Source organism: Plantibacter sp. lyk4-40-MEA-4 (genome assembly GCF_030209415.1).
GTDB classification, from domain to species: domain Bacteria; phylum Actinomycetota; class Actinomycetes; order Actinomycetales; family Microbacteriaceae; genus Plantibacter; species Plantibacter flavus_A.
The window spans coordinates 115,344-230,147 of sequence record NZ_JARVSA010000007.1 but is presented as its reverse complement, the minus strand read 5'-3'; the positions used below and the strand labels follow the sequence as shown (position 1 = coordinate 230,147).

At 69.4% G+C, this 114,804-nt stretch carries 102 protein-coding genes (2 of these 102 running past the window's edge); 43 read left to right on the top strand and 59 right to left on the bottom strand.

The window, feature by feature from the left end; translation table 11 throughout:
- The 4 genes from metX to QRN44_RS14325 all read left to right on the top strand — a co-directional run.
- A protein-coding gene (gene metX, locus QRN44_RS14340; protein WP_285039449.1) for a homoserine O-acetyltransferase MetX crosses the window boundary here: on the top strand, positions 1-538 show its final stretch. 668 nt of this gene lie to the left of the window's left edge; the window shows 538 of its 1,206 coding nt (coding positions 669-1,206); the start codon falls outside the window, past its left edge; its stop codon occupies positions 536-538.
- 89 nt (positions 539-627) lie between these two features.
- Positions 628-1,785, top strand: a complete 1,158-nt coding sequence (locus QRN44_RS14335; protein WP_139205503.1) for a sensor histidine kinase — start codon at positions 628-630, stop codon at positions 1,783-1,785.
- Positions 1,782-3,014 carry a hypothetical protein gene (locus QRN44_RS14330; RefSeq protein ID WP_079002789.1) on the top strand — a complete coding sequence of 411 codons (1,233 nt, stop codon included), beginning with the start codon at positions 1,782-1,784 and terminating at the stop codon, positions 3,012-3,014. The genes QRN44_RS14335 and QRN44_RS14330 overlap by 4 nt, the downstream gene beginning before the upstream one ends.
- Positions 3,011-3,661 (top strand): response regulator transcription factor, encoded by a 651-nt coding sequence (locus QRN44_RS14325; protein WP_056012577.1) that lies wholly within the window; start codon positions 3,011-3,013, stop codon positions 3,659-3,661. Before QRN44_RS14330 ends, QRN44_RS14325 begins: the two co-directional genes overlap by 4 nt.
- 213 nt (positions 3,662-3,874) lie before the next feature.
- Here QRN44_RS14325 and QRN44_RS14320 read toward each other — a convergent pair whose 3' ends face one another.
- The 7 genes from QRN44_RS14320 to QRN44_RS14290 all read right to left on the bottom strand — a co-directional run bounded on the left by QRN44_RS14320 (position 3,875) and on the right by QRN44_RS14290 (position 10,930).
- Positions 3,875-5,176 (bottom strand): MFS transporter, encoded by a 1,302-nt coding sequence (locus tag QRN44_RS14320; RefSeq protein ID WP_175117756.1) that lies wholly within the window; start codon positions 5,174-5,176, stop codon positions 3,875-3,877.
- 75 nt (positions 5,177-5,251) lie between these two features.
- Positions 5,252-5,560: a thiamine-binding protein gene (locus QRN44_RS14315; RefSeq protein WP_064295260.1), complete on the bottom strand. Its 309-nt coding sequence runs from the start codon at positions 5,558-5,560 to the stop codon at positions 5,252-5,254.
- A gap of 2 nt (positions 5,561-5,562) precedes the next feature.
- Complete coding sequence (locus QRN44_RS14310; RefSeq protein ID WP_285039448.1) at positions 5,563-6,792, bottom strand: glycosyltransferase 87 family protein; 1,230 nt, start codon at positions 6,790-6,792, stop codon at positions 5,563-5,565.
- A gap of 89 nt (positions 6,793-6,881) precedes the next feature.
- Positions 6,882-8,423: an FAD-dependent oxidoreductase gene (locus QRN44_RS14305; RefSeq protein ID WP_285039447.1), complete on the bottom strand. Its 1,542-nt coding sequence runs from the start codon at positions 8,421-8,423 to the stop codon at positions 6,882-6,884.
- Positions 8,424-8,481: 58 nt separating this feature from the next.
- Positions 8,482-9,369: an FAD:protein FMN transferase gene (locus QRN44_RS14300; RefSeq protein ID WP_285039446.1), complete on the bottom strand. Its 888-nt coding sequence runs from the start codon at positions 9,367-9,369 to the stop codon at positions 8,482-8,484.
- Between the two features lie 20 nt (positions 9,370-9,389).
- Entirely contained in the window at positions 9,390-9,917 is a 528-nt protein-coding gene (locus tag QRN44_RS14295; RefSeq protein ID WP_285039445.1) for an FMN-binding protein, read from the bottom strand.
- Between the two features lie 149 nt (positions 9,918-10,066).
- Positions 10,067-10,930 (bottom strand): ADP-dependent NAD(P)H-hydrate dehydratase, encoded by an 864-nt coding sequence (locus tag QRN44_RS14290; protein WP_285039444.1) that lies wholly within the window; start codon positions 10,928-10,930, stop codon positions 10,067-10,069.
- Between the two features lie 140 nt (positions 10,931-11,070).
- Here QRN44_RS14290 and QRN44_RS14285 point away from each other — a divergent pair, with 140 nt between their 5' ends.
- Entirely contained in the window at positions 11,071-12,147 is a 1,077-nt protein-coding gene (locus tag QRN44_RS14285; RefSeq protein WP_285039443.1) for an NADH:flavin oxidoreductase/NADH oxidase, read from the top strand.
- A gap of 75 nt (positions 12,148-12,222) precedes the next feature.
- On the opposite strand, the gene QRN44_RS14280 is transcribed toward QRN44_RS14285, so the two are convergent.
- From QRN44_RS14280 to QRN44_RS14270, 3 genes are all read right to left on the bottom strand, one after another.
- A complete protein-coding gene (locus tag QRN44_RS14280; protein ID WP_064295254.1) occupies positions 12,223-13,272 on the bottom strand; it encodes a hemolysin family protein in 1,050 nt (349 codons plus the stop codon).
- On the bottom strand, positions 13,269-14,588 hold the full coding sequence (locus tag QRN44_RS14275; RefSeq protein WP_064295253.1) for a hemolysin family protein: 1,320 nt from the start codon (positions 14,586-14,588) through the stop codon (positions 13,269-13,271). The genes QRN44_RS14280 and QRN44_RS14275 overlap by 4 nt, the downstream gene beginning before the upstream one ends.
- A 149-nt stretch (positions 14,589-14,737) precedes the next feature.
- Positions 14,738-16,051: an MFS transporter gene (locus QRN44_RS14270; protein WP_285039460.1), complete on the bottom strand. Its 1,314-nt coding sequence runs from the start codon at positions 16,049-16,051 to the stop codon at positions 14,738-14,740.
- A gap of 203 nt (positions 16,052-16,254) precedes the next feature.
- Here QRN44_RS14270 and QRN44_RS14265 point away from each other — a divergent pair, with 203 nt between their 5' ends.
- Entirely contained in the window at positions 16,255-17,100 is an 846-nt protein-coding gene (locus tag QRN44_RS14265; protein ID WP_079003972.1) for a LysR substrate-binding domain-containing protein, read from the top strand.
- A 15-nt stretch (positions 17,101-17,115) separates the two neighbouring features.
- Here the strand turns inward: QRN44_RS14265 and QRN44_RS14260 are convergent, their stop codons facing one another.
- Positions 17,116-17,415 (bottom strand): hypothetical protein, encoded by a 300-nt coding sequence (locus QRN44_RS14260; RefSeq protein ID WP_285039442.1) that lies wholly within the window; start codon positions 17,413-17,415, stop codon positions 17,116-17,118.
- A 48-nt stretch (positions 17,416-17,463) separates the two neighbouring features.
- Entirely contained in the window at positions 17,464-18,903 is a 1,440-nt protein-coding gene (guaB1, locus tag QRN44_RS14255) for a GMP reductase (protein WP_285039441.1), read from the bottom strand.
- A 146-nt stretch (positions 18,904-19,049) separates the two neighbouring features.
- Here guaB1 and QRN44_RS14250 point away from each other — a divergent pair, with 146 nt between their 5' ends.
- Positions 19,050-22,805: a multifunctional oxoglutarate decarboxylase/oxoglutarate dehydrogenase thiamine pyrophosphate-binding subunit/dihydrolipoyllysine-residue succinyltransferase subunit gene (locus tag QRN44_RS14250; RefSeq protein ID WP_217485356.1), complete on the top strand. Its 3,756-nt coding sequence runs from the start codon at positions 19,050-19,052 to the stop codon at positions 22,803-22,805.
- Between the two features lie 136 nt (positions 22,806-22,941).
- Positions 22,942-24,645 (top strand): cation:proton antiporter, encoded by a 1,704-nt coding sequence (locus QRN44_RS14245; RefSeq protein WP_121291850.1) that lies wholly within the window; start codon positions 22,942-22,944, stop codon positions 24,643-24,645.
- A 16-nt stretch (positions 24,646-24,661) separates the two neighbouring features.
- Here the strand turns inward: QRN44_RS14245 and QRN44_RS14240 are convergent, their stop codons facing one another.
- Positions 24,662-24,913 (bottom strand): zf-HC2 domain-containing protein, encoded by a 252-nt coding sequence (locus QRN44_RS14240; RefSeq protein ID WP_064295247.1) that lies wholly within the window; start codon positions 24,911-24,913, stop codon positions 24,662-24,664.
- Positions 24,910-25,599: a sigma-70 family RNA polymerase sigma factor gene (locus QRN44_RS14235; RefSeq protein WP_079002798.1), complete on the bottom strand. Its 690-nt coding sequence runs from the start codon at positions 25,597-25,599 to the stop codon at positions 24,910-24,912. Before QRN44_RS14235 ends, QRN44_RS14240 begins: the two co-directional genes overlap by 4 nt.
- Positions 25,600-25,642: 43 nt before the next feature.
- Between QRN44_RS14235 and aroA the strand changes: the two genes are divergently transcribed.
- From aroA to bcp, 3 genes are read left to right on the top strand one after another with little or no spacing between them, the layout of a single operon-like run.
- Positions 25,643-26,992, top strand: coding sequence for a 3-phosphoshikimate 1-carboxyvinyltransferase (gene aroA, locus QRN44_RS14230; protein ID WP_121291851.1), 1,350 nt, complete (start codon positions 25,643-25,645; stop codon positions 26,990-26,992).
- A gap of 4 nt (positions 26,993-26,996) precedes the next feature.
- The gene (gene rsgA / locus QRN44_RS14225; RefSeq protein WP_064295360.1) at positions 26,997-28,058 is read left to right on the top strand and encodes a ribosome small subunit-dependent GTPase A; all 1,062 of its coding nucleotides are present in this window, start codon (positions 26,997-26,999) and stop codon (positions 28,056-28,058) included.
- Positions 28,059-28,071: 13 nt separating this feature from the next.
- Positions 28,072-28,551, top strand: a complete 480-nt coding sequence (gene bcp / locus QRN44_RS14220; RefSeq protein WP_121291852.1) for a thioredoxin-dependent thiol peroxidase — start codon at positions 28,072-28,074, stop codon at positions 28,549-28,551.
- Between the two features lie 38 nt (positions 28,552-28,589).
- On the opposite strand, the gene QRN44_RS14215 is transcribed toward bcp, so the two are convergent.
- On the bottom strand, positions 28,590-29,015 hold the full coding sequence (locus QRN44_RS14215) for a hypothetical protein (RefSeq protein WP_153303454.1): 426 nt from the start codon (positions 29,013-29,015) through the stop codon (positions 28,590-28,592).
- A gap of 193 nt (positions 29,016-29,208) precedes the next feature.
- On the opposite strand from QRN44_RS14215, the gene QRN44_RS14210 reads away from it, so the two are divergent.
- Positions 29,209-29,457, top strand: a complete 249-nt coding sequence (locus tag QRN44_RS14210; protein ID WP_056012627.1) for a WhiB family transcriptional regulator — start codon at positions 29,209-29,211, stop codon at positions 29,455-29,457.
- Positions 29,458-29,534: 77 nt separating this feature from the next.
- Here QRN44_RS14210 and QRN44_RS14205 read toward each other — a convergent pair whose 3' ends face one another.
- The 4 genes from QRN44_RS14205 to QRN44_RS14190 form a co-directional block, all read right to left on the bottom strand.
- Positions 29,535-31,034, bottom strand: coding sequence for a sensor histidine kinase (locus QRN44_RS14205; RefSeq protein ID WP_079002802.1), 1,500 nt, complete (start codon positions 31,032-31,034; stop codon positions 29,535-29,537).
- Positions 31,035-31,174: 140 nt separating this feature from the next.
- The gene (locus QRN44_RS14200) at positions 31,175-31,510 is read right to left on the bottom strand and encodes a histone-like nucleoid-structuring protein Lsr2 (RefSeq protein WP_064295242.1); all 336 of its coding nucleotides are present in this window, start codon (positions 31,508-31,510) and stop codon (positions 31,175-31,177) included.
- A gap of 208 nt (positions 31,511-31,718) precedes the next feature.
- On the bottom strand, positions 31,719-32,984 hold the full coding sequence (locus QRN44_RS14195; protein ID WP_121291853.1) for a CpaE/TadZ family protein: 1,266 nt from the start codon (positions 32,982-32,984) through the stop codon (positions 31,719-31,721).
- A complete protein-coding gene (locus QRN44_RS14190) occupies positions 32,984-33,640 on the bottom strand; it encodes a hypothetical protein (protein ID WP_121291854.1) in 657 nt (218 codons plus the stop codon). Before QRN44_RS14190 ends, QRN44_RS14195 begins: the two co-directional genes overlap by 1 nt.
- A gap of 189 nt (positions 33,641-33,829) precedes the next feature.
- Here QRN44_RS14190 and QRN44_RS14185 point away from each other — a divergent pair, with 189 nt between their 5' ends.
- Positions 33,830-34,126 carry a helix-turn-helix domain-containing protein gene (locus QRN44_RS14185; RefSeq protein WP_064295239.1) on the top strand — a complete coding sequence of 99 codons (297 nt, stop codon included), beginning with the start codon at positions 33,830-33,832 and terminating at the stop codon, positions 34,124-34,126.
- A gap of 33 nt (positions 34,127-34,159) precedes the next feature.
- On the opposite strand, the gene QRN44_RS14180 is transcribed toward QRN44_RS14185, so the two are convergent.
- Positions 34,160-34,750: a hypothetical protein gene (locus QRN44_RS14180; protein ID WP_175117744.1), complete on the bottom strand. Its 591-nt coding sequence runs from the start codon at positions 34,748-34,750 to the stop codon at positions 34,160-34,162.
- A gap of 147 nt (positions 34,751-34,897) precedes the next feature.
- On the opposite strand from QRN44_RS14180, the gene QRN44_RS14175 reads away from it, so the two are divergent.
- Complete coding sequence (locus tag QRN44_RS14175) at positions 34,898-35,398, top strand: Rv3235 family protein (RefSeq protein ID WP_285039440.1); 501 nt, start codon at positions 34,898-34,900, stop codon at positions 35,396-35,398.
- 94 nt (positions 35,399-35,492) lie between these two features.
- Here the strand turns inward: QRN44_RS14175 and secA are convergent, their stop codons facing one another.
- Complete coding sequence (secA, locus tag QRN44_RS14170; protein ID WP_064295237.1) at positions 35,493-38,321, bottom strand: preprotein translocase subunit SecA; 2,829 nt, start codon at positions 38,319-38,321, stop codon at positions 35,493-35,495.
- A gap of 227 nt (positions 38,322-38,548) precedes the next feature.
- Between secA and QRN44_RS14165 the strand changes: the two genes are divergently transcribed.
- On the top strand, positions 38,549-39,169 hold the full coding sequence (locus QRN44_RS14165) for a PadR family transcriptional regulator (protein WP_285039439.1): 621 nt from the start codon (positions 38,549-38,551) through the stop codon (positions 39,167-39,169).
- On the opposite strand, the gene hpf is transcribed toward QRN44_RS14165, so the two are convergent.
- The 5 genes from hpf to mtrA form a co-directional block, all read right to left on the bottom strand.
- Positions 39,144-39,788, bottom strand: a complete 645-nt coding sequence (gene hpf, locus QRN44_RS14160) for a ribosome hibernation-promoting factor, HPF/YfiA family (RefSeq protein ID WP_064295235.1) — start codon at positions 39,786-39,788, stop codon at positions 39,144-39,146. The two genes, QRN44_RS14165 and hpf, sit on opposite strands and share 26 nt — an antisense overlap.
- A gap of 141 nt (positions 39,789-39,929) precedes the next feature.
- Entirely contained in the window at positions 39,930-40,451 is a 522-nt protein-coding gene (locus tag QRN44_RS14155; RefSeq protein WP_285039438.1) for a ComF family protein, read from the bottom strand.
- Positions 40,452-40,726: 275 nt separating this feature from the next.
- Complete coding sequence (locus QRN44_RS14150; RefSeq protein ID WP_285039437.1) at positions 40,727-42,460, bottom strand: LpqB family beta-propeller domain-containing protein; 1,734 nt, start codon at positions 42,458-42,460, stop codon at positions 40,727-40,729.
- Positions 42,453-44,144 (bottom strand): MtrAB system histidine kinase MtrB, encoded by a 1,692-nt coding sequence (gene mtrB, locus QRN44_RS14145; RefSeq protein WP_064295233.1) that lies wholly within the window; start codon positions 44,142-44,144, stop codon positions 42,453-42,455. The genes QRN44_RS14150 and mtrB overlap by 8 nt, the downstream gene beginning before the upstream one ends.
- A gap of 6 nt (positions 44,145-44,150) precedes the next feature.
- Positions 44,151-44,834 carry an MtrAB system response regulator MtrA gene (gene mtrA, locus QRN44_RS14140; RefSeq protein ID WP_064295232.1) on the bottom strand — a complete coding sequence of 228 codons (684 nt, stop codon included), beginning with the start codon at positions 44,832-44,834 and terminating at the stop codon, positions 44,151-44,153.
- Positions 44,835-44,997: 163 nt separating this feature from the next.
- On the opposite strand from mtrA, the gene QRN44_RS14135 reads away from it, so the two are divergent.
- From QRN44_RS14135 to QRN44_RS14115, 5 genes are read left to right on the top strand one after another with little or no spacing between them, the layout of a single operon-like run.
- Positions 44,998-46,509, top strand: coding sequence for a DUF7847 domain-containing protein (locus QRN44_RS14135; RefSeq protein ID WP_285039436.1), 1,512 nt, complete (start codon positions 44,998-45,000; stop codon positions 46,507-46,509).
- The gene (locus QRN44_RS14130) at positions 46,506-47,174 is read left to right on the top strand and encodes a DUF4129 domain-containing protein (RefSeq protein ID WP_285039435.1); all 669 of its coding nucleotides are present in this window, start codon (positions 46,506-46,508) and stop codon (positions 47,172-47,174) included. The genes QRN44_RS14135 and QRN44_RS14130 overlap by 4 nt, the downstream gene beginning before the upstream one ends.
- A complete protein-coding gene (locus QRN44_RS14125; RefSeq protein ID WP_285039434.1) occupies positions 47,171-48,382 on the top strand; it encodes a DUF4350 domain-containing protein in 1,212 nt (403 codons plus the stop codon). The genes QRN44_RS14130 and QRN44_RS14125 overlap by 4 nt, the downstream gene beginning before the upstream one ends.
- Complete coding sequence (locus QRN44_RS14120; RefSeq protein ID WP_121291863.1) at positions 48,379-49,368, top strand: AAA family ATPase; 990 nt, start codon at positions 48,379-48,381, stop codon at positions 49,366-49,368. Before QRN44_RS14125 ends, QRN44_RS14120 begins: the two co-directional genes overlap by 4 nt.
- Positions 49,369-50,676: a DUF58 domain-containing protein gene (locus QRN44_RS14115; RefSeq protein ID WP_121291864.1), complete on the top strand. Its 1,308-nt coding sequence runs from the start codon at positions 49,369-49,371 to the stop codon at positions 50,674-50,676.
- Between the two features lie 60 nt (positions 50,677-50,736).
- Here QRN44_RS14115 and QRN44_RS14110 read toward each other — a convergent pair whose 3' ends face one another.
- Positions 50,737-51,603, bottom strand: a complete 867-nt coding sequence (locus QRN44_RS14110; protein ID WP_285039433.1) for a LysR family substrate-binding domain-containing protein — start codon at positions 51,601-51,603, stop codon at positions 50,737-50,739.
- Positions 51,604-51,701: 98 nt separating this feature from the next.
- Between QRN44_RS14110 and QRN44_RS14105 the strand changes: the two genes are divergently transcribed.
- Positions 51,702-52,097, top strand: a complete 396-nt coding sequence (locus tag QRN44_RS14105) for a DUF5997 family protein (protein WP_056012681.1) — start codon at positions 51,702-51,704, stop codon at positions 52,095-52,097.
- A 3-nt stretch (positions 52,098-52,100) separates the two neighbouring features.
- On the opposite strand, the gene QRN44_RS14100 is transcribed toward QRN44_RS14105, so the two are convergent.
- Positions 52,101-53,096 (bottom strand): stage II sporulation protein M, encoded by a 996-nt coding sequence (locus QRN44_RS14100; RefSeq protein ID WP_285039432.1) that lies wholly within the window; start codon positions 53,094-53,096, stop codon positions 52,101-52,103.
- 67 nt (positions 53,097-53,163) lie between these two features.
- Between QRN44_RS14100 and QRN44_RS14095 the strand changes: the two genes are divergently transcribed.
- Entirely contained in the window at positions 53,164-54,024 is an 861-nt protein-coding gene (locus QRN44_RS14095; protein ID WP_085513390.1) for an RDD family protein, read from the top strand.
- A gap of 22 nt (positions 54,025-54,046) precedes the next feature.
- Here the strand turns inward: QRN44_RS14095 and ahcY are convergent, their stop codons facing one another.
- Together ahcY and QRN44_RS14085 are read right to left on the bottom strand one after the other, a co-directional pair.
- Entirely contained in the window at positions 54,047-55,537 is a 1,491-nt protein-coding gene (ahcY, locus tag QRN44_RS14090; RefSeq protein ID WP_285025859.1) for an adenosylhomocysteinase, read from the bottom strand.
- A gap of 82 nt (positions 55,538-55,619) precedes the next feature.
- Entirely contained in the window at positions 55,620-55,829 is a 210-nt protein-coding gene (locus QRN44_RS14085) for a DUF3499 family protein (protein ID WP_369808449.1), read from the bottom strand.
- 107 nt (positions 55,830-55,936) lie between these two features.
- Between QRN44_RS14085 and QRN44_RS14080 the strand changes: the two genes are divergently transcribed.
- Positions 55,937-56,374: a metallopeptidase family protein gene (locus QRN44_RS14080; RefSeq protein WP_064295223.1), complete on the top strand. Its 438-nt coding sequence runs from the start codon at positions 55,937-55,939 to the stop codon at positions 56,372-56,374.
- Between the two features lie 16 nt (positions 56,375-56,390).
- Here the strand turns inward: QRN44_RS14080 and QRN44_RS14075 are convergent, their stop codons facing one another.
- The 5 genes from QRN44_RS14075 to QRN44_RS14055 form a co-directional block, all read right to left on the bottom strand.
- Positions 56,391-57,824 (bottom strand): DUF5719 family protein, encoded by a 1,434-nt coding sequence (locus QRN44_RS14075; RefSeq protein WP_121291867.1) that lies wholly within the window; start codon positions 57,822-57,824, stop codon positions 56,391-56,393.
- Positions 57,814-61,182, bottom strand: a complete 3,369-nt coding sequence (locus tag QRN44_RS14070) for a glycosyltransferase (RefSeq protein ID WP_285039431.1) — start codon at positions 61,180-61,182, stop codon at positions 57,814-57,816. Before QRN44_RS14070 ends, QRN44_RS14075 begins: the two co-directional genes overlap by 11 nt.
- 111 nt (positions 61,183-61,293) lie before the next feature.
- Positions 61,294-61,623, bottom strand: coding sequence for a WhiB family transcriptional regulator (locus QRN44_RS14065; protein ID WP_079002812.1), 330 nt, complete (start codon positions 61,621-61,623; stop codon positions 61,294-61,296).
- Positions 61,624-61,809: 186 nt separating this feature from the next.
- Positions 61,810-62,772 (bottom strand): UDP-glucose 4-epimerase GalE, encoded by a 963-nt coding sequence (gene galE, locus QRN44_RS14060; RefSeq protein ID WP_064295220.1) that lies wholly within the window; start codon positions 62,770-62,772, stop codon positions 61,810-61,812.
- 54 nt (positions 62,773-62,826) lie between these two features.
- Entirely contained in the window at positions 62,827-62,970 is a 144-nt protein-coding gene (locus QRN44_RS14055) for a hypothetical protein (protein ID WP_153303456.1), read from the bottom strand.
- 93 nt (positions 62,971-63,063) lie between these two features.
- On the opposite strand from QRN44_RS14055, the gene QRN44_RS14050 reads away from it, so the two are divergent.
- Positions 63,064-64,044 carry a GlxA family transcriptional regulator gene (locus tag QRN44_RS14050; protein ID WP_175117734.1) on the top strand — a complete coding sequence of 327 codons (981 nt, stop codon included), beginning with the start codon at positions 63,064-63,066 and terminating at the stop codon, positions 64,042-64,044.
- Positions 64,045-64,075: 31 nt separating this feature from the next.
- On the opposite strand, the gene manA is transcribed toward QRN44_RS14050, so the two are convergent.
- Positions 64,076-65,275, bottom strand: a complete 1,200-nt coding sequence (gene manA, locus QRN44_RS14045; RefSeq protein WP_175117733.1) for a mannose-6-phosphate isomerase, class I — start codon at positions 65,273-65,275, stop codon at positions 64,076-64,078.
- Positions 65,276-65,471: 196 nt separating this feature from the next.
- Between manA and QRN44_RS14040 the strand changes: the two genes are divergently transcribed.
- Genes QRN44_RS14040 through QRN44_RS14030 form a run of 3 tightly spaced genes read left to right on the top strand, consistent with a single transcriptional unit; the run spans position 65,472 to position 69,419 of the window.
- Positions 65,472-66,650 carry an acyl-CoA dehydrogenase family protein gene (locus QRN44_RS14040; protein ID WP_175117732.1) on the top strand — a complete coding sequence of 393 codons (1,179 nt, stop codon included), beginning with the start codon at positions 65,472-65,474 and terminating at the stop codon, positions 66,648-66,650.
- Between the two features lie 56 nt (positions 66,651-66,706).
- Positions 66,707-68,134, top strand: a complete 1,428-nt coding sequence (locus tag QRN44_RS14035) for an O-antigen ligase family protein (protein WP_285039430.1) — start codon at positions 66,707-66,709, stop codon at positions 68,132-68,134.
- 7 nt (positions 68,135-68,141) lie between these two features.
- A complete protein-coding gene (locus QRN44_RS14030; RefSeq protein ID WP_285039429.1) occupies positions 68,142-69,419 on the top strand; it encodes an O-antigen ligase family protein in 1,278 nt (425 codons plus the stop codon).
- 23 nt (positions 69,420-69,442) lie between these two features.
- On the opposite strand, the gene QRN44_RS14025 is transcribed toward QRN44_RS14030, so the two are convergent.
- Positions 69,443-70,888, bottom strand: a complete 1,446-nt coding sequence (locus QRN44_RS14025; RefSeq protein WP_285039428.1) for a sugar transferase — start codon at positions 70,886-70,888, stop codon at positions 69,443-69,445.
- A 184-nt stretch (positions 70,889-71,072) separates the two neighbouring features.
- Between QRN44_RS14025 and QRN44_RS14020 the strand changes: the two genes are divergently transcribed.
- Positions 71,073-71,993 carry a polysaccharide pyruvyl transferase family protein gene (locus tag QRN44_RS14020; protein WP_121291874.1) on the top strand — a complete coding sequence of 307 codons (921 nt, stop codon included), beginning with the start codon at positions 71,073-71,075 and terminating at the stop codon, positions 71,991-71,993.
- The gene (locus QRN44_RS14015) at positions 71,990-73,327 is read left to right on the top strand and encodes a hypothetical protein (protein WP_121291875.1); all 1,338 of its coding nucleotides are present in this window, start codon (positions 71,990-71,992) and stop codon (positions 73,325-73,327) included. Before QRN44_RS14020 ends, QRN44_RS14015 begins: the two co-directional genes overlap by 4 nt.
- Here QRN44_RS14015 and QRN44_RS14010 read toward each other — a convergent pair.
- Together QRN44_RS14010 and QRN44_RS14005 are read right to left on the bottom strand one after the other, a co-directional pair.
- Positions 73,213-74,325, bottom strand: coding sequence for a glycosyltransferase family 4 protein (locus QRN44_RS14010; RefSeq protein WP_285039427.1), 1,113 nt, complete (start codon positions 74,323-74,325; stop codon positions 73,213-73,215). The two genes, QRN44_RS14015 and QRN44_RS14010, sit on opposite strands and share 115 nt — an antisense overlap.
- A complete protein-coding gene (locus QRN44_RS14005; protein WP_285039426.1) occupies positions 74,325-75,389 on the bottom strand; it encodes a glycosyltransferase family 4 protein in 1,065 nt (354 codons plus the stop codon). Before QRN44_RS14005 ends, QRN44_RS14010 begins: the two co-directional genes overlap by 1 nt.
- A gap of 124 nt (positions 75,390-75,513) precedes the next feature.
- Between QRN44_RS14005 and QRN44_RS14000 the strand changes: the two genes are divergently transcribed.
- The 3 genes from QRN44_RS14000 to QRN44_RS13990 are packed head-to-tail and all read left to right on the top strand — an operon-like array spanning position 75,514 to position 78,280.
- Positions 75,514-76,104, top strand: coding sequence for an acyltransferase (locus tag QRN44_RS14000; protein ID WP_285039425.1), 591 nt, complete (start codon positions 75,514-75,516; stop codon positions 76,102-76,104).
- 42 nt (positions 76,105-76,146) lie between these two features.
- On the top strand, positions 76,147-76,992 hold the full coding sequence (locus QRN44_RS13995; protein ID WP_071262497.1) for a glycosyltransferase family 2 protein: 846 nt from the start codon (positions 76,147-76,149) through the stop codon (positions 76,990-76,992).
- Between the two features lie 7 nt (positions 76,993-76,999).
- The gene (locus QRN44_RS13990) at positions 77,000-78,280 is read left to right on the top strand and encodes a lipopolysaccharide biosynthesis protein (protein WP_285039424.1); all 1,281 of its coding nucleotides are present in this window, start codon (positions 77,000-77,002) and stop codon (positions 78,278-78,280) included.
- On the opposite strand, the gene QRN44_RS13985 is transcribed toward QRN44_RS13990, so the two are convergent.
- On the bottom strand, positions 78,277-79,266 hold the full coding sequence (locus QRN44_RS13985; protein ID WP_285039423.1) for a glycosyltransferase family 2 protein: 990 nt from the start codon (positions 79,264-79,266) through the stop codon (positions 78,277-78,279). The two genes, QRN44_RS13990 and QRN44_RS13985, sit on opposite strands and share 4 nt — an antisense overlap.
- A gap of 73 nt (positions 79,267-79,339) precedes the next feature.
- Here QRN44_RS13985 and QRN44_RS13980 point away from each other — a divergent pair, with 73 nt between their 5' ends.
- The gene (locus QRN44_RS13980; protein ID WP_285039422.1) at positions 79,340-80,428 is read left to right on the top strand and encodes a glycosyltransferase family 4 protein; all 1,089 of its coding nucleotides are present in this window, start codon (positions 79,340-79,342) and stop codon (positions 80,426-80,428) included.
- 47 nt (positions 80,429-80,475) lie between these two features.
- On the opposite strand, the gene QRN44_RS13975 is transcribed toward QRN44_RS13980, so the two are convergent.
- From QRN44_RS13975 to gmd, 5 genes are all read right to left on the bottom strand, one after another.
- Positions 80,476-82,995, bottom strand: a complete 2,520-nt coding sequence (locus QRN44_RS13975; RefSeq protein ID WP_064295207.1) for a glycoside hydrolase family 65 protein — start codon at positions 82,993-82,995, stop codon at positions 80,476-80,478.
- Positions 82,992-83,819 carry an HAD family hydrolase gene (locus QRN44_RS13970; RefSeq protein ID WP_121292050.1) on the bottom strand — a complete coding sequence of 276 codons (828 nt, stop codon included), beginning with the start codon at positions 83,817-83,819 and terminating at the stop codon, positions 82,992-82,994. Before QRN44_RS13970 ends, QRN44_RS13975 begins: the two co-directional genes overlap by 4 nt.
- Positions 83,820-83,943: 124 nt before the next feature.
- Positions 83,944-85,131 (bottom strand): DegT/DnrJ/EryC1/StrS family aminotransferase, encoded by a 1,188-nt coding sequence (locus tag QRN44_RS13965; RefSeq protein WP_121291882.1) that lies wholly within the window; start codon positions 85,129-85,131, stop codon positions 83,944-83,946.
- Positions 85,128-86,063 (bottom strand): NAD-dependent epimerase/dehydratase family protein, encoded by a 936-nt coding sequence (locus QRN44_RS13960; protein ID WP_121291883.1) that lies wholly within the window; start codon positions 86,061-86,063, stop codon positions 85,128-85,130. The genes QRN44_RS13965 and QRN44_RS13960 overlap by 4 nt, the downstream gene beginning before the upstream one ends.
- 5 nt (positions 86,064-86,068) lie before the next feature.
- Positions 86,069-87,133, bottom strand: a complete 1,065-nt coding sequence (gene gmd, locus QRN44_RS13955; RefSeq protein ID WP_064295204.1) for a GDP-mannose 4,6-dehydratase — start codon at positions 87,131-87,133, stop codon at positions 86,069-86,071.
- Between the two features lie 74 nt (positions 87,134-87,207).
- On the opposite strand from gmd, the gene QRN44_RS13950 reads away from it, so the two are divergent.
- From QRN44_RS13950 to QRN44_RS13940, 3 genes are read left to right on the top strand one after another with little or no spacing between them, the layout of a single operon-like run.
- Positions 87,208-88,089: a glycosyltransferase family 2 protein gene (locus QRN44_RS13950; RefSeq protein WP_064295203.1), complete on the top strand. Its 882-nt coding sequence runs from the start codon at positions 87,208-87,210 to the stop codon at positions 88,087-88,089.
- Between the two features lie 49 nt (positions 88,090-88,138).
- A complete protein-coding gene (locus tag QRN44_RS13945) occupies positions 88,139-88,876 on the top strand; it encodes a glycosyltransferase family 2 protein (protein WP_064295202.1) in 738 nt (245 codons plus the stop codon).
- On the top strand, positions 88,873-89,265 hold the full coding sequence (locus QRN44_RS13940) for a DUF2304 domain-containing protein (protein WP_285039421.1): 393 nt from the start codon (positions 88,873-88,875) through the stop codon (positions 89,263-89,265). The genes QRN44_RS13945 and QRN44_RS13940 overlap by 4 nt, the downstream gene beginning before the upstream one ends.
- Positions 89,266-89,288: 23 nt before the next feature.
- Here the strand turns inward: QRN44_RS13940 and QRN44_RS13935 are convergent, their stop codons facing one another.
- On the bottom strand, positions 89,289-90,554 hold the full coding sequence (locus tag QRN44_RS13935; protein WP_285039420.1) for a hypothetical protein: 1,266 nt from the start codon (positions 90,552-90,554) through the stop codon (positions 89,289-89,291).
- A 184-nt stretch (positions 90,555-90,738) separates the two neighbouring features.
- On the opposite strand from QRN44_RS13935, the gene QRN44_RS13930 reads away from it, so the two are divergent.
- Positions 90,739-92,319: a DUF2142 domain-containing protein gene (locus QRN44_RS13930; protein WP_071262503.1), complete on the top strand. Its 1,581-nt coding sequence runs from the start codon at positions 90,739-90,741 to the stop codon at positions 92,317-92,319.
- Positions 92,320-92,397: 78 nt separating this feature from the next.
- Here the strand turns inward: QRN44_RS13930 and QRN44_RS13925 are convergent, their stop codons facing one another.
- The 8 genes from QRN44_RS13925 to QRN44_RS13890 form a co-directional block, all read right to left on the bottom strand.
- A complete protein-coding gene (locus QRN44_RS13925; RefSeq protein WP_064295199.1) occupies positions 92,398-94,599 on the bottom strand; it encodes a hypothetical protein in 2,202 nt (733 codons plus the stop codon).
- Positions 94,596-95,072 (bottom strand): hypothetical protein, encoded by a 477-nt coding sequence (locus QRN44_RS13920; RefSeq protein WP_285039419.1) that lies wholly within the window; start codon positions 95,070-95,072, stop codon positions 94,596-94,598. Before QRN44_RS13920 ends, QRN44_RS13925 begins: the two co-directional genes overlap by 4 nt.
- 91 nt (positions 95,073-95,163) lie before the next feature.
- Complete coding sequence (locus tag QRN44_RS13915; protein ID WP_064295197.1) at positions 95,164-96,789, bottom strand: glycosyltransferase family 2 protein; 1,626 nt, start codon at positions 96,787-96,789, stop codon at positions 95,164-95,166.
- On the bottom strand, positions 96,786-97,217 hold the full coding sequence (locus QRN44_RS13910) for a hypothetical protein (protein WP_064295196.1): 432 nt from the start codon (positions 97,215-97,217) through the stop codon (positions 96,786-96,788). Before QRN44_RS13910 ends, QRN44_RS13915 begins: the two co-directional genes overlap by 4 nt.
- Positions 97,218-97,254: 37 nt before the next feature.
- On the bottom strand, positions 97,255-99,774 hold the full coding sequence (locus QRN44_RS13905; RefSeq protein WP_285039418.1) for a glycosyltransferase: 2,520 nt from the start codon (positions 99,772-99,774) through the stop codon (positions 97,255-97,257).
- Between the two features lie 90 nt (positions 99,775-99,864).
- A complete protein-coding gene (locus QRN44_RS13900) occupies positions 99,865-100,608 on the bottom strand; it encodes an ABC transporter ATP-binding protein (RefSeq protein WP_229939008.1) in 744 nt (247 codons plus the stop codon).
- Positions 100,605-101,441: an ABC transporter permease gene (locus QRN44_RS13895; RefSeq protein WP_064295194.1), complete on the bottom strand. Its 837-nt coding sequence runs from the start codon at positions 101,439-101,441 to the stop codon at positions 100,605-100,607. Before QRN44_RS13895 ends, QRN44_RS13900 begins: the two co-directional genes overlap by 4 nt.
- A gap of 39 nt (positions 101,442-101,480) precedes the next feature.
- The gene (locus tag QRN44_RS13890) at positions 101,481-104,300 is read right to left on the bottom strand and encodes a putative glycosyltransferase family protein (protein WP_285039417.1); all 2,820 of its coding nucleotides are present in this window, start codon (positions 104,298-104,300) and stop codon (positions 101,481-101,483) included.
- A gap of 223 nt (positions 104,301-104,523) precedes the next feature.
- On the opposite strand from QRN44_RS13890, the gene QRN44_RS13885 reads away from it, so the two are divergent.
- Both QRN44_RS13885 and QRN44_RS13880 read left to right on the top strand, forming a co-directional pair.
- Complete coding sequence (locus tag QRN44_RS13885; RefSeq protein ID WP_285039416.1) at positions 104,524-105,465, top strand: glycosyltransferase family 2 protein; 942 nt, start codon at positions 104,524-104,526, stop codon at positions 105,463-105,465.
- 3 nt (positions 105,466-105,468) lie between these two features.
- Positions 105,469-106,386, top strand: a complete 918-nt coding sequence (locus tag QRN44_RS13880; protein ID WP_071262509.1) for an NAD-dependent epimerase/dehydratase family protein — start codon at positions 105,469-105,471, stop codon at positions 106,384-106,386.
- A 4-nt stretch (positions 106,387-106,390) separates the two neighbouring features.
- Here the strand turns inward: QRN44_RS13880 and QRN44_RS13875 are convergent, their stop codons facing one another.
- A complete protein-coding gene (locus tag QRN44_RS13875) occupies positions 106,391-107,605 on the bottom strand; it encodes a glycosyltransferase (RefSeq protein ID WP_285039415.1) in 1,215 nt (404 codons plus the stop codon).
- Positions 107,606-107,698: 93 nt separating this feature from the next.
- Between QRN44_RS13875 and QRN44_RS13870 the strand changes: the two genes are divergently transcribed.
- Positions 107,699-108,652 carry a lysylphosphatidylglycerol synthase domain-containing protein gene (locus QRN44_RS13870; protein ID WP_064295189.1) on the top strand — a complete coding sequence of 318 codons (954 nt, stop codon included), beginning with the start codon at positions 107,699-107,701 and terminating at the stop codon, positions 108,650-108,652.
- A gap of 32 nt (positions 108,653-108,684) precedes the next feature.
- Here QRN44_RS13870 and rfbA read toward each other — a convergent pair whose 3' ends face one another.
- The 3 genes from rfbA to QRN44_RS13855 form a co-directional block, all read right to left on the bottom strand.
- Positions 108,685-109,551 carry a glucose-1-phosphate thymidylyltransferase RfbA gene (gene rfbA, locus QRN44_RS13865; RefSeq protein ID WP_064295188.1) on the bottom strand — a complete coding sequence of 289 codons (867 nt, stop codon included), beginning with the start codon at positions 109,549-109,551 and terminating at the stop codon, positions 108,685-108,687.
- 70 nt (positions 109,552-109,621) lie between these two features.
- Positions 109,622-110,590: a class I SAM-dependent methyltransferase gene (locus QRN44_RS13860; protein WP_071262511.1), complete on the bottom strand. Its 969-nt coding sequence runs from the start codon at positions 110,588-110,590 to the stop codon at positions 109,622-109,624.
- 4 nt (positions 110,591-110,594) lie between these two features.
- Positions 110,595-111,200 carry a dTDP-4-dehydrorhamnose 3,5-epimerase family protein gene (locus QRN44_RS13855; RefSeq protein ID WP_064295186.1) on the bottom strand — a complete coding sequence of 202 codons (606 nt, stop codon included), beginning with the start codon at positions 111,198-111,200 and terminating at the stop codon, positions 110,595-110,597.
- A 114-nt stretch (positions 111,201-111,314) separates the two neighbouring features.
- Here QRN44_RS13855 and QRN44_RS13850 point away from each other — a divergent pair, with 114 nt between their 5' ends.
- The 3 genes from QRN44_RS13850 to QRN44_RS13840 all read left to right on the top strand — a co-directional run bounded on the left by QRN44_RS13850 (position 111,315) and on the right by QRN44_RS13840 (position 113,980).
- Positions 111,315-111,887: a GtrA family protein gene (locus tag QRN44_RS13850; RefSeq protein WP_064295185.1), complete on the top strand. Its 573-nt coding sequence runs from the start codon at positions 111,315-111,317 to the stop codon at positions 111,885-111,887.
- A gap of 108 nt (positions 111,888-111,995) precedes the next feature.
- The gene (gene rfbD, locus QRN44_RS13845; RefSeq protein ID WP_082916026.1) at positions 111,996-112,847 is read left to right on the top strand and encodes a dTDP-4-dehydrorhamnose reductase; all 852 of its coding nucleotides are present in this window, start codon (positions 111,996-111,998) and stop codon (positions 112,845-112,847) included.
- The gene (locus QRN44_RS13840; protein ID WP_285039414.1) at positions 112,844-113,980 is read left to right on the top strand and encodes a glycosyltransferase family 4 protein; all 1,137 of its coding nucleotides are present in this window, start codon (positions 112,844-112,846) and stop codon (positions 113,978-113,980) included. The genes rfbD and QRN44_RS13840 overlap by 4 nt, the downstream gene beginning before the upstream one ends.
- 26 nt (positions 113,981-114,006) lie before the next feature.
- Here the strand turns inward: QRN44_RS13840 and QRN44_RS13835 are convergent, their stop codons facing one another.
- Positions 114,007-114,804: the 3' portion of an LCP family protein gene (locus QRN44_RS13835; protein ID WP_285039413.1), read on the bottom strand. Its footprint extends 582 nt past the window's final position; 798 of the gene's 1,380 nt are visible here — the last part of the coding sequence; its start codon lies beyond the right edge, outside the window; the stop codon is at positions 114,007-114,009.

Below are 114,804 nucleotides of genomic sequence, written 5' to 3'. Positions count from 1 at the left end.
CGAAGCGGTCCGCACGGACCCGCACTTCCAGGGAGGCGACTACTACGACGCCCCGGACGGTGAGGGCCCGCACCGCGGCCTCGCCCTCGCCCGACGGATGGCCCTGCTCAACTACCGCAGCCCGGGTGAGTTGAACGCCCGCTTCGAACGCAGCTGGCAGTCGAGCGTGAGCCCGCTCGGGCATGGTGGACGCTTCGCCGTCGAGTCGTACCTCGACTTCCACGGCAACAAGTTCACCCGACGCTTCGACGCCGGGAGCTATGTGACCCTCGTCGAGGCGATGAACTCCCACGACGTCGGACGCGATCGCGGCGGCGTCGGCGCGGCGCTGCGGGCCTACGCCGGTCCGTCGCTCGTGCTCGGGATCGACAGCGACCGGCTCTTCCCGGTCAGTGGACAGGAGGAGATCGCCCTCCACCTCGCCGGCAACCTCGACGGCACCCGACCGTCGGTCCTCCGGTCCGATTTCGGACACGACGGCTTCCTCATCGAGAACGCGCTGGTCGCGCCGCATCTCAGCCGGCTCCTCGCCGTCTGACAGCCGCGCTCCGTCTGTCCGACAACCGTTCCGCGGCGCCCGTGTCACCCGATAAGGTGACTCCTCAGAGGAGCGTGAGCATGGATCGGGTGGCGAGGACCCAGCGACGGCTGCTGCTGCGTACGACGCGCCTCTTCGGGCTCGCGGGCTGCGTCACGGCCGCGATGATCCTCAGCGTCCCGGGCGTCGTCTCGGGCGGTCGGTACGCCGTCCTCCTCGTCCTCGTCGCCGTCCTCGCCCTCACCCACGTGGCCGCCGAGCAGTACGACGGTCAGCGGTGGGTCCTGCTGGTGTTCCTCGTCGGTGTCGGCGTCGTCGTCGTCATCGGTCTGTCCGACGGGAACACCGGCCAGGTCGGCTCCGCGAGCGCGATCGCCGCGATCACCTCCCTCGGGATGGGTGCTGTCGCGGCCCGACTGGTGCCGATCCGTCGCACCTGGCCGCTGCTCCTGACCGCGTTCGTCGTGACGGCGGTCACCATCGTCGTCGTCACCGGGCCCACCGCGCTCACGATCCCGACCATCGGCCTGACCGCGGTCGTGTGGATCGCGATCGGCGCTTTCGGCGGGTGGCTCGACACGAGCATCCCCCGACTCATCCGTCGGGTCGACACCATCGGCAACGCCTACAACGCTGAGCGGCTCGCGAGTCAGGCCGAGTCGCAACGGCGACAGGACGCACGCCTCCTGCACGACACCGCGCTCGCGACCCTCACCATGCTCGCCCACTCCGGTCGGGGCGTCGATGGCGCCGCCCTCCGCTCGCAGGCCGGGAACGATGCGCATCTGCTCCGCAGCCTCCGCCTCGGCGAGGAGCTGACCCCCGTCTCCTCCGGCTCGTACATCCTGCAGCGCGGTGTCGACTTCACCCTCGACGAAGGGATCGAGGCCGTGACGGACCGGTTCGCCGGGCTCGGCCTCACGGTCAACGTCTACGGCGGTGGACAGGCGAACCTCGACCCACGCGTGCGCGAGGCGTTCCTCCTCGCTCTCGGGGAGTGCCTGGAGAACGTCCGGCGTCACTCCGGCGTGGATTCGGCCGACGTCACGGTCTCGATCGACGAGCTGACGGCCCGACTCCTCATCACCGACACCGGCACCGGGTTCGACCCGTCGGCAGTGCCGGACGGCCATCTCGGCGTCGCGGAATCGGTCGTCGCGCGCATCCAGGAGGTCGGCGGACAGGCGCGCGTCTTCTCCGCCCCCGGGGCCGGGACGACGGTCATCCTGGAGGTCCCGCAAGCATGAGTGTCGACGCCCTCGAGCAGGCCACCGGACCGACCCGGCGCTACCGTCATCGTCGCGCCATCGACCGGCAGCGTTCGTCACTCGGAACGACACAACTGGGCATCGGTCTCTCGGTGTCCGGCGTCATCCTCGTCGTCTACGCCGCGATCCGCTTCGTCAGCTCGGTCCACCACTACCCGCGACCACTGCTCAGCGTCGTCGCCTGGCTGCTGCTCACCGCGGCGATCGTGTCGACCTTCCTCCTCCTCCGCCGCTCCGCGTTCCACCTCTCGGATCGGCTGTTCGTCGCGCTGCTGATCCAGCTGGTGGTGGTCGCCGCGCTCGACCTGGCGAGCGTCTGGAGTCGCGACGCCGTGGGCGTCTATCCGACGGCGGCCGCGGCGGTCGGCGGCGTCCTGCTCGCGGTCGTCACCCTCCGCCCGGTGCGCGACGTCGCCGCCGCGACCGTGGTGCTCGGGCTGATGCTCGTGGGCTCGATCCTCACCGTCACGCGGACCCAGACCGCGACCCTCGGTGCGGAGCTGCTCTTCGCCGCGGTCGCCGTCGTCCCACCGCTCATCGCCTGCGCGATCGTCTCCCAGTACCGCCGGATCGTCCGCCTCGAACTCGACCGGGTCATGGTCGCCTCCACCGTCGCGAGCGTCCGGGACGCACTCGGGTTCTTCGACTCGGAGGAACTCGTGACCCTCGACCTCGAAGCGGAGGAGCTGTTCGTCGGTGTCGCCGACGGCTCGGTCGACCTCCCGCTCTCCCCCGAACTCGCGGCGCGCGCCTCCCGCCTTGCGACCGAGCTTCGGCGTCACCTCATGTCCGAGGGCAAGGAGTCCTGGCTCGAGCACGCGTTCCAGGAGTCGTCCGTGTTGTCGGACAGCGCGACCCTGCGCGACCCCGAGCGACTCGCGACGTATCTCGCAACGGATCAGCGGGATGGACTGCTCTCTGCAGTATGGTTGCTCCTCGGGGAAGCAGATGCGCAGAGTGCCAGAGCTGTGCTGACGCTCGGACCGGTCGACCGCTCCGAACGACCGGGCCGATCAGGTGCGCTCGTCATCCCGATCGTCCTCGAAGCGGTCGGAGTGCAACGCGCCAAGGTGGATCCCGCGGTGTGGGAAGCGCTCGGACGAGTGGGCAGCTCTACGGACACGTACCAGAAATCCCGGATCAGGATCGAGATCGACAGCACCGTCGACAATCCTGCTGCGGGCCAGCGGAAAGGGGAACGTCAATGACGTCACAGGAGTCTCGCATCAGGGTCGGCATCGTCGACGACCACCGGATGCTGCTCGGTGCGCTCACCGAGTGGATCAGGAGCGTCGCCGACGACATCGAACTCGTCGTCGTGACCCCGTCCTGGCCGGAGCTGCTGACGCACCCCGCCTTCCCCGTCGACGTCCTGCTGCTCGACGTCGACCTCAAGGACAACGTCCCGGTCGCCGTGAAGCTCGCGACGCTGAAGACCACGGGCGTCACGACCGTCCTCATGAGCACCTACAGCGACCCGGCAGTGGTCCGTGAAGCCCTGGCCGCGGGCGCTCTGGGCTACCTCGCGAAGAGCGAGGACGCCGAGACCATCGTGCACGCCCTGCGTGCGGCGTCACGCGGCGAGTCCTACATCTCCCCCGAGCTCGACCTCGCCCTCGCGAGCGGAGCCTCCGGGACCGGCCCCCGCCTCAGCGCGCAGGAGCGTCGTGTCATGGCGCTGTACGCCGCCGGTGAGCCCGTGAAGATGGTCGCCGAGAGCCTCGGCATCTCCGACGAGACTGCGAAGAGCTACCTCAAGCGCATCCGCGAGAAGTACCGCAACGCCGGCATCGACGTCGGTACCAAGGTCGCCCTGCGCAAGCGGGCGATCCTCGACGGCATCATCGTCGACTAGCAGCGCGGTGCGCTGACGCGAGCGCGCGGGTGTCGGCGTCAGCGCGGTGCGCTGACGCGAGACCGCACGGTGCGGCGTGAGCGCTACTCGGATACGTGAGCGCGGGTCTCCGGAGACCCGCGCTCACGCGTATGGGTCGCGCTCGCGTCAGCGCACCGCGCTGGCACCATGCCCTACCGCACCCCACAGGCCGGGATGGGCGACGGGTATCGGTCAGACGGGGATCGGAGCCGTCGGCGGGTTGCGGTCCGCGATCCGGCGTTCCTCGGCGTCGTTCGCCCGCAGGAGTTCGCGCCGGAGCTGCCGACGTTCGACCGTGAAGCTCGTGATGACGATCCCGAGGCCGATCACGGTCAGCACCACACCGGTCCAGACCGGGGCGAGGTAGCCGAGGCCACCGGCGATGACCACACCGCCGAGGAAGGCCCCGAGCGCGTTGCCGATGTTGAGCGCCGAGTGGTTGAGCGCTGCAGCGAGGGACTGGCTGTCGCCGGCGACGTCCATGAGCCTCGTCTGGATGGCCGGGCCGAGTCCCTGCGACGCGAAGCCGACGGCGAAGACGAACAGGAACATCGTCGGAGTCCACGTCGCGGTGAGTGCCAGGGCCGTCAGGACCACGATCATGAGCGCGAAGAAGACGATCAGGGCCCGCCTCACCCCACGGTCCGCGAGATGCCCACCGACCAGGTTGCCGATCGTCATGCCGACCCCCATGGTCGCGAGCGCCCATGGGACGAGGGTCGCCGACTCCCCCGCGACCTCGGTCACGAGGGGCGCGAGATAGCTGTACACGGCGAAGAGCCCGCCGAACCCGATCGACCCGAACCCGAGCACGAACCACACCTGGCCGCGCCGGAAGACGCGGAGTTCACGACGCATCGTCTGCTGCGGATTGCCCGCCTGCACCGGCACGGCGAACCAGATGGTCACGGTCGCGAGCGCGAAGATGCCGGTGACGATGAGGTAGGCGGAGCGCCACCCGAACTCCTGGCCCACCCAGGTCGCGAACGGCACGCCCACGACGTTCGCGATCGTGAGCCCGGTCATGACGAGCGCGACGCCCTTGCCGCGCTTCCCCGGCCCCATGAGACTCGCGGCGACGAGGGCGGCCATGCCGAAGTAGGCGCCGTGCGGCAGCGCCGCGACGAACCGGGCGAGCAGGACGAGGCCGAAGCTCGGCAGGACCGCCGACGCGAGCGTGCCGACGGTGAACGCGACGCCCAACCAGAGCAGGACGGTCTTGCGCCGGTACCGCGCGACGAGCGCGGCGATCGTCGGCGCACCGACGACGACACCGAGCGCGTACGCCGTGATCAACCACGCGGCCTGCGCGTTCGCCTGTTCCTGGCTGCGAGCGGCCAGCTCGGGGAGGAGGTCCGTCGCGATGTTCGGCAGCAGACCCATCGCCACGAACTCGGTCGTGCCGATGCCGAAGGCCCCGACGGCGAGCGCGAGGATGGCAAGACGAACACGGGTCGGCGACAGCTGCGTCGACCCGTCCAGGATGGTGGGCATGGATCGAGTGTACGGGAATACTCGAATCGATTCGAGTCCCGACCGACGAAACCCGACGACCGCCTCCCGGTGGACTCAGCCGTCATTCTCGAGTGCGGCGTCGAGCCGGTCGAGCTTGGCGGTCAGCTCACCCGTGTAGCCGGGGCGGATGTCGGCCTTCAGCACGAGCGAGACCCGGCTGCCGTAGGCGCCGACCGCCTCGGTGGCGTCCTTGATGACCGCGAACACCTCGTCCCACTCCCCCTCGATGGTCGTGAACATGGAGTCGGTCCGATTCGGCAAGCCGGACTCGCGGACGATCCGCACGGCCGCGGCGACCGCGTCGTGGACGGAACCGTCCGAGTTGCCGGTGCCGCTGGGGGCGACGGAGAAGGCGACGAGCATGGTCACTCCTTGTGGGTTCGAGCGGGGACGGGGATGGAGACCGAGGAGACGTCCTCGTCGTGGTGGTGCGGCGAGAACAACGCGTGGACGGCCCAACCGGCGAGGACCAGGTAGGCGAGGTTGCGGACCGTCAGCACCGTCACGAGGACCGGGTCGACGTTGAGCAACCACAGGTACAGATAGGGGTAGACGAGCTGCGTGAGCGCGGCGATCATCAGCGCGAGCACGGCCGGCGCGAGGAAGCGCCGACGCTGCAGGACGATCCCGAGGATCACCGGTGCCGCCAACCACATCGCGAACTGCGGCGACCCGACCTTGTTGAAAATGATGAGCGTGAGGACGAAGAGGAGCGACAACGGCGCGAGCACCTGCACGAGCGGGCGTCCGGATCGCACCGCGAGCACCCCGAGGAGCACGGCGCCGGCGACGGCGAGGCCGAGGAGCGGCGTCATGACGGCGATCGCCGTGTCGACACCCGGGCCCGTCACCTGGAAGGTCAGGATGTCGCGGTCGTAGTAGACGAAGCTCTGCGGGACACCCTGGACGGCGAGCCACAGGTAGGCGTTGCCGATGGGCGACTCGATCTGGAGACCGCGTCCGGTCTGCTCCGTCACGAAGCTGACCGCGTTCGCGCCGCCGAGCACGAGGCCGACCCCGAGGACCACGACCGACGTCGCCGCCGCCGCGATCAGCACCTGGCCGCGGTGGCGGTGCGCCAGGACGATCGCGCCGATCAGGGCCGCCGGCCAGATCTTCATCCAGGCGGCGAGCGTCAGGAGGACGGCGGCGACCCGCGGGCGACCGGCGACCCAGAGGAGCCCGACGATCGCGATGGGGACGGTCACGGAGTCGATCCGGGCGAGCGCGATCGGTCCGAGCAGGAGGAGGAACGCGAGCCACCACCATGCCGCGATCAACCGTGGGCGTGAGTGGCCGTTGCCGAGGAGGACCGCGAACGCCCCGGCGTTCATCCCGGTCACTAGCAGGAGCCAGCCGACGCCGTACCAGGCACTGCCGAGCAGCAGGGGGATCAGCATGGGGACGATCGCGAGGATCGGATAGACCCAGGGCTCGTCGATGGCGGGGATCGGGCCGCCGGACGTCGCCTGTTCGACCCACGGCCGGTACACGAGGACGACGTCGCCGAGCGGGAGACCCTCCGCCACGAGGCACAGCCACCCGACGAGGAGGTGCACGAGGCCGAACCCGCACCAGAGGAGCCAACGCCGCATCACGTGGACCATCCTAGGCTCGCGCCGCCCGTGGAACCCGTCCGCCACTCGCTCGACGCCCGAGCGGGTCGGGTCCGCGAGCCCGCTGATCAGTACCCGCTGAAGGCGTCGGTGCGGACGTGTCCGACGCCGATCCCGCGCAGGGCGGGCTTCAGGGCCTCGATCATCGCGGGCGGCCCGGAAATGAAGACCTCACGCTCGGCCAGATCCGGGACGGCCTCGGCGAGGCGTTCGTGGTCGAGGCGCCCGGGTCCGAGGCCACGCCAGCCGTCCGGCAGCCGGACGTCGTCAGTCGGTCCCACGACGAGCACCGGTGTCCCCCAGGTCTCGAGCTCGGCCGCGTAGGCGAGCTCCTGCTCGTCTGACACGACGTAGACGAGGACGACGTCACGCTGATCGGCGCGGAGGTGCAGGCGGGACAGCTGACTGGCGAACGGGGTGATCCCGATGCCGGCGGCGATGAGCAGGATCGGCTTGCTCGCGTCCTTCGGCAGGACGAAGTCGCCCCACACGCCGGTCGCCGAGAGGCTCGCGCCGACCGGCAGCGCACTCAGCGCCCGTTTGAAGCTACTGGCCCGCTCGGGCACGCGCATCGCCACGCGGATCGTGCGGTCGTCGTCGGGTGGCGAGGAGATGCTGAAGACGCGCCTCGAGCCGCGGACGTCGGCTCCGCGGTGCGGCAACGACAGCTCGAGGTACTGGCCGGCCGCGAACGGGATCGACCGCTTCGAGCTGAACCGGTACTCGACCGCCGTCGGGGTGAGGGATCGGGTGCCTTCGAGCTTCAGACGCATCCCCCGACGACGGGCGACGACGAACGCGAGCACGTTGCCCACGATGAGCGCGAGCTCCGGGGTCGACGCCACCTGGCCGAGCATGAACGGGATGGAGAACAGCACCGCGACGATCGCCGCCTCGGCGAACTGCTGCCAGCGCCGCGGTGGAAGCGTGAGCGGCTCGGTGAGCATGAACGCTGCGAGGAAGAGGATCGGGTACGACGTGAGCGGAGCCAGCAGTGCCGGTCCCAGCTCTTGACCACCGGTGACGAGCCGGACGGTGACGAGCGCCCAGGAGAGCACGATGAAGACGAGTGCCATGGTGAGTCGCTTCGTCCGGATGAGGACGAGGCCACCGAGGATCACGACACCGGGCAGCAGCCACGGGTTGGCGACCCACCAGACCGACGGTGACACACCGGGGAGGGTGACGTAGCTCGCCAGCACGCTCATCACCAGTGCGGCGATGGCCGCCGGATTGAGGACGTGTCGACCCCGGATCGCGAGCAGGTACTTCGACGCCGAGGCGACCGTGGCGGCGAGGGCGATCCAGGCCAGTGCGGTGGGCTCGCTCGTCGGCCACAGGATGAAGAACAGCAGGAGGGAGGTGATGACGGACGACTCACTGTGCGGCTGCACCTGGAACAGCGCACCGAACAGGCGGTTCGTCAGGTAGCCGACGAGGAGCAGCGTCACCAGGGTGGCGAGGAGCTCGAGCGGCTTGTAAAACACCTGCCCGAACAGCGACAGCACGAAGGCGTAGATCGCGAGGGTGCCGAGTGACAGCGTCACGAGGCGGTACATGGTGACCCGCCCGAGGACGGTGCCGAAGAAGGAGCCGGTGCGGCCGTTCATGTGCGGTCTGCTTTCTGGGAGAAGGTGCCGTCCGGGCTCGGGCCCTGTGGCGCGTGACTCAGGTGAAGAGTTCGCCGGGGAACCCGACGGACCGGTCGGTGAGACCGGACGTGAACATGCGGACGCTCTCGAAGGTGAACGCCTCCGCCAGGGTCTCGTGATCGGTGAAGAACAGCGCGGTGGCCAGTCCGTCGGCCACCATCGCCTCCCGGGCGGTGACCCAGGTCGCCGCGACGGTCCTCGTCGGTTCGCCGGTCCGGCCGTCGATGACGTGGTGGAGGCCGTCGCCCCAGGCACGACGATTGGTGGCGGAGGCGCAGAGGGCTCCGTCGTCGATCGTCGCGACCCCGATGGCCTTGCTGGGATCGTACGGATGCTCGAGCGCGATGCGGAGCGGGTCCGACGTGCGGGACCCGTGCTCGTGACGCAGGTCGCCCGAGGCGTCGACCGTGAAGGACTCGTGGCCGTGGCTGCGGAGGAGGTCCGCGACGAGGTCGACGAGCCGCCCCTTGCCGGCCGCACCGATGTCGATCACGAGCGGAACGCTCGTCTCGAGCACCTCGCCGTCCCACCGGGCCACGTCGTCCCAGTGCGGGGCGGCCACCGCCGGGCCCTGGGGGACGAGCGAGTAGGCGGCGTCGTAGCCGAGCCGTTCGAGCGAGGTGCCGATGAACGGCGTCACGGCTCCGGCGGTGGCATCGTGCAGACGCCGGTACGTGTCGAGCAATGCGACCGCGTCCTCGCGCGCATCGTCGGGGAAGGCGGTCGAGACCGGGCCGGCGGCGAAGCGCGCGATGAACGCGTCGTCCCGGAACCTCGACCAGGTCCGGTCGAACCGGTCGATGCACGCGGCGACGGCCTCAGCGGTCTCGGGCTCGAGCGGCAGAGCCGTGTCGAGCTCCCATCCGGTGCCGATCGCCTCGAAGCGCAGTGTCGTCTCGCTCATCGTCGGTCCGGCCCCGCGCCTCAGCCCTTCGCTTCGGTCTTGATCGTGTCGATGGCCGCGTTGAAGCCGCCGCTGGTGAGCGAGGAACCGGCGACCTTGGAGACCTTGAGGCTGTCGATGTCCTTGCCGACCACCTCGGCGGCGATCCCGGAGATGAACTCCGCCTGGTAGCGCTTGCTGTTCGCGCTCTCGGCGTGCGAGACGACGTCGACCGCCGTGACCTTGTCCTCGGCGAGGGTGACGGTCACCGTGATCGACTCGGTGCCGTTCGGCGACTGGTAGCTGCCGTCCGCGGTGTAGGAGCCGTCCTGGTAGTCGGTGGCGCCCGAGCCCGCCGCGGCGTCGGTCGAGGTGGTCGCCTCAGGCGTCGCCGCACTCTCGGTGCTCGGCTGCGTGGTGGTGGTCGAGCTGCCGGCGTCGGCCGCCGAGCAACCGGCCAGGCTGCCGACGAGGGTGAGGCCGGTCAGGGCCGCGAACGTCGTCTTCTTCGCCGCCACGGACAGCCGTGGCGTGCGGACGGGAAGCTGGGTGGTGGTGGGGTTGCGCATCGTTCAATCTCCTCGGGCGATGTGTAGGCCGCGGTGCGGCGGCCGCCGCGGCGAGGTCTCCGCCGCGGTGGCACCAGTGTCCTGAGCTTCTCTATGGGCGAGCTATGAGCGTTCTGGGAGTTGTCCTTCGTCCACCGATGAACGCTCGTTCAGCGGAGGAGACCCCCGACGACACCGCGCACCGCTTCGGCCACGTCGAGCGCGGCCAGCGGGCCGTCGGCTGCGGCGGCGTCCCCGGCGGCCGCGTGCAGGAGCACCCCGCTCGCGGCGACGCTCGCCAGGCAGCCGGGGTCGGCGAGCACGCGCTCGGCGTTCGTGGCGACGAGCGCCCCGATGATCCCGGCCAGGGCGTCGCCGGTGCCGGCGGTCGCGAGCCAGGGCGATCCACCGGAGACCGTGATGGCGTCGCCGTCCGGCGCGACCACGTGGGTCGTGCCGCCCTTCAGCACCACGATGATGCCGAGGCGGGCGGCGACGTCGGCCGCGTACGACACGGGGTCGGCACGGATGTCCCCGACCTCGGCCGGGCTCCCCAGGCCGCTCAACATGGTCGCCAATTCACCGACGTGGGGGGTGGCCACGATGCGCCACGACTCGTCGACACCGAACGCCCGCTGGTGGGCACCCGCGGCGACGCGACGGAGCGACCCGGCATCGGCGACGACCGGCTCGCCCCCGTGCAGGGCTGTGTCGAGCAGGGAGCTCTCCTCGCGGGTCAGCTTGCCGGGGTCCATACCGGAGCCGATGAGCCACGCCTGCACGCGCCCCTCCGCCGTCACGATCTCGGGGCGGCGCTGCAGGACGAGGTTCGCCGGTCGGTCCGCTCCGAGGTAGCGGACCATGCCGACGCCGGTGCGGATCGCCGCCTCGACACCGATCACGGCGGCACCCGGGTAGCGGTCGGACCCGGTCACGACACCGAGGACCCCCCGGGAGTACTTGTCCGATTCGGTATCGGGCACGGCGATCCAGTCGCGTGCGTCGGCAGGGGTCCAGAGTCGCGGTTCGGCCATGCCATCACCCTAGGCCAGTCGCCGCGGCGACCCGGCTCTGAGCCGTCGATCGTCGGTCATCCCGGTGTCGGGAATCCGAGCGCGCCCGGGGACGTTGAGCCGGATGGCGACGCCCGTCGCCCCGAGACCCGAGGAGTTCCGTGCCCCAGCTGTTCGATCCGATCACCATCCGCGACCTCACCGTCCCCAACCGCCTGTGGATCGCCCCGATGTGCCAGTACAGCGTCACCGCCCGGGACGGGGTCCCGACCGACTGGCACCTCATGCACCTCGGCCAGTTCGCGGCGGGCGGCTTCGGCCTCGTCATCTCCGAGGCGGCGGCGATCGGCCCCGAGGGTCGGATCACCCCCCAGGACGCAGGCATCTGGAACGACGAACAGCGCGACGCCTGGCGACGGATCACCGCGTTCATCACCGAGCAGGGCGCCGTCCCCGGCATCCAGCTCGCGCACGCCGGCCGGAAGGCCTCCACGTTCGCCCCCTGGGGCACCGACGGGCACGGCAGCGTGCCGCTCGAGGAGGGCGGCTGGTCGACCGTCGCCCCGTCGCCCGAGGCCTTCCCGGGCTACGCCGTCCCAGAGGCCCTCGACGAGGAGGGGATCGACCGCGTCGTCGACGACTTCCGGACGGCGGCCGTCCGGTCGGTCGACGCCGGCTTCCAGGTCATCGAGCTCCACGCCGCGCACGGCTATCTGCTGCACCAGTTCCTCTCCCCGCTCGTCAACCACCGCGAGGACGGCTACGGCGGCTCGCTCGAGAACCGGGCCAAGCTCCTTCTGCGCGTCGTCGAGGCCGTGCGCGGGGTCCTCCCGGCCGGTCTGCCGTTGTTCGTCCGGTTCTCGGCCACGGACTGGGTGGACGACGGATGGGACGAGCACCAGACCGCGACCGTCGCCGCCTGGTGCGCCGAGCGAGGCGCCGACTTCTTCGACATCTCCACCGGTGGAGCCGTCGGCGGCGTCCGCATCCCGCTCTCCCCCGGATACCAGGTCCCGTTCGCGGCGCACATCGGATCGACAGGTGTCGACACGAGCGCCGTCGGGCTCATCACCGACGCCCAGCAGGCCGCGGCCATCGTCGCCGACGGGCAGGCGGAGGCGGTCATGGTCGCCCGCGAGGCGCTCCGTGATCCGCACTTCGCGTTGCGCGCCGCGACCGAGCTCGGCGTGGAGGTCGCCTGGCCGGGCCAGTACGAGCGGGCCAAGCCGCGCGTCTGAGCGCGACCCCGACACGACGACGGCCCGCACGCGAACGCGTACGGGCCGTCGTCGTGTCGGGGCTCCGGCGTCCGATCAGCGACGCCGGGTGGCGTCCTGGACCTCGCCGACGAGCTCCTCGATGATGTCCTCGAGGAAGAGGACCCCGGTGGTGGCGCCCGCTTCGTCGAACACCCGGGCGACGTGTGCTCCCGAGCGGCGCATCGTGGTCAGTGCGTCTTCGACGTCCGAATCCTCGAACACCGACACGAGCTGCCTGATGTGCTTCGCGGGCACCGGCCGCTCCTCGTCGCCACTGCCGTCGAGGTCGTCGTACCGCAGCACGTCCTTCAGGTGCAGGTAGCCGATCGGCACCGACTCGTCGTCGACGATCACGTACCGCGAGTAGCCGTACTTGGCGACGGCGCGCTCGACGTCCGAGGGGGTGGCCTCCTCCGTCAGCGTGATGAGGCTCCCGAGCGGCAGGGCCACGTCGTGGACCTTCTTCTCGGTGAACTCGAACGCCGCAACGAGCGCACCCGTCGAGTCGGTGAGCACACCCTCGCGGGTGGACTGGTCCACGATGGTCGCCACCTCGTCCAGCGTGAACGCACTCGCGGCCTCGTTCTTCGGCTCCACCCGGAACAAGCGGAGGACGGCGTTCGCGGTCGCGTTGAGGGACACGATGATCGGACGGAAGACGCGCGCCACGAAGACGAGCGGCGGAGCGAGCAGCAGGACCGCGCGATCCGGGATCGAGAAGGAGAGGTTCTTCGGGACCATCTCGCCGAAGACCACGTGCAGGTAGGAGACGAGCAGCAGCGCGATGATGAACGCCACCGTGCCGATGGTCTCCTCGGGCCAGCCGGTGAGCGCCAACGGCACCTCCAGCAGGTGGTGGATCGCCGGTTCGGAGACGTTCAGGATGAGCAGCGAGCAGACGGTGATGCCCAACTGACTCGTCGCCAACATGAGCGTGGCGTGTTCCATGGCCCACAGCGCGGTCTTGGCGCTCCGGCTCCCCTGCTCGGCGAGAGGTTCGATCTGCGACCGACGCGCGGAGATGACCGCGAACTCGGCACCGACGAAGAAGGCGTTCGCGAGCAGCAGCACCACGAGCCAGGCGATTCCTGCCCAGTCGCTCATACGTCACCACCGTCCTCCGACACGACGGGTCTCGGGGTGAATCGGATCCGATCGATCCGACGGCCGTCGAGTCGCTCGACGCGGAGCGTGCCGTCCTCGAGCTCGAGCTCGTCGCCCGAGACCGCGAGTCGCCCGAGTTCGCTCATGACGTAGCCCGCGACCGTCTCGTACGGGCCGTCCTCGGGGACGCGCACGCCGGCGCGTTCGAGGAGTTCGTCGGGACGAAGGCTGCCCGGGAAGGTCGTGGAGTCGCGTCCGCGGACCACCCCGGCACGCGAACGGTCGTGCTCGTCGGCGACCTCGCCCACGAGTTCCTCGACGAGGTCCTCGAGGGTGGTCACGCCGGCGGTGCCGCCGTACTCGTCGACCACGACGGCCATCTGGTAGCCGCGTCCGCGCAGCTGCGAGAGCAGCACGTCCAGCTTCATCGTCTCCGGGACGCGCAGCGCCGGTGACTGCAGGGCCGAGACGGGCACCTCGCCGCGGCGGTCGCGCGGGACCGCGATGGCCTGCTTCACGTGCACCACACCGGTGATGTCGTCGACGTCGGCATCGGTGACGGGGAAGCGCGAGTGGCCGGTCGACCTCGCGAGGGCGAGCACCGCCTGGGCGGGTTCGCCGCGCTGGATCGACGCGATGCGCGGCCTGGGCGTCATGACGTCCGACGCGTCGTGGCTCGAGAAGCGGAGGGTGCGGTTGAGCAGGGTAGCGGTGTCGGCCTCGAGTGTGCCCTCGAGCGCCGATCGACGCACGAGGGACGACAGCTCCTCGGCCGTCCGGGCTCCCGACAGCTCCTCCTTGGGCTCGATGCCCATCGACCGAAGCAGGCCGTTGGCGCTGCCGTTGAGGACCACGATGGCGGGCTTGAACACCCAGGTGAAGGCCGTCTGGAACGGGACGACGAACTTGGCCGTCTGTCGGGGCAACGCGAGCGCGAAGTTCTTCGGCACGAGCTCGCCGATGATCATGCTGAGCAGCGTGGCGAGGGTGATCGCGACGATCGTCGCCACGACGGCGACGACGCCCTCGGGGATCCCGATGGCGCCGAGCGGACCGGCGAGCATCGACGACAGCGCCGGCTCCATGGTGTAACCGGTGAGGAGGGTGGTCAGGGTGATCCCGAGCTGCGCGCTCGACAGGTGCGTCGACGTGATCTTGAGCGCTGCGATCGTCATCGTCAGGCGGGTCTCACCACGGTCGCGGCGGGCCTCGAGATCGGCGCGGTCGAGGTTCACGAGCGCGAACTCGGAGGCGACGAAGAAGCCCGTGCCGATGGTCAGTACGAGACCGACGCCGAGCATGATCCATTCAGACATGACGATCCCGTCCGTGCTGAGCGGTCGATGCCGGAGTGGGGGATCCGTCGCCCTGATGGGCGGTCGTCTCCCGTGATCGGGTCAGCACGGGGCTGGGATGGTGGCCGGGGGATCTGTCTGAAGGAGGGTCGTCCATTGTGCGGACGAGTCTATCGGACATCCGCGTCTGTGGACCCCGGATTTCCGGGGTTCTTCTCAGCCTCCGTCTGCCGCTGGCGATCCTCGGCCGCGCGACGCTTCCGACGCCGCATGAGGAGGAACCGTGCTCCGATGCACGCCGCGGCGAGCGCCGGGACCCCACCCGAGACGATCATGCCCACGTGTGGCCCGGCGACCTCGACGAGCCAGCCCATGAGCGGACCACCGATCGACTGCCCGCCGAGCAGCACGAGGATGTACAGCGACATCACCCGTCCGCGGATCGCCACGTTGGACGACAGCTGGACGAGCGAGTTCGCCGCCGTGATGAAGAGGAGGTTCGCGACCCCGCCCGCGACGAGCAGGAGGGCGAAGGGCAGGAGCACCGGCATCGCGCCGGCGGCCGCCTGCAGGACACCGACCGCCGCCGCCGCGACGATCACGATGCGCAGGTCCACACCCCCACGCCTCGTCGACGCGAGCGCCCCGGTCAGCGCTCCGACGGCGACGAGGGCGTTGAGGAACCCGTAGCCGCTCGCGCCGATGTCGAAGACGTCCGAGGCGTAGGCGGCGAGCAGGACCGGCAGGTTGAAGGCGAACACCGACATGAACGCGACCATGATGACCGTCCACCGGATGGCCGGTTTCCGCATGGCGTAGCCGAGCCCCTCCTTGAGCTGGCCCTTCGCCTTCGCGACGACCGGGGTCGGAACGAGTTCCGAGACGCGCATGAGCGCCAGGGTGAGCACGACGCCGGAACAGGCGAGGGCGTTGATCGCGAAGGACCACCCGGAACCGACGGCGGTGATGAGGACACCGCCGACGGCCGGACCGACGAGCTGCCCGAGCTGGAAGACGGCGGAGTTGAGGCTGATGGCGTTCCGCAGCCTGGCCGGTCCCACGAGTTCGTTCACGAACACCTGTCTGGCCGGGTTGTCGACGACCGTGACGAGCCCGAGCATGAAGGCGATGACGTAGATGTGCCACACCTCGACCGCGCCGCTGAGCGTCAGGATCGACAGCGCGACCGCGAGGACGGCGGCGAGCGACTGCGTGATCATGAGCAGCACGCGCTTCGAGTAGCGGTCCGCGATCACGCCGCCGAGCAGTCCGAACAGCAGCATGGGCGCGAACTGCATCGCGACCGTGATCCCGACGGCGGCGACGCTGCCGGAGAGCTCGAGGACGAGCCAGTCCTGCGCGATGCGCTGCATTCCGATCGCGGTCGTCGCGACGATGTGTCCGATCGTGAAGAGTCGGAAGTTCGGGACGCGGAGCGAGGAGAAGGTGTCCCGCCAGGCGGGGCGCTCCCCCACGATCGGCATGGGGGCGGTGGGCGGCGGCGGAGCGACGGCGGTGTCGGATGGAGGGGTCACGGAGAGAGCCAGCGTTTCGTATGTCGAGTGCGTGTCGTATGGGTGGAGCCGCGGAGGCCGTCGGCTCCCGTCCACGCTATTGCCGACGCGGCCATTTCCGAGCAGGATGATCCCTATCAGTCCTATTCGATTCCTGAATGATCGGCTCACGCATGTTCGACCCCGCCCTGCTGCGCACCTTCCTGGCCGTCGCCGAGACGAAGAACTTCACGCGTGCCGCCGCGCAGCTCGGGTTGAGCCAGCCGACGGTCAGTCAGCAGATCCGACGGCTCGAGGAGGCCGCCGGCCGATGGCTCGTCGTCCGGGACACGAGGGCGGTCCGCCTGACCGACAACGGTGATGCGATGGCCGGGTTCGCGCGGACCATCCTCGCTGCACACGCCTCGGCGGAGAGCTACTTCACCGGCTCGGCGATGAGCGGTCGCCTCCGTTTCGGGGCCGCCGACGACCTCGCGATGACCCAGCTCCCCCGGATCCTGCGCCACTTCCGTCAGGGTCACCCGCAGCTGAACCTCGAACTCACGGTGAACCAGAGCGGGCCGCTGTACCGCCGGCTGAAGGCGGGCGCCCTCGACCTCATCTTCATCAAGATGCACCCCGGCCAGAACGAGGGCAAGCTCGTACGGACCGACTCGATGGTCTGGGTCGGTCTCGAGAAGACCACGATCGAGCCGGGCCAGCCCGTCCCCCTCATCGCCTACCAGGATCCGAGTCTCTCCCGGCAGCTGGCGATCGACGCCCTGGAGGCCGCCGGGCGCACCTGGCGGATCACCTGCAGTACACGGGAGGTGAACGGCGTCCTCGCAGCGGTGCGGGCCGGACTCGGCGTCGCGGTCTTCCCACGCAGCCTGATCCCGAGCGACCTCGTCATGCTGAGCAACCGGCTGGAACTCCCGACCCTGGGCGGCGTCGACTTCACCCTGCTCGCGAACCCGTTGGCGGCCGCCGGCCCGGTGGAGGCGCTCTCCTCGGCCATCATGGACCGGTCGCTCGCCTGAGCGAGCCCACGGCGGTCAGGCGTCGACGGACTCCGACGCCTCGGCGAACGGCGCCGGGATGAGGTAGGTCTCGCGGACCTCGGCCGATTCGTGCGGGCCGCTGCCGTCGGGCGCGATGAAGGGTTCGTCGAACTCGACGATCCACGTCGTCAGCTGTTCGGTCCACACCGAGACGAACGCCGCGGCGCGCTGGCGGCCGGGCGCGACGATGACCCCGGAGGCACGCTCCCCCGTCGAGGGATCGGATGCCGGGTCCACGAGCACGAGGACCTGCATGCCGACACCGAACCCGCGCGTCCCACCGTTCACCGCCATGGGCCCATCATCCCACCGCGGTCGTGCGTGCCGCACCAGTGCCCCGGCTCACCAGGAGACGGGCAGCGCCTTTCCCTCCTCGTACCCGGCGGCCGACTGGACGCCGACGATGGCGCGCTCGTGGAAGCCGGGGACCGAGTCGGCACCCGCGTAGGTGAACGACGAGCGCACACCGGCGGTGATCATGTCCAGGAGGTCCTCGACCGAGGGCCGGAGCGGGTCGATCGTGATGCGGGAGGACGAGATGCCCTCGGCGAAGAGCGTCTTCCGCGCCAGTTCGAAGGGATCGAGTCGACCGAAGCGCTCGTGCACGGCCTTCGTCGACGCCATGCCCCAGCTCTCCTTGTAGAGCGACCCGTCGGCGGCGCGCTGCAGCTCACCGGGGGCTTCGATCGTGCCGGCGAACCAGGAACCGATCATGACCGAGGACGCACCGGCCGCGAGGGCGAGGGCGACGTCGCGGGGGTAGCGGACGCCACCGTCCGCCCAGACCTTCGCGCCGAGTGCGCGGGCGGTCGCGGCCGTCTCGAGCACGGCCGAGAACTGCGGACGTCCGACCGCCGTCATCATCCGCGTGGTGCACATCGCACCGGGGCCGACACCGACCTTGAGGATGTCTGCACCGGCGTCGACGAGGTCCTGCACCGCGACGGCGGACACGACGTTGCCGGCGACGATCGGGAGGCCCAGACCGAGCGCTTTGACGGCCGCGATCGCCCGGAGCATGCCCTCCTGGTGCCCGTGGGCGGTGTCGATCACGAGGACGTCCACCCCGGCGGCGGCGAGCGCCTGCGCCTTGACGGCGACGTCACCGTTGATGCCGATCGCCGCGGCGACCCGCAGTCGGCCCGACGCGTCGAGCGCCGGCGTGTAGATGGTCGACCGGAGCGCGCTCGTCCGGCTGAGGGTGCCGACGACGGCGCCGTGGTGCAGCACGGGCGCGAACTCGAGGTCGGCGGCGACCATGAGGTCGAACGCGGCCCGGCCACCGGTCACGTCGTCGGCGTCGATCGAGGCGAGCGATCCGCGAGCGAGGTCGCCGAGCCGAGCGTCTGGCAGCGCCGTGGCGAGCCGTGCGGCCGGGATGCAGCCGGCGAAGGCGTCGCGCTCGTCGTGGAGCACGATGCCGTGACCGGCGACCGCGGGGATCAGGCGCAGGGCGTCGGCCGCGGTCTGATCGGCGCGCATGATCAGCGGGGTGTCGAAGGCGACCGGCTGCTCCTTGACCCAGCGGATCGCCGCGTCGAGCTCCTGGAGCGGCATGTCCTGCGGCAGGACACCGAGTCCGCCGCGCCGCGCCAGGGCCGCCGCGAGGCGTGGCCCGGTGACGGAGTTCATGTTGGCGGAGACGATCGGGATCGTGGCGCCGGTGCCGTCGTCCGGAGCCAGGTCGACGTCGAGTCGACTCGTGATCCCGGAGCGGCTCGGGACGAGGAACACGTCCGAGTACGTCAGGTCGTGGCTGGGGATCTCACCGATGAACCGCATGAGAACACCGTATCCCGAGCGGCGTCCGAGCCGCACCGACGACGGAATGGGTTTAGGCTTGATGACTGGATCGTGCGGGCATGTTCCCTGCCTGCAAACAGTGAGAATTCAACGGAGAGAGTGGGCGATCGACGGTGTCGAGCCAGATGACCGGAGTGGGCGCCGATGACGGCGCAACGAACGAATTCGGAGCCAATGAATGGCTCGTCGACGAGATGTACGAGCAGTACCTCGTCGACAAGGATTCCGTGGACCGCTCCTGGTGGCCGATCCTCGAGCACTATCGGCCGGTGAACGGCGCAGCCCAGGGGACGACGGGCGGCCAGTCGGACGACGGTGCGGCGTCCGTCGGCACCACGGCGCCGGCCCCCGCCCCTGCGGCGGCCGAGGACGCGGCCCGGGTCAACCCGCCGACGGCCCCGATCCAGGTCATCGGCGCGCAGCCGGTCGCCCGCACCACCTCGGTGCAGGCGAAGCCGGCCCCGATCCCGGCCGACGCCCCGATGACGAGCCCGAACCAGGTCCAGCAGCCGAAGAGCGACCAGACCGAACCCGCTCCGGAGGACGTCGACAAGGTCACCGTGCTGAAGGGCATGGCCAAGTCGCTCGCCACCAACATGGACGCGAGCCTGACGGTCCCGACCGCGACGAGCGTGCGCACCATCCCGGCGAAGCTGATGATCGACAACCGCATCGTCATCAACAACCACCTGAAGCGCGCCAGAGGCGGCAAGGTCAGCTTCACCCACCTCATCGGCTGGGCCCTCATCCAGGCGTTGAAGGACTTCCCGAGCCAGAACGTCTACTACGAGGAGACCGACGGCAAGCCCACGGTCGTCGCCCCGGCGCACATCAACCTCGGCATCGCCATCGACCTCCCGAAGCCCGACGGCTCCCGCGCCCTCATGGTGCCGGGCATCAAGCGCGCCGACACCCTCACCTTCAACGAGTACCTCTCGGCGTACGAGGACCTCGTGACCCGCGCCCGCAAGGGCAAGCTCACCGGAGCCGACTTCCAGGGCGTCACGATCTCGCTCACGAACCCCGGTGGCATCGGGACCGTGCACTCGGTCCCCCGCCTCATGAAAGGCCAGGGCTGCATCATCGGCGCCGGTGCCCTCGAGTACCCGGCCGAGTTCCAGGGCGCCTCCGAGCGCACGCTCAACGAGCTGGCGATCGGCAAGACGATCACGCTCACGAGCACCTACGACCACCGCGTCATCCAGGGTGCCGGCTCGGGCGAGTTCCTCAAGGTCGTCCACGAGCTGCTCATCGGCAGCCGCAGCTTCTACCAGGACATCTTCGCCGCGCTCCGCATCCCGTACGACCCGATCCACTGGTCGCCCGACATCAGCGTCGACCTCGCCGACGCCGTCGACAAGACCGCCCGCGTCCAGGAGCTCATCAACGCGTTCCGCGTCCGCGGCCACCTCATGGCCGACATCGACCCGCTGGAGTACGTGCAGCGCTCGCACCCCGACCTCGAGATCGAGACCCACGGCCTGACCTTCTGGGACCTCGACCGCGAGTTCGTCACGGGCGCCTTCGGCTCGGCCCGCACGGCCAAGCTGCGCGACATCCTCGGCGTCCTCCGCGACTCGTACTGCCGCACCACGGGCATCGAGTACATGCACATCCAGGACCCCGCGCAGCGCAAGTGGATCCAGAGCAAGGTCGAGCGCAAGTACGAGAAGCCGACGCACGACGAGCAGATGCGCATCCTCGGCAAGCTCAACGAGGCCGAGGCGTTCGAGACCTTCCTGCAGACGAAGTACGTCGGCCAGAAGCGCTTCAGCCTCGAGGGCGGCGAGTCCACCATCGCCCTCCTCGACACCATCCTCCAGGGTGCGTCGCAGGCCCAGCTCGACGAGGTCGCGATCGGTATGGCCCACCGCGGCCGCCTCAACGTCCTCACGAACATCGCCGGTAAGACGTACGGTCAGATCTTCCGCGAGTTCGAGGGCACGCAGGACCCGGCGAGCCACGGTTCCGGCGACGTGAAGTACCACCTCGGCACCGAGGGCACCTTCAAGGCCGAGGACGGCCGCGAGATCCCGGTCTACCTGGCCGCGAACCCCTCGCACCTCGAGGCCGTCAACGGCGTGCTCGAGGGCATCGTCCGCGCGAAGCAGGACCGCGGACCGATCGGCGCGTTCGGCACCCTCCCGATCCTCATCCACGGCGACGCGGCGATGGCCGGTCAGGGCGTCGTCCTCGAGACGATGCAGCTGTCCCAGCTCCGTGGCTATCGCACGGGCGGCACGGTCCACGTCGTCATCAACAACCAGGTCGGGTTCACGACGCCTCCTGGCGAGGGCCGCTCCTCCATTTACAACACCGACGTCGCGAAGACCATCCAGGCGCCGATCTTCCACGTGAACGGCGACGACCCCGAGGCCGTCGTGCGGGTCGCGGAGCTCGCCTTCGAGTACCGCCAGGAGTTCAAGCGCGACGTCGTCATCGACCTCGTGTGCTACCGCCGACGCGGCCACAACGAGGGCGACGACCCGTCGATGACGCAGCCGCTCATGTACAGCCTCATCGAGGCGAAGCGCTCCGTGCGCAAGCTGTACACCGAGGCGCTCGTCGGCCGTGGCGACATCACCGAGGAGGAGTACGAGGCCGCCCACCGCGACTTCCAGGACCGCCTCGAACGCGCCTTCATGGAGACGCACGCCGAGCAGACCTCGCCGACGCCGATCCCGACCGAGGTCCTCGACGAGGACGGCTACTCCGGCGAACTCGAGACGACCGGCGTCTCCGAGGGCGTCGTGCAGCTCATCGGCGACGCGTTCAACAACAAGCCCGCCGGGTTCACCGTGCACCCGAAGGTGCAGCAGCTCCTCGAGAAGCGTCTCGACATGAGCCGCAACGGCAACATCGACTGGGGCTTCGGAGAACTGCTCGCGCTCGGATCGGTGCTCATCGAGGGCACCCCGGTACGGATGTCCGGACAGGACTCCCGCCGCGGCACCTTCGTGCAGCGCCACGCCGTCCTCCACGACCGGGTCAACGGCCAGGAGTGGCTGCCGCTCGCGAACCTCAGCGACAACCAGGCCCGCTTCTGGATCTACGACTCGCTCCTCAGCGAGTACGCGGTCATGGGCTTCGAGTACGGCTACTCGGTCGAACGCGCCGACGCGCTCGTGCTGTGGGAGGCGCAGTTCGGCGACTTCACCAACGGCGCGCAGACGATCATCGACGAGTTCATCTCCTCCGCCGAGCAGAAGTGGTCGCAGCGGTCGAGTGTCACGCTCCTCCTCCCCCACGGCTACGAGGGCCAGGGGCCCGACCACTCGTCCGCGCGGATCGAGCGGTTCCTGCAGCTCTGCGCCGAGGACAACATGACCGTCGCACGGCCGTCGACCCCCGCGTCGTACTTCCACCTGCTGCGTCGCCAGGCGTACGCCCGCCCGCGTCGGCCGCTCGTCGTCTTCACCCCGAAGGCGATGCTGCGTCTGCGTGGCGCGACCAGCCCGGTGGCGGACTTCACCTCGGGCCGCTTCGAGCCGGTGATCGACGACGCACGGATCACCGACAAGGCCGCGGTCAAGCGGGTGCTCCTGCACTCCGGGAAGATCCACTACGACCTCCTGAGCGAGCTGCAGAAGCAGCCGAACGACGAGATCGCCCTCGTCCGCGTCGAGCAGTTCTACCCGGTCCCGGTGGCCGAGCTGAACGCCGTGGTCGCGCAGTACCCGAACGCCGAACTGGTGTGGGTGCAGGACGAGCCGGAGAACCAGGGCGCGTGGCCGTTCATCTGCCTGGAGGCCGCCAAGCACCTCGAGGGTCGGACGATCCGCAACGTGTCCCGCAGCGCGTCCGCCTCCCCCGCCACGGGTTCGGCGAAGCGTCACGCCGCCGAGCAGGCGGAGCTCCTCCGCACCGCGTTGGCGCTATGACCCCAGCCGCACGACCGACGACCGCCCGTTCCGACGGGCGGTCGTCGTCGTCTGCCTCGTCCTCTGAGCGCGGGTGGTCAGCACGGCGACAGCGATCCGTGAGTAGGCGGTGAGCCGCCGCCAATAGGCTGACGCCATGGACTTCGCATTCCTCGCCGTCGTCGCGGTGGTGACCATCGTCGCGGTGGCCCGCTTCGCGAACAAGCTGCGCGTGGCGGCGCCGCTCATCCTCGTCCTGGTCGGGCTCGCCCTCAGCTATCTGCCGTTCGTGCCGGACGTCGAGGTCAAGCCGGAGTGGATCCTCGCCGGCGTGCTGCCACCGCTCCTCTATTCCGCCGCGGTCAACGTGCCCCTGGTCGACTTCCGCCGCAATCTCAAAGCGATCTCCGGACTCTCGGTCGTCCTCGTCGTGGTGTCGTCGGTCCTCATCGGCTGGATCCTGTCGACGATCCTCCCCGACCTGAGCCTGGCCGCCGGCATCGCCCTCGGTGCCGTCGTCAGTCCGACCGACGCGGTCGCCGCGACCTCCATCGGTAAGCGGCTGGGCATGCCGTCGCGACTCGTGAGCGTCCTCGAGGGCGAGAGCCTCGTGAACGACGCCTCGGCCCTGGTCCTCCTGCGCTCCGCCATCGCCGCGACCGCCGGCACGGTCTCGCTGTGGGGTGTCCTGGGCGACTTCGCCTATGCCGTGGCGCTCGCGATCGCGATCGGGATCGTCGTCGGGTTCATCACGGTCCGGATCCGGTCCCGCCTCGGCGACCCGGTCCTCACGACGGTCATCTCCTTCGCCGTGCCGTTCATCGCGTATCTGCCCGCCGAGCACTTCCACGCTTCGGGCGTCCTGTCGGTCGTCGTCGCCGGACTCTACACCGGGCATCAGAGCGCGAAGTACTTCACCGCCCAGGACCGCATCAGCGAGCGCATCAACTGGCGGACGACGCAGTTCCTCCTCGAGAACGGGGTGTTCCTGCTCATGGGCCTCGAGCTCGAGGCCATCGTCTCGCAGGTGGAGCAGGACGACCTCGGCATCTGGTCGTCGATCGGCCTGGGGTTGCTGACCGCCAGCACCCTCATCGTCGTCCGCATCGTGTTCGTCGGCGTCCTCGTCTGGTCGTTGCGACGCGACGAACGGGAGGCTCTCGCCCGGCGCCCGAGGCTGGCGGAGGTCTCAGCACGTCTCGAGGAGCATCCGACGGAGAACGCGCGCTCAGCCAAGCGCAAGGCCGCCTTCTCGAGGTCGATCGCCCGGCGGAGCGCCGACCTGGACTTCCTGCAACGCGAGGGACTCGGGTGGCGCGGCGGCGCGGTGCTCGCCTGGGCGGGTATGCGTGGGGTCGTCACGATCGCGGCCGCGCAGTCGTTGCCGCTCGACACCCCGTATCGGGCGGAGCTGGTCCTCATCGCGTTCACGGTCGCGATCGTCACCCTGCTGCTCCAGGGCGGTTCCCTCCCGCTCGTCATCCGCCTGTCCCGGGTCGGCGGGACGGACGAGCAGGCCGCGATGGCGGAACTGGCCGGTCTCGTCGAGGAGATCTCGACCGTCGGTGTGGCCGCCCTCGACGACCCGCAGCTGCGCACGGACGGTGGCGAGCCGTTCGACACCGCGGTCGTCGACCGGGTGCGTACGAGCAGCCTCATCCGCGTCGAGTCGGCGGCGGAACGCACCGATGCCGGCGTGGGTCCCCACGAGCAGTTCCGTCAGCTGCGACGCCGGGTGCTCGACGCCGAACGCGACGCGCTCCTCGATGCGCGGGCGACCGGCAGCTACTCCTCCGAGGTGCTGGCGAAGGCGCAGCGGATGCTGGACGTCGAGGAGTCACGCCTCGACGGTGCCGGCTGATGCCGTCGGTCGGCCGTCAGGCGCTCTCGTGGGTGGCCTGGGTGGCCCGCAGCGACGCGAGGACCTGGTTCTTCAGGTCTTCGGGTGCCGTCTCCTTGCACGCCCGCTGCACGGCCTCGGTGAGGGTCTGGGCGACGAGCGCCTCGTTCTGACACTCCGGGCAGTTCGCGAGGTGCTCGCGGATGTCGGCGGCCTCCGTCTTGCACACCTCGTGACGGAGGTACTCCTCCAGGTCTCGCTTGGCCTTGTCGCAGCCGCAGTCGCTCATTTCTTGCTCCCCTGCTTCGTCACGGTGAACCCCCGGGACGAGGCGTAATCGGCCAACAGGTCGCGGAGGAGTCGTCGGCCACGGTGCAGACGACTCATCACGGTCCCGATGGGCGTTTTCATGATGTCGGCGATCTCCTGGTAGGCGAAGCCCTCCACGTCGGCGAGGTACACCGCGAGGCGGAAGTCCTCCGGGATGGCCTGCAACGCGTTCTTCACGTCGCTGTCCGGCAGGTGATCGATCGCTTCGGCCTCGGCGGAGCGGCTGGAGGTGGCGCTGATCGACTCGGCACCGCCCAACTGCCAGTCCTCGAGGTCGTCGATGGTGCCCTGGTACGGCTCGCGCTGCTTCTTCCGATACGTGTTGATGTACGTGTTCGTGAGGATCCGGTAGAGCCACGCCTTGAGGTTGGTGCCCTGTTCGAACTGCGCGAACGCGGCGAAGGCCTTCACGAACGTCTCCTGGACGAGGTCCTGAGCGTCCGACGGGTTCTTCGTCATGCGCATGGCAGCGCCGTACAACTGGTCGATGAACGGCAGTGCCTGTGCTTCGAACAGTGATCGGGGGTCCGGCTCGGCCGGAAGGGCTTCTGGGTCGACGGAGGTCATCACCGGCCAGTCTACGGCCAGCGCCAGACGGCCGTGATCGGCCTCCGTCACCGGTCGTTCCAGTACCGCTGTGGACATCCGCTCCTCCTTCTGCTCTCGACCCCGACTACTGTTGGAACCAATGTTGACCAATCCGTATTCCGCACCAGATTTCGACGTGTACGGCGATGCCGAACCCGAGCACGACGACGCAGCCTGGCCGGCGCCCGTCGCGGGCGGTCCGGTCGATGCGACCGTCTCGCTTCCGGGCTCGAAGTCGCTCACGAACCGCGAGCTCGTCCTGGCCGCTCTGGCCGACGGGCCCTCCCTCCTGCGCGCCCCGCTCCACTCGATGGACAGCACCAACATGGTCGAGGCGCTGCGCGCACTCGGAACCACCATCGTCGAGCGACCGGCGTCGGGCGCTTTCGGCAAGGACTGGCTCGTCACGCCGGGCGAGCTGTTCGGCAGCACGACCGTCGAGTGCGGGCTCGCCGGCACCGTCATGCGGTTCGTCCCACCGCTGGCCGCCCTCGCCCTCGGGCCGACCGTGTTCGACGCCGACCCCTCGGCCAGGAACCGGCCGATGGCCACCATGATCGGCTCGCTCCAGGCGCTCGGCGTCGACATCAGCGACGACGGCCGAAAGGCGCTCCCCTTCACGGTGCACGGCACGGGCACGGTGAAGGGTGGCAAGCTCACGATCGACGCGTCGTCGTCGAGCCAGTTCGTGTCCGGCCTCCTGCTGGCCGCAGCCCGCTTCGAGCAGGGCCTCCACCTCGTCCACGAGGGCGATCGTCTGCCGAGCCTGCCGCACATCGAGATGACCATCGCGGCCCTCGCGGCCCGCGGGGTCGCCGTGGAACAGCCCTCCGTCGGTGAGTGGGTCGTCGCCCCCGGCACGATCGCCGCGCTCGACGTCGACCTCGAGCCCGACCTCTCCAACGCCGCACCGTTCCTCGCCGCGGCGCTCGTCACCGGCGGAAGCGTCACGCTCCGCGGCTGGCCCACCTCCACCACCCAGGTCGGTGCCGACCTGGCGGACCTCCTGCCCCGCTTCGGCGCGACGGTCACCCTGGACGGCGACCGCCTCACCGTCACCGGCGGCGAGCGGATCACCGCGGTCGACCTCGACCTGACCACCGGCGGTGAGCTCGCGCCCGCCCTCACCGCCCTCGCGGCACTCGCCGACGGACCGTCGACCATCACGGGCATCGGGCACATCCGTCACCACGAGACCGACCGCCTCGCGGCCCTCGCGACGGAGATTAACAAGCTGGGTGGCGCCGTCACGGAGCTCCCGGACGGTCTCCGCATCGAGCCGCGCCCCCTCCACGGCGGCGAGTGGTCGAGCTACCACGACCACCGCATGGCGACCACGGGAGCGATCCTCGGTCTCGTCGTGCCCGGGGTCACCATCGAGAACGTCGCCACGACCGCGAAGACGCTGCCGCAGTTCACCGAACTGTGGCATGCGATGGTCGGGGGCTGAATCGATGAGCTGGTGGGACGACGGCGTCGACGACGACGAACCGGAACTCGACGAGTCGAGCATCAGGATGCGGCCGAACCCGAAGGCGAACCGCCCACGGACGAAGACGCGGCCCGAGCACCTCGATGCACTGACCGCCCGCGTCCTCGCGGTCGACCGCGGTCGCTACACCGTGCTCCTCGACGAAGGCACGCCCGAGGAGCGCGTCCTGACGTCGACTCGCGCTCGTGAACTCCGCAAGCAGGCCATCGTGACCGGCGACCGGGTTGACGTCGTCGGCGACACCTCGGGCGCCGAGGGCACGCTGTCGCGCATCGTGCGGATCGTGCCGCGCACGACGCTGCTCCGCCGCAGCGGCGACGACACCGACGCCATGGAGCGCGTCGTCGTCGCCAACGCCGACCAGATGCTCATCGTCGTGGCTGCGGCGAACCCCGAACCACGGGCCCGACTCGTCGACCGCTACCTCGTCGCCGCCTACGATGCGGGGATCACCCCGATCCTCTGCATCACGAAGACGGACCTCCAGGACCCCGACGAGTTCCTCGCGAACTTCGCCGGGCTCGGCCTGCGGGTGTTCCGCAGCCGGGAGGACGACGTCCCTCTCGCAGAGATCACCGAAGCCCTCATCGGTCACGACACGGTCTTCGTCGGCCACTCGGGCGTCGGCAAGTCCACCCTCGTCAACGCCCTCGTCCCGACCGCTGAGCGCGCCACGGGGCATGTGAACGTCGTCACCGGTCGTGGCCGCCACACCTCCTCGTCGACCGTCTCGTTGCGCATCGAGGCGCCCGGAGGATCCGGGTGGGTCATCGACACCCCGGGCGTCCGCTCGTTCGGTCTCGGACATGTCGACACCGCCAACATCCTGAAGTCGTTCACCGACCTCGCGGAGATCGCGCTCGAGTGCCCACGCGGCTGCACCCATCTGCCCGACGCCCCCGACTGCGCGATCATCGAGGCCGTCGCAGAGGGGCGGCTCGGGGAGAACGGCCCGGCACGCCTCGACTCGCTCCAGCGGCTGCTGGGGACCTTCGCCACGATCAAAGCCGACCAGTACTCCTGACTAGGCTTGGGGTATGCCTGAACCCCTCCGTCTCTCCGCCGGCGACCCGGCCCCCACGTTCACCCTCACCGACCAGGACGGCACCAGCGTGTCCTTGTCGGACTTCGCCGGACGACGGGTGATCCTCTACTTCTACCCCGCCGCGATGACACCCGGCTGCACCACCCAGGCGTGCGACTTCCGCGACAACCTCGCATCGCTCAGCGGTGCCGGGTACGTGGTGCTCGGCGTCTCGAAGGACTCCGTCGAGAAGCTCAAGGCCTTCCAGGAGGAGGACGGGCTCACGTTCCCGCTCCTCAGCGACCCGGAGTTGACGGTCCACCAGGCGTACGGAGCCTACGGCGAGAAGAACTCCTACGGACGCATCGTCACGGGAGTCCTCCGCTCGACGTTCGTCATCGACGAGACGGGCACCCTCACCCTCGCCCGGTACAACGTCAAGGCCACCGGCCACGTGAAGAGCCTCCGCAAGGCCCTCGGCCTCGACGCCTGACGCGTCGCGGCTGGACCATCACGACCGACACGTCGCGCTCAGATCTCGCGTCGGGTCACGGCGGCGACCGCCGGCGTGAACAGGAGCCCGAGGACGGCCAGCGACGGCAACAGCAGGAACCACCCGATCGCGGGTTGCGCGAAGACCCCCTGGAACGCGCCGACGGCGACCGCGATCTGCACGAGCTGCCAGGTGACCGCTCCCCCGCGGATCCAGCTCCGTCCGCGGATCGCGCCGAGGGCGAGCGCCGTGACGAACGCCGTGGCGATGAGCAGGATCACGAAGATCGCCAGTGCGCTCGTGAACGAGGCCGGCGTCGCCGCGACCAGCTCGAAGAGGAACCAGGCCGAGAGCCCGATCATGAGCAACGCCTCGGCGACGAGCAGGACGATGAAGGCCAGCACCGCCGGATGACGACGCTCCTCCGGGTTCGGAGCGGAAGTGGCGTTTCGATCGGTACTCACAGGGTTCACCCAAACTTGGCTATTGATTTGCTCTTACCGATATGAAACCATGTTTGAGGCCGACATGAGGTCCACGAGGGTGTGGACAGATCCCGAATCCCGGACGATCATCCCCCTCGCATTTCGGCTTTCGCTTCCCGATACCCCTCACTCGGTTGAAGAAATCTCACCATGCAATAAAAGGAGCTCCCCTATGGATTGGCGCGATAAAGCTGCCTGCCTGACCGTCGACCCGGAATTGTTCTTCCCGGTCGGGAACACCGGTCCGGCGGTCGATCAGATCGACAAGGCGAAGGCCGTGTGCGCCACCTGCAGTGTCACGGAGCTGTGCCTCCAGTACGCGCTCGAGACCGGCCAGGACTCCGGCGTGTGGGGCGGCCTCAGCGAGGACGAGCGTCGCGCTCTCAAGCGTCGCGCGGCCCGCGCCCGCCGCGCCTCCTAACCCCAGACGAGAACCCCGGGTGCCGAACGGCCCCGGGGTTCTCGCATGCCCGCGGCCGTTCACGAGGCACCAGGACCTCAGCTCTTGGCGACCCAGCGCATCGGGATCGCGATCGTGACCTCGGTGCCGCTCCCCATGAGCGTGTGCCAGTCGATCGTCCCGCCCAGTTCCCCCTGGATGAGCGTCCGCACGATCTGCGTGCCGAGACCGGACCCGACCTTCCCCTCCGGGAGCCCTACGCCGTTGTCGCGGACCTGCACGCTCAGCAGCTCGTCCGTGCGGTCGGCCGTGATCTCCACGTCGCCGTCGCGGCCGTTCAAGCCGTGCTCCACCGCGTTGGTGACGAGTTCGGTGAGCGCGAGGGCGAGTGGCGTCGCGTACTCGCTCGGGAGCACGCCGAACGAGCCGGAGGACTTCGGGCGGACCGTGGTGTTGTGGGAGCTCGCCACTTCGGCGATGAGCAGGAGCACGCGCTCGAAGACCTCGTCGAAGTCGACGTTCTGGTTGAGCCCCTCGGACAGCGTGTCGTGCACGACCGCGATGGCGGCCACGCGCCGCATGGCCTGCGTGAGGGCGTCGTGGGCGTCCTCCGAGTGCGTCCGCCTGGCCTGGATCCGCAGGAGCGACGCGACCGTCTGGAGGTTGTTCTTCACCCGGTGGTGGATCTCGCGGATCGTCGCGTCCTTCGTGATGAGTTCCTGCTCCTGGTGACGCAGTTCGCTGACGTCGCGGCAGAGCACGATCGCGCCGACCCGCTCGCCGCGGCTCCGCAACGGGATCGCCCGGAGGGAGACCGTCACACCCTTGTCCTCGATGTCGGTCCGCCACGGCGCCCGACCGGTGACGACGAGTGGCAGCGACTCGTCGACGGTGACGGTCCCCGTCCCGGAGAGCAGATGGGTCGTGACGTCCGCGAGCGACTCGCCCTCGAGTTCCTCGGCGAAGCCGATCCGGTTGAAGGCCGAGAGCGCGTTGGGGCTGGCGAAGGTGACGGTGCCGTCGACATCGAGCCGGATCAGGCCGTCGCTCGCGCGCGGTGCGCCACGGCGTGGTCCGGTCGGCGCACCGAGATCCGGGAAGTCGCCGACCGCGATCATCTCGAACAGGTCGCTCGCGCAGTCGTTGAAGGTGAGTTCCTGGCGGCTGGGCGTGCGAGCCTCACCGAGATTGGTGTGGCGGGTGATGACCGCGATCGGTCCGTCGGCATTGGTCGTCTCGGTCGGAGATATCCGCCGGGCGACGGGTACGGCACGAACCCTGGTCGGGGTCTCCTCGTACCAGTCCGGTGCGGACGACTCGATGATCCGTCCACTCTCGAAACAGTCGGTGACCTGCTTGCGCCATTCCTGCTTGATGGATTGTCCGACGAAGTCGCGATAGAAGAGTGTCGCGGCACTCGACGGACGCGAATGCGCGACTGCGATGAAACTGCCGGAATCGGTCGGTACCCAGATGACGATATCGGCGAACGCCAGATCCGCGAGGAGTTGGCTGTCAGCGAGCAGCATGTGCAGCCACTCCACGTCGGCCGCACTGGAGCGGCCCTGGGCGAGAACGAGATCACTGAGCGTCGACACGATGCCAGTCTAGGCTCGGCTGGCCTGCACCGAGTGCGCCGGGCGTCCCCTGACGACCGCTGATCGGGCAGGCACGGAACGACGACGGCGCTCAGCGGCCCGCCTGGGGCCGCTGAGCGCCGTCGATCGGACGTGATGCGTCAGTTGGCCGCGCGGTAGGCGTCCTGGACCGCCTGGGGGATGCGTCCGCGCGACGACACGGCGTGCCCGTTCTTCGCGGCCCACTCGCGGATCGCGGCGAGGTTCTCGGCGCTGTTGCGGGTGCTGGTGCTCGAGGTGCGGCGCCCACGCTTGACCGGGCGTCCGGCTCCGATGTACGGCTTCAGCGACTCGCGGAGGTTCTTCGCGTTGTCCGCACCGAGATCGATCTCGTATTCGGTTCCGTCGATCGCGAACCGGACGGTCTCTCCTGATCCGGAAGCGAGTTCGCTGCCGTCGAGATCGTCGATGTATGTGGTGATGACTTTCTGAGCCATGGGGGTCCTCCTGAAGATATCCGTGGTGAGTCCGACGGTTATCCGATCATATCGAACACCACCAAGCGAATCTGAATACCGACACGATATCGGAGTAATTCATCACCCAACGGATAGCGATGCATCGGAGGAGAATGCAGATGCATATATCGGCGCGCAAATGCATATTCGGTTGATCACCCAATTGTATTGAGTGACTTCGTCGGAACTATTCCGCTCGGCGCGATCCACTCCGCACACGACGCCCGCGTGCTCCACCCGCCGAGCGCCGCGAGCGGTCCCGCACCGGCGTCGACGGTTGGTCGAGGACGGTGGACACGAACCGCCGCAGCGCGACGGGAAGCGCTCCGCGCGGGGCCTGGTCACGCAGGCTCCTCCCCGCGATCACCGCGGCGTCCACCACCCGTTGGTCCTCCGGCAGGAGCGCGGCCGCTTCGATCCCGCCGAAGCGGGAGAGCGTGGACGCCAGCTGGCCGGCCGGACCGGTACCGAGCGCGACGCCACGCAGCCGGTTCACGACCACCGAGATGCGCGACGGGTCGACGAGTTCGACGAGTTCCGCGTGCCCGCGGAGCAGCCTCGTGACCCCGACCGGGTCGGCCGCGCCGACCTCGACCACCCGGTCTGCGGACCCGAGGACGGCGAACGCCGCCCCGTTCCGTCTGGGCGCGAACAGGTCGCTCGAGATCTCCTCGTCCGCCTCCAGGCAGAATGCCGTGTCGATGACGATGTCGTCCATCCACGCCCGGCACCGTTCGATGGTCGTCGTGACGCGCTCCGTCGACAGTTCCGTCCAGCGCGCCGCACGGGAGATGCCGGTCAGGACACGGAACGCCCCGGACGGCGACGGATGGACGACCGCGATCCGCTCGAGCTGCTCGATGTCGAGCGCTCCACTTCCGGCCAGCCGGCAGGCCGCGGCGAACCCGGGTGCCTCGTCGAGGAGGCCGAGCATGGCCGCGACGGATGACCCGTAGGTGTCCGCGTCGATGAGGACGACCCGTCGTCCGCGGGCGGCGAGTTCACTGGCGATGCCCGCGGCGACGGTGGTCGTGCCGGGCGACCCGGCCGCGCCCCACACCGCGATGACCCGCCCGGCGGCCTGGGCGACCGGACGAGGGCCGTCACCGCCGAGGTCGAGCGGCGCGATGGTCCGATCCAGCTCCTCGGGATCGACCGGCAGGAGGACGATGTCGACCAGGCCCAGCCCCGCCGCATGGCGACGCTCGGACTCACCGGACGCGAGCGCCACGACCCTCGTACCCACGCGGTCCGCGAGGTCGATGAGTTCGGCGCTCAGGCGGTCGACCCCGGGTGACACGAGCAGTACGTCGACGGGCGTCCCGGCACCGATGCGCTCGTCGAGTTCGGCGCCGTCGTGACAGCGCCAGGCGACGCGGTGTCCGAGGTCGAGCATCGTCGCGAGGATCTCGCCCTCGACCCGCGGATCGAGGGCGAGTCCGACACGCAGCATCAGCGTTCGCCGGGCTCGGTGGGGACCACGGACAGCAGGTGCGCTGCAGCCGTCGCCGAGAGGACCGTCGCGACGGCCGAGCGTGGGACCGCGAGCTCGAGCGCGACCGAGCCGCGGCCGGACAGGAGCCCTTCGTCCTCCCCGACCCGGACGACCGTCGCAGCCGAGACCAGCACCTCCGGCACTCCGTACCCGTCGCCGTCCGGCGCGGCCGCCCAGAGGTCGACGACGGTCCCCGGCACGACGTCGGCGCCGAGCCGGCCGGCCGGTTCGACGACGAGCGTGGTCACGCCGACGGCGCTCGCCTCGCCGAGCGCGTCGAGCGGTACGAGCTCCCCCGCCGCGATCGTCCGCGTGACGACGATTCCCGCCGGCGGTGCCGCTCCGGCTCCGAGGTACCCGCTTTCGACCGATCCCAGACGTGCGTCGATCACCTGGAGTGAGGAGCGGTCGAGCCGCGTTCCGGGCGTCAGCGTCTCGGAGGCCGCATACACCGGGGTCGTCCGACTCGAGGTCGTGACGAGCCACCACACCCCCAGGATCGACGCGACCACCAGCATGAGGCCCACGAGGAAGCGTGGGTCCACCCAGATGCGCGACCGGGACACCGGCCGTCCGCCGACACCATGACGCAGTCCGGCGAGACGGTCGCTCATCCGCTCGTCGCCGTCGCTTCGCGCCCCTCCGGATTCCGATCCGTGTCCCCGCTCGCTTCCCCGCACCGTCTCCTCCTTCATGGGCACCCCGCGCGCCGCTTCCGGTCCCATGCTGCCCGGGCTCCGGACATCGCGCCGAAGTTATCCACAGCCCGGCGGACGATGCTCGCGCGAGAGGATAATCGAGGAATGGAATCGCAGCGCGATGCGGCCCCGCTCGGTCGCTTCCTCACCGTCGCCGACACGGCCGAGGTCTTGAACGTCTCGGCCCAGCACGTGGCCGAGCTCATCTCGAGCGGTGAGCTGCCCGCCATCCGGATCGGGCGCAGCGGACCGTGGCGCATCGAGTTCCCGGCGCTCGAAGCCTTCATCAGCGGTCAGTACGAGGAGGCACGTCGTGCAGGCCTCTGGCATCAGGCGCAACTCACCGAACTCGCCGAGTTCTCCGGCGCACCGATGCTCCGGCCCGTGCCTCCCCTCGGCTGAGCCCCGGCCCCGGCGGGCGCCCGCCGAAACGCCTCAGGCAGCTCGCTCGACGATGACGACCTCCGAGAGCACGACGACGCGGATCTGTTCGACGCTCCGGCTCCGGCGCGGCGACCCCGGCTCGTGGACGGCCAGATCGAGATGATCGCGGCCCACCCGGTCGATCGTGCCCGTCCAGCTGCCCGTCCGGGTCCGCACGACCACCGCAGCACGGCGCCGGCACAGATCACGGAGCAGGAAGGAGACGGTCAGGCGGTCGAGCAGCCGCGGTTCGCGGACCGCGACGTCGTCGAGACTCCAATCGACCTGGGTCTGCGTCATGGCGACTGCCGCGATCGCATCGAACGGGACGACGACCTCCCGGCCGCCCGGGGTGCCGGAATCGGCCTGCAACCAGTCCTTCCCGATGCTCCGGACCCGCAGCCGCCAGGTCGTCCCGTCGACGAGTTCGACGACGAGCGGTCCCGGTGCGCCGGCATCGCCGCAGAGGGCGACCAGCCGCTCACGGAGGGTGAGACGCCCACGCCGGAGCCGCTCGGCCTCGATGCGGACGGCGTCGTCGTCGACAGCGAGCTCGTCGTCGAGCTGACCGGCGAGATCGTCGAACAGGCTGTCCCAACGCATACGCCGACGGTAGTGCGCCGAGAGCGGCCTCGTCCTGCGTTCTCCACAGACCCCTGGTCCTGGACGCGGGGTACCTGACATGATGAGTGTGACATTTCAGATTCCGGTCGCCCGACTCGTGGCGCCCGCGCACCCCTCGGAGGCCCCATGAGCACCGCTGCCCGGCACGACGACGACGAGCCCGAAGCACGCACGGCTCGCCTCCGGCCCGCGCCTCCGCTCCCCGAGCGACGCACGCGAGAGGTGCGGGCGGCCGCCCGGACCGGTGCGGACGACTACTTCGCGCCCCAACCGGCGCCCCGCGCCGAGCTCCCCGATCCGCGACCACTGCTCGAGAACCTGACTCGGAGCGTGATCGAGGTGATCGCCGGAGCCCGCGATCTCACGCAGCTCGCGCGCTGGATCACCGCCGACGTGCACACCGTCCTCCTGAAGCGCGTGATCCTCGCCGAACGGGCACGACGCGTCCGCGGCGTCCCGGGCACCGTCCCGGTCGTCTCGATCGGCACCGTGACCGTCTCCGAGCCACGCGACGGCGTCGTGGAGTCCGTGGTCATCGTCCACGGACGAGCCCGGTCCCGAGCCGTGGCCATCCGACTGGAGGGCTTGGACGGCCGCTGGAGGGCGACCTCGGTGAGCGTGCTCTGACCGCCGCTGCATCCGCGCAGCACCCGACAGACGAGAGCCCTCCGGACCGATGTCACCATGGTCCGGAGGGCTCCCGTTTCGTGCCGGCGTGGGCCTACTTCTTCTTGCCCTGCTTGCGACGGTCCGAACGGTTGCTCGGAGCAGCCGCAGGGGCTTCTGACTGCTGACCGAAGGCCCCGCGCGACGCCTTCGCGGCCGGGGCCGCCTTCGTCGCGGGAGCCGCATCGCCGGCGGGACGGTTCGTCTGCTGGAGGCGCTGTGCGCGTTCGGTGGCCGCCTTCTCGATCTGCCCGCGCTGGTTGCGGACCTCGACCCCGCCCTGCTCGGTCGGTGCGGAGTAGCTGAGCTTCTCGGTGTCGGGGGTCTCCTGCGTGAGGCCCTTGGCCGTGATCGCCGGTGCGGCCGTGCCGGCATCGACCTCGCCGGCGACCTCGACCTCGAGGTTGAACAGGAAGCCGACGCTCTCCTCACGGATCTGGCCCATCATCTGCTGGAACATCGCGTAGCCCTCACGCTGGTATTCGACCAGCGGATCGCGCTGCGCCATGGCCCGGAGACCGATGCCGTCCTTCAGGTAGTCCATCTCGTACAGGTGGTCGCGCCAGCGGCGGTCGATCACCTGGAGGACGACGCGGCGCTCGAGCTCGCGCATCGCCGGGGCACCGAGCGACTCCTCGCGGTTGGTGTAGGCGAGTTTGGCGTCGGAGAGGATCTCGCGGCGCATGAAGTCGCGGTTGATCCGCCCCTTCGTCCCAGCCTCCTGGACGACCTCGTCGATCGTCAGGCCGACGGGGTAGAGCGTCTTCAGTTCTGCCCAGAGTGCGTCGAAGTCCCAGTCGTCGCCGTTACCCTCGCCGGTGTGCTCGTCGAGGACGTCGTCGACGACGCTCTCCAGGAACTGCTGCGCACGATCGTGGAGGTCGTCTCCCTCGAGGATGTGGCGGCGGTCGGAGTAGATCGCCTCACGCTGCCGGTTGAGGACGTCGTCGTACTTGAGCACGTTCTTGCGGATCTCCGCGTTCCGCGCCTCGACTTGCGACTGGGCACTGCGGATCGCGCGGCTCACGATCTTCGACTCGATCGCGAGATCGTCGGGCACGTTCTGGCGCCCCATGAGGCTCTCCGCGGCTCCGGCGTTGAAGAGGCGCATGAGGTCGTCGGTGAGGGACAGGTAGAACCGGCTCTCGCCCGGGTCTCCCTGACGACCGGAGCGACCGCGCAGCTGGTTGTCGATGCGGCGCGACTCGTGGCGTTCGGTACCGAGGACGTAGAGTCCACCGGCGTCGATGACCTTGTCGGCCTCCTCCTTGACCGCTGCCTTCACCTCGGTGAAGACCTCGTCCCACGCGGCCTCGTACTCCTCGGGGGTGTCGATCGGGCTGAGGCCCTTGGCGTTCATCTCCGCGACGGCGAGGAACTCGGCGTTGCCGCCGAGCATGATGTCGGTTCCACGACCGGCCATGTTGGTGGCGACGGTGACCGAGCCGAGTCGGCCGGCCTGGGCGATGATCGCGGCTTCACGCGCGTGGTTCTTCGCGTTGAGGACCTCGTGCTTGACGCCCTTCTTGGCGAGGAGCCGCGACAGGTACTCGCTCTTCTCGACGCTCGTCGTGCCCACGAGGACCGGCTGGCCCTGCTCGTGGCGCTCGACGATGTCCTCGACGACCTGTGCGAACTTCGCCTCCTCGTTCTTGTACACGAGGTCCGACTGGTCGATGCGCTGCATGGGGCGGTTGGTCGGGATCGGGACGACGCCGAGCTTGTACGTCGACATGAACTCCGCCGCCTCGGTCTCGGCCGTACCGGTCATGCCGGACAGCTTCTCGTAGAGACGGAAGTAGTTCTGGAGCGTCACGGTCGCGAGGGTCTGGTTCTCGGCCTGGACGGCGACGCCCTCCTTGGCCTCGATCGCCTGGTGGATGCCCTCGTTGTAGCGACGTCCGACCAGGATGCGACCGGTGTGCTCGTCGACGATGAGCACCTCGCCGTTCATCACGACGTAGTCCTTGTCCTTCTTGAAGAGCGCGCGGGCCTTGATCGCGTTGTTCAGGAAGGAGATGAGCGGGGTGTTGGCGGACTCGTAGAGGTTGTCGATGCCGAGGTAGTCCTCGACCTTCTCGATGCCGGGCTCGAGCACGCCGACGGTGCGCTTCTTCTCGTCGACCTCGAAGTCCTCACCGGGCTCGAGTCGTACCGCGAGCCGGGCGAACTCCTGGAACCAGCGGTTCGCCTCACCGGAGGCCTTCCCGGAGATGATGAGCGGGGTCCGTGCCTCGTCGATGAGGATGGAGTCGACCTCGTCGACGACGGCGAAGAAGTGACCGCGCTGGACCATGTCCTTGGCCTGCCACGCCATGTTGTCGCGGAGGTAGTCGAAGCCGAACTGGTTGTTCGTACCATAGGTGATGTCGGCCGCGTACTGCTCGCGGCGCTGCTCCGGCGTCTGCCCCTCGACGATCACGCCGGTCGTCATGCCGAGCGCACGGAAGACGCGCCCCATGATCTCCGACTGGTACGACGCGAGGTAGTCGTTCACCGTGACGATGTGCACGCCCTTGCCGGCGATGGCGTTCAGGTAGGCCGGAAGGGTCGCGACGAGCGTCTTGCCCTCACCGGTCTTCATCTCGGCGATGTTGCCGAGGTGGAGCGCGGCGCCACCCATGATCTGGACGTCGAAGTGACGCATGCCGATCGTGCGGCGTGCAGCTTCGCGCACCGCCGCGAAGGCTTCGGGGAGGAGGTCGTCGAGGGTCTCGCCGTTCTCGAAGCGCTCGCGCAGCTCGACGGTCTCGCTCTTCAGCTCCTCGTCGCTCAACTCCGTGAAGTCGTCCTCGAGGGCATTGACCGCCTTCGTGAGGCTGGTCAGCTTCCGGAGGATGCGACCTTCGCCGACGCGAAGGATCTTCTCAAGTGGTGAGGCCACGAATTGCTCTCCATTACGTGTTCCTGATCTCCGTCCTGGTCGACTGACCGGAACGGACGGGGTGCACCAGAACGGGGCAGTCCTCTGAACATGTTAGCGGGGAGTCCCTTGAGTGGACGCTGTGTATCGAGGGGCGGACGGATGTCGACGGAGCGCCGCCGCAGTGCGGGACGGACGGCTCACTAGGCTGGCGACACCCTACCGCGTAGGTAATTCATGGAGGTTCGATGTCGGTCAAGCACGGTCTGCTCGCGATCCTCGCGCTCGGTGACGACTACGGGTACCGTCTGCGTGGCGAGTTCGACCGGCGGACGACGCCCGACACACCGCTCAACGTCGGCCAGGCCTATGCGACCCTCGATCGTCTCGAGCGGGACGGGCTCGTCGAGCGCGCCGCCGTGGACGCACAGGGGCATGTCTTCTACCGCATCACCGCCGACGGGCGCGACGTCCTCGAACGGTGGTGGGCGACACCCGTCACGGCGAGTGCCTCTCGGGACGAACTCCCGAACAAGGTCGCCCTCGCGGCGTCGCTCGAGGGCGTCGACGTGTTCGGGGTCATCGCCGTCCAACGCGCGTGGGCACTCGATCTCGTGCAGCAGCTCGACGAGGACCTCTCGGTGCTCCCCCCGACGCCGCAGGGTGACATCGCGTGGATCGGGCTCGAAGCCAGACGGCGACGCTCCCTGGCCGAGCTCGACTGGCTCGAGGCGACCTCGGCACGCCTGCGCGTGCACGACGCCGTCTTCGAGGTCGGCACCGACATGCCACGACGCGGCCGCCCGGCGAACCGGGCGACCGCGTCGGTCGGGGTGCAGGACGCTAGTTCGAGCCGTCCTCGAGGCTGATCACGCCGTAGTCCCAACCCTTGCGGCGGTACACGACGCTCGCCCGCTCCGACGAGGCGTCGATGAACAGGAAGAAGTCGTGGCCGACGAGTTCCATGCGGTCGACGGCGTCCTCGACGCTCATCCACTCCGCTGGGAATTCCTTCGTGCGGATGACGACCGGCGAGTACGCCTCCTGCTCCTCGTCCTCGTGGGTCAGCGTCGCGACGCTGCCGGTCGCGACCTGCTCGAGCAGCTCCGGTGCGGCAGGGGTGATGTCGACGCCGCTGAACCCCTCGCTGCTGGCGGCGTGCAAGGAGGTGCGGTGCTTGCCACGGTGCTCCTTCTTGCGGTCCTTCGAGCGGCGGACGCGCTCGAGCATCCGCGCGATCGCGAGATCGAAGGCCACGTACTTGTCGGAGCCGGTCGACTCCGCACGAACCAACGGTCCGGGGCCGACGAGCGTCAGCTCGACACGGTCCTCGCCCTTGCGCCCGTTGGCGTCGTGATGGCGGGACACCTTGATGTCGAGCGACTGCGCCTGCTCGACCAGATGGGCGACCTTCTCCGCCTTCTCGGTCGCGTACTCGCGGAACCGATCGGTGATGCCGAGTCCAAGTCCGACGATGTTGATATCCACGTTCGACCTCCTCATCCGGCTGACCACCCGGTCCCGGGCGGTCCTTTCACGCCGTTCTGCCACCGTAGTGCCCGAGCCTGCGGAAGTCATCAGCGGCGTTCAGGGAACGTTCATCTTCCGGCCTCGTGACCCGCCGTCCGTTCACGGTCCGACCCTGGCGAGGGCCACGACACCGACCACGAGACCACCACCGTCGCGCATCGCCCGAACGGCCTCCCCGACGGTGGCCCCCGTCGTGACGACGTCCTCCACGAGGAGGAAGCGGCGTCCGTCGAGCCGCCGCGCCGCGACCAGTGCCCCGGCGAGGTTCTCCAGACGCTCAGCCCGGCCGAAGTCCCGCTGGTCGGCTGGTTGCCGTGCCCACCGCAGCGGGCGCGACGGTCTGGTGCCGAGCCGACGCACGAGCTGCTCCACCGGATGGAAGCCCCGCTCGCGGGCGGCGCATCGCCTGGCCGGGATCGTCGCGATCTCCGGCGAGACGCCGCCCATCGCCCGGCTCGCCTCGAGCACGGCGGACCGGAACGCCGGTTCGAGCGCGGCGGCCAGCGGTCGGACGAGGCCGGTCCGGGCGTCCTCTTTGTAGGCGAGGAGGACGGCGCCGACGAACTCGTCGTACCGACGGGCGGCGAGACCGGGGGTACCGCCCGCATCGCTCCACCGCACGAGGTGGGCATCGTCGTCGGAGGCCGCCGGCCGGACCAGCCGCCCGAGGCAGTCGTCGCACAGCCCACGGTCCGGCGCACCGCATCCGGCGCACGTGACCGGGACCAGCAGGGCCCACGCGTCCAGGCAGGCTTCGCGGACATGAGCGAGGGGCGCACTTCGACTCGACGAGGATCGCATCATCCGATGGTCACGCCCACGCAGCGCGTCCGGTGGCGCATCGTCCGAGACGCAGACGGCTCCGGGACTTCGGACGCGCTGTGGAGCGCGCTCACTCAGTCCGGCGACCCCAGCTGGGTCGCGATGAACCGGACGTCGCTGCCCGCCTCCTGCCAGCTCGATCCACGGGGCAACAGCAGCCGGCCGTCACTCGTGAGGGCGCGCAGTTGCGTCGGTCCGTTGCCCCCGACCAGGTTCGTGACGTCCGCCAGCTTGGGCACGGGCGCGGAGCGGCCGCCGATCTGCTGCGTGACGATCGTCGTCCCGTCACCGCCGCCCAGCAGGACGGCGACCGTGATGTCGTCGACCCAGGTGACGGTCGTCGCCTCCGTGGACATCACCCGGAGCTCCACCGGGTCGCCGAGTCGCAACGGCGCGTTCCGGTCACCGCGGATGATCGCGGCGGCCACGAGCCGCGACTGCGTCCCGTCCCTGAGCAGCGCGACGAGGCGCGTTCCCTCCCGGGACACCTGGATCGAATCGATCGTGGACGCGCCGGTCCAGCTCGTCGCGACCTGCACCGTGCCACCCGCGGCGTCGTGCGCGAGCAGTGCGGACGGCGCCGCTGCCGGGACCGTCCAGGTGAAGCCGAACGGGTCCATCGTCGGCGGGAGGAGGCCCGGGCGGTTGTCGACGAGCCGGACGTCGCCGTCCGCCTGGATCACCGTGACGCCGGCGGCGGAACGGACCGCGGCCTGGTCATGGTCGGCGGACAACACGGCCGCGTCGGCCCCGGCCGCCACGACCGCCGCCGATATCCCCGGCACGGCCTCGAGCCGGTTCCCCGAGGCGAAGCCGAACTCGTCCCCGCGCTGGACGAGTGCCCGGGGGTCGACGCGTGGTGCGGCGAGCGACAGCGGCGAGACCGTCTGCGTGGAGTTGCCCACGACGGTGATCGCGACGTTCGAGACGGCGGCGACCCCGCCGACGCTGCCCGAAAGCTGCACCAGGCTGCTGCTCAGTTGGAGTTGCATCCGCTGGAGGGTGACCGCGTCCGCCTGCAGGGCCGGTTTGGTCAGGTCCACGCGCGCGGTCCCTGCCTCGACCGGAACGGCGTCACTCGTGAGCGAGGTCCCCTCGGGGAACGCCGTCGCCACCGCGCCCTTCAACCATTCGGCCGGTCCGTCGAGGAGCGCCCCGACGATCCTCGTCGCGGTCGACGCTCGCGAGGGGAACCAGCGCTGGTCGGGGACGAGTCGGGTGAAACTCGGGTCGAAGTAGCTCAGGGAGTACGCCGCGAAGACGTCGGCGAACGTCGAGGACTCGAGGACGATGCCAGGCGGAGCAGCCGCGATGCGCCACTCCCCCCGCACCTGCTCGAAGGAGTAGGTCCAGCTGAGCGGCGACGAGTTCCCCGATTCGCGGTACTCACCCCGATCATCGACCGCCGCGACGGGGCTGACGGTGAGTTGCACCGTGTCGGCGACCGGGGCGAACGTGCGGCCGCCCTGGTCGATGGTCACTCCGGCGTCGGGATCCCAGTCGGACCGGAGCGCCGGTGCGAGGAACTCCCGCGCGATCTCGTAGTTGTTCTGCGGGCTCGCGGCGGCGTCGATGAAGCCCCGGAGGATCTGCTCCGGCGTCGCCCCCTCGGCGGGGCCCGGCGCGATGAAGTTGACGTCGACGTCGCCGCCGTCCCCCTCGACCGTGCCGCCGTCCTGCACGGAACCGCCCCGCGGGATGCCCACGCAGGCGGTGAGCACCACCACGAGGAGCATCGGCAGCGCCGCCGCAGCGATCCGACGTACTGCGGACCGTCGTCTCGGCGATCGTGCGGGGACGTCAACCACGAGCATCCTCCTTGTCGTCGTCCGTCGATCGCACGGTCGGGAGTGAGCGGGTCGTCGGCGCGGTGAGCTCGTCGACGATGGACTCGATCGCATCGTCGGGCGGCAGGCTGATGGGCGAGCGGACGATCTCCGTCCCGGGTTCGCGTGGGATGGTGAGGCGGAAGGACGAGCCGGCGGCGGGCTCCGACCAGACCTCCAGCCACCCCTCGTGCAGGACCGCGTCCTCGAGGGAGATCGCGAGCCCGAGCCCGGTCCCGCCGATGGTGCGCTTGCGCGACGGGTCCGCGCGCCAGAAGCGGTCGAACACGCGCTCGGTCGCCTCGCGCGTCATGCCCTGGCCGTAGTCGCGCACCGCGATCGCGACCGAGGACTCGTTGCTGTCCACCGACACCACGATCGGTTTGCCCTCGCCGTGCTCGATGGCGTTGCCGACGAGGTTGCGCACGATCCGCCGGATACGCCGAGGGTCCATCGGGACCGCAGAGTAGCCACCCGGTGCGACGATCCGGAGGTCCGAACCGGTGGGCTCCGCGAGCGGGCGGAGCTCCTCCACGACCTCTTCGGCGAGATGGACGAGACTCGTCGGTTCCAATTCGAGTTCGATGCTGCCCGCGTCGTAGCGGCTGATCTCCAGCAGATCGGCCAGCAGGATCTCGAACCGCCCGACCTGGTCGTGGAGGAGTTCGGCCGTCCGCTCGGTGGCCGGTGGGAAGGAGTCGCGCTGGTCGTAGAGCACGTCGCCGGCCAGGCGGATGGTCGTCAGGGGCGTGCGCAGCTCGTGCGAGACGTCCGAGACGAACCGTTGCTGCACGAGCGAGAGCTCCGCGAGTTCCTTGATCTGCTTCTGCATGCTGGCGGCCATCCCGTTGAAGGAGCGGGCGAGGATGGCGAGCTCGTCCTCGCCCTTCTCGGGCATCCGCACGTCCAGGTCACCGCCGGCGAGACGTTGACTCGTCTCGGCGGCGGACCGGATCGGTGTCGCGACGAAGCGGACGATGAACCACGCGGCACCACCGACGAGGATCATGAGGCCGACGCCCGCGACGAAGAGGGTCCGTTGCACGAAGCCGAGCGTCTGCTCCGATTCGCTCAGGTCGTAGCCGAGGTAGATCTCGTAGGAGCCGGCGGTCGGCATCGAGACCTCCGAGCCCACGACGATGCCGGCCGTCGACGAGCCGTCGGCCGCGGTGAGGGTGACCGACTGCCATTGGAGGGTGTCCGGGTCGGCCCGGACCGCCTCGGTCAGCGCGTCGGAGATGACACCGCCGCCGAGCCCCGGCGACTCGAAGCCCGGGGGTGTGACCTGACTGAAGTCCTGGCCCGGTGCTCGGTAGGCGGCGATGAGGCTGCTGCCGGACGTCGTCTGGAGATCGGTCCGCACGGTCCCCATGAGCTGCTGCAGGGCGACCCGCTCGCTGGCGTCGGACGCGTCGAGGATGCTCTGCGCGGACGCGATGGCGCGACCGGAGCCGCCGAGCGCCTGCTGCAGCCGGGACTGGAAGAGGTCGTTGCCGATGCTGAACGAGAGGTATGCGCCGGTCAGGAGGATGGCGAGTCCCGAGAGGCCGACCGTGATGGCGACCGTCCGGAACTGCAGCGAGCGCCGCCACTGCGAGCGCACCTGCTGCGGCCACCTCCGCCACAGCCGCCAGTCGGCCGCCCAGCCGGCGAGTCGGGAGGCCATGTCGGATCAGCCGGTGACCGCGCCGGCGCGGTATCCGACGCCACGCACCGTCATGACGATCTTCGGGTTGTCGGGGTCTTCCTCGACCTTGGCGCGGAGCCGCTGCACGTGGACGTTCACGAGTCGGGTGTCGGCCTTGTAGTGGTATCCCCAGACCTGTTCGAGCAGCATCTCGCGGGTGAAGACCTGCTGGGGTTTGCTGGCCAGTGCGAGGAGGAGGTCGAACTCCAGCGGCGTGAGCCCGATGACGCCGTCGGCGCGACGGACCTCGTGGCCCGCGACGTCAACGGTGAGGTCGCCGATGCGGAGGGTCTCCGCGAGGTCGGCGGCCGGCGCGCGCAGCCGCGTGCGGATCCGGGCGACGAGCTCCTTCGGGTTGAACGGCTTCACCATGTAGTCGTCGGCGCCGGACTCGAGCCCCTTCACCACGTCCGCGGTGTCGGACTTCGCGGTCAGCATGATGACCGGGACGCCGGACTCCTGACGGATCAGGCGGCACACCTCGATCCCGTCGATCCCCGGGAGCATGAGGTCGAGGAGGACGAGGTCGGGCTTGGTGTCGCGGAACGCCTGGAGCGCGCCGCCGCCGTCCGCGCAGAACGACGGCTCGAAGCCCTCGGTGCGCAGCACGATGCCGATCATCTCGGCGAGTGCGGTGTCGTCGTCGACGACGAGAATGCGTGCGTTCATAGCTCCGTCTCGGGTGTGACCGGCCGGCCGCGCTGCCTGACCGGTGTCCTTACGTCTCGCCTCAGCGTAGTCGAAGTGTCCAGGAGAACCGCCGAACCGCCGGTCGCGGGCAGGCTCGGTGTGACAACATGGAGGGGTTCGAGACGGCGAGGGGGTGTTGCTGATGGACACGGAACAGCGAGCCGGGGGCGAGATGGGCGATCAGGATCCGAACCCGTGGGCGACGCCGCAGGGGCCACAGCAGCCGGTGGCGCCGGAGCAGGCGACACCGCAGCCGTCCCCACCGCAGCCGTCCCCACCGCAGCAGGGGTATCCGCAGCAGCCCGGCTCTCCGCCGCTAGTCCCACAGGGAGCCCCACAGCAACCCGGCTATCCGCCGCAGCAGGGATACCCGCAGCAGCCCGGGTATCCGGCGCAGCAGGGATACCCGCAGCAGCCCGGGTATCCGGCGCAGGCGGCGTACCCACAGCCGGGATACGGCCAGCAGCCGTATCCGCAGCAGGTCCCGCCCCAGTACACCCAGCCGTACCCTCAGGCTCAGCAGCCCGGGTACGGGACCCCTCCCTCGGCTCCGACCGCCGCCTACGACGCGAATCCCTACGCGACCGGTGCGTCCTGGGCCCCGGGTCCCCAGCAGGGATGGGCACCACCGCCGAAGCCGGGGCTCATCCCGCTCCGGCCGCTGTCCTTCAGCGATCTGTTCGGCGCGCCCTTCCTCGTGCTGCGCCGCAACCCGAAGGCGACGTTCGGGAGCGCCCTGCTGCTGCAGGGTCTCACCGCCGTCCTCTCCCTCGTCATCGTCGGCGTCGTCACCTGGCTCTCGCTGAGCCGGCTGTCGCAGGCGGCCCCTGGCGAAGAGGACGCCATCAGCGCCGGGGCCATCACGGCCATCATCCTGTCCTTCCTCATCCCGGTGGCGGTCTCGATCGCCGGTAGCGCGATCCTGCAGGGCATCATCGCGCAAGAGGTCGCTCGCGGCACCCTCGGCGAGAAGCTGCCACTCGGCGTGCTCTGGCGGCGCACGAAAGCGCGCTTCCTGCCGCTCATCGGGTACACCTTCCTCCTGATCGGTGTCGTGACGGTGTTCATCGCCGTCGCCGTGGGCCTCGGATTCGTGCTGACCGGTCTCGGCGGGACCGCGGGCGTGGTCCTGACGGTGGTCATGGGCATCGGCGCCCTGCTCGTCCTGATCGCCGCTTCCGTGTGGCTCGGGACGAAGTTCTCCCTCACACCGAGCATCATCGTCCTCGAGAACGGCAGGGTGTTCCCCTCGCTCGCTCGCTCCTGGCGTCTGACCGACGGCTATTTCTGGCGGACCTTCGGCGTCCAGTTCCTCGTCTCATCGGTCGTCAGCGTCGCGTCGCAGGTCGTCGCGACCCCGATCAGCCTGCTCGCGAGTCTCGTCCCCGTGCTGTTCGTCGGGGTGGACTCGGAGGCGACCATGATCGTCGCCACCATCGCAGCGCAGGGCCTGTCCCTGCTCGTCTCCGTCATCATCGGCGCGATCACGGTCGTCGTCATCAGTGCCACGTCGGCGGTCATCTATGTCGACCTGCGGATGCGCAAGGAGGGGCTCGACCTCGACCTCGCGCGGTTCGTCGAGGCGCGCGCGGGCGGTCGCGAGACGGTCGACAACCCCTTCGACGCCGCCGCCGGGGGCAAAGCGATCCGATGAGCCCGCTGTTCTTCGCGTCGCGCCTCGACGTCCCGCTCGTCCCGGATGCACCGGGCGCCCGGGACCTCCTGCAGCGTGAGCTGTCGAAGCCCGAGTACCAGACGGCGCAACCGTCGTTGTGGGACATCGTGTCGAAGGCGTTCTGGGACTGGGTGAACTCCCTCCGGGTACCGGGTGAGGGCCCCTTCACCGGCCTGTTCCCGATCATCGCGATGACCGTGGTCGTCGTCGGGATCGTCATCGCGTTCATCGTGTGGGGCCTCCCCCGCCTCAACCGGCGGAGCGCCCGTCAGCTCGACCTCTTCGGCGAACGCGACGATCGGACCGCCGAGCGGTTGCGTCAGGACGCGAGGACCGCCGCCGCGGCCGGCGACTGGACACTCGCGCTCCAGGAGCTGTATCGGGCGATCGCTCGCGGACTGTCCGAGCGGACGATCGTCGTGGTCACCCCCGGCACGACGGCGCACGGTTTCGCCGCCAGGGCGGCGGCCGCGTTCCCGCAGGACGGGCGCGCGCTCGCGGAGGCCGCGGACGTCTTCGACGCCGTCCGCTACCTCGAGGCGACGGGTACCGAGGCACAGTACCGGGAGCTCGAAGCACTCGACACGCGGCTCTCCGTCGCCGCGCCGCAACTCCTCGCCGACCCCGAGGAGCTGGTCCGGTGACGCTCACGACGAAGCCCACGGAACATGGGCAGCCCGAGCCCGACGTCGCCACACCACGGCTGCGGACCCGGCTGCGACGGAACCGGTTCTGGATCATCGCGGCGGTCTTCGCGGTCGGGATCGCCCTCGTGCTCATGTTCGCGACGCGAGGCGCGTCGATCGACGCGGCGCTGCTCAGTCCGGGCAACCAGACCCCGAACGGCGGACGCGCGCTCGCGCAGGTGCTCCGTCAGGAGGGCGTCACCGTGACGGAGACCACCACGCTCGATGCGACGCTCGAGGCGGTCGAGGACACCGACAGCACCGTCCTCCTGTTCGATCCCAGCGGGCTGCTCGACGCCTCGCAGCTCGAGCGGTTGGGCGACGCCGACGCCGGACTCGTCGTCGTCACCCCCCGGGCCGCGGCGCTCCGCACCCTGTTCCCCGGCGTCTCGTTCGCGGGCAGCTCGGATGCCTCCGACGTCCTGTCGTCCGACTGCGGCGACCCCACCGCCGAGCGGGCGGGGACGGTCACCGGTGGCTGGACGCTGTACACGACCACCGACGCCGAGGGCTGCTTCACGGCCGACAGCGGCGGGAGCGCGGTCGTGACGCAGGCGGACGGCGCACGGGTGCTCCTCGGCTCGGCCGACGCCCTGACGAACGACGTCGTCGACCGTGCGGGGAACGCCGCCCTCGCGCTCGGCCTGCTCGGCTCGACCGAGCAGTTGGTCTGGTACCTGCCGAGCCTCGCCGACGTGCCCGTCACCGGCCCCCCGAGCCTCGACGCGCTGACGCCGAGCTGGGTCGCCGGGGTCACCGGCACCGTCATCATCACGGCGATCCTGGCCATGTTCTGGCGCGGGCGGCGCTTCGGCCCGCTCGTCATCGAGGACCTGCCCGTCGCGGTCCGTGCGAGCGAGACGATGGAGGGGCGCGCACGCCTCTACCAGCGGTCCGGCAACCGTCAGCGGGCGCTGGACGCGCTGCGGATCGGCACCGTGTCCCGCCTCGCGGTCGCCGTGGGCCTCTCGCGCCACGCCTCGGTCGTCGAGGTCGCCGACACGGTCGCCGGACTCGCCGGACTCGACCCTCGGCACGTGCGGTCCGTCCTGCTCGACGCCGTACCGACGAGCGACGCCGAGCTCGTCTCCCTGTCCGATCACCTGCTCGATCTCGAAGCCGCCGTCGCGCGCGCCACGGACCTCACCGGAAGGAACCATCCATGACCGACGCCCCCGTGCCAGGATCCACCGCACCGAACCCGGACGACCTCCGGCGAGCACTCGCCCAGGTCCGCGTCGAGGTCGGCAAGGCCGTCGTGGGTCAGGACGCCGCCGTCACCGGGCTCGTCATCGCGCTCCTCGCCAAGGGCCACGCGCTCCTCGAGGGTGTGCCCGGCGTCGCGAAGACGCTGCTCGTCCGATCACTCAGCCACGCGCTCAGTCTGGACACGAAGCGTGTGCAGTTCACGCCCGACCTCATGCCCGGCGACGTCACGGGCTCCCTCGTCTACGACGCCAAGACCGGGGAGTTCGAGTTCCGCGAGGGCCCGGTGTTCACGAACATCCTGCTGGCCGACGAGATCAACCGCACGCCCCCGAAGACCCAGTCCGCCCTGCTGGAGGCGATGGAGGAGCGCCAGGTCAGCGTCGACGGCCGTTCCCTCCCGCTCCCGGACCCGTTCATCGTGGCCGCCACGCAGAACCCGATCGAGTACGAGGGCACCTACACACTCCCCGAGGCGCAGCTCGACCGCTTCCTGCTGAAGCTCGTCCTCGACGTGCCCGAACGCGACGTCGAGGTGGAGGTGCTCCGGCGGCATTCCGCCGGGTTCAGCCCGCGCGACCTCACGGCTGCGGGTGTCCTGCCGGTCATGGGCGCGGCCGATCTGCGGGCGGCGCAGCTCGAGGTCGGACGCGTGGGTGCCAGCGCCGACGTCCTCGCCTACATCGTCGACCTCGCGCGCGCCACGCGGCGCAGCCCGTCCGTCCGGCTCGGCGTCAGCCCCCGAGGGACGACCGCCCTCCTCGCGTCGGCGAAGGCCTGGGCCTGGTTGAGCGGCTACCAGTCGATCACCCCCGACCACGTGCAGACGATGGTCCTCCCGGTGTGGCGCCACCGCATGCAGCTGCGACCCGAGGCCGAGCTCGAGGGTGTCTCGGTCGACGCGATCCTGCGCTCGATCATGCAGCAGGTGCAGGTGCCCATCTAGATGGCCGTCACCGGGAGGTTCGTCGCGCTCGTCGCGTTCGGCATCGTGCCGATCGTGGTGCTCGGCGTGCTCACGGGCGACGCCGCTCCGGCGTTCATCGCGTGGCTCGTGCTCGCCGCCGCGCTCGGAGCGCTCGACCTGGCGGTCGCCGGTTCGCCTCGGGACATCGTCCTGCAGCGGCAGCTGCCGTCCCGGGTCAGGCTCGGTGACTCGGCGACGAGCACCCTCTTCCTCACCAACCGAGGACGTCGCCGCGTCCGGGCGCTGGTGCGCGACGCCTGGCAACCATCGGCCGGCGCGCCCACCGAGCGGCTCCGCGTCGACCTCCCGCCCGGTGAGCGGCGGAGCCTCAGCCTGGTGCTCACCCCGTTCCGTCGGGGCGAGCGACGGGTGTCCCAGGTCACGGTGCGGTCGTTCGGTCCGCTCGGTCTCTTCGCTCGACAGGCGACGCTGAACAGCGCCGGGCACCTCCGGGTCCTGCCGGCGTTCACTTCCCGGAAGCACCTCCCGAGCCGGATCGCACGCCTCCGCGAACTCGACGGCGCGACGAGCGTCATGGTCCGCGGTCAGGGCACCGAGTTCGACTCCCTCCGCGAATACGTGCGAGGTGACGACGTGCGTTCGATCGACTGGCGTGCCACGGCACGACGCGGCGACGTCATGATCCGCACCTGGCGGCCCGAGCGTGACCGCCGGGTCGTCATCGTCACCGACACCGGCCGCACTTCGGCTGCCCGCATCGCCGATGAGCCGCGCATCGACACGGCGTTCGAAGCCGCGCTCCTGTTGGCCGCGCTCGCCACGAGAGCCGGGGACCGCATCGACTATCTCGCCTACGACCGGCGGGTGCGTGGTCGCGTCCAGGGCGCGACCGGTGCCGAACTCCTCTCGAGGATGGTCGACGCGATGGCGCTCGTCGACCCGGAACTCATCGAGACCGACTGGGACGCCGTCCCCGGCCAGGTCAGACAGATCACGAACCAGCGCGCCCTCGTCGTCCTGCAGACCTCGATCGACGCCCCCGGGGCCGCGCGCGGGCTCCTCGCCGTCCTCCCCCAGCTCACGCAGCGCCACACGGTGGTCGTGACGAGCGTCGTCGACCCGGCGACCCTCGAGGCCACGCGCGACCGCGGCGACCGCGAGACCGTGTACCGCGCCGCTGCGGCCGAACGCGCCCTGCTCGACATCGAACGCGTGTCGGCGGCGATCAGACAGCTCGGGGCCGACGTCGTCACCGGTTCACCCGAGACCCTGCCTCCGGCGCTCGCCGACGCCTACATCGCGCTCAAGGCCTCCGGTCGACTCTGACCCGATCCGTCGCCGATCGACGGGGTCCCTCCGCGTGCCGGCGGGACCCGGGAGAACGGATCAGCGGCCCTTGCGCTTCTTGCGGCGTTCCCGGGCGAGCTCCTCCTGCTTGGCCTTCCGCGCGGCGAGCTGGGCGCCCCGGCTCGTCCCGGCGGCGGTGCCCTGGGTCGAGCCGGCCTTCGGCTTCTTCCGTCGTCTCGCGGCCTGCTGCGGTGCAGGAGCGGCGGCCTGCTCGGTCGGGGCGGACCGTCGCGAACTGTTGGCCGTGCGTCCGCGCACGATGCCGATGAACTCCTCCACGGCTTCGTCCTCGCGGTCCTGAGGCCACACCAGCACGACCGGGATGGATGGAAGATCGGCGATCGGACGGTACTCCACGTCCTTCCGCTGGTGCAGTCGCGCGACCGACTGCGGGACCACGACGATTCCGACCTCGGACGCGGCCAGCTCGACCGCGGCCTCCGGGTCGTCGGTCAACGGCGCCGCCGAGACGTCGAACCCGAGCGCGGCGGCACGTTCGGCCCACTCGAGGACGAGCGGCGTCATGATCAGCTGCTCGTCGGCGAGCGCGGCCATCCCGACCGTGTCCTCGGCTCCGAGCGCAGCGCCCTTGGCGAAGACGACGACGGGGAGCTCCTCGAACAGGGCGATCGTGTTCAGCCCGTCATGGTCGATCGGGACCCGGGCGAGCACGACGTCCGCTGCACCGGAGGCCAGGACCGCTCGCTGCTCGTCGAGGTCCACCCGGATCAGGCGGAGTTCGTCGTCCGGACGGCGCTCGCTCCAGATGCGCGCCCACTTCCCCGGGTTCACGCCGCGTGCGTAGGCGACGGTCAGCGCCGGCGGGACGATCTCCGGCACCGTGTCGGCGCCGATCCCGTCGTCGCCGATCTCGATCCCGTCGACCTGATCGTCCTGCCTGTCCATCGAAGCCTCCACTGCTCGGCTTGCCACACTACTGCAGCTCAGTCGACGGGTGATCCGGCCGGTTGGGCGAGGACACCGCAGCGAGGTACGCTGAGCGGATGGGTGCGAGCGAACAGATCATGAAACCGGCGACCGCGGCGAAGAAGCTCGGGGTCTACCTGCCGGCGACCCCGGCGTCGTTCCAGGAGGAGCCGATCACGCGGTCGGCGTTCCTCGAACTGCAGGCGAACCCGGCGGACTGGCTCGTCGAGCTCCGCAAGAACGGACCGCACCCGCGCGACGTCGTCGCCCGCAAGCTGGGCGTGTCGACCTCCGGTCTGGCTCGCGCCGAGATCACCGAGGCGTTGACCACCGAACAGATCCAGGAGCTGCTCCGCACGCTGCCTGCATGGCTCGTGCAGGAGCGTGCCGTCCACGCCGAGGTGAACGCCGAGAACGCCCGGGTCAACGCGAGGAACGCCGAGCGCCGCGCACGATCCGAAGCCGGCGAGTAGCCGTCAGCCGGCGACGATCCGCTTCGCGCCGGCCTCGAACTCAGCCAGGTCGCCGCGCTCCCCCGAGCGGTACGCGCGACCGCCCCACCAGCACATGTAGGTCAGGAACGCGGCGAGCGCTCCCCCGCCGATGAGCATCTTGATCGCCCACGGCCACGGTGCCGGCGTCACGAAGCCCTCGACGAGCCCCGAGACGAAGAGCACGATCACCAGCCCGATGGCGATCGTGAACAGCGCTCGGCCCTCCTCGGCAAGCGCCTGGCCCCTCGTCCGTGGCCCTGGTGCCACCCAGGCCCAGAAGATGCGGAGACCCGCCGCTGCCGCGACGAACACCGCCGTGAGCTCGAGCATGCCGTGCGGGAGGATGTACTCGAAGAACACGTCACCCTTGCCGTAGGCGAACATCACCCCTGCGGCCTGCCCGACCCCCTGGGCGTTGGTGACGATGATGTACGGGACCCAGACGCCGCTGATGCCGAACGCCACGCATTGCGCCGCGATCCACGCGTTGTTCGTCCACACCTGGCCGGCGAAGCTCGCAGCCGGGTTGTCGGAGTAGTAGGCGACGAAGTCGTCCTCGACGTACTGCTTGAGCTGGGCGTCGGTCCCGAGGTTCGCGAGGACCTGCGGGTTGCCGGCGATCCACACGGCGTACAGGGTCGCGATGACGACCGTCGCGACCGCGACCGCGAGAGTCACCCACCGGACCCGGTAGAGCGCGGCCGGCAGCGCCAGGACGAAGAACCGCGGGACACTCGACAACACGTTCGCACTGGCCCCGGTGAACCGGAGGCGCGCCCGCGACAGCGACACCGAGAGGCGGTCGCCGACGAGGGTCGATCCGGCCGTCGTCTTGATCGCGGAGAGCTGGGTCGCCCCGGCTTGATAGCGGTCGATCAGCTCATCGGCCTCCGGCCCGCTGAAGAACCGCTGCTTGCCGAGCGCGTCGAGGCGGTCCCATTCCTGGCGGTGGGCTGCGGAGTAGGCGTCGAGGTCCATCGCAGCCATGCTACGCGTTGGCGGCGCTCCATGGCCGGTCCCCCGCGCATCTGCTTGAATGGAGCACATGTCCGAACCGGCCCGGGTCCCGCTGCACGAGACGACGCTGGACGACGGCACCGAGCTGATCACCGGCGAGGCGGTCGCCCTCGACGTGCGGCCCACGGGGTTCATCCTGCGCGCGGCGGGCGCCATCATCGACTACGTGGTGTCGATCCTCGTGTTCGTCGGCCTCATGCTCGCGATGTTCTCCTGGATCCTGTCCGGGGTCGCCATGGACACCGCGATGTTCACCGCCATCGTGCTCGGCCTGACGGTGCTCTGCCTCGTCGTCCTGCCGGCAGCGGTCGAGATCGCCACCCGCGGACGGTCGCTCGGCAGACTCGTGGTCGGTGCCCGCATCGTCCGGGACGACGGGGGTGCACCCGGCTTCCGGCACGCGTTCATCCGGGCCCTCACCGGGTACTTCGAGATCTACGCCACAGCTGGCGGCATCGCCGCACTCACCGGCCTGCTCAGTGCTCGATCGAAGCGTCTGGGCGACGTGCTCGCCGGGACCTACAGCCAACGTGAGCGTCTGCCGCGGGTGGTGGAGCCCGTCGCGATGATCCCACCGCAGCTCGCCGCCTGGGCCGGCGGCGCCGACGTGGCCCGACTGCCCGACCCGCTGGCGCGGCGCGTCACCCAGTTCCTCAAGCAGGCCGGCTCACTGACCCCGGCCACGAGGACCCGATTGGCGGCCGAACTCGCGGCAGAGGTGTCCCGATTCGTGTCGCCCCTGCCGATCGCTCCGCCGGAGGCGTTCCTCGTCGGGGTCTCCGTCATCCGCCGGGAGCGCGAGTACCAGGCCCAGCTCGCAGCCCGTCAGCGCCTGTCGCTCCTCCAGCCGGTGCTGAGCGGTCAGCCGCACCGGTTCCCCGACCGCTGAGGCGGGGAACCGGCGACACCGCCTAGTAGCGGTAGTGGTCGACCTTGTACGGGCCCTCGACCGGCACACCGATGTAGTCGGCCTGCTCGCCCGTGAGCGTCGTCAGCTGCACGCCGAGCGCGTCGAGGTGCAGGCGAGCGACCTTCTCGTCGAGGTGCTTCGGCAGCACGTACACGCCGATCGGGTACTCCTCGATCCGCGTCCAGAGCTCGAGCTGCGCGAGCACCTGGTTCGTGAAGGAGTTGCTCATCACGAACGAGGGGTGCCCCGTCGCGTTCCCGAGGTTCATGAGGCGTCCCTCGCTGAGCACGAGGACGCTGCGCCCCGTGGGGAGGCGCCACTCGTGGACCTGGGGCTTGATCTCGATCTTCTCGGCGCCCTCGAGCGCCTCGAGCGAGGCCATGTCGATCTCGTTGTCGAAGTGCCCGACGTTCGAGACGATCGCGAGGTGCTTGAGCGCGAGGATGTGGTCGAGGGTGACGACGTTGAAGTTGCCGGTGCACGTCACGATGATGTCGACCTGGTCGGCGACGCTCTCGAGGGTCGCGACCTGGAAGCCGTCCATCGACGCCTGGAGGGCGCAGATCGGGTCGACCTCGGAGACGATGACCCGAGCGCCCTGGCCGCGGAGGGCCTCGGCCGCGCCCTTCCCGACGTCGCCGTAGCCCGCGACGAAGACGACCTTGCCACCGATGAGCACGTCGGTCGCGCGGTTGAGGCCGTCCGGCAGCGAGTGCCGGATGCCGTACTTGTTGTCGAACTTGCTCTTCGTGACCGAGTCGTTCACGTTGATCGCGGGGAACAGCAGCTCACCCTGCTTCGCCAGCTCGTAGAGGCGGTGGACACCGGTGGTGGTCTCCTCGGTCACGCCGAGGATGTCGGCGGCGACCTTCGTCCAGCGGTCGCTGCTGCCGGCGAGCGAGCGGCGGAGCACGTCGAGGACGATGCTGTACTCGTGGCTGTCGGCGTCGGTCGTGTCGGGGACCGCTCCGGCCAGCTCGAACCGACGGCCCTGGTGAACGAGCATGCTCGCGTCGCCACCGTCGTCGAGGATGAGGTTGGGGCCGGTCCACTCGGCTCCGGCCGCGGCCGCTTCGGTCGACCAGTCGAAGATCTGCTCGGTGCACCACCAGTACTCTTCGAGCGTCTCGCCCTTCCAGGCGAAGACCGGCACACCGGCCGGTGCCTCGACGGTCCCGTGCGGACCGACTGCGACGGCGGCCGCCGCCTCGTCCTGGGTCGAGAAGATGTTGCAGCTCGCCCAGCGGACCTGGGCACCGAGCGCGACGAGCGTCTCGATGAGCACCGCGGTCTGCACCGTCATGTGCAGCGAACCGGCGATACGGGCGCCGGCGAGGGGCTGGCTCGCGCCGAACTCCTCGCGGAGGGCCATCAGGCCGGGCATCTCGTTCTCGGCGAGGCGGAGCTGGTGTCGGCCGGCCTCGGCGAGCGACAGGTCGGCCACCTTGTAGGGCAGGGTGGTCGTGGGGGCAGACGGTGCGGAAGAACTCATGACGCCATTCTCGCAGACCGTCACGCGTCGTGGACCTTCATGTCGGCCCCGAGATCGGCACGGCGCGGTGGGATGCCGCTGGTCAGGAGCCGTAGCCGACGTCGCCGAGGACGCTGTGCTTCACGACGCTCCAGCCCTGCGGCACGCTCAGCCGTACGGCATGGATGGAGCAGAGGTCGTAGCTGTGTGGACTCTTCTCGATGCTCAGCGGTCCGAGGACGGCCATCGAGTCACGGTAGTCATAGGTCAGCGTCGCTACGGGCTCGCGCGAGCAGCCGACCTTCGAACACATCCTGTCCACCATTTGCCCCAGCGTAGCCCGGGGGCGCCGGCGGCACCGTCCGGCTCGCCGGTCGAGCGGGTCTGAACCGGGCCGCCGACGACACCTAGACTGGACGCATGGCGCAGGCTGACGAGGAGACGCGAGGCGCCCTCTCGCGCCGCCGATCACGGCACGGTCGCAACGGTCGTTCGAGCGTCGTCGGACCGGACGTGCCACCGATCGACACCCGGATCGACCAGTTCGACCTGACGGTCGCCACCACCGCCGACTACCTCCGCGGAGCCTGGCCCGCCGAACTCGCCGACGTCCGGTTCGAGGTCGGCGCGATGCCGGCGCAGAACTCCGGGACGGACGGCGTCGACCGTTGGTTCGTCGACCGAGCACGCCGACGGATCATCCTGTACCGGCTGCCCATCCAGCGGATGAGCAAGCTCCACCGGAACGACGAGCTGCATCAGCGCATGATGGTGGAGAGCTGCGTGTTCCGCGCCGTCGCCGAGCTCCTCGGCAAGGACCCCTGGGACCTCGGGCCGGAACGCTACCGGTTCCTCTGACCCGCGGCCGCCGCGGTCAGCGCGGGTAGACGCTGATCGGCGCCGCCAGCGGGTTCGGCGGTGTGACCGGCAGTGATGTGAGCCGCCCCGCCGCAGCGAGACTGATCGAGGCGTGGAGGCCGTCGCCCCCGGCGAGGACGTAACTCTGACCCGAGCCGACGCCGAGCGTCACCGCCGCGCCTGCCCCGATCTTCGCCGTGGTCTCCTTGCCGTCAGCCCCCGTCAACGTGAGTTCGGCGTCGGTGCCGGTCGGGTTGAAGACGTGGAGCTTCTGCCCCGGCCCGGTCGGGACGGTGAAGGCCGCGGTGTCGTCGAGTGCGGGCGTCGCTCCGAACCAGGCGAAGTCCTCGAGCGTTCCGCCGCGCGAGTTCGTCCTGGCCGCGGCGACCACCGGTCGGGTCGAGGTGACCTCCAGCGAGAACTCACCGGCCGGGAGGTCGGCCAGGGCGATCTCGCCGGGAACGCCCGGCTGGATGGTGGCGTCGATGACGATCGGCTCGTCCTTCGCGTTCTCCCGAGTGGCGGTGATCACGACGTCGGCGGGCTCGGATCCCGGCGCGAACAGTCTGAGGGCCGTGGCCCGGTCGTCGACGGACGCGGTGTCGGAGCTCGCCCCTGCGGCCGCCGGAGCCGTGACGACGACGCCCGGGATCACGAGGTCGGTCGAGGGCGACGCGGTCGGCCCCTGGACCTCCACGCCGCCGGGGGTCAGGACGCGGACCGTGCTCTGCTGGAGCGCGGCCACCACCTGACCACCCTCGCTCGTCACGTGCACGACGGGGGTCGGCTCGTTGGGCGCGAGGCCGGTGAGGGCGATCACCCGCTGCGTGCCGGTGGCGACGACGATCCCGGCGGCGCCCGGAGCGTCGATCCGCCCGGCAGCACCGAAGACCTCGAGGGTCACGTTCGCATCGACGGCCGACGGATTGCTCAGCAGGACCAGCGTGGTGCGACCGATGTCGCTCGACCCGCCGACGAGCCAGCTCTCGGCCGAGGCCGGCGTGCAGGCGGCAGCCGCCAGACCGGCGACCTCGGCTTCGGCGGCGATCTGCGACTGCGCGCCACTCAGTGGGGTCACCGTCCCGTCGGTCGCGCCGGGGACGGTGATCACCGTGGGCCCGCCGTCCGCCGCGCCGCTCGTGTTGTCGGGTGCGGCCAGCTCACGCGTCGTGGGCGTCACCCCGTTCGCTCCGAAGTCGACACTCGCCGGGCCGAAGGAGCCGGCTGCCGTGGCGGCCGTCGCGTCCTGGGCCAGGGCGAGCAGCGGCCCAGGGCACACGACCGACTGGTCGCCGGCCACCGGAGTGACTCGGATGTCCTGAGGGGCGATCTCGACCGTCGGGAGGGGCAGTTGCCCGGCCGCTGCGATCGTGACCGCGGCGATCCCGATCCCGACGAGGCCGGTGACGATCCGACCGGAGGTGATGGCGACTCCGCGCTTACTGGGCATGCGGCTGCTCCGTTCCCGGGGTGTCCCGGCGGGTGGTGTCGGTATCCGGCGTCGTCTCGGTCGCGTCGCTCGGATCCGCCTCGGACACGACGGCATCGCCCGTGGCGATCGCCGGTTCGTCGGGGACCTGGTCGGCCGTGGTGTTCGAGTCCACGACGGCGTCGGCGGCCGGCGTCGATCCGGTCACGTCGGGGTCCGGGTCGACGGCGTCTTCCACCACCACCCCGGTTCCATCGCGAGCGACGGTGTCATCGGCCGACGCGGCGTCGGGGGTCGACGGAGCGTCATCGACCGACACGGCGTCATCGGCTGCCTCGGCCTGTGCCGACGCGGGAGCGGGTGCCCCGGCGGAGGCCTGACCCCGGCGCCACCAGCGCGGCTTGGAGGGACGGGTCGACCCGTCGGCGGTGTCGGCCGACGCGGATCCCTCCGCCTCGTCGTCGAGATCGGCGGTCGGTTCCTCGTCGTCATAGGTGCCGGTCGCGTCGTCGTCGATCACCGCGACCGTCGCCCCGGACGCGGCCGCCTTACGAGCGGCACGGCCCTTCAGCTTCGCCGGCTTCCTGGATCCCGCGCGGTACCCGTCGCGGGACGCACCGTTGGGGATGCTCAGGAGCAGGGTGATGAGGAACACGACGCCCAGGCCGACACCGATGAGGGTGCCGAGCACGTTGGACGTGGGGAGCTCGGGGCCGGTGCCGACGTCCGCGACGGTGCGCCAGAGCGTCCCGCTCGTCGTGTCACCGACGGCGACCAGCGCTGCGTTGGCGTCGAGCGCACTCGCCGCACGACCGGCGGTCTGACCCGCCACCGTCTGCTCCTCGCCGTCTGCGACCGGCGACAGCAGCACGAAGGCGATGCCGTGCTCGACGAGGGTCTCCGTCGGGTCCAGTCCGCTCTGCGACGCGAGGTTGCCGGCGAGCTCGGCGACGACGCGGTCGTCCGAGGACACGCCGGGGGCCGTCTGGGCGATGGTCGACTGGCCGTCGAGCGTCTCCCCCTGGCCACGGATGACGACCGCGGTGATGGTGCCGTCGTCACCGGGTGTGATGACGAGGGTGCCGAGCCGAGGATCGGTCTGCGTCGCGGCCGTCACATAGGCGGGCAGCTGGCGGCCGGAGCTCTCACGGACCACCGAGGTGCCGAGGGGCTGGGCGAGGGCGAGTGGGAGGGCGATGACCGCAGCGGCGATGACCATGACGAGCGCCGGGACCGCCCGGAACCGTGGGATGCGGTCGAGGCCGAGGGTCGCAGCGCCCACGATTCCGAGCCAGTACAGGCTGATCGCCGCACCGGCCCAGACAGGGACGGCCGTTCCGGCGGCGGAGGCGAGGAGGAGATGCGTGGCGAACACCGCCGACACGAGACCGAGGAACGCCGCGATGAGCAATGGGACGGCCCGTCGGGAGCCCGGGAGGAACAGGGCCAGCAGAGCGACGATCGCGAGCGGCGCGAGCAGCGCGGGCACCACGATCACGGGAGCCGCACCCGGCAGCCCGAGCGCCGCACCGAGCTGGCTCCATCCACCCAGGCTGCCGCCGGGGAAGCCGAGGGACAGTTGCCAGCCGGACGCCGCGGTCGCAGGCGTCGCGACACCCGGGTCGGCGAGGAGTCCGAGCCAGTTGTTGCGATGGATGCCCTGCTGCCAGATGAGCGGAGCGAACAGCGCGATGGCGGGGATCGGGACGAGGCCGACCCTGGCGACTCCCCGACCGGCGAAGACCATCGCCACGAGCCAGATGACGAGCAACGCCGGGGCGAGGGAGGGCGAGCTCGCGACGATTGCGGCGAACAGGAAGGCGCTCGTGCCGGCTGCGGCCCACGACCGGGAAGCGACCACTCCCGCATAGAACAGCCAGGGCAGCAGGACGTGGACGATGACGGCCGCGGGACGACCGTCGGCCAGCGCCGTCAGGAGCGTCGGGGCGAGCGCCCAGAGCAGCGCCGCCACCGCACGGGGTCCGCTGCGCTCCGTGAGCCGGGTGGCGGCGAACCAGGCGCCGAGCGCGGAGAGCGGCAACGCGAGCAGGAAGAGCAGGACCAGGGAGAACGAGGGCTGCCAGAAGGTGATGGTCCCGAGCACCGCGAGGACGGCGCTGAACGGGTCGGCGGCACCGACGAACCCGAGGCCGACGTCGCGCCACCCGAAGCCGATGTGCTGCCAGAGGTCGCCGACCGTCGCCGAGAGCGGGAGGAGTCCCCCGCCGGTGAGGTAGGTGGCGCCGAGGAGCGGGGCGAGGATCGCCGCTCCGATGACCGCCGTGGCGAGGACGACCCAGGCGCCTCCGCCGGAGAAGAAGCGGAGGTCGCGTTCCTCGCCGATGAAGCCGATCTGCGTCGCCTCCCGCGCGAGCGCGCGTTTGCGTCGCACCTCGTCGAGTCGCATCCGCAAGCCGGCGATGCTCGACCAGCCCAAGGTCCGGTTCTTCGCGAGCTGGCGCCGGGCGCTCCCGACCTTCGTCCCGGAGAACGCGACGGCGAACGCCGCCGAGAGCTCGCCCAACACGAGCTCGGGTTGCTTCTTCACGAAGTGGCCGATGACCCGGAGGATGGCGAGGGGCACGAGGCTGAGCCAGTGCACCGGGACCATGATCCCGGGCGCATAGACGAGACGGCGGTGGAGCTGTGCGGCGCGGGCCTGACGGTGGCGGCGGCGACGCGCGCCGAGCCGGTTCGACCAGGAGGGCCCGGCGATGCCTTCACCCGCGGAGGCGACCCGCGCCGTCGGCACGACCGCGACCAGGTAGCCCGCGAGGCGGGTCCTGATGCAGAAGTCGAGGGCGTCGTCCGCCACGAGGGCCTGGTCGAAGCCGCCCAACTGTTCCCACAGCTGATGGCGGACGAGCATGCCGGCCGGACCGACCGCCATCACGTCGTTCATCGTGTCGTGCTGGGCCTGGTCGAGCTCGTCCTCGACCACCGGGACCGCCGCACCGAGGGTGGTGATCGTCTCGCCGTAGCGACGGAGGAACGACGCGTCGTCCCAGTCGAGGATCTTCGGGCCGGCCACACCGACGGACGGTGAGACCTCGAGGGCACCCAACAGTGCGGCGAGCGCCGTCGGCTCGGGAGCCGTGTCCTCCGAGAGCAACCAGAGCATCTGCTCGGCGTCCTCCGGCTGATCGGTGACGCGGACGCCGGCGGCCACGGCCTGCGCGAAGCTGAGGTCCTCGGTCGAGGTCACGAGCTTCATGCCGGGGACGCGGCCGAGTTCCTCGATCGTCGCCTCACTCGCGCGGGTGGCGACGGCGATGATCCCGTCCGCCGGACGGGTCTGGGCACGGAGGGCGTCGAGCGTGCGTGCGAGCGGCTCTGAGCCGTCGCGCACCACGAGAATCGCCGTTACTCGGGGAGACATCGGATTCAGACTAAGCGGGTGCGGCCGGAAGAGCGGGAACCGAGCGGGCGCGCCCCGAATCGGCGGCGTTCCGGTGAGCCGGGAGCGGCTCGGTCGGCGTTCGAAGGAGCGTCAGACGGCGCGTTTGCGCAGCTTCCGGCGCTCGCGCTCGGAGAGGCCGCCCCAGATGCCGAAGCGCTCATCGTTCGCGAGCGCGTACTCCAGGCACTGCGACTTCACGTCGCAGCTGGTGCAGATCCGCTTCGCGTCGCGCGTGGATCCACCCTTCTCGGGGAAGAACGCCTCGGGGTCGGTTTGCGCGCACAGCGCATCGGTCTGCCAGGAGAGCTGGGTGTCGTCCTCGCCCTCCGCAGCGGGCTGACGAACGCCGGGGACTCCCAGATTGACCGGATCGACGAACCAGTCGTCGGGTACTCCGGCACGATACTCAGGAATCGCCATACCGTCTCCCCACCTACTCGTACCCTGCGCCACGCGGCGCGATACATAATTACACCCTTGTAGTTATGGTCGAGTCAAGTCGCACATCGTAAAGCCTCAATCACGAGGTGAGGGTTCGCGACGCGCCGCGTGTGACCCGAACTGGGTGTCGGGGCCCGTCGGGGCGGATCGTACGGCCGCGCGACGTCAGTCGGCGGCGCGCCTGGCCCGCCATGCACTCTCCACCATCTGGCGCAGATCGTGTCGCATCCGCCAGTCGAGGTCGCGCGCTGCGAGCGCGCCGGACGCGACGATCCGTGCGGGATCGCCCGCCCTCCGCGGCATGATCTCGGGGGTGAAGTCGATCCCGGTCACCTCCGCCATCGCGGTCATGATCTCGCCGACGCTCGACCCGTCCCCGCTTCCGAGGTTGTACGCCGCCTCGAGGGGCTCACCCGCATCGAGCCGCTTGGCTGCGGCGACGTGCGCGGCCGCGAGATCCGCGACGTGCAGGTAGTCGCGGACGCAGGTGCCGTCCGGCGTCGGGTAGTCGTCGCCGTTGATGCGGGGGGTGCGTCCGGCGAGGAGCGCGTCGAAGACGAGCGGGAAGAGGTTGTGTGGGCTCGTGTCGTAGACCTCGTCCGTCCCGGAGCCGACGACGTTGAAGTACCGCAGCGACGTGTGGCGCAGCCCGGTGGCGACACCCTGGTCGCGGAGCAGCCACTCACCGATGAGCTTGGACTCACCGTAGGGCGACTCGGGCGCTTTCGGGGTGTCTTCGGTGACGAGGTCGACGTCCGTGGTCCCGTACACCGCGGCGCTCGACGAGAAGACGATGCGCTCCACCCGGTGCTCCTCCATCGCGGCGAGCAGCATCGCGGTGGCCGTGACGTTCTGGGCGTACGTGTGGAGCGGGCGCTGCACGGAGACACCCGCGTACTTGTACCCGGCGACGTGGACGACACCGCTCAGCTCGAACTCGGAGAAGGTGCGCTCGAGGACCGAGCCGTCGAGCAGGGTTCCGCGGACGAACGGCACACCCGCAGGAACGAAGCGCTCGTGTCCGCTCGACAGGTCGTCGAGGACGACGACGTCGATCCCCTCCGCTTGGAAGGCCCGCACCACATGGGCTCCGATGTATCCGGCTCCGCCCGTCACCAGCCACGCCACGATGCTTCCTCCAGGGAGTCCTCCACCTGCCGTGCTGCAGACGGAGTGACCAGACTACTGGAGGCGCGTGCGTCGTGCGCCGGCACGGCTGGGGACACGGCGATAGCCGTCGGTCAGGACGGCGCGGAGGGTCGCGGCGGAAGCCACGACGGCGATGAGGACGGTGAGGATGCCGATGACGAGTGCGATGATGGACATGTCTGAAACTCTAGGAATGGCGAAAAACTGCCACCAGTGGCAGGATGGACGCAAATGAGCAGATTCCTGCCAAATCGATCATCCGGAGGTCCCATGCTGTCGAAGGTCGCCCTGCTCGCCATTCCGGGGTTGCAACCGTTCGAGTTCAGCGTCGTCTGCGAGGTCTTCGGCATCGACCGGTCGGACCAGGGCGGTCCCGCCTTCGACCTCCGCATCGTCACGAAGGACCCCGGTCCGGTCCGGATGAACCTGAGCGACGACGGTGCGCGGGGCTTCGACATGGTCGTCGACGACGACCTGTCGTTCGCGGCCGAGGCGGACCTCGTGGTGATCACCGGTCGTGGTGGATCGCGTGCCGGAGCGGTCGACGAGGCCTACCTCGACGTCCTCCGAGCGGCGGAGGCACGGGGTGCCTGGGTCCTCAGCGTGTGCAGCGGGTCGTTCGTCCTCGGTCAGGCAGGACTGCTCGACGGTCGGCGCAGCACGACCCACTGGATGTACACCAGCGAGCAGCAGACGACGTTCCCGGGCACCACCGTCGACCCGGACGTGCTGTTCGTCGAGGACCGCAAGGTCATCACGGGCGCGGGGACCGCGGCCGGCATCGACGCGTGTCTGCACCTGGTACGACAGGAGTACGGCGCGGCGAGCGCCAACGTCATCGCCCGCAGGATGGTCGTCCCGCCACAGCGCGACGGCGGTCAGGCGCAATACGTCCTCTCCCCCGTCGCGGCGCAGCAGTGCGAGTCGCTCGCCCCGGTCGTCGACTGGATGCTCGACCACCTCGCCGAGGACCTGCCCATCGGGCGCCTCGCGCGGCAGGCGCACATGTCCGAGCGGACCTTCGCACGCCGCTTCCGCTCGGAGCTCGGCAGCACGCCGGCCGCCTGGCTGAACCGGCAACGCCTGTTCCGAGCCCAGGAGATGCTCGAACGGACCGACCACGGTGTCGAGCGGATCGCGGCCGACACCGGGTTCGGCACCGCAGCCGTCCTCCGTCACCACTTCGACCGCGTCCTCGGGACCACGCCTGCCGCCTACCGGCGGAGTTTCGGGGTGCGGGAGAGCGCCTGAGCTGGGTGGACCGGGCCACCCGGCCGGGCGGTCAGGCCTGGGTCGTCGCCAGGAACAGGGTCCCGGTCCCGGAGAAGCGCAGCTCCGCCTCGTCGGGCGTGATGAAGGCGTAGCCACCTCGACCGAGCTCGATGGACGAGGTGGCTCCGGTGATCCGTACCGAGCCGTCGACCACGATCGCGATCCCGGGGCCGGGGAGTCGGAACGACGACCCCTGCTCGGACGGCTCACCGGACAGGTCCACCCGCAGCAGCTCGAAGTCCGGCACGTCGGGGACGAAGAGGCTGAGCCCCCCACCCAGGTCCGTCGGGGTGAGCCACGGCACCGGCCGCGGCTCGAACTCCAGGACCTCGAGCAGCTCGGGCACGTCGACGTGCTTCGGGGTGAGCCCGCCGCGCAGGACGTTGTCACTCGCGGCCATGAGCTCGACGCCGATGCCGCGGAGGTAGGCGTGGATGTTCCCGGCTGGGAGGTACAGCGCTTCGCCGGCTCGCAACGTGACGAGATTGAGGAGGAGTGCGACCGCGATGCCGGGATCGCCCGGATACTCCTGGGCGAGCCGTCCGACCAGGGTCCGCTCGGCGTCGAATGCACCCGAACCGGGAGCAGCGGCGGACGCGACGAGGGCGTCGAGCAGCCCGCCGGGGAGCTGCTCGAGCAGGGTTCGCACGGTGTCGCGGAGCCCGTCGGGGGCGGCCAGCATCCCGCGGAGCATGGTGATGCGCGCCGCAGCAGCCGGATCGGGCGACGAGGCCACCAGCTCGGCGAGCAGCGCATCGGTCGCATCGAGCTCGCGGAACCCGCAGAGCGCCTCGAAGCCGTCCCGGAGGGCGACGATGAGTTCCGGCTTGTGGAGCGCGTCCTTGTAGTTGCGGTGCGGGGCGTCGAGCGGCACCCCTCGCGCGTTCTCGGCGGCGAAGCCCGCGGCGGCGCGGTGCAGGTCGGGGTGGGCCTGCAGCGAGAGCGGATGAGCCGCTGCGAGGACCTTGAGGAGGAACGGCAGCGAGCCGTGCCCGCCGAGCGCGGAGGGATCGGCGGCGAGCCAGCGCTCGAGGTCGGCGTGTCCCCCCACCGTCGACGGATCCGCGATCGGCGTCGGCGCCCCGGGGTGTGCGCCGAGCCAGAGTTCCGCCTCCGGGCGCCCTGAGCGCTCGGACCCGAGCACCTCCGCGATCGCCGTCGACGACCCCCACGCGTAGTCACGAGGAGTGGCACGGAGCGGCACGAACATGGTGGGGCCCTTTCGACGGACGAGGGTGACGCGCCAGCCGGACCCTGGGGCCGCTTGGCGTCGTCCTACAAGCCGTGCGACGCGGTCGCCCGGCACCGTGCACCAAACTACCAAGCCGTTGTCCGCGCCGAGCGCACCTGCCTAGGCTGGCCGGGACGCCGATCCGGCGCCAGCGGACGCAATGGAGCAACGGACCATGATCTTCGAACCCCTCGCCAGCGACTTCTACGGCTTCGAGAGCCTTCTGACGGCTCCCGAGCAGGAGGCCATCGCCCGCCTTCGAGCCTGGGCCGAGACCGAGGCGAAGCCGATCGTGAACGAGTACTGGGAGCGAGCCGAGTTCCCGAAGCACCTCATCACCCCGCTCCTCGAGCTCGACGTCGCCCGATGGGCCTGGCCGGAGACGACGCCGTTCGAGAACAGCGCCGTGTTCCGCGGCCTCGCCTCGATGGAGCTCTCCCGGATCGACGCGTCGATCTCCACCTTCGTCGGGGTGCAGGACGGTCTCACCATGGGCTCGATCAGCGAGTGCGGCTCCCAGGAGCAGCAGGACGAATGGCTCCCGAAGCTCGCCTCCGGCGAGGTCCTCGGTGCCTTCGGACTCACCGAACCGCAATCGGGGTCGGACAGCGCACAGGGGCTCCGCACCACGGCGACCAGGGACGGCGACGACTGGATCCTGTCCGGCTCGAAACGGTGGATCGGCAATGCGACCTTCAGCGACATCACGATCATCTGGGCGAAGGACACCGCCGACGGTCAGGTGAAGGGCTTCATCGTGCCGACCGACTCCCCCGGCTACTCCGCGACCAAGATCGAGGGCAAGATCAGCCTGCGCATGGTGCAGAACGCCGACATCACCCTCGACGACGTCCGGGTCCCCGAGCGCCTCCGGCTGCAGCACGCGAACTCCTTCCGCGACACGGCGAAGGTACTGCGGCTCACGCGAGCCGGCGTCGCCTGGTCGAGTGTCGGCGTCGCTGTCGGCGCGTACGAGGCGGCGGTCGCCTACGCCAAGGAGCGCGTGCAGTTCGGCAAGCCGATCGCGGGCCACCAGCTGATCCAGGACCTCCTCTCGAAGTGCCTCGGGAACATCACCGCGTCGATGGCGATGTGCGTCCGGGTCTCGCAGATGCTCGACGAGGGCACCCAGCGCGACGAGCACTCCGCGCTCGCCAAGGCGTTCTGCACCGCGCGGATGCGCGAGACGGTCGCGTGGGCACGGGAGATCATGGGCGGGAACGGCATCGTGCTGGACTACCACGCCGCCCGGTTCTTCGCGGATGCCGAAGCCCTCTACAGCTATGAGGGCACGCGGGAGATGAACGCGCTCATCGTCGGGCGGGCCATCACCGGCACTGCGGCGTTCGTCTGACCACCGCGCTGGACCAGGGCCTCGGCGGCGGCCGCAGCCGCTACCCTGGGGGCACGATGCTGTCCACCGAACCCGCCCCGCCCCGCCCGCCGGCAGCGCTGACGACACGCGCACTCGTCGTCAGGCACGTCGCGGTGTTCGCGACGTTCGCGGTGCTCGCCGGGACGTTCTGGACGAACCTCTTCACCATCTGGGGCTACACGGCGGTGGCACTCGTCTCAGGTGGTGCCGCCCTCGCGTGCCTGATGGTCGTCCGCCCGAACTGGCGCCGCACCCGGGTGCCGTGGTCACTCGTCGGCTACGGGGTGCTGTCGATCGTCTCGATCGCCTGGTCCGCCTACCCCAGCGGCACGGCCGCGACCCTGCTCGGTGCGGCGCTGTGCACCATCCTCGGCGTGACCCTCGCCGGCTGTTTCTCCTGGCCCGAGGTCATCCGCGTCCTCGGCCGTGCCGTGACGTGGGTGCTGTCACTCTCCCTCCTCTTCGAGTTCGTCGTCGCGGCGATCATCCGGCACCCGGTCCTCCCGAACTTCTACGCCGGGGACTCGGCGGACCCGCCCCTGCTCGACTATTGGTCGCGGGACCTCCTGTTCTCCGGAGGACGTGTCCAGGGCATCTCGGGGAACGCCAACCTCCTCGCCGTGGTGGCGCTGCTCGGGATCATCGTCTTCGGGCTCCGGCTGGCGGCGCGCCGCGACGAGCCCGGCGCAGCCGGGCTGGCCGGCCCGGAACGTCGCTGGACCCTGCTCATCCGTCTCGGTCTCTCCGTCGTGATGTTCCTCCTGAGCTTCTCGACCACCATCCTGCTCGCCGCAGTGGTGACGGCGGTGGTCCTCGCCGCTGCACTGGCGATCCGTCGGGCACCTCGCCCGGAGGCGAGGACGCCGGTGTACCTCGGCTTCCTCGGCATCGGGGTCGTCGGTGCGGTGGGAGCGGTCGTCTTCCGGACGCAACTCCTCGGCCTGCTCGGGAAGAGCCCGGACCTCACCGGTCGACTCGACATCTGGGCGACCGTGTGGCGCCTCATCGAACAGCGGCCGGTCTTCGGATGGGGCTTCTCGAGTCCGTGGGCACCGTGGGAGCCGCTCTTCACCGACCTGGTCATCCGACGCGGCGTCCGACAGCTCCAGGCGCACAACGCCTGGCTCGACGTCTGGTTCCAACTCGGCGTCGTCGGCCTGGTGCTCTTCGCCGCGGTCGTCCTGTCCATGTTGACCCGCACCTGGTTCCTGGCCGTCGACCGTCCACGCGTCGACCTCGACGCACAGCGGCCGTACACGGCCCTGTCGCTCGCCCCCGTCCTCATCGCGGTCTCCCTCGTCGTGCAGTCGGTCGCGGAGAGCCGGATACTCATCGAATCCGGCTGGGTCCTCCTCGTGCTCCTCGTGGTGAAGACCAAGCAGGAACCCGCCTGGCCTGTTCCCACCGTCGCGGCCTCCTCCGACCTCGCACCCGCGCACCGGCGCGACGTCATCGGCGGATGAGCCCGGCGTGAGACCGGCGGACTTCGACGCGTTCTCCGTCGCCGCGCGCGTCCTGTCGTCGGCGCCGCTGGCCGCCGCGTTCGCCACCATCGCCGTCGCGACCGCCTTCGGTGAGCACCTCGTCACGAGCCTGATCGGTGTCGCCGGGTTCAGCGCGATGCTCGTCGGCCTCACGACGATCGGCACGGGCATCCTCCTCGCACGCCTCCCCATCATCGAGTGGCGTGGCCTCCTGCCGATCTCGGTCCTGCTGTTCCTCGCCTGGAGCGCGGTGTCGGTGGTGTGGAGCGCCACGCCCCTCGCGACCCTGCCCGCCATCGGCGGACAGCTCGCGTGGGCCTTCATCGCCATCGTGATCGCGCTGACCCGCGACACCATCCAGATCGTCCGGGCGACGGGCACCGCCTTCCGCGCGCTCCTCGGCACGTCCCTGGCGCTCGAGGTCGTGAGCGGCGTCCTCATCGACACCCCGTTGCCGTTCCTCGGCATCAGCGGGAACCTCGCCTTCGGCGGTCCGCTGGAGGGGGTCTTCGGAACCCGGAGCGCCCTCGGGATCGCGGCCCTGCTCGGTCTCGTCACCTTCGTCGTCGAATGGCGGACCCGTTCCGTGCGGCACGGGGTGACGATCGGGTCCATCGCGCTCGCCGCCGGGCTCATCCTCGGCACGCGCTCGCCGAGCGTCGCGCTCCTCGCCGCGGCCCTCGGCATCGCGACCGCCGTGCTCTACGTCTTCCGGCAACTCCGGCCGGAACCGCGCCGCACCTGGCAGTTCGTCCTGCTCACCGTCCTCGCGCTCATCGGCCTCATCGGGTACCTCTTCCGATCCGAGGTGTTCCGCGTCCTCGGTCTCGGGCTCGAAATCGAGCAGCGCTACGCACTCTGGCAGGAGACCCTGCGACGCCTGGCCCCGAGCGAGCTCAACGGCTGGGGCTGGACGGGCGGCTGGGTCTCCGATGCCGTCCCGTACCGGTTCATCGACGCGAGCCTCGGCCGCACGAACGACTCGGCGCTGAACGCCTACCTGGACGTGTACCTGCAGCTCGGACTGATCGGGCTCGCCCTGTTCCTCCTCCTCGGCGGTCTGGCGCTCGTGCGGACCTGGCTCATCGCGACCAACCGGCGCAGCGTCGTGCATGTCTGGGCTGCCCTCATCGTCGTGACCCTGCTCGCATCGGGCGCCGCCGAGAGCAGCCTGCTGCTGAGCGGCGGCTGGCTGCTCCTCGTCGTCTGCGCGGTCATCGGTGCCGGCGGACTGAGCTGGCGGCACAAGCTTCCGGAACGCTGAACCCGGCCCCGAGCGGCGCCGGATCACCGTGCATCGGTTCCCGGGGCGACGACCGCTCGCACCGTCTGCGCGAGGATCTTCAGGTCGATCGCGGCCGACCGGTTCTCCACGTAGTACAGGTCGAGGTCGACCGAGTCGTCCCAGGAGAGGTTGGACCGCCCGCTGACCTGCCACAGTCCGCTCATGCCCGGCTTCACCAGGAGGCGTCGCCGGGCGAGCAGGTCGTAGCGTTCGACCTCCCACCCCCGGTGCGGCCGCGGACCGACGAGGCTCATCGAACCCCCCAGGACGTTCAACAACTGCGGGAGCTCGTCGAGCGAGTACTTCCGGAGGATCCGTCCGATCGGGGTCACGAGCGGGTTGTCCGAAGCCTTCGAGAGCAGTTCGTCCGCGTGCTGCTGCACGGCGAGGGCTGCTCCGGTGTCGGCGTCGGCGACCATCGAGCGGAACTTCAGGATCTGGAAGGGGCGGCCGCGCAGGCCGACGCGCTCCTGCCGGTACAGCACGGTCCCCCGACTCGTCGTCTTCACCGCGAGCGCGACCGCGAGCATGACCGGGGCCAGCAGCAGGAGCAGCGTCGCGGAACCGATGACGTCGAACGCCCGCTTCGCCGCCGCCTCCAGCCGCGACAGCTCCAGGTGGTCGACATGGATGAGCGGGATGCCGGCCACCGCCTGGAGGTACAGGCGGGTCGAGGCCACCCCCGTGAGCGTCGGCGCGATGATGAACTTCACCCCGCGCTCACTGAGGTCCCAACCCAGGCGGCGGAGCTCGGCGGGGGTGAGTTCGACGGGGCCGACGAGGATCACCGTGTCCGCTTCGACCTCCTCGGCGGCATCGACGATCGAGGGCCGCCCGGTGAGGATGGGGGCACCCACGATGCGGTCATCGTCGACGATGCCCGGGGTCGCGACGCCCACCACCCGATGCCCTGCCCAGTCGCCCCGGCGCATGCGCTCGGCGACATGCACCGCCTGGTCGCGGTCCCCCACCAGCAGCGTGCGGTAGACGAGTGCACTTCCGCGTCGCCGCGCACGGAGGTGTCGACGGGCGCCCCATCGGACCGCCAGGAGGAGGGCTACCCCGAGCGGCATGGCGGTGAGCAGGAACCCGCGTCCGATCTCGAGCTTGAGGAGGTAGGACGCCATCGCCACCGTGCCGAAGACCGTCGTCGTCACGACCACGACCCGTCGATAGGGTGTCCAACCGTCCGCGAGGACCCGCGGGTGGCGCGATCGGGCCGCTGCCAGGGGCGACCACCACGCGACGGCGAGCGCGAGGGTGACCGCCGGGTAGCCGAGGTCTCGGCGTCCGAACGGCCCCACGACCTCCACGGTCCCGCGCCAGTACGCGTCCCACCACAGGAGCTGGGTCACGGTGAGTGCCAGGGTGACGGCCAGGAGGTCGAGGACGAGGACCATGCGCGAGCACCGTCGCTCCCAGCAGCGGCGGGCTTCGACGAAGGGCATGCGGTGGCCTCCTTGGGGATGTTCTGGTGTGCATCGGATCGCGCCTCGGCGCGCACGAGGCGCGGTGGGCGAGGTCGATCGCCGACGTGCGAGACGACCCGGCGACAATCGAGCATAATGTATTCGACCAACTGAAGTATCCGATTCCAGCGCAACGCTCGGTGTCGATCCGGACGGAGCACCCATGCCCTACCTCGAGACCATGCGACGGCGCGCCGAGACCTCCTTCGTCGAGCTGCATCGCGGCGTCACCGAACTCCACTACACCCAGTTCCCCGATCACCGGAACTCGGGCGATTCAGCCATCGCCCTCGGACAGGCCAGGTTCTGGCGCGCACACGGCATCGACGTGCGCACGACCTCGAGCGCCGGCAGCATGCCCGAGCGGGTCCGGGACTCGTCGATCCCGGTCCTCATCCAGGGCGGCGGCAACCTCGGAGGCCTCTACCCGGTGCTGAGCGAGGCTCGCTACGAACTCGCGGAGCGCCTCCCAGCCGACACCTTGCTCATCCAGGCACCGCAGTCGGTCGTCTTCCCCACGGATGCGGACCGCCGGGCGTTCTCCCGACGGTTCGCCGCCCGGCTCAACCTTCGGGTCGCCGTCCGCGACCAGACCTCCTACGACCTCCTCCGCGACGAGGTCGAGGACCTCAGCCTCTCACCGGACGCGGTGCACCTCCTCGGCCCGATCAACGCCCCCGAACCGACCCAGCGGCGCATCGTCATCGCCCGGACGGACGGCGAGAGCGCGGGTGGGCTCGTGGGCTCCGAGAGCGCCGACTGGCCGGCCGACCCCCTGGACCTCCGGGCGCACGAGTGGCTCGGCTGGCGCGCGGCGAAGCACCCGGTGTTGAAACCGCTCATGGAGCGCGATCATGCCGCGTGGATGCGGCGAGCCGAACGTCGATTCGATGCCGCCGTCCGGCTGATCGCCCGCGGCGAGGTGGTCGTCACCGATCGCCTCCACGCCATGCTCATCGGGCTGCAGATCGGCCGCCGGGTCGTCGCGCTCGACAACAACAACCGCAAGCTGTCGAACTACGCGGAGACCTGGTTCGGCGACCTCCAACCGAGGTTGCGCTTCGAGCACACGATCCGTCCGTGACCTCCCGGCAGCCTTTCGCGGAGCTGACGCGGCGGGACGCGGCCAGGGCCCGCGCGGAGGCCAGCGCCGACCGGGCCGTGTGGCGCCGGCAGCTGACGCGACGGACGCCCGATGTCAGCGGGCGGGAACGTGACCGCCCGCTCGTCGGCGGTTCGCTCCTCCTCATCGCCTCGCTCCTCGCGCTCGCCTGGGTGGCAGCCGAGCAACCAGGACTGCCCGGGCACTTCGCGAACGACGAGGGCACGATCATCAGCGTGAATCGGGGGACGTTCACCGAGGCCGACTCGTCGTTCCGGCTCATCGCCGCGGTCTACCGCTGGATGGGCCTGGCCGAGCTGCAGACGCTCGCCGCCCTCGTCGGTGTCGCGAGCTACCTGCTCGTCCTGACGGCGGCGATCTCACGCACCCGGACGACGACGGCCGAGTGGGTGGACTGGGCCATCATCATCAGCTGCGTCGCGCTCGCCTCGGTCTACCACGGCGCGTACACGAAGGACCTGCTGACGGTGGGCGCGGTACTCGCCCTCATCGCCCACCGCGGACGAGGTCTGTTGGCCGAGCTGGTGCCGGTGGCCGCGATGCTGCTGTACGCCCAGGGCTTCCGCACGTACTGGTTCCTCGTGGCCGGCCTCTATCTGGCGCTCCGGCTCGCGCTGCGAGCACGGCGCGGCTGGACGGCCACCCTGGCGGTCGTCCTCGTGCTCTACGCCGGACTCTCCGTCGTCTTCCCGCTGGTCGTCGGTGTCGACCTCGACCACTACCGCCTGATGGTGAACGAGCACCGCACCGCGGAATCGGTCAACACCCTGATCGTGCAGTTCTTCCCCGGTGCCGGCCCCGTGTCCGGGTTCGTCAACAGTGTCCTCACCTTCGTCTCGTTCATCATCCCGATCCCGCTGATGCTCCGCGGCGGGGCGATCTACCTCGTCGTGGCGCTCGTCCTGCTGGTCATCTGGGGATCACTCATCGCCGCGATCCGGTCGGCGAGGCTCCGAGCGCCCCGCGGCGCTCCGATCCTCACAGCGTTCCAGAACCGCTTGTTCGCGGCGATCCTCGCCTTCCTGATCGTGCAGTCGATCTTCGAGCCGGACTACGGCTCGTTCCTCCGGCATCTCACGCCGATGCTGATCGTCGCCGTGTGCCTCCTCCTGTCTCTGCGACCTGGAGCGACGGCACCCCCGGCCCCGCGGAGGCCGACCTCCGCTCCGTCCCGCGCGCATCAGCGACGTACGGACACGACGGATGCTGCGGCGACGCGCACGTCCGCTGCGACGCGCGCCCACGAGAACGGACCCGCTGCAGCAAGGACACCCGCCGCTGAGAGCGTCTGGTAGCGACCGGCGTCGGCGAGGATCTCCTCCAGCGCGTCGGCGAGCGCGGTCGACGTCACCGCCGTGGCCACGATGCCCGATCCTGACGCGATCGCCTGCTCGGCGAGGCCGCCGACCGGCGTCACGACGGAGGGCACCCCGAGCGCCATCGCGTAGGCGAGCACACCGGACTGACTGGCCTCGGTGTAGGGCAACAGGGCGATGTCGAACCCGCCGACCACCTGTGCGATCTCCTCCTGACCGACCCAGCGGTTCTCGAGCTCGTCGTCCTCGTGTCGGAGGAGGTCGAGAGCGTCGTCGGTCCCGGACCCGACGACCCGCAATCGGACCCGGATCCCGCGACGTCGCAGTTCGGTGATCGCTTCCACCCCGAGACCGAGCCCCTTGTACGCCGACAGCCGACCGAAGCATCCGACGACCGGAACACCCTCCCGGTACGTCGACCGGACCACGGCACGGCCCGCGTCGACCTGGTATGCGGCATGGACGGTCTCGTGGACGCGGTCCGCGCGGAACTCACCACGGGACGTGAGTGCGGCGGCGACCGGCGCGGAGAACACGATCGCTCCGTCCGCCGCCCGACGCTCGGCGCGACGCAGGAGGTGCTCGAGCCGCGAGAAGTCCCCGGGGTGCATCGTCGCGTCATGGACGCAGAGCAGACTCCGACGACCGCCGAAGCGGAACACGGGCGCGACCGCCCCCTGCCAGAGCTGCTCCATGGCGATGACGACGACGTCGATGCGATGCCGCCGGAGGAACCGGTCGAGCCGGAACGCCGCCCAGAGCAGACGCGGTAGACCGAGCACCGCGCCGCGCTTGTCGCGATACGTGCGGATCGGGAAGGACGGCACACCGAGTGCCACGAACCGGTCGGCCACCTCGGCGTCGAGGGAATAGGACACGACGACATCGCAGCCGTCCTCCTGAAGCGCCTGAGCCAGTTCCTGGGCGAAGAGCGGGCCCGCACCGGTGCGGCCCCACTGCACCACAGCGACCCGCATCAGGCCACCTGCGGTATCCGGTAGGCCTCGGCGAGCGCCGTCCGCTGATGGGCGGGCGTGTGGCCCCGGAGGCGGTCCGACCAGCGGGCGACGTTCGCCTCGGCCCACGCGGCGAAGGCCCGGGGCCCGGCCAGCCTGCTGGCGATGAGCGCCTCGAGACCATTGTCGAGCGTGAGGGCGTCCGGGAGCGTCCCGAACGCGGCGATCGGGCGGACGAGCGTCGGGACACCAGCCTGCACCGCCTCCAGGACGGCGAGCGGGAACCCCTCCCAGGCGGCGGTATGGAGGTAGACGTCGCTCTGCGCGAGCCGCCTGCCCACCTCGGCGTGCGGAATCCACCCGGTGACGTGTACACCGGAGGCCTCCAACCGGGCGACGTCGTCGTCCGCGCCACCACCCATCCAGACCGGGACCACCTCGATCCCTCGCGCACGGATCGACGCCGCGGCGTCGGCGAACCGCATCGGATCCTTCTGCGGAGCGATCCGCCCGAGGCTCGCGACCAGCAGCGGCCGGTGCCGCTCCAGGCCGTCTCGGCGGGCATCGCACAGCGGAACCGCGACCACGTTCGGCACGTGGACGACGTGCGGTCGGAGGGGCCCGCGCCGTTGCGCTGCGGCGGCCTCGCCCTCGGAACAGGCGGCGATGGTCTCGACGTTGAACGAGAGCAGCCACTCCACGGCCCGGAACGCACGGCGGCTCCAGACGGAGAGGTCGGCGCGCTCGAACGCGTAGCAGTGCGGGGTGTAGACGATGCGGGTCCGCGGCGAACTGCGCAGGGCCACGCGGGCGTACGCGCCGGCGAAGCTCGAGTGGGCGTGCACGATGTCGGCCGCGGTCCGACGGCGCACACGGCGGATCGCTCGCACGGCAGCGAGCGGTCGCCGTCCGAGGGCGGTCACGGACGCGAAGCAGTCGGACAGCGTGTCGTCGACGGGGGCACCGTCCGGGATCTGCGCGAGCAGGTGGTGTTCGACACCCGGCGGTGAATTCCGCACGTACGCCTCGATCGCCACGGGGATGCCACCCGCATAGCAGTCGGTGACGTGGAGCACGGTCGTCATGGCACGCCTTCACGGACTCGGTTGTCGGAACGTCTCGCTCTGTCATGAGAAATATCACAGAAGAGCATCTGTAATATACTGGTCGACCCAGTGAACTCCAAACTCCGCCGATTCGAAGGACCCCGTGCCGAAAGCACTCCGCCGAACCCTCCTGCATCTCCGCAAACTGTCCGTGAACGCCTCGGGCCTCATCCGTGCCGGCATTCTGCTGTGGATCCGCGCCGGTGTGAGTCCGCGCCTCGCGATCTTCGAAGGGCGCGCGCCCGTCCTCGTGATCCCCGGAACCTTTCGTGCGGGCGTGCGCCTCAAGCTCCGCTCGACCACGCAGCGCTCGTCGATATCCACCGGCCCAGGCGGCTCGCTCGTCCTCGGAGACCGGGTCTTCATCAACCAGGGGTCGTGCATCCACGCCGAGCAGTCGATCGTGATCGGCGACCGCGTCTCGATCGGAGACGGTGCGCGGATCTACGACACGAACTTCCATCCGGTGCGGCCCGGGCAGCCCGTCAAGGTCGAGCCGGTGGTCCTCGAGGACGACGTCTGGCTGGCCGCCGGGGTCACCGTATTGGCGGGCGTGACGATCGGACGGGGGTCCGTGATCGGGACCGGAGCCATCGTCACTCGGTCCGTCGCTCCAGGGTCCCTCGTCGTCGGTCCCGCCGCATCGACCGTCGAACGGTTCCCGATCCCGTCAGCATTCCGACGGACCCCGTGACACCCGACGGACTTCGCCCCTCTCCACCCATGAAAGGCCCCCGTGTACACGATCGTCATCCCCTGCCGTGACGGGGCAGCGACACTGAACGCGCAGCTGAACGCCGTCCTGAAGCAGGATGCCTCGATCGACCTCGAGGTGCTCGTCGCGGACAACGGCTCCACCGACGGGACCGCCGACCTCATCCGTTCCGTCGCCCGCAACGACGACCGTGTGCGTCTCATCGACGCCTCCGCGCGGACCGGCATCAACCACGCTCGAAACCGAGGGGTAGAAGCAGGACGGGGTGACCGGATCCTGCTGTGCGACGCCGACGACATCGTCCACGAGGGCTGGCTGGCAGCGCACCATGCCGCGTTCGAAGCCGGCGCCGAGTGCGTCGGTGGCGGGCTGGATCGCACCCTGCCAGACGGCACCGTCATCATGCGACAGCGAGAGCTCCTGTTCGTCGGCTGGGATCTCGCGAGCCCGTTCGGTGCGAACTGCGGGTTCACGAGGGAGGTGTACGAACGTGTCGGTGGGTTCGACGAGACGTTCCGCGACGGCGGTGACGACACGGACTTCTTCTGGCGAGCCGCGCTGACCGGAGCAACGACGGTACTCGTGCCCGACGCTGTCGTGACGTACGCGCTCCGCGCCGATCTCCGACAGGTGATACGGCAGCACATCAACTACGGCCGCGGGGTCACCCATCTGTATGTCCGGCACCGCTCATCGGGGATGCCGCGATCATCGCCGATCCGTGCGGTCCTCTCGGTCACGGCGTGCCTGTTGATCATCGTCACGAGCGGTCACCGGTCGCTCCGCAGACGGTTCGCCGTCGAACGGTTGGCTGGCAGGATCGGACGCCTCCGGGAGAGCGTGCGCCGAGGCACGTGCTATCTGTGAACGGCCGATGATCCATCTCGCCTGGGCGATCCTCGAGCGGATCCTGCCCCGGGTGGCGTCGGCGCTCATCATGCTCGTCCTCGCGGCCCGGCTCACGCCGTCCCTCGTCGGCATGTACGCGTGGATGGTCCTCGCCCTCACGCTCGTCCAGACCGTCGGCGACACGGCCGCCCGGCAGACCGCCGTCGTCCACGGAGACACCGAGGCCGGGGAACGGTTCGTCCGCCGGTTCCGGGTCTGGTCCGCGCTGATCGGAGGCGCCGCGCTCGCCGTGACCGTCGGAGCCCTGGTCCTGACGCATCATGCGGAGGACCGATGGCAGGCGATCGCCCTCGCGCCGTTCGTCCTCGTCCCGGCGGCTTCGGCCGTGGGAATCGACGCCCTGGTCCGGCTGCAGCGAGCCGGGAGATGGAAGGAGATCGCATCGCATCAGGCATGGTCGTCGACGGCCTCCCTGCTCTGCAGCGCGCCGACCCTCCTGGCGACGGGATCGCTCCTCGCCAGCGCCCTGCAGGCGATGGTCGCGGAGGCGGGGTTCGCCCTGCTCAACCGGCGACGCGCAGCGCGACTCCCCCGCGCGTCCGCCGCCGACGCGCATTCCCGCGAACCGACCGTGAACGTCCTGGGCGACTACCTCCACACGGCACTGTTCTCGCTGCTCGGCTGGGGACAGGGACAGACCGACCGCCTCTCGATCGGGGCTCTCGCCGGCGGGGCACGTCTGGGCCAGTACGCGTTCGCCATGTCGCTGTCGCGGAGCATCGGCGACGCGGCGGCGCTGGCTGCGATCAACGTCCTCCGGCCGGTCCTCGCCGAAGCGGCACGTGACGGCCGAGGGTCCCAGATCGTCGCGCTCACGGAGGCTTCGCTTCGACGATCCCTGGTCCTGGCGGTCGTGGCCGCCATGGCGACGAGCATCGGGGCTGAGCTGGTCCTGGGCCCCTTCCTCGCAGACGACTGGGACCCCGCCCTGGCACTCGTCCCAGTCCTCACGCTGTCGGTCGCCCCCTCGGTCGTCGCCTGGTCGGTCACGGCAGTCCTCCAGGCCGAGAGCCGGATGCGCCGGGCGAGTCCGATCAAGGCGGTCGGTGTGCTGCTGTCCCTCCCGGTCGGCGTCGTCGCCCTCCACGACCTGCAGCTCGCAGCCTGGCTCGTGAACGCCCGGGAACTCGTCGTGATGGCACTGCTCCTCCTCGCCGCGCGTCATCGGGCGCCGTGGCGGGGCGGCCTCCTCGCGCTCGGCGTGGTCGTGGCCGGCGCGGCCGTATCGCAGGTGACCCGAGGCTAGGCCGGCTGCAGCAGATCCCTGACGATGTCCAGGGCCCCCTGGCTGGCGTAGCGCTGGTACTCGCCGCGGGGAGCACGCAACAGGACAGGGAGGATCCGTCGCCATCGGGCCGGAGGGAGATCGGCCCGGAACCGCTCGAAGGCCGCTTTGGCGACGACGGCCGAGCGATCGGCGAGCGGTGCGGGCTCACGGGCCTCGTCGAGCCAGGAAGCGAGCCCTGCGACGCGGTCGGCGATGTCCCGATTGCGCTGACGCCCCGGCTGCATCAGCCTCGAGATCTTGTACGCCAGCGTCGGCTCGACGATCCCGATCTGGTTCGCGCCGTGCTGCCGGTAGTCGACGAGCGGTTCGTCCAGCAGCTCGATGGGTCCGCGCGATGCGGCGACGATCGCCAACCACTCGTCGTGGACCCATGGAGCCGGGAACGGCACGGCCGCGTCGAAGACCTCTCGTCGGAGCATCGCGGTCGCACCGGTGACCAGATTGCGCCGCAACAGCACGCCGAACGCGTCACCAGCCCGGATCCCGTCGCGTTCGTGCGGGCCGATCGACAGCGACGCGAAGAGCGTGGTGCCGAGGGACGCCCCATCGGCTCCGACGAGACGGGCGTCGGAGCACACCATCTGGAGTTCCGGACGCGCGTCGAAGGCGGCCAAGGCACGCTCGAGACGGTCGGGCCGCCACACGTCGTCCTGATCGGACAGGACGACCAGGTCCCCGTCGGTGGCACGGATCACGCTCTCGAAGTTGCGTGTCACACCGAGCGCGGTCGGATTCCGCAGGAAGCGCACCGGGACCGACGACGCCTCGGCGAAGCGCTCGACGATGGCCGACGTCCCGTCGGTGGACCCGTCGTCGCTGATCACGATCTCGCCGGGCAGTACGGTCTGCCGGTCGATGCTCGCCAGCTGCTCGGCGAGGAACGCCTCACCGTTGTATGTGCAGAGGGCGACGGAGACGCGTGCGTCGACTGGTGCTGCTGGCATTGACCCGCTCCTCACCGCTCGCCGGACCGCCCACCAGCCTATCCCCACCGTCCCGCTGGTATCCTCGGGCCTTATGCCCCGCGTAGCCGTCGACCTCCTCTCGTACACCGGAACGAAAGGCGGTATGGAGACCTACGCCCGCGAGCTGTACCGCGAGATCGGCCGCCTCGGCAGTGAGTTCGAGTTCGTCGGACTCGCCAGCAAGGAGGGATATCAGCTCGACCGTTCCTGGTTCCCCGGGGACATGATCGACACCGGTATCAGCGGAGAGAACCGCTTCCGGTGGGCGATCGGCGAGCTCTGGTCGATCGGTCGCATCGCCAAGCGTCACCGTGCGGATCTGTTGCACTGCCCGGCTCTGCTCGGTCCCGCCCGGAGCAGCATGCCCACCGTGATCTCCATGCACGACATGCTCTACTGGAGCCAGCCCCAGATGATGAGCACCCCGGCGTTCACCGAACCCGTGAAGTTCATGGAGCGCCTGGGTGCGCGGAACGCCAGCCGGATGATCACGATCAGTGAGGTGTCCCGGCGCGAGATCATCACCTACCTCGGCTTCCCGGCAGACCGCATCGACCTCATCCCCCTCGCCGGCACCGCCCTGCCGATGGGCGAACGACGACCGGACACGGAGCACCCGTTCATCCTGGCGACGGGCAACCGGCGCCCGCACAAGAACTGGGCTGGTCTCATCAGAGCGTTGCCGCTCATTGACGAGGCGGTCCGCCCTCGGGTGGTCATCACCGGCAGCCATGGCGAGGACCCGCTGCGCGCCGTCGTCGACGAGGTCGGCATGCGCGACTGGGTCGAGCTGCGATCCTGGTTGACCAGCGAGGAACTCGGTCACCTCTACGAGACCGCGACCGCGCTCGCCATGCCGTCCTTCCACGACGGTTTCAGCCTGCCGGCCCTCGAAGCCATGATGGCGGGGCTCCCCGTGCTCATCTCCGACATCCCCGTGTACCGGGAGGTCGCCGGCGATGCGGCCGAGTACTTCGACCCGCACTCCTTGGAGTCGATCGCCAACGCCATGACGACGGCGGTCAGTGACCCCGCACGGATGGCCGAACTCGCCGATCAGGGCCGGGAACGCGCCAAACAGTTCTCCTGGGAACGCGTGGCGACACGCACGCTCGAGACCTTCCGGACCACACTCGCCTGACACGCCCGCGGCTGGATGGCAAGCGACCGCCATCCAGCCGCGTCGCGCTACTCCGACTGCGGCTGGATGACCGGGATCGACTCGGTGTCGGCCGGGCCGAGGGCGATCGTCGGCATCGACACCGTGATGAGCGAGCCGTCGGCACGGCGGCTGCCCTCGATGTCGCTCGCGCTCGGCTCGCCGACGAGGTGCGGACCCTGGTTGTCGAGCGGAACGGTGACCGTCGTCCCGGCCTCGACGAGCACGTTGCCCCCGCCGACGACGAACGAGGCGGAATCGCCCTCTTCGACGGTGAACCGCATCTCGGTGCGCCGGACGGAGATGCGCACCCGCGTGCCCTTGACCGTGAGTCGGAAGGTGATGCCCTGCCAGTCGACCGGCAGGCGCGGCGAGAACGAGATCACGCCGCCGTGGTCGCGCATGCCCGCGAAGCCGAGCACGAGGGCGCTCCACACGCCGCCGGTGGAGGCGACGTGCACACCGTCCGGGGTGTTGCGGTGCAGGTTCGCGAGGTCGACGAACAGCGCCGACCAGAAGTACTTGAGCGCGAGCCGCTGGTACCCGACCTCGGCGGCGATGATCGACTGCACGACCGCCGACAGGGTCGAGTCGCCAGTCGTCAGCGGGTCGTAGTAGTCGAAGTCGGCGAGCTTCTCCTCGTCGGTGAAGTGGTCGCCCTGGAGGAGCAGCGCCAGCACGACGTCCGCCTGCTTGAGCACCTGGAACCGGTAGATGACGAGCGGGTGGAAGTGCAGGAGCAGCGGGAGGTGCTCAGGAGGGGTGTGATCGAGGTCCCACAGCTCCTTCTCGAGGAACTGGGCGTCCTGCGGGTGGATGCCGAGCCGCTTGTCGAAGGGGATGTGCATGTGCTCGGCGGCGCGCTGCCACTCGCGGACCTCGGCGTCGTCGAGCGACAGCCGCGTGACCAACCGTTCGAAGGAGGCCGGGTCGTCCTCGCGGAGGCGCTCCACGGCCTCGACGGCCGACAGCAGGTTCGCCCGTGCCATGACGTTCGTGTAGAGGTTGTCGTTCACGACGGTCGTGTACTCGTCGGGCCCCGTGACCCCGTAGATGTGGAACGAGTCCTTGCCGTTCGCGCGCCAGAAGCCCAGGTCGGCCCACATGCGGGCCGTCTCGACGAAGATGTCGACGGCTCCGCGGGCCAGGAAGTCCTCGTCCCCCGTCGCCGCGACGTACTGCCGTAGCGCGTAGGAGATGTCGGCGTCGATGTGGTACTGCGCCGTGCCGGCCGCGTAGTACGCGGACGACTCGAGCCCGTTGATCGTGCGCCACGGGAACAGGGCACCGTGCTGGTTGAGTTCGGTCGCGCGGGAGCGGGCGGCGTCGAGCATGTTCTGGCGGAACCGGAGGGCGTTCCGTGCGACGAGCGGCGCCGTGTAACTGAGGAACGGGAGGACGTAGACCTCGGTGTCCCAGAAGTAGTGGCCACCGTACCCGGACCCGGACACACCCTTCGCCGCGACACCGCCGCCGTCCGTGCGTGCGGACGCCTGCGCCAGCTGGAAGAGGTTCCAGCGCGTCGCCTGCTGGATGGCAGGCTGTCCGTGGACCTCGACGTCGGAGCGCGCCCAGAAGTCCTCCAGCCACAGCTCCTGGTTGCGGATCGCGGATTCGATGCCGTTCTCGGCGGAACGGTCGAGCGTGCGGGCGCAGCGATCGGCGAGTTCCTTCGGCGGGACGGCGTTCGAGGTGTGGTAGCTGATGATCTTGGTGAGCTTCGTGGGCACGCCCGCGCGACCGCGGATCGTGTACACGTGCTTCGCGAGGTCGGACTCGATGTGCGTCGAGACCTCGTACTCGTTCTCGGTCTCGATCGTGTGGTCGGCGCCGGCGACGATCGTCATGCCGGAGTTCGTCGTCTGGTACCCGAGCATCGCTCGTGGACCGTCGATGAGCTTGTAGCGAGGCTGCAGCACCCGCTCGGTGAGGGACTCCGCCTTGCGCGGGTCGCCCATCCCCGGCTCGGGTGCGTTCGTCAGGTAGTCGTCCTGACGGTCCTGGCGGTTGATGATCTGACTGGAGAGCACGAGCGACGCATCCGCGTCGAGCAACGTGACCTCGTAGTCGAGGACCGCGAGGTGGCGGTCGGTGAAGGACACCATGCGACGGGAACGGATGTGGACCCGCTTCCCGGAGGGCGTCCGCCATTCGAGTTCGCGGCTGAGGACACCGGTCTTGAAGTCGAGCCGACGCTCGAAGCTCAGCAGGTCGGCGTCGTTGAGGATCAGCGGCTCGTCGTCGACGTAGAGGCGGACGACCTTCGTGTCGGGCGCGTTGACGATCGTCTGACCGACGCGGGCGAAGCCGAACGCCTCCTCGGCGTGACGGATCGGCCAGGTCTCGTGGAACCCGTTGATGAACGTCCCGTGGACGTGGCCGTCGCGGCCCTCCTCGACGTTGCCGCGGAAACCGAGGTAGCCGTTGCCGAGCGCGAAGAGGGTCTCGGTCGTTCCCTCGTCGTCCGCGTCGACGTGCGTCTCGACGAGCGCCCAGTCGTCGAGTGGGAACCGGTGACGGTCGAGCGGGTCGCTGGTGATGTGGTTCATGCCTGGTCCTCGGAGGAGTCGTGGGGTGCCGTGGGGATCTGTGGGTCGGCCGGCGCGTCCGGCCCGGCTGTTCGCGAAGCCGACCGCAGTGGGTCGACGAGGTCGGCGAGGTCATCGACCACGATGTCCGCGCCGGCATCGATGAGCGCCTGGTGTCCGATACCGCGGTCGACGCCGAGCACGAGACCGAAGTCGCCGCGGCGGCCGGCCTCGACCCCGGAATGCGCGTCCTCGACGACGACGCACTCCGACGGAGCGTAGCCGAGCAGACGACCGGCCTCGACGTAGGTGTCCGGCGCGGGCTTGCCGGCGATCCCCTCGCGCGCGGCGACGACGCCGTCCATCACGACCGGGAACCGCTCACGGAGCCCTGCCGCTCGGAGGACGACCTCGGCGTTCTTGGAACTCGACACCACGGCGACCTCGAGCCCTGCCTGCTCGACCGTGTCGAGGAAGGTCAACGATCCCGGGTACGCGGCGATGCCGTCCGCTTCCAGGACGGCCGTGAACACCGAGTTCTTCCGGTTGCCGAGACCGCACACGGTCTCCAGCTCAGGCGCGTCGGTCGGCGAACCCTCGGGAAGCGTGATGCCGCGTGACGCGAGCATCGCGCGCACCCCGTCGTACCGCGGCTTGCCGTCGATGTACTGGAAGTAGTCGGCGTCGGTGTAGGGCTCGGTGATCCCGTGGGCGAGGAGCTCGTCGGTAAAGAGCTTCGCCCACGCGTGCATGTGGATCTCGGCGGTCGGGGTGATGACGCCGTCGAGGTCGAACAGCACCGCCCGGCAGCCGAGGAGCCGCGCGGCCGCCTCGTCGAGGGTCAGGACGTCGTTCGATGGCGCGTTGATCGGCTGGGTCACGGTGCACGGTCCTCGTCGGTTTGGGGGAAGAGGTGGACAGTGGAACGGAAGCTGCTGCGGACCGGTGGGGCGGCCGCGCAGACCCAGCCTAGGAGAGTTTGGCCACCACGTCGTACACGCGGTCGATACCGGCGTGGACCGGGAAGTGGTGGTTGCCGACGAACAGCCCGTCCTCGTGGATCTTGTCGGCGGCGGGGAGTTCCGCCGGGACCTTCGCGTCGAGGTACTTCATGACCGGGTTCTTCGTGAAGTTGCCCGCCACGATGGGCCGTGACTCGATCCCCGCGGCGGCGAACGCCTGCACGACCTCCTTGCGGCGGCCGGCGAGCGCGCCCTCGAGCACGAGGGAGAAGCCGAACCAGCTGCTCTCGCCCTGCTCGCGCTGGATGCGCACGGAATCGAGGTCGGCGAAGCGTTCCGTCCAGTACAAGGCGTTCTCCCGACGGCCGGCGATGAGCCGTGGGACCTTCTGGATCTGCTCGATGCCGATCGCGCCGGACATCTCGAGCGGGCGGACGTTGTACCCGGGAAGGACGAAACGGAAGAGGTCGTCCCACTCGTCGCCCGACTTGTCGTGGACGGCGTTCTGCTCGGGGAGTCCGCGGGTCCAGCCGTGAGCCCGCAGCGAGATGAGCATCTGCGCCGTGGCCTCGTCGTCCGTCAGGATCATCCCGCCCTCCATCGTCGAGATGTGGTGGGAGAAGAAGGCGCTGAACGTCCCCATCGCACCGACCGTGCCGGCGAACCGACCGTCGTCCTTCGCGCCGAGGGACTCGCAGTTGTCCTCCAGCAGGAGGAGACCGTGACGTTCGGCGAGTGCCGTGAGCGCCGCGAAGTCGTTCGGGTTGCCGAGGAGGTTGACCGCGAAGATCGCCTTGGTGCGCGGGGTGATGGCGGCCTCGGCGAGCGACAGGTCCATGTTGAGGGTGTCGACGTCGATGTCGACGAAGCTCGGGATGAGGCCGTACTGCTGGAGCGGGTAGTAGGTGGTGGCCCAGGACACGGCGGGGACCAGGACCTCGTCCCCCGCCTGCAGGTCGACCCGGTCGTCGAGGACGGCAGCGGCGATCGCGAGGAGGTTCGCGCTCGAACCGGAGTTGACCATGACGCCGAAGCCGGCGCCGAACGCACTGGCGAAATCGCGCTCGAACTGCGCGACCAGCGGCCCCATGGTGAAGCGGCCGCTGTCGACGACGCGCTGGATGGCGGCGTACTCCGCGGCGTCCCAGGAGGAGGTCGCGAGGGGGAAACCGGAGTCGAAGGTGTCGTCGGTCATGCTGTCTGGGGCTCCTGAGCTGCGAGGTAGGCGTGGTAGCTCGCGGCGACGCCGGCCGCGAGCGGGGTGGTGGGGTTCCAGCCGAGCGCACGGGCGGCGGCTGAGTCGAGCAGGCGCTGGTGCACTCCGGAAGGCTTGGTGGCGTCGTACCGGAAGCGACCGGTGAAGCCGGCGGCGCGACCGGCTGCTTCGTAGTACTCGGTGATGCTGTGGTCGACACCCGGCCCGAGGTTGAGCGTGACGGGCCACGCGTCGAGTGAGCCGAGCTGCGTGACGAGCCACGCCGCGAGGTCGGGCGTGTAGGTGAACTCGCGTCGGGCGGTGCCGTCGCCCCAGACCTCGACCTCGTCGGAGCCGCTCGCCACGGCGGCGTGGACCTTGCCGAGGGCGGCGGCGATGAGGTGCGCCTGACCGTGGGTGTAGTCGTCGCCCGGGCCGTAGAGGTTCGACGGCACTGCTGCGCGATAGGCGAACCCGTACTGCCGACTCGCGTACTCGCAGAGCTTCGTCCCGGCGATCTTCGCGAGCGCATACCCCTCGTTCGCGCCCTCCAGCGTGCCGCTGAGGAGAGCGCCCTCACCGATCGGCTGTGGGAGCCCCTCGGGGTAGATCGCCGCGCTCGACACGTAGAGCAGCTCGGGGACACCGGCATCGATCGCGCCTCGGATGACCGAGGTGTCGATCAGGAGGTTGTCGAGCAGGAAGTCGGTGGGACGCTGCAGCTTCGCCTGGATGCCGGCGACCTTGGCGGCGGCGTGCACGATCGCGTCCGGCGCCGTCCGGCCGATGAGGGCTGCGACGGCGGCTCGATCGGTGAGGTCGGCGTCCGCACGCGTCGCCACGATCAGCTCGTCGGCGGCGCGGAGCGTGGGCCAGACCGCGGCGATGCTCGAACCGAGCATGCCGGCACCACCGGTGAGGAGGACGCGCACCGCGCCTAGACCTCCGCGGTGTCGATGTAGGGCTTGCCCGACGCCTCGAGCTCGGCGACGTCGGAGTCGACCATGATCTGCGCTAGGCGCGGCGGGAGCACCTTCGGGGTCCAGCCGAGGACGGACTCGGCCTTCGCGTAGTCACCGATGAGCGCGTCGACCTCGGTGGGACGGAGGTAGCGCTCGTCGAACTTGACGTACTTCTCCCAGTCGAGGTCGAGCCGCTCGAAGGAGAACTGCAGGAAGTCCTTGACGGTGTACGCGGTGTTGGTGGCGAGCACGAAGTCGGTCGGTTCGTCGGCCTGCAGCATCCGCCACATGCCCTCGACGTAGTCGGGCGCGTAGCCCCAGTCGCGGACGGCGTCGAGGTTGCCCATGTACAGGAAGTCCTGCTGGCCGGCGGCGATGCGCGCGGCGGCGCGGGTGATCTTGCGGGTCACGAAGGTGCCACCGCGTCGCGGCGACTCGTGGTTGAACAGGATGCCGTTGACCGCGAACATCCCGTAGGCCTCGCGGTAGTTGCGAGTGATCCAGTAGGAGTAGACCTTCGCGACGCCGTAGGGCGAACGCGGGTAGAACGGGGTCTCCTCGTTCTGCGGCGGCGGCGTCGCCCCGAACATCTCGGAACTGGACGCCTGGTAGAAGCGGCAGTGGAGACCGATCTGGCGGATGGCCTCGAGGAGCCGGACCGTCCCGATGCCGGTCGTGTCGCCGGTGTACTCCGGCTCGTCGAAGCTGACCCGTACGTGCGACTGCGCGGCGAGGTTGTACACCTCGTCGGGCTGGATCTCCGCGAGCAGTGTCGCCAGGCGCGAGCCGTCGGCCAGGTCGGCGAAGTGCAACTGGAGCCTGGGCGAACCGTCGTGGGTCGCCTCGGGGTCGTAGATGTGGTCGATCCGCCCGGTGTTGAAGGTCGACGCGCGACGCACGAAACCGTGCACCTCGTACCCCTTCGACAGCAGGAGTTCTGCGAGGTAGCTGCCGTCCTGGCCGGTGATACCGGTGATGACGGCCTTCTTGGTGGTGACGCCTGTCGTGGCCGGGGCCGCCGGGGCTGATGTCTCAGTCATGGAAGACCACTCTACCCGGGCCGTGGTCTCCTTCGGGCGGCCCTCCCGCTCCGGAAGCTTGCTACCGTACCGGGGTGACGCTCGACATCATGATGCCTTTCTACGGCCGCTTCGACCACTTCCGCACGGCGGTACTGAGTGTGCTCGCGCAGACCGATCCGGACTGGCGGTTGGTCGTCGTCGACGACGTGTATCCCGACACGGCGCCGGGCGAGTGGCTGCAGTCGCTCGGCGACGATCGCATCGTGTACCTCCGCAACGAACGGAACCTCGGGGTGAGCGGCAACTTCGACCGCTGCATCGAACTCGTGACGGCGGAACGGTGTGTCCTCATGGGGTGCGACGACGAGCTCCTCCCGGAGTACGTGGCGCGGATGGCGACCATCGCGGCGAGATTCCCCGACGTCGACCTCATCCAGCCCGGTGTGGAAGTGATCGACGAGGCCGGGCAGGTCGTCCGACCACTGGGCGACCGGATCAAGGCGATCCTCCGACCGGCCGCACCCGAGCCGGTCCGGCTCGCCGGCGAGCGACTCACGGCCAGCCTGCTCCGCGGCAACTGGGCGTACTTCCCGTCCGTGTGCTGGCGCGTCGATTCGGTTCGGCGCTTCGGGTTCCGGGCCGACCTCCACGTGGTCCAGGATCTCGCCCTGATGATGGAGATCTTCCGCGGCGGCGGCACGCTCGTGCTCGACGACACCACGGTCTTCCGGTATCGCCGACACGGCGGGAGTGTGTCCTCCTACACCGCCGTGGACGGCAAGCGCTTCCAACAGGAGCGCACGGTGTTCGCCGAGGAGGCCGCCCGACAGGCGGCACTCGGTTGGAACCGGGCTTCTCGAGTCGCCCGCGCGCACGTCACCTCGCGGCTGAACGCGGCCCTGCAACTCCCGAAGGCGGCGCTCGCCCGCGACACCGCGGGACTGCGCATCCTGCTCCGGCACACCTTCGTCTGATCAGCCCGTCGCACGGATCGACCAGGCTCTCCCTGAGTAGGATTGCCTCATGCCGCACCAGCTCGAACGCACGCTCATCGTCATGCCGGCGCTCAACGAGGAGGCGTCCGTCGCCGCCGTGGTGCGTGAGGTCCAGGACAAGCTGCCGGGTGTCGCGATCCTCGTCGTGAACGACGGCTCGACCGACGACACGACCGTCCAGGCGAGGTCTGCGGGCGCCGTCGTTGCCGAGCTCCCGTTCAACCTCGGGGTCGGCGGTGCGATGCGGGTCGGCTTCAAGTACGCGCTCGAGCATGGGTACCGCAACGTCGTGCAGGTCGATTCGGACGGACAGCACGACCCGGCCGGCGTGCTGCAGCTCCTCGATGAACTGGCGACCGCCGACCTCGTCCTCGGCGCACGGTTCGCGGGTGCGGGCAACTACGAGGTGCGAGGACCCCGCAAGTGGGCGATGGTCGTGCTCTCCGGCGTCCTCAGCCGGGTCGCACGGACGAAGCTCACCGACACGACGAGTGGTTTCCGCGCGACGGGACCTCGGGCGGTCCGGCTCTTCGCCGAGCACTACCCTGCCGAATACCTCGGTGACACGATCGAGTCGCTCGTGATCGCCGCGCGCGCCGGTTGCGTCATCCGCCAGGTGCCCGTGGCCATGCGGCCCCGCGCTGGCGGCACCCCGTCGCACAACCCGTTCAAAGCCGCGACCTACCTGGCGCGCGCCGGCCTCGCGCTCGTGTTCGCACTCATCCGACCGCCGGTCGCGCTCCAAGGAGAGGTGGTGACCGCATGATGCCCCTCGGCACCTACATCCTGGGCATCGTCGCCGCCCTGTTCACGCTCGGGGTCGTCATCGAGATGCTCCGACGCCGCAGGATGCGCGAGCGCCACGCCGTGTGGTGGCTGGTGGCCGGCTGCCTCGCGCTCATCATCGGTGTCTTCCCCCAGGTGCTCGCCGGTGTCGCCGTCGCGATCGGCGTGGAGATCCCGACGAACCTCGTGTTCTTCGTGAGCATCCTCGTCCTGTTCCTCGTGAGCATCCAGCACAGCTCGGAACTGACCACACTCGAGCAGCGGAGTCGGACGCTCGCCGAGGAGAGCGCTCTGCAGGACCTGCGCATCACCGAGCTTGAACGCCGACTCGCCGACGGCGCACCGGACGGGGGCAACGGCACCGCCTGACGCCGGCAGCGCCTGAGCGCCCCTCAGGAAGCGACCGGGCGTCCGCGCAGGAGTCCGACCACGTGCACGACGAGCCCGGCGACCGGTCCGACCGTGAGCGCCAGGAGCGTGCGCTCGTGGAGGCCGAGCGGAAGCAGCAGCGTTGCGACCATCGCGAGCGCGGCGACGATCCATCCCGCCGCGAAAGCGGTGTGCTGCGATCGTGAGAGTGTCGCGGACCCGGTCACGCACAGTGCGCCGACGAGCCCGGCCGTCGCGACGAGCAGCCCGATGGTCCCTCCCGCGAGGACATCGGAGCGCCCGAACACGATGGAGAGCGCCCACGGACCGAGCCACCACGCGAGCAGGCCCAGCACCCCTGCCGCCACGATGACGAGGACGACCATCCGGAGGACCCACCCGAGCACGGCGTCCGCGTGGGAACGGAACACGATGACGAGGTAACTCTGCAGCGCCAGGACGACGATGACGATGGGCGCCCGGGTCAGCGTGATGGCGTAGGTGAGCGATCCGAAGGCGTTCGGCGAGACGGTGTCGCCCGTGGCCTGGATGACGAGGGGCAGCCCACTCACCATCACGCCCGTCGCCGCGGAGGCGACCACCGTCCGCAGCACGTTCCAGCTGAGGGCCGTCGGACCGACGTCGATGCCGAACCGGCCGACCACCCCGCGACGGACGAAGGGCCACAGGATGAGCGGTGTCAGCACGAACGGCGCGGCGACACCCCAGGCGAGCAGCGTCGTGTCGTCGGTCACCAGGAGGAGGCCACCGACGATCGCGAACCGCAGGAGCCCGTCGACGATCGTCAATGCCGCAACCGAGGTCCAGAGCGAGAGGCCGTACAGGACGCCGGCCGTCGCAGCCACGATCACGTAGGCGGCGAGTCCGACGACGAGCTGCGGGACCAGTGCCCACCCCGCGTCGGGGAAGACCGCCCCGACCCACAGCCAGGCGGTCGCGGCGACGAACACGGCAGCGACCGCGGACGCGGCGAGGGCGAAGTTCCGCACGACCGGCGCGCGCGTCGACGTCTCGACCGTGACGGGATCCGGGTGCGTCGCGCGGGCCACCTCCTGCTGCACCCCGGAGAGGGCGCTGACCAGGAGGTAGAGCGCGGACCAGAAGACGGAGAACGGCGCGTACGCCGCCGTTCCGAGCGCCGCCCCGGTCACGATCTGCAACAGGTAGCCCGCGCCACCTCCGACAGCCGTAGCCACGAGGATGAGGACGGCGCCGTTGGGTCCGCGACGCGCGGCGTCGGCGGGCGTGGCGCTACCGGGAGCCGACACGCCGGTCCTCGACGGGAGGGTGCAGAACGAGAGGCACGGAGCGGGATCCTTCGCTTGGGACGGACGACATTCGATGGTACCGCCGCACCGGCCGCCGCCCAGGTCGGCGGGTAGACTGACGCAGCAGACCAGACCGAACGCGCGGCCAGATGCAGCGTGTGCTCCCTGATTGGACCAGCCGCCCATGGCCTCAGCCCCTTCCGTCCCACCGATCGACGACCGGGAACGGGGGGCACGCCAGGCTCATGGCCTCGTCCGCCGCTTCCTCATCGTGTTCGCGTTCGCGTGGATCGTCTGCACGGCGATCACGAGCGCCTGGGCGCTGACGACCCCGCTCGCGGCAGCACCCGACGAGCCGGCGCACATCGTCAAGGCCGCTTCGGTGGCTCGCGGGCAGCTCGTCGGACCCTCGACGCCGAAGGGCAACGTGGTGCAGGTGCCGTCGTACATCGCCTGGACCAACAATCAGACCTGCACCGCCTTCACCGAGACGGTCACGGCCGACTGTGTCACGCAGGTGCCGGGCGACCCGACCACCCTCGTCGACATCACCACCACGGCCGGACTCTACAACCCGCTGTACTACGTCCTCGTGGGGTGGCCGTCGCTCGTCTTCGACGACTCCACGGGCATCTTCGCCATGCGGCTCATGAGCGCACTGGTCTGCTCGTTCTTCCTCGCCGTCGGCTTCGCGCTCATCGCCACCTGGCGCCACCGTGCCCTGCCCATCATCGCCTTCCTGACCGCGGCGACACCGGTCACCCTGTTCCTGGCGGGGACGATCAACCCGAACGGCCTCGAGGTCACCGCGATGATGGCGGCCGTCGTCGGACTGCTGACGATCACGACGAGACAGTCCGCGGCCCCGCTGTGGCTCCCCTTGAGCGCTCTCGTGGTCGGCGGCGTCTTTGCAGCCAACACGCGTGGTCTGTCTCCCTTGTGGCTCGCGATGGCCATCGCGGCGGCACTCGTGCTGCTACCCGGTCGGGACCTCCTCGCGCTGTTGAAGCGCCGTTCGGTGCAGGTGACGATCGTCCTCGTCGCGCTCGGCACCGCCGCCGCCGCCGCATGGTTGCTCGGCTCGAACTCGCTCGCCATGGCGGTCGACCCCAATGCGCCGCCTCCCCCGTACCCGCACGTCGGTGACGCGCCCATCGTCGGGGTCGCGGTCATCCTCGACCTCACCTTCTACTACGGTGCGCAGATGATCGGCGAGTTCGGCTGGCTCGACACGCCCGCCCCCGACGCGGTGTTCTTCATCTGGCCGGCCGTCATCGGCCTGCTGCTCCTCGGTGCCGGTGTCCTCCTCCGCGGGCGTCGACTGGTCGTCGCCGTCCTCCTCATGGCCGCCGTCGTCTTCGTCCCCGCGCTCCTCCAGGGCGTGTGGGTGACCTCGGGTGGGATCATCTGGCAGGGCCGGTACACGTTGCCGTTGTTCGCGCTCATGCTCCTCACCATCGGCGCACTGCTCGCCGAGCACGGCTCGGCGCTCGGCCGCTCGATCCAGCGGCGACTCGTCGTGATCTTGATCGCCGCGCTCGGGTTCGCGCAGTTCCTCAGCTACATCGGGGCGCTCCGCCGCTACAGCATCGGCGACACCGGCGGGAGCTGGCTCGCGATGATCACCCGGCCGGAGTGGGCGCCGCCGGGCGGCATGACGCTCTGGCTCGCCGTCGGCGTCCTCACGATCGGAGCGGCCTGCTTCGGAGCAGCACGACTCGCCTTGCGCGCGCGGGCCGAGGACGAGCTCGTGACCGTTCGCTGACACCCCTCCCCCGCTGCGGACGACGAAGGCGCCGACACCCTGGAGAGTGTCGGCGCCTTCGTAGTCGCATCGGCGTGGTCAGTTCACGCGGACCGTGGTGCAACCGAAGAGCACGTTCTTGCCGGTGTTGAACACCGCGGTCCCGATCCCGTAGCCACAGACCTTGTAATCACCAGCGGCCGTCACCGGTATGGACTCGCTGAGCCCGTGCGCACCGCCGTAGGCGGGATAGATCCGTGCAATGTCCGAACGCACCTTGTCAGCCTGGAACGCGTACCCCTTCACCGTCCCGTCGGGCGCCGTGACATAGACGTGCATCTGGATCGGCGTCTTCGGAAGCTGTGCGTCGACCGTCCACCCGGAGACGGACAGCGAGGCGTTCCCGGCCGTCGTCGAACCGGACACCTGGGCTCCGTCGAACGACCCGACCGGGTAACTCGTCCCCACGGTCACGGTGCGGCACCCGATCGTGGAGTTCATCCCGACGCTGAGCGGCGACACCGCGATGCCGTAGGCGCACACCTGGTAGTCGCCGGGAGCCGTGACGGGGAAGGACTCGGAGAAACCATGCGGTCCGGTGGCCCCGTAGACACGGTTCACGTCATCACGCTGGCCGCCGGACCCGCGCACATAGCCGGAGCGCTTCCCGGTCGGATCGGTGATGTAGACGTGTACCGGGATCGCTGTTCCGAGTGCGCCACGATCAAGCGTCCATCCACCCACGTTGATCGACGCGCCTGTGGCTGACTGACTGACGTCGACGAGATCCAAGCTGCCGGCCGGGAAGTCCTTCACGAGGTCGACCGCCACACAGCCGAGCTCCGTGTTCACTCCGACGTTCTGCCAGAACTTGGCGATGCTGTAAGCACAGACCTCATACCGCCCGCCTGCAGACACCGGGAAGCTCTGGCTGAACCCGTGGGCAGCGCCCGCCCCAGGGTACACATTGGCGACATCGGGGCGTGATGCGGACGCCGTCATGGCGGTTCCCGGACGTTGCCCGTCGGGTTGCCTCACGTAGATGTGCACGTCGTTCGAAACCGACTTGGCGTCAGGATCCATCGCCCACCCCGCGACGTAGAGCGCCGTCGTCGAACCGCTTCCGGTAACCCGGACCGCGTCGAGTGAACCGATCGGCGCATCCTGCGGCACGCTCACCGACTTGCATCCGAGCAACCGGTTGGCGCTCAAACCGATCCCGTACACGCAAGCGGTGTAGGTCCCCCCACGGGTGACGGTGATGTTGGTGCTGTAGCCGTGGGCCTCACCGGCGCCCGGGTACGCGCGCGCGACATCCGGTCTGGACTTGTTCGCCTGCATGACCGACCCCTTGGTCGAGCCGTCAGGGTAGGTCAAGTACACATGCGCCTCGAGCGATGCGGAGGTGCGGTTGAGGTCCAGGGTCCAGCCCGACAGGGAGATGGTCGCATCATTCGCCCCGACGTTGACGCTCAACGCGTCGTAGGCGCCCGCAGGGTTCAACACCCCGTTGGTCGGTCCGAACCAGTCGGTGTAGATGCGGAAGAAGTTCCGGTTGCCGTACGCACTGCAGCCGTCGCCCGTGCCGTAGAGGTTCGCGAGCGCCGCGGCGTTCGGCTGGTACGGCGTGTAGTTGTACAACCCTGCGGTCGCGGCGTTCTCGATGAAGACGTTGCTGGACCCGCACGAGGCGGTCGGCGAGAACCGGACGGCGTTGACGCGCCCAGGAACATGGTTCCACCGGGTCGGGTTCGCCTGGTAGTTCTTGAACTGCAGTGCAGCCGCGTACACCTGGTTGAAGAACCCGTAGTAGGTCGTATCGCAGTCGGCCGTGTCCGGGCACCCGTAGCCGGTCGCGCTGCGGTACTGCCGATCGCTCGGCCAGGTGTCGGTGATGAGTCCCTGTTCCTTCTCGATGAGGACGATCATGGCCTTCTGGCTGATCCCGCAGGCCGCTCCCACCTTGGAGATGATGCTCGCCGCCGATTCCCGACCGGAACCCGCATAGGCGGCACAGCGACCGGAGACAGCGGCCCGGGAAGGAGTCGCCTGAGCGTAGTCCTTGAGGCAGGTGTAACCGGCACGACAGCTCGGCACAGCTCGATTCAGGAAGTCCTGGACCGCAGGCGCGCTCATGGCGCCGCCGTCGTAGAAGAGCTGGTCGCTGATGATCGAACCGGCTCGGAAGTCGGACCCGTTGGCGGCCTCGGCGCTCGGGGCGACGGCCGGGGCGACCGTCAACACGCCGACGAGGAGAGCGAAGACCGTCGCGATGACGATGAGTGGGCTGCGGCGCGTCATGGTACCTCCACCGTCAGCGGCTCAGAGGTGAGCGCTCCGGTCTTGTCCGATTGGTAGGAGAGGACGGCCGTCCACGTCCCGCTGGTGAAGTCGCTGATCTGGGTTTGAACGGTGCCGCACGAGGTGGTCTTCGAGTCGGCGAGTCCCTCGCTGGTGACGACCACGTCCGGGCCCGAGCCGGAGAACGTGAACGTGCAGGTCCCGCCGTTCTCGATGACGCCGGCGATGTAGCCGGATGCCGAGACCGTCGTTCCGTCGGGGTCGACACCGGCGAACACCATGACCGCGTCGAGCGGGATCGGTTCCGGATCCTCCGTCTTGAAGGTGGGTTCGACGCCTGGAAGCAGGGTCGGGCTCGGCGTCGGGCTTGCGCTCGACTCGGCCGGATCACCGCCGAAGCAGCCGGTCAGACCGACGCCGACGAGCAGAGCCGTCACCACGCAGGCCGCTGGGCGTATGCGCCACTCGGTCATCAGTCCTCCTCGGCACGCCGGATGTGCCCCTTTCAGGGTACCGGGTTCGAAACAGCTGTCGATGACCTGAATGTCGGCGCGTCGATGGTGCTCAGGCCGAATCGGGCGTCCACGAGCGCGATCGCGAACGTCGGGAAGCGTAGGGGTGGTAGGCGTCGTCCGGGTGTTCGGGAAGGTACGGGTCACGGTAGATCACGCCCCAGCGAGCACGTACCGTCCTCAGTTCCCACTCGTGCACGATCGCGATCCGGGTCTTCGACTCGTAGTGGTAGAGGTGCACCCGAGCGAGATACAGGATACGAAGTCCCAGGGAGCGCACTTTCAGGGACAGGTCGACGTCGTTGAAGTTCAACGGCAGCGACTCAGTGACGCCGCCGACGCGAGCGTAGGTGTCGCGGCGCAGCGCGGCGCATGCGGCGGTCACGCCCGAAACCTCGCGGTCGATCTTGAGAGCGGCGTGCGGCGCCGAATCACCGAAGCGGTAGGCGGTGAGCGGATGCGAGAACCCTCGATTCGCGTAACGGTGACCGGCGTGCTGGATGAGCCCGTCCTCGTACACGAGCTGCGCGCCGGTCATTCCGACGTCCGCTTGGAGCAACGGTGCGACCAGCTCGACCAGGAAGTCGTCCGAGATGACCTCGACGTCATCGTTGAGCAGGACGATCATCTCGCCGCGGCTCTCGACGAACCCGACGTTGCACTTCTCCCCGTAGTTGAACGGCCGGTCGAACGGCACCAGGGTGAGCCGATCGCCGGCGATCTCGCGCAGGAGGTCGAGGACGGTCGCCGGCGTCGTCAGGTCGTAGACCACGACGATCTCGAGATCGACGTCTCCGGCATGCTCGAGCACGGACCGGACGGCACCGATGACGAACACGCGCTCGACGTCGTCGATGACTCCCGAACTGCCGCGCGTGGGGATGATCACGCTGACCGAGGTCGCCGGGTCCAGCGCGCGGCGGACGCGAGCGGTGTTCGGCCAGTCACCACGCTCGGCGGTCGCGTCGATACCGACCCGTTGGAGATGCGCATCGACCGCACGGACACCCGCATCCCAGGTGTATGGTTTCGCCCCGCTCGACGAGGCGGTCGACTCAGGAAGGGCCCTCCAGTGGTACAGGACCTCGGGGATGTGGTGCACCACCCGTGCGCGTTCGGTGACCTTCAGCGCGAGGTCGTGGTCCTGCGATCCGTCGTAGGTGCTGTCGAATCCACCGACCGCTCGGACGAGGTCAAGACGCATGACCGACAGGTGCCCGAGGTACATGTGCGAGCGGAGCCGCTCGGGCGACCAGTCCGGCTTCTTGAAGACGTCGTAGTGGTACCCGTCGAGGTCCACCTTGTCCTCGTCGGTGTACACGTAATCGATCCGATCGTCCGCGGCGATCGCCTGCGCGACCTGCGCGAGCGCCCCGTGGCCGAGGAGGTCGTCGTGGTCGAGCAGGACCAGGAACCGCCCGGTCGCCGCGGCGACGCCGTCGTTCGATGCAGCGGAGATTCCGCCGTTCGATTCACGGGTGACGACGACGATCCGGTCGTCCTCCGCCGCGAAGCCGCGAAGTGCCTCGAGGACCCGGGGATCCGGCGAGACGTCGTCGACGAGGATGAACTCCCAGTCGCGGAACGCCTGCCGCCGGACCGATTCGACCATCTGCCGCAGCATGTCGATCGGAGGATTGTAGACCGGGGTGACGACGCTGAACAGTGGAGCGGTCACGAGCGGCGCACCACCGAGCGGATGCCGCTGATGGGCTTGATGACGGCGGAGCCCAGCTTCCAGGTGGTCGACGCCAGGATCTGGTCGACCTCGGTACGGGTCCGCTCGTCGCGCAGTTCGAGCGCGAGACGGTGGTCTCGCAGCAGCTTGTGCACCTCGTGCACGAGCCCCTCGCGTTCGTCCTCGAGCTGGTCCACCCGCGCGAAGGCGACGGCGAGCTCGGTCTCGGCGAACCGATCGACCTCAGCACGCAGGGTGTCGCGCTCCGCCGCCAGACCGACGAGGCGGTCGGCGTCGAGCAGCACGCGGTGTTGGAGCGCCTTGACCTGCGCCACGAGCTCCTCAGTGCTCCGCCCAGCGGGCTGCACCCACAGGGCGCCGTCGTCCGCGGTCCCCGCCTCGTGTTCCGTCTCGTCAACCATGTCCATGCAACCTTCCTGAGCGACGCCGTCACGACGCCGATATCTACACGTTGTCGGCGTCGCGCTTACGTTGCTGACGCGCGGCGAACCGCTCGACGACGACCTTCGGGCCGCCGTTCTTGAGGTAGTACGCCACCCGGTCGACGTCACGCCGCATGCCGGTGCGCCGCGGCGGCGTCTGCTGCTGACGCGAGGACGACAGGACGACCGGTTTCGCACCGGCCTCGGCGGGGGCCTTGTCCGCGGCGAGCCGGGGGTTCCGGACGAACTCGACGAGCGGGGCGAGCGCGCTCGACCAGACGAACCGCTCGCGGACGAGCTGCACGTTCGCCCTCGCCGCCTCGCGGGACGCATCGTCGAAGAGCACGTGCTCGATCGCGTCCATGAGCGCGCGCTGGTCGCGCTCCGGAACGGAAACGCCCAGTGTCTCCTCGCGGACGAGGTCACCGAACGAGTCGCCCTCGGTCGTCACGATCGGCAGTCCGGCCCACAGGTAGTCGAGGATGCGGGTGCGGAAGGAGAACGTGGTCTCGACGTGCTGGAAGTGGGTCGAGATCCCGAGGTCCGCCTCGAGGAGGTAGTTGTGGCGGTCGTCGTATGCGACCCACGAGTCGTTGAAGAACACGTGGGTGCCGGTCAGGCCCAGTTCGTCGCTCAACGCACGGGCCGCGACCACTGCGGGCATCTCGGGGACGGAGGGGTTCGGGTGCTTCGTACCCATGAAGAACAACCGCAGGTCCGGGTGCTGCTTGGCGAGCTCGCCGACCGCACGGATCACGATTCCCGGGTCGAACCAGTCGTAGATGCCGCCACCCCAGATGATGACCTTGTCGTCGACACCGATGCCCGGGACGACACCGCGCAATGCGGGACGGGTGTGCTCGGGACGGCCGGCCGGAATGCCGAACGGAGCGATCGCGATGAGGGTCTCGAGGTCCTCGTCGCGCGTGTAGGTGTAGGGGTTGATCCGGCCGAGCGCGGCCATCTGGCCGAGCCAGAAGTGTCGCTGGCGCTCGCTCGCGCACAGGAAGAAGTCTCCGCGGGCCAGCTGGTGGTTGAGCACGTCGGTGGCGTCGGAGACCTGGTCGCCCCAGGTGACGAGGTTGTCGCTCTTGCCCTGCTCGAGCTGTTCGAGGTGGAGCGGGTCGTACACGTCGATGACGAGCACCTTGGTCGTCGTCTCGAGCGCCGGGAACAGTGCGAGTGCGTGCCCCTGCAGGATGATGACGTCGGCCCACTTCTCGTGCGGCTTCATGCTCGCGGGCCGGTGGTGCGACACGACGTCGAGCTCGAACCGCTCGCTCTCGATCGAGACGCCGGTCATGCTCACGAGGCGCACGTCGTGCTCGTCGGCGAGCGTGTCGGCCATGTTCCAAGCACGGATCGCCGGACCGGCCATCTTGGCACCGATCGGATCGCCGGTGATGATCAGCACGCGGCGTCGAAGCGGCTCGTCGAGGACGTTCAGTGATGAGACGATCTTGTCGTACCCCTCGAGATAGCTCTCGATCGGGTAGGCGGGCTCGTCGATGTTGCCGAGCAGGAGCCGCAGCTGGCGATCGGACCGGGTACGGGTCGCCTGCACCAGCTCGCGGTCCTTCGCGAGTTCCGGGAGGTTCTCCACGACCTGGTCGATGGCGTTGACGCCGGCGAGGAGCTGCTTCGAGAGCATCGATGCCGGACTGCCGTCGTCGTCCTTCGACTTGCGCAGATCGAGCGCCGTCGTGTCGAGCTTCGCCCGACCCGTGGCGCGACGCGTCGCCAGCAGCACCGCCGCGGCGAACGAGCGGCTGAGGGCCTCGTCGTCGAGGTTCTTGTAGAGCGTGTAGAGGGCGTTGCGCTCGAGCAGGTAGGTCTCGAAGTAGTTGCCGAACTTCTCCATCGACGCGTGGTGCTTGTGGAACGCCAGCGATTTCGGCTGGAACCGGAACCGGTGGCCGAGGAGGTTCAAGCGCCAGCCGAGGTCGACGTCCTCGTAGAACATGAAGTAGCGGTCGTCGAACCCTCCGAGCTGCTCGAAGAGCTCGGCCCGGACGAACATCGCCGCGCCGGTGCCGAACAGGACGTCCTTCTCGACGCTCCACTCGGGTCGGTCGTGTTCACCGGCGTGCGGTTTGTACCCCATGCCGTACCACGTGAGCGCCGAGCCGACATAGTCGACGCGTTCACCCTCCCAGTCGAGCACCTTGCTCGCGACGGCGCCGATGTCCTTGCTCTCGGCGAAGGTGTCCATCGCCGCGTTGATCCACTGGTCGTCGGGGCGTGCATCGTTGTTGAGGAAGGCGACGAATTCACCGCTCGACTTCGAGACGCCGAGGTTGCAACCACCGGTGAAGCCGCCGTTGACCTTGGAGGGCACGATCGTCGCGAGGTCCCCCAGGGTGGCGAGCTGCTCGAGGCTGTCGTCGCCGGAGCCGTTCTCGACCACGATGATCTCGAGGCGGTCCTGCGGGAAGTCGATTTCGCGGAGCGTCCGCACGCACTGAATCGTGTCCGCGGATCCGCGGTAGTTCACCAGGATGACGGATACGACGCCCGGACGTCTCTTACGTGTGTTCTTCACTCTTGCTCCTCGACATATCCTGTCCTCGACAGACCTGCCGAGTGTATCGTTCCGCACATGAGCGGCGGTTCGAACCGCCGCTCGCTCCACTCAGCCGGCGTTCTCACCGAGGCTGTTGAGGTAGGCGGCGATCGTCGGAGCGGCCTCACCGCTCTCCACGAGTTCGCCGTGCCGCAACCAGGCCGCGTGATCGCACATCTGCTGCACCGTGTCCATCGAGTGGCTCACCAGGATCACCGTCTTGCCCTGCTGCTTGTACTCGACGAACTTCTGACGGCACTTCTCTTGGAACTCCGCGTCACCGACCGCGAGGACCTCGTCGACGACGAGGACGTCGGGGTCGACGTTGATCGCGACGGAGAAGCCCAGACGCACGTACATTCCGGACGAGTAGTTCTTCACCGGCTGGTCGATGAACTGCTCGACGCCGGAGAAGTCGATGATCGTGTCGAGTTTGCGCTCGATCTCCTTCCGCGACATCCCGAGGATCGACCCGTTCAGGAAGATGTTGTCCCGCCCGGAGAGTTCCGGGTGGAATCCCGAGCCGACCTCGAGCAGCGCGGCGAGCTTGCCGCGCGCGGTGATCGACCCCTGCTCGGGATAGTAGATCTTGGCGAGGCACTTGAGCAGCGTCGACTTGCCCGAGCCGTTCGACCCGATGAGACCGAAGGTCGATCCTTCAGGCACCTCGAACCCGACGTTCTTGAGGGCCCAGAAGTCCTCGTGGACGGAACGACGTCGGCGCATGATGGCCGACTTGATGCTCTGGTTGCGCTCGTGGTAGAGCCGGAACTTCTTGCTGACGTCGTCCACGACGACTGCTGCGGTGCTCACAGGGCCTCCGCCAATCTCTTCTCGTGCCGGCGGAAGACGAGCAGGCCCACGGTGAAGGACACGAGCGCCCAGGCGGCGATGGTGAGCAGGTCGGCGGGGTCGGGGAACCGGTTGTCGTAAAGGAGGTTCCGGAACACGGCCACGAAGTGCTCGAGCGGGTTGATGCGGTAGATGTCGATGATCGTGATCGGCGTCCCGAACAGCGGGCCGTACTTGTCGGACTGCGCTTGCACGAGCGAGATCGGGTAGATGATCGGCGTCGCGTACATCCAGATCTGCATGATGATGCCCATGAAGTACTGCGTGTCGCGGAAGTAGACGTTGGCGATGGACAGCATCAGTGCGAGGCCCGCGGCGAAGATCGCCAGGAGGACCATGGTGAGCACGACGAGCGGCAGCCACGGCAGGACGAACGCACCGAGCAGGCTCAGCGCGATGCAGAGCACGGCCATCTCGAACAACCAGTTGAAGCCGATGGCACCGACCGCGGAGATCGGGAGCACGATGCGCGAGAAGTACACCTTCTGGATCAGTCCGGTGTTCGCGATGAGGGAGCCCATGCCGGTGTTCACCACGTTCGAGAAGAACATCCAGGGCAGGAGCCCGCAGAGGAGCCAGAGCGCGAAGATGTGCAGCCCACTCGGGTCGCCCGTCTGCAGCGGAACCTGGAAGATGAACGAGAACACGAAGGTGTAGATGAGCATCTGCGCCAGCGGGTTCGCCAAGGACCACAGCTGGCCGAAGATGGTTCGCTTGTACTGGCCGCGGATGTCGCGGAGGGTGAGGTTCGCGAGGAGCTCGCGGGATCCGAGGATCTCCTTGACGTAGCTCATCGCACCCCGGGGGTCGGGCGTGAAGACATGCTGACCAATCTAACCTAGAAGTCCTGGGTCACCACTCAGGAGCGATCGCCGGCGGCGGCGGACGAGGAACGCGTCCACGACGACGAGGACCACGACGACGAGCGACGACGCCGCGGTCACCCCCAGACCGACTTGCTGCCCGGGGACCGTGTACTGCAGGACGACACGGTGCTCGCCGGTCGGGACCGCGATGGCCGCGCCGGCATGCTCGGCCGGCAGCAGCTCGACGGGCTTCCCGTCGACCGTCGCCGCCCAGCCCGGTCGGCGAAGCGAGTCCGCGACCACGACCCAGCCTGCTCCATCGGCGACCACCTCGACCTCCATGCGACTGGTGTCGCTGGGAAGGACCGTGACCGCGGCGGTCGAGGCCGCTCGGTCGCTCGCGACCTCCCGAGCATCCTCCGGACGCTCCAGCAGGACGGCCGTGCTCGGAAGGGAGCCGTCCGCCATCGTCGCCACCTGCTCGGCAGGGTCAGTCTCCGTCACCGCGGTCGACGCCCATCTGATCCGATCGAGTGCCGTCGTCCGTTCATAGACGGTGGCGTCGCCCGTGTGCGCGACGCGGAGCCCGTCGTCGGCGGGACGGACGAGCGAGATCCCCAACCGGCCGGAGGGATCGGCTGCGACCGGAGCCGGAATGCCGATGCCGTCGAACCGCAGCTCTGCCACCCAGGCTCGGTCGGCTGGAATGTCCTCGCCTTCCACCGCGACCGACTGGTCGGCGGTCAGCGCGGGAAACCAGGTCGACGTCGTCGCGATCCGTTCATCGGTCACCGCGTCGCGGATGTCGAGGGTGACGGTCACTCCGTCGGGGTCGTCCTGCCCCACGACGCTGTCCGGCAACGCGAACACGACGCCTCGCACCGGGCCGGACTGCACCGCGGAACGGACTCGGTCCCCGTCGGCGACCTGCACCCGGCCGGTGCGGTCGATCGTGCCTTCCGGTTGGCCGAGTACCGTGGCCTCCGGATTGTCGACGACGTATTTGACGGCGAGCCGGTCCAGGATCGGTGAGCGGATCGAGGTCGCGAGATCCCCGGAACGCAGAGCGGAGTACGTCCGGCTGAAGAACGCGTCCGGCTCGACCGCCTCCAGGAGATCCTGCCACTCGCTCGTGTGGAACGCGTGCCCACCGACGGAGCGGAGCCGGTCGATCGTGTTCGTCCCCGGGAGCATCGTCTGGTCTACGGACGCGTACCGGCTCTCCCCGAGTCCGCGCTCCAGGAACCGATGTGTCGCCGTGGTCGGGTAGACCGTCTCCGGGGGCGACTGCGGCCACCACTCGTTCGCGACCACGATCGCCGGCACGACGAGCATGACCGGGAGGATGCAGCCCGCCAGAATGCCGACACGTCGACCACCGACCCAGGCGGCGACGACGACGAGGACGGCGAAGGCCGCGAAGGCTCCGACCACGCCGATGTGCTCGCGCATCGCGGGGATGACGTCGGCGGGCAGCGTCCAGAGCGTGTCGCGAACGGTGAACGCCGCGACGCACCCGATGGCGATCACGACGACGAGCGCCAGGATCCGCCACCAGAGATGACGTCTCGTCCGAGCGCGCCGCAGGAGACGCACCTCCGCTCGCAGCGAGGTCGGATCGATCACCGCGGCGAAGCCGACCGCCGCGAGCAGCGCCAGGAAGAACCCGACGAGGACCCGCAGCCGCGCGATCGGGTTGTTGGAGAAGACCGGAAGCTCCTGGAACGCCGCGAGGATCGGACCGCCCACGAAGGTGAGGACGACACTGAGCGCGAGCGCGACGACGACGAAGGTCAAACTCGGGCGGAGTCGCCGGCTCCGGGGGACGATGAGACCGGCGGCGGCGACCAGGGCCAGTGCTCCGACGCCGATGTAGGACAAGCGCTCGATCGGATTCCCGGCTCCCCAGGTGAGCCCGGCGTCGACATCTCCGACAACCTCCGGTACGAGGAGCGACGCGAGGTCGCCCCAGTGCAGTGACGCGCCGGACGTTGCCGCGCGGGCAGACAGATCGAGGACACTCGACGCGTTCACCGCGAACGGGACGAGCTGCCAAGCGGAGAGACCGACACCGAGCACGACACCGGCGGCACCGGTGCCGACTGCTGACAGCACCCCCTGCCATCGCCGCCGGACGACGATCGACCTCACGAGCAGGTAGGCGCCTCCCGCATAGAGCGCGTAGCCGGCGACCGCCGGGAAGCCACCGAGGAGGAGCGAGGCGACCACGAGCCCGAGGATGGCCACGTCGACCGGTCGGGGACGGATCGCAATGCGGTCGAGCGCCCAGAACAACAACGGCAGCAGGGCCGCCACACGGGTCTGCGGCCAGTTCGTCCAGGAGATCATGAATCCGGACGACGCGAAGATGAGGCTCGCGACCGCCCAGCTCGCGTTCGGCAGCCTCCAGCGCCGCAGGAGCAAGGACATGCCGAGGGTGATGACGACGATCTCGAGGAGCTTCACGTAGCCGGGTGCGGCGCTCACCGGGAGGAACCACCACGGCAGCGACAGCGGGGAGTACACGCCCGAGTTCGGCAGGCCGGCAAGCTCGGCACCACCCGCCGCGTACGGATTCCACGCCGCGAACGAGCCCTCCCGTGCGGCCTCGACGATCAAGGCGGTCTGCGGTACCACGGTGTCGATGGTGTCGCCGATGAAGCGGTTCGTCGGATCCTGCGGCAACCCGATCGACGACTGCCACGGGGCGAAGGAGACCAGCAGGTCGGTGCCGAGGAAACTCGTGACACCGACGAGCGCGGGCCCGATCGTGCACACGACGAAGGCCACCAGTGCAGCCCACGCGATCACGGACACCGCCGACGACCCGAGACTCGGGCCGAGCATCGAGGGATTCCGAGGCGCGGACACGCCGTCGCGAGGTCGCGATCGTTGCACGGCACTCCTCGGGCTCGTCAGGGTCAAAGCCCCCAGTATGCCTCAACCCTCGTGCTGCAACCGGTGACCGCATGACCCGACGGACCTGCTCGGGTCGGCTCCGAGCAGCGACCCGACGGATCCGACGGTACTCTGGGACCGGTCGTATCGCCTACAGTTCCGGAAGTCGCCTATGAAGCTCTTTGTCCAGATCCCGTGCCTGAACGAAGAGGAGACCCTCCCGCTCGTCCTCGAGTCGATTCCGACCTCGATCCCGGGCATCGACGAGATCGAGATCCTCATCATCGACGACGGGTCGACCGACCGCACGATCGAGGTCGCCAAGTCCTACGGCGTGAAGCACTTCGTGAAGCACTCGACGAACATGGGACTGGCCCGGTCGTTCCGCGACGGCGTCGACTACGCCCTGCTCCACGGCGCCGACATCGTGGTGAACACGGACGGCGACAACCAGTACCCGCAGAACCGCATCGGCGACCTGGTCCAGCCCATCCTCGCGGGTGAGGCCGAGATCGTCGTGGCGGACCGGCAGACGGCGCTCATCGAGCACTTCTCCCCGTTCAAGAAGGCGATGCAGCGCTTCGGGAGCTTCATCGTCAACAAGGCGGCGAAGACGACGCTCCCGGATGCGGCCAGCGGGTTCCGCGCGTACTCGAAGTACTCCCTCATCCGGCTCAACATGGTCACCAAGTTCAGCTACTGCATGGAGACGATCATCCAGGCGGGCAACAAACGCCTGGCGATCACGAGCATCCCGGTCACGACGAATCCGAAGACGCGCGAGTCACGACTGTTCCGATCCATCGGCGAGCACATGTACCAGTCGGGTGTCGCGATCGTGCGGGCCTTCCTGATGTACCGGCCCTATGTCGTGTTCGCCGGGCTCGGACTCCTGCTGCTGCTCGCGGGGCTCACCCCGTTCGTCCGGTACCTCATCCTCACGATCGTCCAGGACGAGGGGAACCACCTCCAGAGCCTGCTCGTCGGGGCGACGCTGCTGATGGGCGCGCTCCTGTCCTTCGCCATCGGTGTGGTCGCCGACCTCACCAGGATCAACCGCACGCTCAACGAGGAGATGCTCGACTACCTCAAGCTGCAGCGGTACGGCGGCTGAGCCATGGTGCGCAGCCTCGTCATCGGCGGCAACGGGTTCCTCGGCGGACCACTCGTGGACGCCCTCGTCGAACGCGGTCATGACGTGACGGTGTTCGACCGGTTCCGATCCCCGCGGAACTTCGACACGCGCGACGCGACGATCCTGGCCGGAGACTTCTTCGACCGCAGCGACCTCGCAGCCGCGGTCCGCGGTCAGGACCTCGTGTTCCACTTCCTCTCCACGACCGCGCCGGCGACCTCTGAGAACGACCCTTCGCTCGATCTCCGCACCAATGTGGGACAGACCGTCGAGCTCCTGGGTCTGTGTGCCGACGCCGAGATCGAACGGTTCTACTTCGCCTCCACCGGTGGCGCGATCTACGGCGATCAGGGTCTCGAACGATACCGGGAGACCGACCCGGCCCTCCCCCGCTCCCCGTACGCCATCGGGAAGCTCACGATCGAGCACTACCTCCGGTACTTCCGTGTCAAACGTGGGCTCGACGCGGTGTCACTCCGCATCTCGAATCCGTACGGGCCCGGTCAGCACCCCGGCCGCCGCCAGGGGCTCATCCCCATCGCGCTCGCGAACATCGCCGCGGGCGACGCCATCGTCCGCTACGGCGACGGCAGCATGGTGCGCGACTACCTCTACATCGACGACGCGATCGAGATGATCGCCCGGATCGTCGACGGTGACCCGGCACACTCGGTCTACAACATCGGGAGTGGCGTCGGACACACGGTCTCGGAGGTCCTGGAGGCCATCGCACGGGTCGTCGGCCGACCGCTGGACGTCGCTCCGCGACCTGTCCCGAGCACGTTCGTCGAGACCGTCGTGCTCGAGACCGCACGCTACCGCTCCGAGTTCGGCGCCCCTCCGACGACCCCCCTGGAGCGCGGCATCGCCTCGACCTGGGAACAGCTCGGACGACGCTGACCGATCAGTCGGACGAACGACGACCGACGGCACCCAGCACGTCGTGCAGCAGCGTGCGGTATCGGGAGCCGATCGCCTCGATCGAGAACTGCTCGGCGTGCGTCGCGGCTGCCGCGCCGAGTCGTTCCCGGAGGTCTGGATCGTCAGCGAGCCGCTGGATCGCTCGGAGCAGGGCAGCAGTATCCCGATCGGGTACGACCAAGCCGGTCGCGTCGTCGAGCACGACCTCGTTCAACCCCGGCAGATCCGTCGCGATGATGGCCCGGCCGGCACGCATCGCCTCGAGCAGAGCGACCGGAAGACCGTCCTGATCGCCGGAGGTGGACGCGACCGAGGGGAAGACGACCACGTCGGCACGGCGGTACGCAGCGAACAGCTCGGTGCGCCCCTGCTGACCGATGAAGACCACGGGTAGGCCGGATGCCTCCGTCTCGAGGGCGGTCCGCAGCGGTCCGTCGCCCACGATCTCGAGCTCCAGCGACCCGGCCGGTGCCCGGCGGACGGCCTCGATGAGGTAGGACAGACCCTTCTTCTCGACGAGTCGCCCGACGAACATCAAGCGGGCGGGCACCACGCCTGGAGCCGGTACGGCCTCGTCCGCCCCTGCCGGCTCCGACGCAGGGACCGGAGGCAGATCGGCACCCATCGGGATGACCTGGACGCTTGCAGGCGCTGCGCCCAACGCGATCACGCGGTCACGCATGTCGGCGTTCATGACGGTCACCGCGCCCGCCCGACGCACGATCCGCGCCTTCAGCGCACGCAGCGGAGCGGCGTTCAGCGCGTACAGGTCGCCGCCGAGGGTCGTCACGAGCTGCGGGACGCGTCGGCCGCCGAGCAGGGCCACGACCCCCTGGGGGATGATCCAATGCACATGGAGGACGTCGGGACGGAACTCACGGAGAACACGTCGGAGCGCAATCAGTTGGGCCAGGAACAGCCCTGGAACCTGCAGCCAGCGAATCGGCTTCGCACGCAGGTTCTCGATGATGGCGCCGTCTGCGAGGTCCTCCCAATGCTTCGGAAAATACGGGTATCGCGTGATGTGCAGGTCACCGTCCTGCTCATCCGATGCGGCCCCTGGCACCCGTGGTACCAGGACCCTGGTGTCGAAGTCGAGGGATTCCTGCAGAGCCAGATCCCTCACGAACGCCGGCACGCCGTCGCCGGCACGGGCGGGGAACGTGGAGGCGAGGACGAGGAGACGGGGACGTGGCACGGGACCTCCGGATCGAGCGGGTGCTCCCATCGACGTGCGGCGATCGCCGCACGCACCGGCTGTGGACGCCGTGGGAGATAATGGGCATCTGCCATGAACAAGCTTACCCAGGTCAAACGGCCCCTCCAGATCGCCTTCGCGGTGGTCGTCATCGGCTTCATCACGTGGACCGTCATCCGCAGCTGGGACGACTTCGTCTCGAGCGTGCTCACGATGCAACCGGTCTGGCTGCTCGGTTCTCTCGTGGCCGGCTTCCTCGGCGTCTTCTTCTCGATGCTCGCCTGGCGGGCCGTCGTCATCGCCTTCGGCTACCGCATCTCGGTGCGGGACGCCTCGCACGTCGTGTTCGTGTCCCAGATCGGCAAGTACCTGCCGGGCGGTGTCTGGCCCATCGTCGCCGGCAGCCAGCTCGGCGCGCGCGCGGGCATCCCGACGGGGGTCACGGCGATCACCCTCACAGCCCAGCTGTTGGTGAGCCTCATCGCCGGCTCAACCGTCGCCGCCGGCACGTTCCTCGCGTTTCCGGCACTGGCCGCTTCCTACGGCTGGCTCGTCGTCCTCGCGATCGCCGTCGGCGTCATCGCCCTCCTGCCACCGGTCCTCACGAGGATCATCGGGTTCGCCTTCCGACTCCTCCGCCGGAAGGACCCTCTACCGCCCATCCGGGCCCTCCCGTTGACCGCAGCCATCGGATGGTCGCTCATCAGCTGGGTGTGCTTCGGCGTCCATCTCTGGACCATCGTCACGTCGCTGGGCACATTCGATCCGGGTCTGCTGCCGCTCGCGACCTCGGGCTACGCCCTGGCCTGGGTCGCGGGGTTCCTCGCGATCATCGCGCCCGCCGGCGCTGGCGTCCGGGAGGCGATCCTCGCCCTCGTGCTCACCAGTGTCGTCCCGGTCGGCTCGGTCCTCGGTATCGTGCTCGTGAGCCGGTTCGGACTCATCGTCATCGACGTCGCCGTGTGCCTGTACGCGCTCGCTGTCGCACGGATCAGGCCCGGCACCCCAGCGGTCGGACGACCTACTGCGGCACCGGGCCCGGAGTGACGATCCGTGCGCTCAGCGCGGGGTGACGAGCGTCATGCCTGCGCGAGCAGGGTCTGCAGGTAACGTCCGTATCCGCTCTTGACCAGAGGAGCGGCGAGGACGGCCAGCTGCTTGTCGTCGATCCACCCGGCGCGCCATGCGATCTCCTCGATGCACCCGACCTTGAACCCCTGACGGTCCTCGATGACCCGGACGTACTCGGATGCCTGCATCATCGACTCGAAGGTGCCGGTGTCGAGCCAGGCGGTGCCGCGATCGAGGACCTGGACCTGCAGCGATCCCTGCTCGAGGTAGCGCTCGTTGACGGTCGAGATCTCGAGCTCGCCGCGAGCGGATGGCTCGATCGTCTTCGCGATCTCGACGACCGAGTTGTCGTAGAAGTACAGACCGGGGACGGCGTAGTTGCTCTTCGGCTTCGCCGGCTTCTCCTCGATCGAGATCGCCGTGAAGTCGTCATCGAACTCGACGACGCCGTAGGCGGTCGGGTCGGCGACCTGATAGGCGAAGATCAGCGCACCGTCGATGCTGTTGTGATTGCGGAGGGCTGAGCCGAGTCCCGTGCCGTGGAAGATGTTGTCGCCGAGGACGAGCGCGACGCTCTCGTCGCCGATGAACTCCTCACCGATGATGAACGCCTGGGCGAGGCCGTCGGGCGAGGGCTGGACCGCGTACTCGATGCGGATGCCGAGCTCGGCCCCGGTCCCGAGGAGCGCGCGGAACTGCTCGTTGTACTCCGGCGTGGTGATGATGAGGATCTCGTCGATCCCGGCCATCATCAGCGTCGACAGGGGGTAGTAGATCATCGGTTTGTCGTAGATGGGCATCAACTGCTTCGAGATGCCCTTGGTGATCGGCCACAGTCGCGTGCCGGATCCTCCGGCCAGAATGATTCCTCGCATAACTCATGCAGTCTAGTCGGAGTTCGCCACGGCGATCCGACGCCGCCGAGACGGTCGTGGTCGGCGCGATTCAGTCCGCGCGACGCCTCACCACTCCGCTGACCTTTCGCACGGGAGCCGTGAGCTTCCAGCTGGTACTTGTTCGCACCGCTTCGAGCTGCTGGCGGAGGCCGAGGTTTTCGGCTTCAGCGGCCGCGACGAGCTGTTCGGCATGCTCGAGTTCGGCCCCTCGTTCCTCGAGGGCAGCCCCTCGTTCCTCGAGAGCCACCCGCACAGCGGCATCGTCGTCCCGCCCCGCGACGATGGCGGACAAGTCCGCACCGAGCCGCGCGTAGGCGTCGCGGACGCGTTCAGGTTCCCGAGCCGCGACCTCGAAGAACCGGACCATCGTCTCGGGCAGCTCGGAACCGACGCCCAGGACACCGAGGCCGTGATTGTGCTCGAAGGTGAACGAGGGGTGGCGGGTCTTGATCTCGTCCCAGAACCGCCAGACGCCGAACCCCTCCTGGTGCTCCGCGATGTCGTGGAAGAGGACCACGGCGCGCTCGGAGAGCTTGGGCCGCCAGGACTCGTAGTCGTGCAGGACGTCCTCGTAGCCGTGACGCCCGTCGATGTGGAGGAGGTCGATGGTGCCGTCGGCGAACTGGTCGACGGAGTCGTCGAAGTACCCTCGCAGCAGGGTCGATGAGGATCCGAACTCCCGGTCGTTCACGCCCGTGACGTACTCGTAGACCTCTTCACCGTAAGCACCCGCGTGGTCGTCGCCCTGCCAGGTGTCGAGCGCGAAGGATTTCGTCTCCAAGCCGAGGCGACGGAACGCCTCGCAGAAGGTGAAGTAGGAGTAACCGTAGTGCGTGCCGAGTTCGGCGAAGACACGTGGTCGGACGGCATCGGCGATCCAGAAGGCGAATGGCGCGTGCTCGACCCACGCCGAGAGCGGGAAGAACCTCGGCTGCCAGAAGGCCGTGGGACCGAGCCAGTCGGGCTCGATCACCACGGGTGCCGAGCCGACGAGCGACCGGTTGGCGGGCTCGCTCATGCGATCAGCTCGACCGGAGCGACGCGTAGAACGCGCGGGCGTCGTCCCACGTCGGCAGCAGGCCGGCCGCTGCCGCCTCCGACAGGCCGGGAGCCTCGGTGTCCTTCGGCGACAGGAGCGGTGTTCCTGCCGCGTCCGGGATGACGAGTCCGATCTCCGGGTCGAGCGGGTTGATGCCATGCTCGCGGTCAGGACGGTACACGTCGGTGACGAGGTAGCTGACGGTCGCATCGTCGGTCAGCGCCACGAAGCAGTGCCCGAGCCCCTCGGAGATGAAGATCGCCTTGCGGTCGGTGTCGTCGAGCAGCACCGAGTCGACCTGGCCGAACGTCGGCGAACCGACGCGGATGTCGATGACGTAGTCGAGGACCGCGCCACGCGTCGCCGTGACGTACTTCGCCTGCCCGATCGGGATGTCGGCGAAGTGGATGCCACGGACGGAGCCGCGCTTGGACACGGACGTGTTCGACTGGGCGAGCTTGATCGAGCGACCGCTCGCCTCCTCGAGCTTGTCGAAGCGGTACCACTCCAGGAAGACACCTCGGTCGTCGCCGAACTGCTTCGGCGTGATCTCGTAGCTGTCTGGGACGTTCAGTTCTCGGATCTGCACCCGGCGATCCTACCAATCCGTCGACTGCCGCGGCACTCTGTGACAACGCTCACAGCGCACGGAGCGGCGTCCCCTGTGATACTCGAACGATCGGTTTCGTCGTTTGGGAGCAACATGGAGCGCCTCAAGAGGCTCGCAGAGCGCGTCTGGTTCGGCATCGCGCAGTACGCGCTCAAGTTCGGCGTCGTCGGGCTCATCGGGTTCGGCATCGACATCGCCCTGTTCAACCTGCTGCGGCTCGGCGTGTTCGGACACGATCACGCCCTGCAGTCGCCCATCGGGGCGAAGGCCGTCAGCGTCTCGGTCGCCATCGTCTTCAACTGGATCGGCAATCGCTACTGGACGTTCCGTGAGCACCGTCGCAAGAACTTCGTCCTCGAGCTCGTCGAGTACGTGGTCGTGTCGCTCGGCGGCATGGGGATCGCGCTCCTCTGCCTCTACATCAGCCACTACGTTCTCGGGTACGACACGCTCCTCGCCGACAACATCGCGAGCAACGTCATCGGGCTGGGCCTCGGCACGCTGTTCCGGTTCGCCTTGTACCGCTACTGGGTCTACGGGCACCATCGTAAGGACGGTCTCGCATCGGCAGCCCGCGTCGAGGAAGCACAGCGGACGATCTTCGAAGAACCCCCATCGCGGACCGGCACGGTCAGGGAGCCGACAGACCGCCCTTCCCTCGGCTGAGGCGGACACCGGTTCCGCGGCGGCTCGGGGTGTCAGGTCCCGACCGTCCAGACCTCCCGAAGCCCCACACGTTACGATGACTTCGCCCCATCGGAGAGGAACCACACCTTGTCTTATCTCATCACCGGAGCCTCCGGCATGCTCGGCCATGACCTGCAGGAGGCCCTCGTGGGCCGTCCGGTCACCGCCCTCGGCCGCGCCGAGCTCGACGTGACGGATCTCGAGGCCGTCCGCGCCGCCGTCGCCGGCCACTCGGCGGTCATCAACGCTGCCGCATACACGAAGGTGGACGACGCCGAATCGAACGAGGCCGACGCGGCCGCGGTGAACGCCGTCGGAGCCCGCAACCTCGCGGTGGCCGCTCGTGAGGCCGGTGCGAAGTTGGTCCAGGTGTCCACCGACTACGTCTTCGACGGCTCCGCCACCTCGCCGTACCAGGAGGACCACCCGCTCGCGCCGATCAGCGCCTACGGCCGGACGAAGGCCGACGGTGAGCGTGCCGTCCTCGCGGAACACCCGGACGGGTCGTACATCGTCCGTACGGCCTGGCTGTACGGGAAGAACGGACCGAACTTCGCCGCGACGATGGCGAAGCTGGCGGCGAACGGCGTCGATCCGGGCGTCGTGACCGACCAGCTGGGACAGCCGACCTGGACGGCGGACCTGGCTGCGCAGATCGTCGCGCTGCTCGATGCTGACGCGCCGGCTGGGGTGTACCACGGCACGAACGGTGGGCAGGCCTCCTGGTACGAGTTCGCACAGGCCGTCTTCGCGGCGGTCGGCGCGGACCCTGCCCGGGTCTCCCCCACCGACAGCTCCGCCTTCGTCCGTCCTGCGCCGCGCCCCGCCTACTCGGTGCTGGGCCACGACGCCTGGGCCGTCGCAGGTCTGGCGCCGATGCGCGACTGGCGCGAGGCCTTCGAAGCAGCGACGCAGCACGGCGTCGTGACGGCACCGTGACGACACTCCGGGTCGTCGTCGACCAGATCGTCGCTCCGGTGGCAGGTGGTGTCGGCCGGTACTCCGAGGAACTCACCCGCGAGATCATCGCGAGCGCACCTCCCGGCTGCGACGTCGAAGGCATCGTGTCCGCGGTGTCGAAGGAGAAGGTCGACCTCCTCGAATCGAAGCTGCCGGGCCTCGCAGCCCTGCACCGCACGACGCTGCCCCGACGTGAGCTCAGCGCCGCCTGGCAGCTCGGTATCGTCACGCCCGGCGCCGGCAACGGCATGGTGCACGCGCCGGGTCTCCTCGCTCCGCTCAGCAGGCACGACCGCATCAACGACGGCAATCAGATCGTCGTCACCATCCATGACACGCTCGCCTGGTCGCACCCGTCCTCGCTGACGCCCTTGTCGGTCAGCTGGCAGAAGGCCATGGTGAAACGCGCCCGAAAACACGCCGACGCCATCGTCGTGCCGACCCATGCCGTGGCAGACGAACTGCGTCAAATCATCGACCTCGGCGACCGGGTCCGCGTCATCGGAGGCGCCGCCGCATCGACCCTCGCCCTCCCCACGGATGCCGACGGCCGAGCACGGACGCTCGACCTCCCCTCGGAGTACCTCGTCTCGGTCGGCTCACTCGACCCGCGTCGCGGCATCACCGAGCTCATCACCGGGCTCGGTCGTCCGGGAGCGCCTGACCTGCCGCTCCTCATCGTCGGCACCGACAGTTGGGGAGACGTCACACTCGCGCAGGTCGCCGACGAGGCCGGTCTTCCGGAGGGCCGCGTGCGAGCACTCGGATTCCTCGACGACGCCGACCTGGCCGTCGTCCTCGACCGCGCCACCGCACTCGTGTACCCGAGTCTGGCCGAGGGTTTCGGCCTCCCGCTCGTCGAGGCCTTCCGCTTCGGCACGCCCGTCATCCACTCCGACGTGCCCGCGCTCGTCGAGGTCGGCGGCGGAGCCGGTGTCGTCGTCGAGTCCGGTGCGAAGGGCTACGCGGACCGTCTCATCGCCACCATCAACGACGTCGTCGGTGACACCGAACGACTCGCTCGACTGCGGATCCTCGGCATGGACCGCGAGCAGGCGTTCAGCTGGCGTGACTCCGCAGAGCGCGTCTGGCAGTTGCACGCCGAGATCTGACCGGTCCCGGTGGGCCGGTCGCGGGGTCAACCCGCGTCGGTCGGATCCGCGGTCGGTGTCGGCGGCCAGAGCGTGTCCTGGACGGTCTGCTTGATGAGCCCGTAGTCAGGTTCGGTGGGGTCGATGAGCGGCGGCACGAACTCCACGCTCGCGAGACCTGCGGCCTTCGTCTTCCCGGCGAGGTTCACGAAGTACCCGAGCATCGACTGCGGGACATCCGTCTTCACGACGTCCGGGCTCGCCGCGGCGATCTCCTGGAAGCGCAACAGAACGTTCGTCGGGTTGAACTGCTTGAGCATCGCGTCCTGAAGTTCGCGCTGGCGCGCGATCCGGTCGTAGTCGCTCGTCGAGTGCCTGGAGCGCGCGTACATGAGTGCCGTCCGACCGTCCATGACCTGCTTACCGGGCTCGATCCACTCGGTGACGTCGTTGAGGTCCTCATCGCCGTCCATCGGGAGCCGCTGCGTCGGCGTCATGGTGATGCCGCCGAGCGCGTCGATAAGCGTCGCGAAGCCCTGCATGTCCACGAGCACGTAGTACTGGATCTTCAGGCCGGTGGCGCCTTCGGCCGCCTGCTTCATGGCCTCGATGCCCGGCTCACTTCCTGCGGCCTCGGCCTTCGGGAACAGCTCGGGGTTCTTGAGCTGGATCTCGGTATAGATGGAGTTCAGCTGGCAGACGTCGACGTCGCAGTCGTCCTCGTAGCCGTAGCCGTTCGGATACAGCGAGGCCATCTCGGAGCCCTCCGGGAACGGGACGGGGTCGAGGTCGCGCGGGAGCCCGAATGCGGTCGCTTTGCCCGTTTCGGCGTTGACGGCGACGAC

Coding starts and splice junctions, on each gene's coding strand:
- QRN44_RS14330 (WP_079002789.1), top strand. CDS start 1,782: ATGAGTGTCGACGCCCTCGAGCAGGCCACCGGACCGACCCGGCGCTAC.
- QRN44_RS14325 (WP_056012577.1), top strand. CDS start 3,011: ATGACGTCACAGGAGTCTCGCATCAGGGTCGGCATCGTCGACGACCAC.
- QRN44_RS14320 (WP_175117756.1), bottom strand. CDS start 5,176: ATGCCCACCATCCTGGACGGGTCGACGCAGCTGTCGCCGACCCGTGTT.
- QRN44_RS14315 (WP_064295260.1), bottom strand. CDS start 5,560: ATGCTCGTCGCCTTCTCCGTCGCCCCCAGCGGCACCGGCAACTCGGAC.
- QRN44_RS14310 (WP_285039448.1), bottom strand. CDS start 6,792: ATGCGGCGTTGGCTCCTCTGGTGCGGGTTCGGCCTCGTGCACCTCCTC.
- QRN44_RS14305 (WP_285039447.1), bottom strand. CDS start 8,423: ATGAACGGCCGCACCGGCTCCTTCTTCGGCACCGTCCTCGGGCGGGTC.
- QRN44_RS14300 (WP_285039446.1), bottom strand. CDS start 9,369: ATGAGCGAGACGACACTGCGCTTCGAGGCGATCGGCACCGGATGGGAG.
- QRN44_RS14295 (WP_285039445.1), bottom strand. CDS start 9,917: ATGCGCAACCCCACCACCACCCAGCTTCCCGTCCGCACGCCACGGCTG.
- QRN44_RS14290 (WP_285039444.1), bottom strand. CDS start 10,930: ATGGCCGAACCGCGACTCTGGACCCCTGCCGACGCACGCGACTGGATC.
- QRN44_RS14280 (WP_064295254.1), bottom strand. CDS start 13,272: ATGAGCGACTGGGCAGGAATCGCCTGGCTCGTGGTGCTGCTGCTCGCG.
- QRN44_RS14275 (WP_064295253.1), bottom strand. CDS start 14,588: ATGTCTGAATGGATCATGCTCGGCGTCGGTCTCGTACTGACCATCGGC.
- QRN44_RS14270 (WP_285039460.1), bottom strand. CDS start 16,051: ATGCCGATCGTGGGGGAGCGCCCCGCCTGGCGGGACACCTTCTCCTCG.
- QRN44_RS14265 (WP_079003972.1), top strand. CDS start 16,255: ATGTTCGACCCCGCCCTGCTGCGCACCTTCCTGGCCGTCGCCGAGACG.
- QRN44_RS14260 (WP_285039442.1), bottom strand. CDS start 17,415: ATGGCGGTGAACGGTGGGACGCGCGGGTTCGGTGTCGGCATGCAGGTC.
- guaB1 (WP_285039441.1), bottom strand. CDS start 18,903: ATGCGGTTCATCGGTGAGATCCCCAGCCACGACCTGACGTACTCGGAC.
- QRN44_RS14250 (WP_217485356.1), top strand. CDS start 19,050: ATGACCGGAGTGGGCGCCGATGACGGCGCAACGAACGAATTCGGAGCC.
- QRN44_RS14245 (WP_121291850.1), top strand. CDS start 22,942: ATGGACTTCGCATTCCTCGCCGTCGTCGCGGTGGTGACCATCGTCGCG.
- QRN44_RS14240 (WP_064295247.1), bottom strand. CDS start 24,913: ATGAGCGACTGCGGCTGCGACAAGGCCAAGCGAGACCTGGAGGAGTAC.
- QRN44_RS14235 (WP_079002798.1), bottom strand. CDS start 25,599: ATGTCCACAGCGGTACTGGAACGACCGGTGACGGAGGCCGATCACGGC.
- aroA (WP_121291851.1), top strand. CDS start 25,643: ATGTTGACCAATCCGTATTCCGCACCAGATTTCGACGTGTACGGCGAT.
- rsgA (WP_064295360.1), top strand. CDS start 26,997: ATGAGCTGGTGGGACGACGGCGTCGACGACGACGAACCGGAACTCGAC.
- bcp (WP_121291852.1), top strand. CDS start 28,072: ATGCCTGAACCCCTCCGTCTCTCCGCCGGCGACCCGGCCCCCACGTTC.
- QRN44_RS14210 (WP_056012627.1), top strand. CDS start 29,209: ATGGATTGGCGCGATAAAGCTGCCTGCCTGACCGTCGACCCGGAATTG.
- QRN44_RS14200 (WP_064295242.1), bottom strand. CDS start 31,510: ATGGCTCAGAAAGTCATCACCACATACATCGACGATCTCGACGGCAGC.
- QRN44_RS14195 (WP_121291853.1), bottom strand. CDS start 32,984: ATGCTGCGTGTCGGACTCGCCCTCGATCCGCGGGTCGAGGGCGAGATC.
- QRN44_RS14190 (WP_121291854.1), bottom strand. CDS start 33,640: ATGAGCGACCGTCTCGCCGGACTGCGTCATGGTGTCGGCGGACGGCCG.
- QRN44_RS14185 (WP_064295239.1), top strand. CDS start 33,830: ATGGAATCGCAGCGCGATGCGGCCCCGCTCGGTCGCTTCCTCACCGTC.
- QRN44_RS14180 (WP_175117744.1), bottom strand. CDS start 34,750: ATGCGTTGGGACAGCCTGTTCGACGATCTCGCCGGTCAGCTCGACGAC.
- QRN44_RS14175 (WP_285039440.1), top strand. CDS start 34,898: ATGAGCACCGCTGCCCGGCACGACGACGACGAGCCCGAAGCACGCACG.
- QRN44_RS14165 (WP_285039439.1), top strand. CDS start 38,549: ATGTCGGTCAAGCACGGTCTGCTCGCGATCCTCGCGCTCGGTGACGAC.
- mtrB (WP_064295233.1), bottom strand. CDS start 44,144: ATGGCCTCCCGACTCGCCGGCTGGGCGGCCGACTGGCGGCTGTGGCGG.
- mtrA (WP_064295232.1), bottom strand. CDS start 44,834: ATGAACGCACGCATTCTCGTCGTCGACGACGACACCGCACTCGCCGAG.
- QRN44_RS14135 (WP_285039436.1), top strand. CDS start 44,998: ATGGACACGGAACAGCGAGCCGGGGGCGAGATGGGCGATCAGGATCCG.
- QRN44_RS14130 (WP_285039435.1), top strand. CDS start 46,506: ATGAGCCCGCTGTTCTTCGCGTCGCGCCTCGACGTCCCGCTCGTCCCG.
- QRN44_RS14120 (WP_121291863.1), top strand. CDS start 48,379: ATGACCGACGCCCCCGTGCCAGGATCCACCGCACCGAACCCGGACGAC.
- QRN44_RS14115 (WP_121291864.1), top strand. CDS start 49,369: ATGGCCGTCACCGGGAGGTTCGTCGCGCTCGTCGCGTTCGGCATCGTG.
- QRN44_RS14110 (WP_285039433.1), bottom strand. CDS start 51,603: ATGGACAGGCAGGACGATCAGGTCGACGGGATCGAGATCGGCGACGAC.
- QRN44_RS14105 (WP_056012681.1), top strand. CDS start 51,702: ATGGGTGCGAGCGAACAGATCATGAAACCGGCGACCGCGGCGAAGAAG.
- QRN44_RS14100 (WP_285039432.1), bottom strand. CDS start 53,096: ATGGACCTCGACGCCTACTCCGCAGCCCACCGCCAGGAATGGGACCGC.
- QRN44_RS14095 (WP_085513390.1), top strand. CDS start 53,164: ATGTCCGAACCGGCCCGGGTCCCGCTGCACGAGACGACGCTGGACGAC.
- ahcY (WP_285025859.1), bottom strand. CDS start 55,537: ATGAGTTCTTCCGCACCGTCTGCCCCCACGACCACCCTGCCCTACAAG.
- QRN44_RS14085 (WP_369808449.1), bottom strand. CDS start 55,829: ATGTGTTCGAAGGTCGGCTGCTCGCGCGAGCCCGTAGCGACGCTGACC.
- QRN44_RS14080 (WP_064295223.1), top strand. CDS start 55,937: ATGGCGCAGGCTGACGAGGAGACGCGAGGCGCCCTCTCGCGCCGCCGA.
- QRN44_RS14075 (WP_121291867.1), bottom strand. CDS start 57,824: ATGCCCAGTAAGCGCGGAGTCGCCATCACCTCCGGTCGGATCGTCACC.
- QRN44_RS14070 (WP_285039431.1), bottom strand. CDS start 61,182: ATGTCTCCCCGAGTAACGGCGATTCTCGTGGTGCGCGACGGCTCAGAG.
- QRN44_RS14065 (WP_079002812.1), bottom strand. CDS start 61,623: ATGGCGATTCCTGAGTATCGTGCCGGAGTACCCGACGACTGGTTCGTC.
- QRN44_RS14055 (WP_153303456.1), bottom strand. CDS start 62,970: ATGTCCATCATCGCACTCGTCATCGGCATCCTCACCGTCCTCATCGCC.
- QRN44_RS14050 (WP_175117734.1), top strand. CDS start 63,064: ATGCTGTCGAAGGTCGCCCTGCTCGCCATTCCGGGGTTGCAACCGTTC.
- manA (WP_175117733.1), bottom strand. CDS start 65,275: ATGTTCGTGCCGCTCCGTGCCACTCCTCGTGACTACGCGTGGGGGTCG.
- QRN44_RS14040 (WP_175117732.1), top strand. CDS start 65,472: ATGATCTTCGAACCCCTCGCCAGCGACTTCTACGGCTTCGAGAGCCTT.
- QRN44_RS14035 (WP_285039430.1), top strand. CDS start 66,707: ATGCTGTCCACCGAACCCGCCCCGCCCCGCCCGCCGGCAGCGCTGACG.
- QRN44_RS14025 (WP_285039428.1), bottom strand. CDS start 70,888: ATGCCCTTCGTCGAAGCCCGCCGCTGCTGGGAGCGACGGTGCTCGCGC.
- QRN44_RS14020 (WP_121291874.1), top strand. CDS start 71,073: ATGCCCTACCTCGAGACCATGCGACGGCGCGCCGAGACCTCCTTCGTC.
- QRN44_RS14010 (WP_285039427.1), bottom strand. CDS start 74,325: ATGCGGGTCGCTGTGGTGCAGTGGGGCCGCACCGGTGCGGGCCCGCTC.
- QRN44_RS14005 (WP_285039426.1), bottom strand. CDS start 75,389: ATGACGACCGTGCTCCACGTCACCGACTGCTATGCGGGTGGCATCCCC.
- QRN44_RS13990 (WP_285039424.1), top strand. CDS start 77,000: ATGATCCATCTCGCCTGGGCGATCCTCGAGCGGATCCTGCCCCGGGTG.
- QRN44_RS13985 (WP_285039423.1), bottom strand. CDS start 79,266: ATGCCAGCAGCACCAGTCGACGCACGCGTCTCCGTCGCCCTCTGCACA.
- QRN44_RS13980 (WP_285039422.1), top strand. CDS start 79,340: ATGCCCCGCGTAGCCGTCGACCTCCTCTCGTACACCGGAACGAAAGGC.
- QRN44_RS13975 (WP_064295207.1), bottom strand. CDS start 82,995: ATGAACCACATCACCAGCGACCCGCTCGACCGTCACCGGTTCCCACTC.
- QRN44_RS13965 (WP_121291882.1), bottom strand. CDS start 85,131: ATGACCGACGACACCTTCGACTCCGGTTTCCCCCTCGCGACCTCCTCC.
- gmd (WP_064295204.1), bottom strand. CDS start 87,133: ATGACTGAGACATCAGCCCCGGCGGCCCCGGCCACGACAGGCGTCACC.
- QRN44_RS13945 (WP_064295202.1), top strand. CDS start 88,139: ATGCCGCACCAGCTCGAACGCACGCTCATCGTCATGCCGGCGCTCAAC.
- QRN44_RS13940 (WP_285039421.1), top strand. CDS start 88,873: ATGATGCCCCTCGGCACCTACATCCTGGGCATCGTCGCCGCCCTGTTC.
- QRN44_RS13930 (WP_071262503.1), top strand. CDS start 90,739: ATGGCCTCAGCCCCTTCCGTCCCACCGATCGACGACCGGGAACGGGGG.
- QRN44_RS13925 (WP_064295199.1), bottom strand. CDS start 94,599: ATGACGCGCCGCAGCCCACTCATCGTCATCGCGACGGTCTTCGCTCTC.
- QRN44_RS13920 (WP_285039419.1), bottom strand. CDS start 95,072: ATGACCGAGTGGCGCATACGCCCAGCGGCCTGCGTGGTGACGGCTCTG.
- QRN44_RS13910 (WP_064295196.1), bottom strand. CDS start 97,217: ATGGACATGGTTGACGAGACGGAACACGAGGCGGGGACCGCGGACGAC.
- QRN44_RS13895 (WP_064295194.1), bottom strand. CDS start 101,441: ATGAGCTACGTCAAGGAGATCCTCGGATCCCGCGAGCTCCTCGCGAAC.
- QRN44_RS13890 (WP_285039417.1), bottom strand. CDS start 104,300: ATGCTCGGCCCGAGTCTCGGGTCGTCGGCGGTGTCCGTGATCGCGTGG.
- QRN44_RS13885 (WP_285039416.1), top strand. CDS start 104,524: ATGAAGCTCTTTGTCCAGATCCCGTGCCTGAACGAAGAGGAGACCCTC.
- QRN44_RS13880 (WP_071262509.1), top strand. CDS start 105,469: ATGGTGCGCAGCCTCGTCATCGGCGGCAACGGGTTCCTCGGCGGACCA.
- QRN44_RS13870 (WP_064295189.1), top strand. CDS start 107,699: ATGAACAAGCTTACCCAGGTCAAACGGCCCCTCCAGATCGCCTTCGCG.
- rfbA (WP_064295188.1), bottom strand. CDS start 109,551: ATGCGAGGAATCATTCTGGCCGGAGGATCCGGCACGCGACTGTGGCCG.
- QRN44_RS13860 (WP_071262511.1), bottom strand. CDS start 110,590: ATGAGCGAGCCCGCCAACCGGTCGCTCGTCGGCTCGGCACCCGTGGTG.
- QRN44_RS13850 (WP_064295185.1), top strand. CDS start 111,315: ATGGAGCGCCTCAAGAGGCTCGCAGAGCGCGTCTGGTTCGGCATCGCG.